General features: G+C 54.7%; 103 protein-coding genes and 1 tRNA gene (2 of these 104 cut by a window edge). 27 read left to right on the forward strand and 77 right to left on the reverse strand.

Annotation, left to right across the window (positions count from 1 at the left end; genetic code table 11):
- Together FQ179_RS07245 and FQ179_RS07250 are read left to right on the forward strand one after the other, a co-directional pair.
- A protein-coding gene (locus FQ179_RS07245) for an aspartate aminotransferase family protein (protein WP_149396530.1) crosses the window boundary here: on the forward strand, positions 1-401 show its final stretch. Its footprint begins 778 nt before the window's first position; only the last 401 of its 1,179 coding nucleotides appear in the window; the start codon falls outside the window, past its left edge; the stop codon is at positions 399-401.
- Between the two features lie 265 nt (positions 402-666).
- Complete coding sequence (locus FQ179_RS07250; RefSeq protein ID WP_255474870.1) at positions 667-4,338, forward strand: hydantoinase B/oxoprolinase family protein; 3,672 nt, start codon at positions 667-669, stop codon at positions 4,336-4,338.
- A gap of 314 nt (positions 4,339-4,652) precedes the next feature.
- Here FQ179_RS07250 and FQ179_RS07255 read toward each other — a convergent pair whose 3' ends face one another.
- Positions 4,653-6,812 (reverse strand): acetate--CoA ligase family protein, encoded by a 2,160-nt coding sequence (locus FQ179_RS07255; protein WP_149396531.1) that lies wholly within the window; start codon positions 6,810-6,812, stop codon positions 4,653-4,655.
- A gap of 225 nt (positions 6,813-7,037) precedes the next feature.
- Between FQ179_RS07255 and FQ179_RS07260 the strand changes: the two genes are divergently transcribed.
- Complete coding sequence (locus FQ179_RS07260; RefSeq protein WP_149396532.1) at positions 7,038-7,589, forward strand: NADPH-dependent FMN reductase; 552 nt, start codon at positions 7,038-7,040, stop codon at positions 7,587-7,589.
- 199 nt (positions 7,590-7,788) lie between these two features.
- Here the strand turns inward: FQ179_RS07260 and FQ179_RS07265 are convergent, their stop codons facing one another.
- From FQ179_RS07265 to FQ179_RS07280, 4 genes are all read right to left on the reverse strand, one after another.
- A complete protein-coding gene (locus tag FQ179_RS07265) occupies positions 7,789-9,054 on the reverse strand; it encodes an acyltransferase (protein WP_149396533.1) in 1,266 nt (421 codons plus the stop codon).
- A 151-nt stretch (positions 9,055-9,205) separates the two neighbouring features.
- Positions 9,206-9,943, reverse strand: coding sequence for a GntR family transcriptional regulator (locus tag FQ179_RS07270; protein ID WP_149396959.1), 738 nt, complete (start codon positions 9,941-9,943; stop codon positions 9,206-9,208).
- A 20-nt stretch (positions 9,944-9,963) separates the two neighbouring features.
- Complete coding sequence (locus tag FQ179_RS07275) at positions 9,964-10,782, reverse strand: amidohydrolase (protein ID WP_149396534.1); 819 nt, start codon at positions 10,780-10,782, stop codon at positions 9,964-9,966.
- Positions 10,779-12,071, reverse strand: coding sequence for an SLC13 family permease (locus FQ179_RS07280; RefSeq protein WP_149396535.1), 1,293 nt, complete (start codon positions 12,069-12,071; stop codon positions 10,779-10,781). Before FQ179_RS07280 ends, FQ179_RS07275 begins: the two co-directional genes overlap by 4 nt.
- Positions 12,072-12,294: 223 nt before the next feature.
- Between FQ179_RS07280 and FQ179_RS07285 the strand changes: the two genes are divergently transcribed.
- The 9 genes from FQ179_RS07285 to FQ179_RS07325 all read left to right on the forward strand — a co-directional run bounded on the left by FQ179_RS07285 (position 12,295) and on the right by FQ179_RS07325 (position 23,491).
- A complete protein-coding gene (locus FQ179_RS07285; RefSeq protein WP_149396536.1) occupies positions 12,295-14,034 on the forward strand; it encodes an IlvD/Edd family dehydratase in 1,740 nt (579 codons plus the stop codon).
- Between the two features lie 30 nt (positions 14,035-14,064).
- Positions 14,065-15,216: a mandelate racemase/muconate lactonizing enzyme family protein gene (locus FQ179_RS07290; RefSeq protein WP_149396537.1), complete on the forward strand. Its 1,152-nt coding sequence runs from the start codon at positions 14,065-14,067 to the stop codon at positions 15,214-15,216.
- Positions 15,217-15,271: 55 nt separating this feature from the next.
- Positions 15,272-16,189, forward strand: a complete 918-nt coding sequence (locus FQ179_RS07295; protein ID WP_255474871.1) for a dihydrodipicolinate synthase family protein — start codon at positions 15,272-15,274, stop codon at positions 16,187-16,189.
- Between the two features lie 68 nt (positions 16,190-16,257).
- Entirely contained in the window at positions 16,258-17,244 is a 987-nt protein-coding gene (locus FQ179_RS07300) for a tripartite tricarboxylate transporter substrate binding protein (RefSeq protein ID WP_149396539.1), read from the forward strand.
- Between the two features lie 84 nt (positions 17,245-17,328).
- Positions 17,329-17,784, forward strand: coding sequence for a tripartite tricarboxylate transporter TctB family protein (locus FQ179_RS07305; RefSeq protein ID WP_188074524.1), 456 nt, complete (start codon positions 17,329-17,331; stop codon positions 17,782-17,784).
- Between the two features lie 19 nt (positions 17,785-17,803).
- Positions 17,804-19,303 (forward strand): tripartite tricarboxylate transporter permease, encoded by a 1,500-nt coding sequence (locus FQ179_RS07310; protein WP_149396541.1) that lies wholly within the window; start codon positions 17,804-17,806, stop codon positions 19,301-19,303.
- Between the two features lie 37 nt (positions 19,304-19,340).
- Positions 19,341-20,039, forward strand: a complete 699-nt coding sequence (locus FQ179_RS07315; RefSeq protein WP_149396542.1) for a GntR family transcriptional regulator — start codon at positions 19,341-19,343, stop codon at positions 20,037-20,039.
- 41 nt (positions 20,040-20,080) lie between these two features.
- The gene (locus FQ179_RS07320) at positions 20,081-21,007 is read left to right on the forward strand and encodes a 2-hydroxyacid dehydrogenase (protein ID WP_149396543.1); all 927 of its coding nucleotides are present in this window, start codon (positions 20,081-20,083) and stop codon (positions 21,005-21,007) included.
- A 372-nt stretch (positions 21,008-21,379) separates the two neighbouring features.
- Positions 21,380-23,491, forward strand: coding sequence for a BCCT family transporter (locus FQ179_RS07325; protein ID WP_149396544.1), 2,112 nt, complete (start codon positions 21,380-21,382; stop codon positions 23,489-23,491).
- Between the two features lie 574 nt (positions 23,492-24,065).
- Here the strand turns inward: FQ179_RS07325 and FQ179_RS07330 are convergent.
- On the reverse strand, positions 24,066-24,275 hold the full coding sequence (locus FQ179_RS07330; RefSeq protein ID WP_137237062.1) for a cold-shock protein: 210 nt from the start codon (positions 24,273-24,275) through the stop codon (positions 24,066-24,068).
- A gap of 392 nt (positions 24,276-24,667) precedes the next feature.
- The gene (locus FQ179_RS07335; RefSeq protein WP_149396545.1) at positions 24,668-25,246 is read right to left on the reverse strand and encodes an NADPH-dependent FMN reductase; all 579 of its coding nucleotides are present in this window, start codon (positions 25,244-25,246) and stop codon (positions 24,668-24,670) included.
- Between the two features lie 452 nt (positions 25,247-25,698).
- Here FQ179_RS07335 and FQ179_RS07340 point away from each other — a divergent pair, with 452 nt between their 5' ends.
- Together FQ179_RS07340 and FQ179_RS07350 are read left to right on the forward strand one after the other, a co-directional pair.
- On the forward strand, positions 25,699-27,102 hold the full coding sequence (locus FQ179_RS07340; protein WP_149396546.1) for a NarK family nitrate/nitrite MFS transporter: 1,404 nt from the start codon (positions 25,699-25,701) through the stop codon (positions 27,100-27,102).
- Between the two features lie 522 nt (positions 27,103-27,624).
- Positions 27,625-28,173 (forward strand): sterol desaturase family protein, encoded by a 549-nt coding sequence (locus FQ179_RS07350; RefSeq protein ID WP_149396547.1) that lies wholly within the window; start codon positions 27,625-27,627, stop codon positions 28,171-28,173.
- Positions 28,174-28,514: 341 nt separating this feature from the next.
- Here FQ179_RS07350 and FQ179_RS07355 read toward each other — a convergent pair whose 3' ends face one another.
- The 5 genes from FQ179_RS07355 to FQ179_RS07375 all read right to left on the reverse strand — a co-directional run bounded on the left by FQ179_RS07355 (position 28,515) and on the right by FQ179_RS07375 (position 32,199).
- Positions 28,515-29,501 carry a hypothetical protein gene (locus tag FQ179_RS07355; protein WP_149396548.1) on the reverse strand — a complete coding sequence of 329 codons (987 nt, stop codon included), beginning with the start codon at positions 29,499-29,501 and terminating at the stop codon, positions 28,515-28,517.
- A gap of 64 nt (positions 29,502-29,565) precedes the next feature.
- Positions 29,566-29,961 carry a hypothetical protein gene (locus FQ179_RS07360; RefSeq protein ID WP_149396549.1) on the reverse strand — a complete coding sequence of 132 codons (396 nt, stop codon included), beginning with the start codon at positions 29,959-29,961 and terminating at the stop codon, positions 29,566-29,568.
- A 69-nt stretch (positions 29,962-30,030) separates the two neighbouring features.
- Entirely contained in the window at positions 30,031-30,603 is a 573-nt protein-coding gene (locus FQ179_RS07365; protein WP_149396550.1) for a hypothetical protein, read from the reverse strand.
- 306 nt (positions 30,604-30,909) lie between these two features.
- Positions 30,910-31,227 carry a DUF1153 domain-containing protein gene (locus FQ179_RS07370; protein WP_149396551.1) on the reverse strand — a complete coding sequence of 106 codons (318 nt, stop codon included), beginning with the start codon at positions 31,225-31,227 and terminating at the stop codon, positions 30,910-30,912.
- Between the two features lie 576 nt (positions 31,228-31,803).
- The gene (locus FQ179_RS07375) at positions 31,804-32,199 is read right to left on the reverse strand and encodes a hypothetical protein (protein ID WP_149396552.1); all 396 of its coding nucleotides are present in this window, start codon (positions 32,197-32,199) and stop codon (positions 31,804-31,806) included.
- 531 nt (positions 32,200-32,730) lie between these two features.
- Between FQ179_RS07375 and FQ179_RS07380 the strand changes: the two genes are divergently transcribed.
- Both FQ179_RS07380 and FQ179_RS07385 read left to right on the forward strand, forming a co-directional pair.
- The gene (locus FQ179_RS07380) at positions 32,731-33,594 is read left to right on the forward strand and encodes a helix-turn-helix domain-containing protein (RefSeq protein ID WP_149396553.1); all 864 of its coding nucleotides are present in this window, start codon (positions 32,731-32,733) and stop codon (positions 33,592-33,594) included.
- A gap of 276 nt (positions 33,595-33,870) precedes the next feature.
- Positions 33,871-34,656 (forward strand): response regulator transcription factor, encoded by a 786-nt coding sequence (locus tag FQ179_RS07385; protein WP_149396554.1) that lies wholly within the window; start codon positions 33,871-33,873, stop codon positions 34,654-34,656.
- Between the two features lie 79 nt (positions 34,657-34,735).
- On the opposite strand, the gene FQ179_RS07390 is transcribed toward FQ179_RS07385, so the two are convergent.
- Complete coding sequence (locus FQ179_RS07390; protein ID WP_149396555.1) at positions 34,736-35,551, reverse strand: helix-turn-helix domain-containing protein; 816 nt, start codon at positions 35,549-35,551, stop codon at positions 34,736-34,738.
- A 121-nt stretch (positions 35,552-35,672) separates the two neighbouring features.
- Here FQ179_RS07390 and FQ179_RS07395 point away from each other — a divergent pair, with 121 nt between their 5' ends.
- Positions 35,673-36,683, forward strand: a complete 1,011-nt coding sequence (locus FQ179_RS07395) for a bile acid:sodium symporter family protein (protein WP_149396556.1) — start codon at positions 35,673-35,675, stop codon at positions 36,681-36,683.
- A 21-nt stretch (positions 36,684-36,704) separates the two neighbouring features.
- On the opposite strand, the gene sufT is transcribed toward FQ179_RS07395, so the two are convergent.
- From sufT to FQ179_RS07445, 10 genes are all read right to left on the reverse strand, one after another.
- Positions 36,705-37,259, reverse strand: coding sequence for a putative Fe-S cluster assembly protein SufT (sufT, locus tag FQ179_RS07400; RefSeq protein ID WP_149396557.1), 555 nt, complete (start codon positions 37,257-37,259; stop codon positions 36,705-36,707).
- Positions 37,260-37,269: 10 nt separating this feature from the next.
- Entirely contained in the window at positions 37,270-37,725 is a 456-nt protein-coding gene (gene sufU / locus FQ179_RS07405) for a Fe-S cluster assembly sulfur transfer protein SufU (RefSeq protein WP_149396558.1), read from the reverse strand.
- On the reverse strand, positions 37,722-38,978 hold the full coding sequence (locus FQ179_RS07410) for a cysteine desulfurase (protein ID WP_149396559.1): 1,257 nt from the start codon (positions 38,976-38,978) through the stop codon (positions 37,722-37,724). The genes sufU and FQ179_RS07410 overlap by 4 nt, the downstream gene beginning before the upstream one ends.
- The gene (gene sufD, locus FQ179_RS07415) at positions 38,975-40,282 is read right to left on the reverse strand and encodes a Fe-S cluster assembly protein SufD (RefSeq protein WP_149396560.1); all 1,308 of its coding nucleotides are present in this window, start codon (positions 40,280-40,282) and stop codon (positions 38,975-38,977) included. Before sufD ends, FQ179_RS07410 begins: the two co-directional genes overlap by 4 nt.
- Positions 40,279-41,067 (reverse strand): Fe-S cluster assembly ATPase SufC, encoded by a 789-nt coding sequence (gene sufC, locus FQ179_RS07420; protein ID WP_149396561.1) that lies wholly within the window; start codon positions 41,065-41,067, stop codon positions 40,279-40,281. Before sufC ends, sufD begins: the two co-directional genes overlap by 4 nt.
- A gap of 10 nt (positions 41,068-41,077) precedes the next feature.
- On the reverse strand, positions 41,078-42,550 hold the full coding sequence (gene sufB / locus FQ179_RS07425) for a Fe-S cluster assembly protein SufB (protein ID WP_149396562.1): 1,473 nt from the start codon (positions 42,548-42,550) through the stop codon (positions 41,078-41,080).
- Positions 42,547-43,083, reverse strand: a complete 537-nt coding sequence (locus FQ179_RS07430; RefSeq protein WP_255474872.1) for an SUF system Fe-S cluster assembly regulator — start codon at positions 43,081-43,083, stop codon at positions 42,547-42,549. The genes sufB and FQ179_RS07430 overlap by 4 nt, the downstream gene beginning before the upstream one ends.
- Before the next feature lie 258 nt (positions 43,084-43,341).
- Positions 43,342-44,652, reverse strand: a complete 1,311-nt coding sequence (locus tag FQ179_RS07435) for an MFS transporter (RefSeq protein WP_149396563.1) — start codon at positions 44,650-44,652, stop codon at positions 43,342-43,344.
- 183 nt (positions 44,653-44,835) lie between these two features.
- Positions 44,836-46,368 (reverse strand): AMP-binding protein, encoded by a 1,533-nt coding sequence (locus FQ179_RS07440; RefSeq protein WP_255474873.1) that lies wholly within the window; start codon positions 46,366-46,368, stop codon positions 44,836-44,838.
- Positions 46,369-46,376: 8 nt separating this feature from the next.
- A complete protein-coding gene (locus FQ179_RS07445) occupies positions 46,377-47,816 on the reverse strand; it encodes an aldehyde dehydrogenase family protein (RefSeq protein ID WP_149396961.1) in 1,440 nt (479 codons plus the stop codon).
- Between the two features lie 207 nt (positions 47,817-48,023).
- Here FQ179_RS07445 and FQ179_RS07450 point away from each other — a divergent pair, with 207 nt between their 5' ends.
- Positions 48,024-48,800 (forward strand): IclR family transcriptional regulator, encoded by a 777-nt coding sequence (locus FQ179_RS07450; protein ID WP_149396565.1) that lies wholly within the window; start codon positions 48,024-48,026, stop codon positions 48,798-48,800.
- 73 nt (positions 48,801-48,873) lie between these two features.
- On the opposite strand, the gene FQ179_RS07455 is transcribed toward FQ179_RS07450, so the two are convergent.
- Complete coding sequence (locus tag FQ179_RS07455; RefSeq protein ID WP_149396566.1) at positions 48,874-50,664, reverse strand: ABC transporter ATP-binding protein/permease; 1,791 nt, start codon at positions 50,662-50,664, stop codon at positions 48,874-48,876.
- Between the two features lie 185 nt (positions 50,665-50,849).
- On the opposite strand from FQ179_RS07455, the gene FQ179_RS07460 reads away from it, so the two are divergent.
- Together FQ179_RS07460 and FQ179_RS07465 are read left to right on the forward strand one after the other, a co-directional pair.
- A complete protein-coding gene (locus tag FQ179_RS07460) occupies positions 50,850-51,380 on the forward strand; it encodes a sigma-70 family RNA polymerase sigma factor (RefSeq protein WP_188074525.1) in 531 nt (176 codons plus the stop codon).
- Positions 51,377-52,870: an anti-sigma factor domain-containing protein gene (locus tag FQ179_RS07465; protein WP_149396568.1), complete on the forward strand. Its 1,494-nt coding sequence runs from the start codon at positions 51,377-51,379 to the stop codon at positions 52,868-52,870. The genes FQ179_RS07460 and FQ179_RS07465 overlap by 4 nt, the downstream gene beginning before the upstream one ends.
- 183 nt (positions 52,871-53,053) lie before the next feature.
- On the opposite strand, the gene FQ179_RS07470 is transcribed toward FQ179_RS07465, so the two are convergent.
- From FQ179_RS07470 to FQ179_RS07520, 11 genes are all read right to left on the reverse strand, one after another.
- Complete coding sequence (locus FQ179_RS07470) at positions 53,054-53,848, reverse strand: ferritin-like domain-containing protein (protein WP_149396569.1); 795 nt, start codon at positions 53,846-53,848, stop codon at positions 53,054-53,056.
- Positions 53,849-53,951: 103 nt separating this feature from the next.
- Positions 53,952-54,362 (reverse strand): MerR family transcriptional regulator, encoded by a 411-nt coding sequence (locus tag FQ179_RS07475; RefSeq protein ID WP_149396570.1) that lies wholly within the window; start codon positions 54,360-54,362, stop codon positions 53,952-53,954.
- Positions 54,363-54,533: 171 nt separating this feature from the next.
- A complete protein-coding gene (locus tag FQ179_RS07480) occupies positions 54,534-54,854 on the reverse strand; it encodes an integration host factor subunit alpha (RefSeq protein ID WP_149396571.1) in 321 nt (106 codons plus the stop codon).
- 16 nt (positions 54,855-54,870) lie between these two features.
- Complete coding sequence (gene pheT, locus FQ179_RS07485) at positions 54,871-57,279, reverse strand: phenylalanine--tRNA ligase subunit beta (protein WP_149396572.1); 2,409 nt, start codon at positions 57,277-57,279, stop codon at positions 54,871-54,873.
- A gap of 33 nt (positions 57,280-57,312) precedes the next feature.
- Positions 57,313-58,335 carry a phenylalanine--tRNA ligase subunit alpha gene (gene pheS, locus FQ179_RS07490; protein ID WP_149396573.1) on the reverse strand — a complete coding sequence of 341 codons (1,023 nt, stop codon included), beginning with the start codon at positions 58,333-58,335 and terminating at the stop codon, positions 57,313-57,315.
- A gap of 73 nt (positions 58,336-58,408) precedes the next feature.
- On the reverse strand, positions 58,409-58,768 hold the full coding sequence (gene rplT, locus FQ179_RS07495) for a 50S ribosomal protein L20 (protein WP_149396574.1): 360 nt from the start codon (positions 58,766-58,768) through the stop codon (positions 58,409-58,411).
- Between the two features lie 20 nt (positions 58,769-58,788).
- Positions 58,789-58,986 carry a 50S ribosomal protein L35 gene (gene rpmI, locus FQ179_RS07500; RefSeq protein WP_149396575.1) on the reverse strand — a complete coding sequence of 66 codons (198 nt, stop codon included), beginning with the start codon at positions 58,984-58,986 and terminating at the stop codon, positions 58,789-58,791.
- Between the two features lie 183 nt (positions 58,987-59,169).
- The gene (locus tag FQ179_RS07505; RefSeq protein ID WP_149396576.1) at positions 59,170-60,723 is read right to left on the reverse strand and encodes a YifB family Mg chelatase-like AAA ATPase; all 1,554 of its coding nucleotides are present in this window, start codon (positions 60,721-60,723) and stop codon (positions 59,170-59,172) included.
- Positions 60,724-61,095: 372 nt separating this feature from the next.
- Positions 61,096-61,365, reverse strand: coding sequence for an accessory factor UbiK family protein (locus FQ179_RS07510; protein ID WP_149396577.1), 270 nt, complete (start codon positions 61,363-61,365; stop codon positions 61,096-61,098).
- A 223-nt stretch (positions 61,366-61,588) separates the two neighbouring features.
- Positions 61,589-62,041: a hypothetical protein gene (locus FQ179_RS22255; RefSeq protein WP_188074526.1), complete on the reverse strand. Its 453-nt coding sequence runs from the start codon at positions 62,039-62,041 to the stop codon at positions 61,589-61,591.
- A gap of 118 nt (positions 62,042-62,159) precedes the next feature.
- Positions 62,160-62,348 (reverse strand): hypothetical protein, encoded by a 189-nt coding sequence (locus FQ179_RS07520; protein ID WP_149396578.1) that lies wholly within the window; start codon positions 62,346-62,348, stop codon positions 62,160-62,162.
- An 882-nt stretch (positions 62,349-63,230) separates the two neighbouring features.
- Between FQ179_RS07520 and glnK the strand changes: the two genes are divergently transcribed.
- Positions 63,231-63,569: a P-II family nitrogen regulator gene (glnK, locus tag FQ179_RS07525; protein WP_149396579.1), complete on the forward strand. Its 339-nt coding sequence runs from the start codon at positions 63,231-63,233 to the stop codon at positions 63,567-63,569.
- Positions 63,570-63,616: 47 nt separating this feature from the next.
- Entirely contained in the window at positions 63,617-64,846 is a 1,230-nt protein-coding gene (amt, locus tag FQ179_RS07530) for an ammonium transporter (RefSeq protein WP_149396580.1), read from the forward strand.
- Here amt and ptsP read toward each other — a convergent pair.
- From ptsP to FQ179_RS07665, 26 genes are all read right to left on the reverse strand, one after another.
- On the reverse strand, positions 64,843-66,558 hold the full coding sequence (gene ptsP, locus FQ179_RS07535; RefSeq protein WP_149396962.1) for a phosphoenolpyruvate--protein phosphotransferase: 1,716 nt from the start codon (positions 66,556-66,558) through the stop codon (positions 64,843-64,845). The genes amt and ptsP overlap by 4 nt on opposite strands.
- Positions 66,559-66,657: 99 nt before the next feature.
- A complete protein-coding gene (locus tag FQ179_RS07540; protein ID WP_149396581.1) occupies positions 66,658-66,927 on the reverse strand; it encodes an HPr family phosphocarrier protein in 270 nt (89 codons plus the stop codon).
- Between the two features lie 38 nt (positions 66,928-66,965).
- The gene (locus tag FQ179_RS07545) at positions 66,966-67,394 is read right to left on the reverse strand and encodes a PTS sugar transporter subunit IIA (protein WP_149396582.1); all 429 of its coding nucleotides are present in this window, start codon (positions 67,392-67,394) and stop codon (positions 66,966-66,968) included.
- The gene (gshB, locus tag FQ179_RS07550; protein ID WP_149396583.1) at positions 67,395-68,354 is read right to left on the reverse strand and encodes a glutathione synthase; all 960 of its coding nucleotides are present in this window, start codon (positions 68,352-68,354) and stop codon (positions 67,395-67,397) included. It abuts the gene before it with no gap.
- Positions 68,355-68,418: 64 nt separating this feature from the next.
- Positions 68,419-69,006, reverse strand: a complete 588-nt coding sequence (gene infC / locus FQ179_RS07555) for a translation initiation factor IF-3 (protein ID WP_255474916.1) — start codon at positions 69,004-69,006, stop codon at positions 68,419-68,421.
- Positions 69,003-70,946, reverse strand: coding sequence for a threonine--tRNA ligase (thrS, locus tag FQ179_RS07560; protein ID WP_149396585.1), 1,944 nt, complete (start codon positions 70,944-70,946; stop codon positions 69,003-69,005). The genes infC and thrS overlap by 4 nt, the downstream gene beginning before the upstream one ends.
- Positions 70,947-71,410: 464 nt before the next feature.
- A tRNA-Val gene (locus FQ179_RS07565) sits at positions 71,411-71,487 on the reverse strand.
- A 152-nt stretch (positions 71,488-71,639) separates the two neighbouring features.
- Positions 71,640-72,944 (reverse strand): kynureninase, encoded by a 1,305-nt coding sequence (kynU, locus tag FQ179_RS07570; protein WP_149396586.1) that lies wholly within the window; start codon positions 72,942-72,944, stop codon positions 71,640-71,642.
- A 39-nt stretch (positions 72,945-72,983) separates the two neighbouring features.
- The gene (locus FQ179_RS07575; protein ID WP_149396587.1) at positions 72,984-73,649 is read right to left on the reverse strand and encodes a phosphoribosylanthranilate isomerase; all 666 of its coding nucleotides are present in this window, start codon (positions 73,647-73,649) and stop codon (positions 72,984-72,986) included.
- A 9-nt stretch (positions 73,650-73,658) separates the two neighbouring features.
- Entirely contained in the window at positions 73,659-75,341 is a 1,683-nt protein-coding gene (locus FQ179_RS07580) for a TRAP transporter large permease subunit (RefSeq protein WP_149396588.1), read from the reverse strand.
- A 2-nt stretch (positions 75,342-75,343) separates the two neighbouring features.
- Entirely contained in the window at positions 75,344-75,988 is a 645-nt protein-coding gene (locus FQ179_RS07585) for a TRAP transporter small permease subunit (RefSeq protein ID WP_149396589.1), read from the reverse strand.
- A 317-nt stretch (positions 75,989-76,305) separates the two neighbouring features.
- Positions 76,306-77,115, reverse strand: a complete 810-nt coding sequence (gene truA, locus FQ179_RS07590) for a tRNA pseudouridine(38-40) synthase TruA (protein WP_149396590.1) — start codon at positions 77,113-77,115, stop codon at positions 76,306-76,308.
- Between the two features lie 5 nt (positions 77,116-77,120).
- Complete coding sequence (locus FQ179_RS07595; RefSeq protein WP_149396591.1) at positions 77,121-79,604, reverse strand: FimV family protein; 2,484 nt, start codon at positions 79,602-79,604, stop codon at positions 77,121-77,123.
- A 9-nt stretch (positions 79,605-79,613) separates the two neighbouring features.
- A complete protein-coding gene (asd, locus tag FQ179_RS07600) occupies positions 79,614-80,744 on the reverse strand; it encodes an aspartate-semialdehyde dehydrogenase (protein WP_149396592.1) in 1,131 nt (376 codons plus the stop codon).
- Positions 80,745-80,781: 37 nt separating this feature from the next.
- Positions 80,782-81,858: a 3-isopropylmalate dehydrogenase gene (leuB, locus tag FQ179_RS07605; protein ID WP_149396593.1), complete on the reverse strand. Its 1,077-nt coding sequence runs from the start codon at positions 81,856-81,858 to the stop codon at positions 80,782-80,784.
- A gap of 121 nt (positions 81,859-81,979) precedes the next feature.
- Entirely contained in the window at positions 81,980-82,630 is a 651-nt protein-coding gene (leuD, locus tag FQ179_RS07610; RefSeq protein ID WP_149396594.1) for a 3-isopropylmalate dehydratase small subunit, read from the reverse strand.
- Between the two features lie 8 nt (positions 82,631-82,638).
- On the reverse strand, positions 82,639-84,042 hold the full coding sequence (gene leuC / locus FQ179_RS07615) for a 3-isopropylmalate dehydratase large subunit (RefSeq protein WP_149396595.1): 1,404 nt from the start codon (positions 84,040-84,042) through the stop codon (positions 82,639-82,641).
- Positions 84,043-84,407: 365 nt separating this feature from the next.
- Positions 84,408-85,814, reverse strand: a complete 1,407-nt coding sequence (locus FQ179_RS07620) for an FAD-binding oxidoreductase (protein ID WP_255474874.1) — start codon at positions 85,812-85,814, stop codon at positions 84,408-84,410.
- A 77-nt stretch (positions 85,815-85,891) separates the two neighbouring features.
- Positions 85,892-87,676, reverse strand: coding sequence for an IlvD/Edd family dehydratase (locus FQ179_RS07625; protein WP_149396597.1), 1,785 nt, complete (start codon positions 87,674-87,676; stop codon positions 85,892-85,894).
- Between the two features lie 141 nt (positions 87,677-87,817).
- Positions 87,818-88,858, reverse strand: a complete 1,041-nt coding sequence (locus FQ179_RS07630; protein ID WP_255474875.1) for a TRAP transporter substrate-binding protein — start codon at positions 88,856-88,858, stop codon at positions 87,818-87,820.
- Positions 88,859-88,885: 27 nt separating this feature from the next.
- Positions 88,886-90,166: a TRAP transporter large permease subunit gene (locus FQ179_RS07635; protein WP_137239966.1), complete on the reverse strand. Its 1,281-nt coding sequence runs from the start codon at positions 90,164-90,166 to the stop codon at positions 88,886-88,888.
- Between the two features lie 30 nt (positions 90,167-90,196).
- Positions 90,197-90,754 (reverse strand): TRAP transporter small permease, encoded by a 558-nt coding sequence (locus FQ179_RS07640; RefSeq protein WP_149396598.1) that lies wholly within the window; start codon positions 90,752-90,754, stop codon positions 90,197-90,199.
- A gap of 21 nt (positions 90,755-90,775) precedes the next feature.
- Positions 90,776-91,528 (reverse strand): SDR family NAD(P)-dependent oxidoreductase, encoded by a 753-nt coding sequence (locus FQ179_RS07645; RefSeq protein ID WP_149396599.1) that lies wholly within the window; start codon positions 91,526-91,528, stop codon positions 90,776-90,778.
- 379 nt (positions 91,529-91,907) lie between these two features.
- Positions 91,908-93,416, reverse strand: a complete 1,509-nt coding sequence (locus FQ179_RS07655) for a tripartite tricarboxylate transporter permease (RefSeq protein ID WP_149396600.1) — start codon at positions 93,414-93,416, stop codon at positions 91,908-91,910.
- Between the two features lie 4 nt (positions 93,417-93,420).
- Positions 93,421-93,897 carry a tripartite tricarboxylate transporter TctB family protein gene (locus FQ179_RS07660; RefSeq protein WP_188074527.1) on the reverse strand — a complete coding sequence of 159 codons (477 nt, stop codon included), beginning with the start codon at positions 93,895-93,897 and terminating at the stop codon, positions 93,421-93,423.
- Between the two features lie 76 nt (positions 93,898-93,973).
- A complete protein-coding gene (locus FQ179_RS07665) occupies positions 93,974-94,954 on the reverse strand; it encodes a tripartite tricarboxylate transporter substrate binding protein (protein ID WP_149396602.1) in 981 nt (326 codons plus the stop codon).
- Positions 94,955-95,197: 243 nt separating this feature from the next.
- Between FQ179_RS07665 and FQ179_RS07670 the strand changes: the two genes are divergently transcribed.
- Positions 95,198-96,004 (forward strand): IclR family transcriptional regulator, encoded by an 807-nt coding sequence (locus tag FQ179_RS07670; RefSeq protein ID WP_149396603.1) that lies wholly within the window; start codon positions 95,198-95,200, stop codon positions 96,002-96,004.
- A gap of 41 nt (positions 96,005-96,045) precedes the next feature.
- Here FQ179_RS07670 and FQ179_RS07675 read toward each other — a convergent pair whose 3' ends face one another.
- From FQ179_RS07675 to FQ179_RS07690, 4 genes are read right to left on the reverse strand one after another with little or no spacing between them, the layout of a single operon-like run.
- Positions 96,046-96,861, reverse strand: coding sequence for a M48 family metallopeptidase (locus tag FQ179_RS07675; RefSeq protein ID WP_255474917.1), 816 nt, complete (start codon positions 96,859-96,861; stop codon positions 96,046-96,048).
- Positions 96,862-96,905: 44 nt separating this feature from the next.
- Entirely contained in the window at positions 96,906-97,967 is a 1,062-nt protein-coding gene (gene aroC / locus FQ179_RS07680; protein WP_149396605.1) for a chorismate synthase, read from the reverse strand.
- A 58-nt stretch (positions 97,968-98,025) separates the two neighbouring features.
- Entirely contained in the window at positions 98,026-99,519 is a 1,494-nt protein-coding gene (locus tag FQ179_RS07685) for a YdiU family protein (RefSeq protein ID WP_149396606.1), read from the reverse strand.
- A complete protein-coding gene (locus FQ179_RS07690) occupies positions 99,516-99,893 on the reverse strand; it encodes a DUF2069 domain-containing protein (RefSeq protein WP_149396607.1) in 378 nt (125 codons plus the stop codon). Before FQ179_RS07690 ends, FQ179_RS07685 begins: the two co-directional genes overlap by 4 nt.
- Positions 99,894-99,967: 74 nt before the next feature.
- Here FQ179_RS07690 and FQ179_RS07695 point away from each other — a divergent pair, with 74 nt between their 5' ends.
- A complete protein-coding gene (locus tag FQ179_RS07695; RefSeq protein ID WP_149396608.1) occupies positions 99,968-101,374 on the forward strand; it encodes a YihY family inner membrane protein in 1,407 nt (468 codons plus the stop codon).
- Complete coding sequence (locus FQ179_RS07700) at positions 101,358-101,816, forward strand: CBS domain-containing protein (protein ID WP_149396609.1); 459 nt, start codon at positions 101,358-101,360, stop codon at positions 101,814-101,816. The genes FQ179_RS07695 and FQ179_RS07700 overlap by 17 nt, the downstream gene beginning before the upstream one ends.
- Positions 101,817-101,874: 58 nt before the next feature.
- On the opposite strand, the gene dusA is transcribed toward FQ179_RS07700, so the two are convergent.
- The gene (dusA, locus tag FQ179_RS07705; RefSeq protein WP_255474876.1) at positions 101,875-102,888 is read right to left on the reverse strand and encodes a tRNA dihydrouridine(20/20a) synthase DusA; all 1,014 of its coding nucleotides are present in this window, start codon (positions 102,886-102,888) and stop codon (positions 101,875-101,877) included.
- Positions 102,889-103,185: 297 nt separating this feature from the next.
- Here dusA and FQ179_RS07710 point away from each other — a divergent pair, with 297 nt between their 5' ends.
- Together FQ179_RS07710 and FQ179_RS07715 are read left to right on the forward strand one after the other, a co-directional pair.
- A complete protein-coding gene (locus tag FQ179_RS07710; RefSeq protein WP_149396610.1) occupies positions 103,186-104,151 on the forward strand; it encodes a homoserine kinase in 966 nt (321 codons plus the stop codon).
- Between the two features lie 12 nt (positions 104,152-104,163).
- Entirely contained in the window at positions 104,164-104,937 is a 774-nt protein-coding gene (locus FQ179_RS07715) for a BPSS1780 family membrane protein (protein WP_149396611.1), read from the forward strand.
- Between the two features lie 139 nt (positions 104,938-105,076).
- Here the strand turns inward: FQ179_RS07715 and FQ179_RS07720 are convergent, their stop codons facing one another.
- The 11 genes from FQ179_RS07720 to FQ179_RS07770 form a co-directional block, all read right to left on the reverse strand.
- On the reverse strand, positions 105,077-105,400 hold the full coding sequence (locus FQ179_RS07720) for a DUF192 domain-containing protein (RefSeq protein WP_149396612.1): 324 nt from the start codon (positions 105,398-105,400) through the stop codon (positions 105,077-105,079).
- A 6-nt stretch (positions 105,401-105,406) separates the two neighbouring features.
- Positions 105,407-106,279, reverse strand: coding sequence for a type II secretion system F family protein (locus tag FQ179_RS07725; RefSeq protein WP_149396613.1), 873 nt, complete (start codon positions 106,277-106,279; stop codon positions 105,407-105,409).
- Positions 106,280-106,289: 10 nt separating this feature from the next.
- Positions 106,290-107,135: a type II secretion system F family protein gene (locus tag FQ179_RS07730; RefSeq protein WP_149396614.1), complete on the reverse strand. Its 846-nt coding sequence runs from the start codon at positions 107,133-107,135 to the stop codon at positions 106,290-106,292.
- Between the two features lie 10 nt (positions 107,136-107,145).
- Positions 107,146-108,996 (reverse strand): ATPase, T2SS/T4P/T4SS family, encoded by a 1,851-nt coding sequence (locus FQ179_RS07735; RefSeq protein ID WP_149396615.1) that lies wholly within the window; start codon positions 108,994-108,996, stop codon positions 107,146-107,148.
- Between the two features lie 4 nt (positions 108,997-109,000).
- Complete coding sequence (locus FQ179_RS07740; protein WP_255474877.1) at positions 109,001-110,539, reverse strand: type II and III secretion system protein family protein; 1,539 nt, start codon at positions 110,537-110,539, stop codon at positions 109,001-109,003.
- Between the two features lie 107 nt (positions 110,540-110,646).
- The gene (cpaB, locus tag FQ179_RS07745) at positions 110,647-111,666 is read right to left on the reverse strand and encodes a Flp pilus assembly protein CpaB (RefSeq protein ID WP_149396616.1); all 1,020 of its coding nucleotides are present in this window, start codon (positions 111,664-111,666) and stop codon (positions 110,647-110,649) included.
- 14 nt (positions 111,667-111,680) lie between these two features.
- The gene (locus tag FQ179_RS07750; RefSeq protein WP_149396617.1) at positions 111,681-112,520 is read right to left on the reverse strand and encodes a hypothetical protein; all 840 of its coding nucleotides are present in this window, start codon (positions 112,518-112,520) and stop codon (positions 111,681-111,683) included.
- 14 nt (positions 112,521-112,534) lie between these two features.
- Entirely contained in the window at positions 112,535-113,392 is an 858-nt protein-coding gene (locus FQ179_RS07755; protein WP_149396618.1) for a hypothetical protein, read from the reverse strand.
- Positions 113,385-114,719 (reverse strand): Tad domain-containing protein, encoded by a 1,335-nt coding sequence (locus FQ179_RS07760; protein ID WP_149396619.1) that lies wholly within the window; start codon positions 114,717-114,719, stop codon positions 113,385-113,387. Before FQ179_RS07760 ends, FQ179_RS07755 begins: the two co-directional genes overlap by 8 nt.
- Positions 114,719-115,009, reverse strand: coding sequence for a hypothetical protein (locus FQ179_RS07765; protein WP_149396620.1), 291 nt, complete (start codon positions 115,007-115,009; stop codon positions 114,719-114,721). The genes FQ179_RS07760 and FQ179_RS07765 overlap by 1 nt, the downstream gene beginning before the upstream one ends.
- A gap of 139 nt (positions 115,010-115,148) precedes the next feature.
- Positions 115,149-115,343 carry the end of a fumarylacetoacetate hydrolase family protein gene (locus FQ179_RS07770; protein ID WP_149396621.1) on the reverse strand. The gene runs 510 nt beyond the window's last position, so only the last 195 of its 705 coding nucleotides appear in the window; its start codon lies beyond the right edge, outside the window — the gene reads right to left on this strand; its stop codon occupies positions 115,149-115,151.

The following is a 115,343-nucleotide window of genomic DNA, read 5'->3' on the forward strand; positions in this document are numbered from 1 at the left end:
CGGTGGCCACCGGGTTTATTACCGGTAGCCATGGCACAACGTTTGGCGGCAACCCCATGGCTATGGCCATTGGCAATGCGGTGTTTGATGCACTGACGGCACCCGGGTTTTTAGACGGCGTTGAGGAAACTGCCCGGTATTTTCGTGACGGGCTCGCTGACCTGGCCAGCCGTCACCCCAAGGCCATAGGCAGTGCTTTGCGCGGTACCGGCATGATGATAGGCTTGCCAGCCATTGTGCCCAACACGCAGGTTGTAGAGGCCTTTCGCAACCACGGCCTGCTGGCCCTTACGGCACGTGACAATATGGTGCGTCTGCTGCCGCCGCTGGTTATCAGCAAACAAGAAGTAGATGAGGCCCTCACAGCAATGGAGGCCGCGCTCTCCACGCTGGGCGCATAAGCTAAACCGCGATAAGCCGCACCAAATAGCCGGCGGGGCCTGATCCCGCCTGGCCACGCAGTACGGCTTAATCGTATATGTTTTAATAATTCAAACTCTATCGACCATCCGAGACGGGCCGGTGCGCGTCTCGGATGGTTATTTTATTTTTAAGATGGCAGGCACGGCACTGACCCGGTGTTTGCGTAAAGCGTTATGCAAACGCAGGCGTCTCAGCTGAGTATGGCCATTTATCTCTACACAGATTGACCAAAAGGATTTTTTGATGGTTTCTCAATCGATGCAAGGTAATACGACGCCCGACGCGCGCTGGCAGTTCTGGGTGGATCGTGGCGGCACGTTTACCGACATCGTGGCTCGACGCCCGGACGGCACACTGCTCACGCACAAACTGCTGTCTGACAACCCCTCGCAGTATCCGGACGCTGCACTGGCCGGCATAAGAACGCTGCTTGGCCTGGCACCCGGCGATACCATTCCGGGCGAGCTGATCGAAGCGGTCAAAATGGGCACCACGGTGGCGACCAATGCGTTGCTCGAGCGTAAAGGCGATCCTACCGTGCTGTTCACCACCAAAGGGTTTCGCGATGCGTTGCGTATTGGTTACCAGGAAAGGCCACGGCTATTTGACCGGTGCATTACGCTGGCCGAGCTGCTGTACTCACGCATAGACGAAGTCAACGAGCGCGTTACCGCGCACGGCGAGGTATTACAATCGCTGGACGCCGATCAGATGCGCGCCCAACTGCAGCAGGCATTTGATGAAGGCTTTCGCTCTATTGCCATTGTGCTCATGCACGCCTATCGCTACCCTGAGCACGAAGACATCATAGCCCGGCTGGCCCGCGAAATAGGCTTTACGCAAGTGTCGGTTTCGCATGAGGTTAGCCCCATGATGAAGCTTGTGGGGCGTGGCGATACCACCGTGGTTGACGCCTACCTCTCCCCCATACTAAGGCGCTATGTTGACCGCGTCGCCAGTGAACTGGACGGCGTCAGATTGATGTTTATGCAATCCAATGGCGGGTTGACGGCTGCAGATCAGTTTCAGGGTAAGGACTCTATTTTGTCAGGCCCGGCCGGCGGCATCGTCGGCATGGTGCGCACCGCCGAAATGGCGGGCTGCTCCGCACTGATAGGCTTTGACATGGGTGGCACGTCGACCGACGTATCGCATTACAGTGGTGAATTCGAACGCGCTTTTGAAACTGAAGTAGCAGGCGTGCGCTTACGCGCACCCATGATGAATATTCATACCGTGGCCGCGGGCGGCGGCTCCATCGTGCATTTTGATGGCACGCGCATGCGGGTTGGCCCAGACTCTGCCGGGGCCAACCCGGGCCCAGCCTGCTATCGCAACGGCGGCCCGTTAACGGTTACTGACTGCAATGTCATGCTGGGCAAACTTCAGCCCCAGTTTTTTCCGAAACTATTTGGCCCCCAAGGCAATCAGGCACTCGATTACGACACCGTAAAAGAAAAATTCACAGCATTGGGCGAGCAGATTGCAGCAGCCACAGGGCGGCATTCTTCTCCCGAAGAAGTGGCTGAGGGGTACATCAACATTGCCATCGCCAACATGGCCAATGCCATCAAGAAAATTTCGGTTGAGCGCGGTTATGACATCACCAAGTACACACTTGTGTCATTTGGCGGTGCTGGGGGGCAACACGCCTGCCTGGTTGCCGACGCCTTGGGCGTGCGGCGCGCACTCATCCACCCTTTGGCAGGTGTACTTTCGGCCTATGGCATGGGCCTGGCTGATATTACGGCCATGCGCGAGTCCAGCGTTGAGGTGGTACTCGATCCCGACGCGCTTGATCAATGCGAACGGGTGCTAAACACACTTAGCCAAGCCGCTCAGCAGGAAGTTGTAAGCCAGGGCATACCCGCTGCGCGCATCCAGCTTACCCAGCGTGCGCACTTACGCTACGAAGGTACGGATGCTGCACTGGTGGTGGCGTATGGCACAGTCGATGAGATGCGGCAACGCTTTGAAGCAACCTATCAGCAGCGCTATAGCTTTCTGATGCCCGACAAGCGTCTGGTCATCGAGGCATTGTCCGTCGAAGCTACTGGCCTTAGCGGCGAAACCGCGAGCAAGATCGAAATCGCGCCCACTGCCGAGGATGTGCCTGCCGCACAGGCCACCATGGCGCTGTTCTCAGGCGGGTCTATACATGCGCAGACGCCGGTCTATCAGCGCGATGCGCTTAAACCCGGCATGCGGCTGCAAGGCCCGGCCATGATTTGCGACGCCAACGGAACCACAGTGGTTGAACCTGAATGGGCGCTGGAGATATTGGCGGGCGGCGAGCTATTGCTTACTCGCGCTATTGCCAAAGGAGGCCGTCAGGCCATAGGCACGCAGGTAGACCCTGTCATGCTCGAAATATTCAATAATCTGTTCATGACGATTGCCGAGCAAATGGGGGCCACGCTGGCCAACACGGCATTTTCCGTCAACATCAAAGAGCGTCTGGACTTTTCTTGCGCCCTGTTCGATGCCGATGGCAATCTCATCGCCAATGCGCCCCATATGCCGGTACACCTGGGCTCCATGGGCGAAAGCATCACAACAGTCATACGCCGAAACGCCGGGGTTATGCAGGCAGGCGATGCCTATGTGTTAAACGACCCTTATAACGGCGGCACACACCTTCCTGACATTACTGTCGTAACGCCGGTCTTTGATCTGGCTGGCAAGAAGATTCTGTTTTTCGTGGCCTCACGCGGTCACCACGCCGACATTGGCGGTATCACCCCTGGCTCCATGCCGCCCAACAGCCGCACCATCCAGGAAGAAGGCGTGCTCATCGACAACTTCAAGCTGGTAGAGCACGGCCGCATGCGTGAACAGGAATTGCGCAAACTGTTGATCAGTGGCCAGTACCCTGCCCGCAACCCTGAACAGAACATTGCTGACTTGCGCGCGCAGATTGCTGCCAACGAAAAAGGGGTGCAAGAACTGCGCCGCATGGTCAGTGAATTTGGTCTGGATGTGGTGCACGCCTACATGGATCATGTGCAAGACAATGCCGAAGAAGCTGTACGCCAGGTAATCGGTGTGTTGCACGACGGCAAGTTTGAGTACGAGCTGGATAACGGCGCGGTGATCCGGGTGGCGGTAAGAGTGGATGCTGCAACCCGCAGCGCTGACATTGACTTTACGGGCACCTCGGCGCAGCTACCAGACAATTTCAATGCGCCCTCTGCTGTGTGCATGGCCGCGGTGCTGTATGTGTTCCGTACGCTGGTCGACGACGACATCCCCATGAACGCGGGTTGTCTGAAACCGCTGAACGTGACCATACCTGAGGGCTCTATGCTTAACCCACTGTTTCCTGCGGCGACAGTTGCTGGTAATGTGGAAACCTCACAATGCGTTACTGACGCCTTGTATGGCGCGCTGGGTGTTATGGCAGGCGCCCAAGGCACCATGAACAACTTCACCTTTGGTAATGACCGTTACCAATACTACGAAACCATTTCAGGCGGATCGGGCGCGGGCATACAGCGTGACGCGCAAGGCAACATCAGCTATTTTGATGGCACCGATGTCGTGCAGACGCATATGACCAACTCACGTCTGACTGACCCCGAGATACTGGAGTGGCGGTTCCCCGTACTACTCGAAAGCTATGAGATCCGTGCAGGCAGCGGCGGTAAAGGTTTAGCCCACGGCGGCAATGGCGGCATACGTCGGGTGCGTTTTCTCGAACCCATGACGGCGGCCATTCTGGCCAACAGACGCCGCGTCGCGCCATTTGGCCTTCAAGGCGGTGAACCGGGTGAAGTGGGCAAAACCTATGTGCTGCGCACCGATGGCAGCCGCGTTGAACTGGGCGCAACCGGCTCGGCGCAGATGGAGCCCGGTGATGTGTTCGTTGTTGAGACGCCGGGAGGTGGTGGGTACGGGCAAGCAGTTAAGGGCTGAAGCGAATTTATTGAAGACATGGGCAAACTGCGCGTCTATCGGGAATTTTGTGGATGAGGCATCATGCGAGGTAAACAGCATGGATATGCCAATAAAGAAGCCACGCACAATTGTCAGGCAGGCAGCGGCCAGAAGGCTACTGCCTGCCTGAACGCGCTGATCACATCATCAAGCAAGCAAACTTACTAACGAGTTGCCTGCTTATGTCGCTGTCTGGTGCCCCAGCAATGCGAACCAGGCTACATCTAACAGACAGGCAATTGACGTGAGCAGGTCTGCTATACCGAGGCATCCCTGGGACGCCTCAGCGTTAACTAAGCAGTCACGTCATGCTTAACTACAAGCGCATCAACGGCGATGATACGCTCTGCACTGCAGATGAGGGGGTTGACATCGATTTCAGAGATAAACGCCTTCTGATGATCGATGAGTTCCGACAGCCTGCATATAACGTCAGCCAGCGCGTCCAGATTTACCGGTTCAGAACCACGAAAGCCCGTCAGCATCGCTTTGCCTTGCAGGCGATCAAGCATGGACAGCGCTTCGCCATGGTTGACCGGTGCCAGTTCAAGCACGGTATCTTTTAGCAGCTCAACCATTATGCCCCCCATGCCCACCACAATAAGCGGGCCAAACATAGGGTCGACTTTTGCGCCCACCATAATCTCAACGCCAGTGGGGACCATAGGTTGCACCAGCACACCGTTAATACTTGGGCGTGGCGTTACCTTGTTGGCATTGGCCATGATGGCCTCGAAGGCACTGGCCACCTCAGCCTCTGTTTTAAGGTTTAGCCTAATTACCCCCGCTTCTGTTTTGTGCAAAATATCGGGTGACTCTGCCTTCATGGCCACCGGGTAACCCATATTTTTGGCGACCGCCACTGCATCCTGGGCTGATTGAACAAGCTTGTCTTCAACCACAGCTATGCCGTAAGCATGCAAAACCTGTTTAGCTTCACGCTCGGTAAGTGCAATATTGCGTACAGCATCAAGCAACGATGCCCCATTTTTTACACTTTCTGTCGTCACTCGCCGCGCCAGTGTGCGTGGCTGAGCAGCCAACCATTTTTCCCGCTCATGCCAGCGTGCAAGTGTGGCGAAACACCGGTCCATGGAACGGAACAAAGCGATATGCGAATCTAGCTCAGCCTCGACGGCACCCGGCCCTTCCAGCCATTCAGTGAGCCAAACAGCGCACACGATCTTGCCATGACGGCGCGCTGCTTCGCTGAACACTTTAAGCCGGGCTGCCACAAGCTCATAGGCCAGTATATGAGGCACAACCACGGCCCCGTAGCCATCGTCGCTCATAAGCGCTTCCAGACAATCATGCAGGCTCTGGGGGTCGCCGAGTACCTGTGCGGTAACGTCACACGGGTTGTTGGGCGAACCGAACTCTGGCACCACACGCTCGAGTACGGCACGCGTCTTGGGCTGTGGCGCAGGCAACTGCACATGATGAAGCTCAGCCTTGTCTGCCGACATAATGCATGCGCCGCCTGAGGTAGCAACGACCGCGACACCGGTGGCTTTGGGCTGTGCCACCTTGCCAAAGAACGCTGCAGTTTCAATCAAGGACTCAAGGTCATCAACGACAACCATGCCAGCGCGGCGAAACGCTGCTCTGTACGCTGCATCGGAACCTGCAAGTGATCCGGTATGCGACATGGCGCCGGCGGCACCTTGCTCGCCGGTGGCCATTTTGTAGATAACAATAGGCTTGTTTGCAGCGTGCGCCACATTGGCCGCCTCAATCAGGCGAGCTGGGTTGGCCATGCCTTCAAACAGGCAGGCGATCACTTTGCAACTTGGGTCGTCGGCAAGATAGCTGATCTGGTCTGCGATATCTACATCGCACGCATTTCCGCAGGTAAGCAGATGGCTAAACGAAATGCCATGTTCAGTGGCCTGGGCCAGCGCAAAGCCCAAGGCACCTGACTGGCTTACCAAGCCGATGGCATTGGCGCTGGGGGCCAGCTTACGCGTACTGGATGACCCAAGAAACGTACCCATGAAGCCGCTTTCGAAGTTTATGGCGCCAATACAATTGGGCCCCAGAAGGGGGACGCCAGAGTCGCGGGCAATTTTTGCCAGTTGCTCTTGCTGCTCAAGGCGATCAGGCTTGCCGGTTTCGCCATACCCAGACGAATATAAAATAATGCCACCCACACCACACTCGGCGCATTCGGCCACGATCTGTTCAACGGCCTCGCGTGGCACTGCAATAATCACGCAGTCGGGCACTTCTGGCAACGCCTTAATAGATGGGTAGCACGGGCGCTCGCCCACGCGGTCGTAGCGGGCATTAACCAGGTAGGTTTTGCCATCAAACTCTGCCCCGTCCATAAGCGCCAGCACTTTGGAGCCAAATGCCTTTTCATTGGTCGATGCGCCAACAATCGCAACGCTTTTGGGCGCAAACATGCGAACCATGTCTTTGTGGCGGTAAACTCCTCGAGGTACAACATTCATGTCGTCACACCATCAAAGTTAAAATCGAATACGGGCATACTCATGTTCATTACCTCTCTCCAAATCTTCTGGCGGCCGACCCCGTCTTTATTTATGTAGTCGACCCAGCCTTTGGTGTATAAAAAGCAGTTACCTGCCGACATCTGACCCCGCCCTATTTGCCCGCTAGAATCCACGTTCCACTATACCGTTTCGGAATCAGCCGTAACTTTACAGGAGATCAGCATGACTCAATACAAGATCGCTGTTGTTGTGGGAAGCTTGCGCAAGGAGTCGTTTAACCTCAAGCTCGCTGGCGCCCTTGCAAAACTTGCGCCGCCAGAGTTTACGTTCAAGCAAATTGAAATCGGCGATCTTCCGCTCTACAACCAAGATGATGACAAAGATCAGGCGCCCTCGGTCAAGCGCCTGAAAGCAGAAATCGTAGAGGCCAACGGGGTCGTTTTTGTAACGCCGGAACACAACCGCAGTGTTCCGAGTGCGCTCAAAAACGCCATAGACCATGCTTCAAGGCCTTCAGGAAAAAGCGTCTGGGCTGGCAAGCCAGCCGGCGTGCTGGGTGTATCGCCAGGCGCCACTGGCACCGCGATGGCCCAGCAGCATCTCAGAAACTCACTTGCCTGCCTGGACATGCCCACAATGGGCCAGCCAGAAGCTTTCGTTCAGGCAAAAGAAGGCCTGTTCAACGAAGACGGCAGCATAGGCGAAAAAAGCAAAGCGTTTTTGCAGGGCTGGATGGATCGCTATGTGGCCTGGGTAAAGCAACACAGCAACTGATTTATTGCCGTTACCGCAGTAGCAGGCCGCTAATCACAGGTAAGCATTCCAAAGAAAGTGGTCTCATCGCCTCTGCATCTGCCCGCCCCTTTTCCGGGGCTTAAAGCAGACATTCATCGTCTCGGTATTGACATCGTCGCCCGCCAGAATGGCGACGCTCCCTATGGTGCACTGGCGCAACATCTGCAGAGCATCTCGATCAGGCGGTGCGCTCAGCCATAAACAGCCGCTTGCCAAACTTGTCCGCGATCTTCATCGATGGCCTATCGACATGTTTATAAAAAAAATACGAGAAAAAATAGGTACCGGAGAACACAACCACCAGACAGACCAGCAGCGAATACATGTTCTTGCCCATTTCAAGAAATATATATTTACCCGCAGTGGCCAACATAAATGGATGCAGCAAATAAACGGAAAATGACAGCTTGCCTACCCATGCCAGCAGCTTTGCGCCTGGGCCAGGTTCGGCTAAGCGGGTTCGGCCGGCACCGGCCAGGATAGACACCAGTATGCAGAGCGCCCCCAACGCAGGGTATACGATCGAAGGATCAGCGTGCGGTGCCAAGAACTGATACCCAGCGGTCACGGGCTCGAGCCAGCGATAGGAAGCGCTGGTTGCATAAAAACCGATCAGATAACATCCAGACAAAAGCAGAGGCACTGTCAGCAAGGCCACGCGACGCGCGGGCAGCCTTCTTATCGCCGCAAAATCGACTTGAGCCAGTGCAGCGCCAAAAAAGAACAAACTATAAAGGCTGTATGCCTTGGGCATGAACAACAAAAAACAAGCCAGCACCATGCATAGCCTGATCGATAACATTCTATTTTTGCGCGTTAGGGCAAAGTGCGCAAAAACCAGCAGCGAACCATAAAACTCAATAGAGATGGTCCACAGCACGTAATCAAAATTGCCATCACCCAGCAACATGCTGCCGTACAGTGCAGACTTCAACATCTGAGCAAAGCCCAGTCCCTGATCGGGGAAATCAAGGAAATTATTGATGCCCGCCGGCGCTGAAGGGAATGCATTGAACACGATACCCAGATAGCCAATAAGCACCGCCGCCGCCACCGGCAGGCCAAGGCGCAGATAACGCTTGCTTGCCGCCATCGACACGTAGTTGTCATCCAGCGGCGCCTTCTTGATGCAGGCAGAACATAGTACATAGCCGCTGAGTAAAAAAAACAGCAACACCGCCGCACCACCACGATAAAAGAACGTGACGGGCGAATTAAAAATGCTCAGAGCAAGCGTGGACGGAGCCCCGTCAGCAAGACCATAATGAATCTCGCTGTAATAAAGCAAAAAGACATGGGAAAAAATGACGCTGATGGCGGCGAGCCCGCGCACGCCGTCGAGCGTGATTGAGTGGCTACCCTGCCCGGCGGTCGGCGTTGTTGAATGGCCGCGAGTGCGCTCTTTGGAGTACGAGCTTGGGTGGGTTTTGTTGGCCTTTTGCATCAAGACGATAACGGTATCCTTGGACGGAAATCGATACGTCAATGATAGCAAACAAGCTACGTCAGAAATGCCCAACAGCTAGGCAAACCCTTGCTTCAGACACGACATGACACCATTTTTTACAGCCAGGCACGGCCAAGTTGCAGGCTGTTTATTGAATGCGTATTTCGTAACGGAAATTTTGCGCATGCCCGTAAGACACCCTGTACTCGATGGGCTTGCCTTTGATGTCGTGGGCGGTTCTTTCTATTTTTACCAGCAGGTCGCCCACATGGGTATTTAAGTACGCGTCAACATGGCTGGTAGTAAACGTTAGCGTTTCGGTGGCCGAGAACACAAACTGGTCACACACTTCATCGTAGAAGGGATACAGCAAGTTGCCAAAGTGACCGAGCGGTACATCAACCAGTTTGCCAAACCCGGTCTTAGACAACCAGATGCTTTCGCTTAAAACAATGCGCTCTTCTACCAGCCGCACACGCTCCAGGTGTATGAGCGCCTCGTCAACACCCAGACCCAGGCGCCGGTTAATGTCTGCCTGGGGTTTGACTACTGACAGTTTCTTTACCAGACCCGTAGGCACCACCTGATTACCCGCCGTGTCGCGGTAACGAAAAAAACGTAGCAGCGAATTTTGAAAGTCTGGGCGTTTAATGTATGTGCCCTTGCCCTGTACTTTGACCAGCAGACCATCTTTGACAAGCCGCTCAACGGCCTTGCGGATGGTGCCAACCGATACACCGTATTCTAGCGACAGCGCCTGTTCAGTGGGAATAGGTTCGGAAGAACTCCAGGCACGATGAACCAGCCGTTCTTGAATAGCCAAGCGAACCCGCTCATAGAGAGGTACGGCTACGCCTTCAAACGGCGCGGGAGGTGATGCAGGCATTTGATCAAATGCAGGGGAATTCATGGCGCAAAATTGAATAGGTTTAGCGCGTTCTCGCCCATGATCTGCATACGCGTTGTTGCGTCGGAGACCAGCGAATCAAGAAAGCGAACCGATGCGTCGTAGTTTACCTGATCACCATGTTGGGTATGCGGCCAGTCACTGCCCCACACCAGCCGATGCCCCATCCCTTTTTCGACCAGCCGACGATACGCCTGTTGTGCATGATGGCAACCACGTTCGCCTGCGCCCAGACGGTAGTACCCCGACACCTTGATCCAGTGCATGACCGGATTTAGCAGATCAAGAACCGTCTGATAATCTTCATCGTTTGTACCTTTTTCGGGGTCGGGCCGACCAAAATGGTCAATGACAACTGGCCCTGCATAGTCGTGCAGCGCGGGCAGCAAAACGCGAAGATACGCCGGCGGGCAATGCAGCTCAAGCTGCCAGCCTTGGTCACCCAGAACTGCCAGAAACCGTTGCCATACAGGCAACTTAAAATCAGGCAAAGGTTTGCCAAACAGATTTAAACGTGCACCCACAATACCCTGAGAAGCAAGGGCTACCAGCGTTGATGTGTCTGTGTCCAAAGGGAGAACCGCAATGCCTTTTAGGCGCTTGGGGTGCCGGGCAATGGCCGCAAGCATCTGCTCGTTGTCAAAACCCAGAAAGCTGGGCTGAACCAGTACACCATAATCCATGCCATGCTGATCTAGGTGGGCCAGATAATCGTCGAGCAATGCATCCGCATCTGGACGGTATCGTGCGCCTTCAACCAGTGTTTTCGGCAATGAAAAAACATGCGCGTGTGTATCAACCTTTTTTAGCGTTTTCATGCCATTACCGCCTGAACCACAAGCGTGGCCAACAACGCTGCGCCAAAGCCCAACGGTACGGCGCGAAACAACAGGTCATCAAACAATGCGGTTTTGTCGGCTTGCTGCGGCGCCGAACCCAAAATGAGACTGCCACCCGAAGAAAACGGCGAGATGGCTGACGATTGCGCACCCACCACAATACACACAAACAAAATCAGGGGGCTGTAGCCGGTGGCCGCCGCGATGGCCGGTACGATAGGAAAGAGCGCAGGGGTAACAACACCGAGTGTGCTGGCAAACATAGACATGAAGGCGCCAATAACACACATGGCCAGCGGTATAAGCAGAAACGGAATATTGGCAGACACCCAGTGGGACAGCACATCAATAACCCCTGCATGAATGGCCACCTCGATCAACATGCCCACGCCGCAAATCATGATGAGTGTGTTCCAAGGCACCAGGGCCACGACTTTTCCTTCGTCAGCCAGCCGGAGCAACAGGCTGATAACCGAAAATATAATGGCGACGAAGGCGATATCGAGCTTGGAGTTCAAGAAACTGATAGACCCACTGTGGGGAAACAGAATGTGCAAAACAGGGAACACCAACAGCACGGCCATCAGTGTCAAAATCAACACCAGTGATTGCTTTTGCTTGCGGTCAAAGGGTGCCGGCTTTTCGGCAGCGATCTGAATATTTAATTTGCCGCGAAACATAAGCAGGTACGCGCCAATCACCACGACCGGGATCGCCAGAGTGGCAGCGAAGATGGCCGTTGCGTTAACAAATGCCTGTGGTGCGGTAACCCCTGCCCCTTCCATAAGGCCACGAAAGATCACCCCACTTTGAGAGGTCATGAAATTGGCACCGGCCAAGGCGCCATAATTGACGGCCATCCCTCCTATCACCTTGCTCATGCCTGTTTTCTGACAAAGCAAAAGTGTCATCGGCGCCATAAAGGCCAGCACCGTATAAAACCCGGCCCCCAGTGCAGCAATAATGGTTGCCGACGCGAAAATCGCCAAAGGCAGCAACGCCGGAAAACGCCGGCAGGTGTATAGCAAATGGTTGGCCAGTTTTTCAAGTGCGCCGTTCACCATGGCCACGTTGTAAAACAAGGTTACCGACAAAATAATAAAAAATATCTTGATGGGCCAAAACCCAATCACCTCGGATGAATTCAACCCCAGGCCAAAACACCCGATCAGGTACGCAAAAACGATGGCGAAAAAGCCGATATTAATTTTGGTCTTGTAGCCGACGGCAATGGACAACAAGATCGCAGCAATGATTACGAGCGTCACATTATTTCCTTGAGTAAGGTCGCAATCTTATCATCTAGTCATGTATATGACTAGATGATTTTAACCCAAGAATATGTTACGGAACGCGACGGCGGATCAGGGGTCTGATGCGGAACCTGATAACAAATAGGGGTAAACGCTAGTATCGACACGTGTCCCCAGACGCTTATTATTCACGACAGAATTGTCGACAATATTATTTACAACGCCAACGGAGTCATGAATGGCAGAGCGCACTGGTCTGAAAAAGGGCTTAACCAACTATGGAGATCTGGAATTTTCATTATTTTTGCGCAAGGCATTCATCAAGGGTGCGGGTTATACCGACGAGGCCCTCGACCGCCCTATCGTGGGCATTGCCAACACCGGCAGCGGCTTTAACCCCTGTCACGGCAACATGCCGCAGCTTATAGAGGCGGTTAAGCGCGGCGTCATGCTGGCAGGCGGCATTCCCATTGAATTTCCCACAATTTCTATTCACGAAAGCTTTTCCCATCCCACGAGCATGTTTTTGCGCAACCTAATGTCCATGGACACCGAGGAGCTCATACGTGCACAACCTATGGATTCGGTGGTACTGATCGGAGGCTGCGACAAGACCGTACCCGCCCAGCTCATGGGCGCGGCGTCGGCCGGCATCCCTGCGATTCAATTGGTGACGGGGTCAATGTTGACCGGCTCCCATCGCGGAACTCGAGTGGGTGCCTGTACCGATTGCCGGCGTTACTGGGGCCACTACCGTGCCGACGAAATTGACGCAACCGAGATCGCTGACGTCAACAACCAGCTGGTCGCCAGCGTCGGAACATGTTCTGTTATGGGTACAGCCAGCACCATGGCATGTCTGGGTGAGGCGCTGGGCATTATGTTGCCGGGTGGTGCTTCAGCACCTGCAGTGACCGCCGACCGAACCCGCATCGCCGAGCAAACAGGCACACGGGCGGTAGCCATGATTGCCGCCGGCATGACGCCTGATCGCATTCTTACGGCCCAGGCCTTTGAAAACGCCTTGCGCGTGCTGTTGGCCATAGGCGGCTCCACCAACGGCATCATCCACCTGACAGCGATTGCCGGGCGCATGGGAATACGTATCGATCTGGATCAGGTAGACGCCATGAGTGCGGAGACGCCCGTACTTGTCGACCTCAAGCCATCCGGCGAGCACTATATGGAAGACTTGCACAGGGCGGGAGGCTTGACCACGGTACTGCGCGAGCTCAGGCCGTTGCTACACCTTGAAGCACTGACGATTACCGGCCGCACACTGGGCGAAGAGCTGGACGCTGCCCCGCCCCCCTTCTCGCAAAACGTGGTGCGCTCACTGAGCCAGCCCATTTACCCTCGCGGCGGTATTGCCGTCTTGCGCGGCAATCTTGCACCGTCGGGCGCCATCATCAAACAGTCTGCGGCCGCACCCGAACTAATGGTGCACGAGGGCCGTGCCGTAGTGTTTGAAAACACCCAAGACATGGCCGAGCGCATTGACCTGCCCGACCTGGACGTACACGCCGACGACGTGCTCGTGCTCAAGCAGATCGGCCCCATCGGTGCGCCGGGCATGCCCGAGGCAGGCTACATACCGATTCCAAAAAAACTGGCGCGACAAGGCGTCAAAGACATGGTCCGTATTTCTGACGGTCGCATGAGTGGCACGGCGGCCGGCACCATTGTCGTACACGTGTCGCCTGAGTCTGCGTGCGGTGGCCCCCTGGGGCTGGTTCGCACCGGAGACCGCATCAAGCTGGACGTGCCGGAACGCTGCATCAGCTTGCTGGTTGAACAGGCAGAACTGGAGGCGCGCGCCAGGCAACTGACACCACCCGAACCCGACCCGACGCTGCGCGGCTACCGCAAACTTTATCTTGAATCGGTGTTACAGGCCGACCAGGGCTGCGACTTTGACTTTCTTCTGCCGACCGAATTCACCGACAGCGTGCCGCGGTCCAAGCCATCTTCAACCTAACCATTAACACATGATCAAGAGGACGCACCCATGAAACAAGACGTAGGGGCCAATGTTCACGGCGCGCGCATAGAGTCGGTACAAGCGCGCACCATCAGCATTCCGTTGGACAATGCCACTTCATTTTCTACGCGCAAGGTATTTGCGCGTGACTATACCGTCGTCAAAATCAAGACAGCCGACGGTCACGAGGGCATAGGCTTTTGTTACGGCGGCAGCCGGGGTGGCGTCATGGTCACTCACGCTGTGCGTGAGCTCTTTAAAGAGATGTTGGTCGGTCAAAACGCCTTGCGCGTCGAAGGCCTGTGGGAAGAGATGTACCAGGAAACCCTGCTGCATGGCCGTGCGGGGTCAACCATGCGTGCACTGTCAATTATCGACGTGGCGCTTTGGGATCGCAACGCGCGTGCCGCCGGGCTGCCGCTTAGCCAATACCTGGGCGGCTACGCTAAAGAATCGGTCAAGGCCTATGCCAGCGGTGGCTATTATCTTGACGGCAAAACAAACGAGCAGCTGGGCGAAGAACTGGCCGGCTATGTGGCCAAGGGGTTCAAGGCCGTCAAAATGAAGGTGGGGCGTTTTAGCCCGCAGGAGGAAGAGGCGCGCATCAAAGTGGCTCGTGCTGCCATTGGCGACGACATCTTGCTGATGCTGGACGCCAACAACGCCTGGAAAGACCTGCCCACCGCACTTGAATACATGAAGCGCTATGAGCGCTACAACCCCTATTTTATCGAAGAGCCCTTTAGTCCCGACGACATCAACAACCACGCTGAGTTGGCCAAGCGCACATCGGTGCCTGTGGCGACTGGTGAAATTGAAGCGGGTCGCTGGCGTCATCAGGAACTGCTGGAAAAGCGCGCTGCCATGATCCTGCAAACCGACGCGGCGGTATGTGGCGGCATTAGCGAATGGCGCCGCATTGCTGCCTCGGCGGCAGGGTTTGGCGTCAGCATGTACCCACACTGGTTCCATGACTTGCACATCCACTTGGTGGCAGCCACCCCCAACGCGGAGTATGTCGAATTTTTTGCTGACGACCAGGTACTTAATTTTCGTCGCCTTGTGGATACGCAACTGGAATTTACCAACGGCGAACTGCGCGTTCCAACCGAAGCTGGCCTGGGCTTCCGGTTTGATGATGCAGCGATTGAGCGGTACGCCGTCGATGCCTGGGCTTAGCACCCGATCAGACCTCGTATCCACGCAACGCCACGTCAACATAAAGGAGAGCATCTTGGAAGCAAATCAAGGTTTACGCGGCGTTTACTCGCCCGTTGTTACCCCGTTTAACGAAGCACTTGAGCTCGACGCCAGACGCCTGGTCAAACACTGCCAATGGCTGGTAGATCAGGATGTAGGGCTAGCCGTTTTCGGCACCAACTCCGAAGCCAACTCCATGTCGGTTGCCGAGAAGGCCGGGTTACTGGACGCCTTGCTGGATGCAGGCATACCCGCAGAACGTCTTATGCCAGGAACAGGGTGCTGCGCCCTGACAGATACCGTGGAATTAACTCGCCACGCGGTCAAGCACGGCGCACCCGGTGTACTGATGCTGCCGCCTTTTTATTACAAAGGCGTGTCCGACGATGGGCTGTTTGCCAGCTACTCGGAAGTCATCGAACGCACGGGTGATGACCACTTGCGCATCTATCTTTATCACATCCCCCAGGTATCGCAGGTAGGAATTAGCCTGGCGTTGATCGAACGGCTAATGAAGGCCTACCCGAACACGATTGCAGGTGTGAAGGACAGTTCAGGAGACTGGAACAACACGCAGGCAATGATTACCCAGTTCGGCAAACAGGGATTCAACGTGTTTGCCGGTAGCGAGACATTTTTGCTGGCCACGCTCAGAGCAGGCGGCGTTGGTTGCATCACCGCCACCGGAAACGTAAACCCCACACCCATTGCACAGCTTTACAACAGTTGGCAACAGGAGGACGCCGACGCCCAGCAGGCAGCCTTGGATACATTGCGCGGCACATTCCAGGGCTACACCATGATTCCTGCCATGAAGGCTGCCATAGCGCATTACGGCAACGACGCCCAATGGGCTCAAGTCAGACCGCCGCTGGTGAAACTGACCGACGCGGAACAGAAAACCTTAATAGAGCAACTGGATGCCCAAGGTTTCTCTATGCCCCAACTGTAGGAAGCCGTTTGATCGAGGATGCCATGAACCCATGGCATACCGCCCACAATAAAAGGAGAGAGACAATCATGAAACAAAAACACATTTTGCGCGCGGTGGTACTAGCCGCAGCAGCCACCCTTCCCTTTGGCGCGTTGGCGCAAAGCTATAGCGCAGGTAAAGACATTACCGTATTGCAAGGGTTTAAAGCCGGCGGCGGCAGTGATGCCCTGGCACAACTGGTGCAACCGTATCTGGCCAAAGAACTGGGCGTTAATTTTGTAAACCGCTACCAACCCGGCGCAACCGGTGCCATCGCCTGGACGCAACTGGCCCAGCAAACCAAGCCCGACGGCACAACCGTCAGCATCACCAATACCCCCATGCTGATGACGAACTACTTGATGAACGATTCGATCAAGTATTCGATTGAAGACCTTACGCCGCTGGCCAATGTGGTAACTGACCCCGGCGTGATGGTTGTGGGCAAAGACAGCCCGTACAAGACCATGCAAGAGCTTCTTGACTACGCAAAAGCCAACCCGGACAAATTGACGGTGGGCAACTCGGGGGTGGGCGGCGATGACTTTTTCTCGGTCATCATGATTGAGAAAGCGACGGGCCTGAAGTTTCGCTCAGTGCCGTTCGCCGGTGACGGCCCATCGTGGACAGCGGCCATGGCAGGCAAAATCGACGCCAGCTCCAATAACCTTGGCATTACCTTCCCGCAAATCAAGGCGGGCAACCTACGCGTTTTGGCCCTGTATGCCGATGAGCGCTCACCCGATATCCCTGACGTTCCCACGCTGAAAGAACTGGGCATCAACGTCGTGGCGGGATCATCACGCGGCTACAGCGCACCCAAAGGCATGCCCGAGCAGGCACGCAAAGAGTTTCTGGATGCCATGGACAAAGTCGTGAAAAACCCTGATTTCCAACGCGATGCGGCTGCCCGCGCACTGCCACTGGATTACAAACGCGGTGACGAATATGGCGAATTCCTGAAAAACCAAGAGGTTGAATTTACCGCAATTTGGAATGAGATCAAAGACCAGTACGGCCCCGACAAGAAGTAAGTCAGTTTTGGCCCAGGCTGCCCGTTGCTTTCGAACGGGCAGCCGCGGCTGACAGCAAGACGCCGCTCATCACGAGGAGACCACGTGAACAGTACACATGTTGTAGGAATAGGCGCGCTTATTCTGACGGGTATTTTCTACTTTCAACTTGAGGGCCTGCCTTCCGTGGCACAGAGGCTGCCTGGCTTGCTGATCTGGATTGTTGCCATACTGGCCATATTGATGCTTGTCGAGGAGGCGGTGAAAAAACGTCGCCTGCGCAAGGTGACGCAAACCGTGGAAGACGACGCACCTCTGCCACCCATCAATTGGAAGGTCGCCATTTCATTCTCAGTGGCCCTGGTGGTTTACGTCGCCCTGATTCCGGTAGTGGGCTACATCATCACCACCATTATTTTCATGGCAGGTGTGCTGCTTTTTAGCCAGACCATACGCGCTCGGTCTGCCGTGCTGATCAGCGTGGGCCTTACCGCCTTTGTCTGGGTTGTTTTCATTTGGGCGCTGGGTCTGCCCGTCCCTCTAATACCGTGGCTGAACTAGCCGTCCGCAGGAAACAGGTATGGATACTTCATTTATCGCGGTAGGTCTGCTTAACGCACTGACCCCCTACAACATGTTCTTCATTGTGCTGGGTACGGCAATCGGCATTGTTGTAGGCGCCCTGCCCGGCCTTTCGGCCACCATGGCCCTGGCGCTGCTGCTGCCTATTACATTTGGCCTGCCGCCTGAAACCGGCTTATCCATGTTGGCGGCACTTTATTTATCTGCGATGTATGGCGGCTCTATTGCCGCCATTATTCTTCGCACCCCCGGAACACCCGCCGCTGCGGCTACGGTACTAGACGGGTTTCCGATGGGCGCACGTGGCGAAGCGGGCCGTGCCTTGGGCATTTCGCTGAGCGCCTCGCTGGTAGGCGGGCTTATGAGCGGCGTGGCCCTGCTGACGATTGCACCGTTTCTGGGGAAGCTTGTACTGATGTTTGGCCCTGTCGAGCTGTTCGCAATTGCGGTGCTGGGCATCACAATGATTGGAACGCTCTCCAAAGGCTCGCCGATCAAGGGCTTGTTTTCGGGCGCATTAGGCTTGTTGCTGGCCATGGTGGGCATGGACTCGACCACGGGTTCAGCACGTTTTACCTTCGAAAACATCAACCTGTATTCGGGCATCTCTTATACGGTGGCACTGATAGGCATGTTCTCCTTGCCACAAGCCATTGCCCTGGCTGAGCAGGCGGGCACGGCACCGCCCCCTGCAAATAAACTGGGCGATCGCGTGCTGCCAAGCTTGCGTGAATTTACCAAGCTAATACCCAATATTTTCAGATCAGGCATCATCGGCATTGTGACGGGGATTATTCCGGGTAGCGGTGGCGAAACGGCCAGCTGGTTCGCCTACAACGAAGCCAAACGCTGGGCCAAAGACAAAAGCCAATTTGGCAAAGGTGACCCCGCCGGCATTGCTTCGGCCGAGTCTGCCAACAACGCCGTCGTTGGCGGCGCGCTGGTGCCGACGATTGCATTGGGTATACCGGGCAGTTCAACCACTGCCGTGCTCCTGGGTGGCTTGATGGTGCATGGCATATTGCCTGGCCCGACCCTGCTTACCGAACACGGTGAAATCACCTACACGCTGATCTGGGCGGTTATTTTGGCGAATATCCCGCTGTTCATCATCGGGCTGGGCCTGACACGCGTGTGCATTCTGGTGACACGTATCCCAAAAATTGTGGTTGCTGCTTCCATTGCGGTGCTGGGTATCGTGGGATCGCTGGCCATCAACAACAACATGTTCGACGTGTGGCTAATGCTGGGCTTCGGCTTGCTGGGCTATATATTTGAACGTGCCAGCATACCAACAGCCCCCATGGTTATTGGCCTTGTTCTGGGCATGCTGCTTGACTCCAGTTTGGCGCAGTCGTTGCTCATAGGTTATGACAGCTGGAATGTCTTCTTGACCAGCCCTATTGCCGTCACATTGCTTGCCATCGCTGCGTTTTCTATACTGCAAGCCACCCCGCTTTTCCGCTGGCTGCGCCGCAAGCCTGTCAAAGCGGCGTAGCATAAGTAAAAAGACACGCACAGCTACTGGATTGATGATGAGTATTTCCGCAGAAACAGCACTAAACCCTGGCGTTCTGGCCCACGCCGAACCCTCGACCAGCCAAATTGTAGATGTGCTCGAAGAAGACATCGTATTTGGCTATTTGCACCCACGCGAACGGCTGGTCGAAGACGATATATGTTCCCGCTTCAATGTCACCCGTCACGTAGTGCGACAGGCCTTGAGCGAACTGGACAACATGGGGCTGATCGAACGGCGAAAAAATGTTGGAGCCTTTGTAAAAGCCTATACCGACAAAGAGGTCATAGACTTATACGTCGTGCGCGACATCCTGGAAGGCAACGCGGCGCAACAGATTGCATTCCCCGTTGCACCAGACCGACTGCAGGGCTTGATAGCCGTGCAGTGCCAACATGACGAAGCAGCAGAAACCGGCAATATGCGCGCCGCCTTCCGAGCGAATATAAGCTTTCATCAAACACTATTCGCACTGACCGACAATCCTATTCTTTGCGCAACCATTGACGATTTTGCACGAAGAGCCCATGTGGTGCGGTTTTTGTCGATGGCCGACGCCCGTTTCCTGCAGAAAGCACGTGATGACCACTGGAAGATGATTAACGCCCTCCAAAACCAGGACCGCGATTTTCTCGTATCTACTTGCCGCAGTCACCTGATCCCGTCGCGCGACGCCTATCTCGAACAGTACCGACGGCGCAGCCAGTTCAAATAGCCTGACAGGCACTTACATAAAAAAGGGATAGAGAGAGACCAATGAAAGAACACTTACTACAAATAGGCAGCTTTCCAGACTTCGTGCAAGACAAGATCGACGCCGAGTTTGTACGCCATGACTGGGAATCACTTCAGGCCTCGCCTGCACTTTTGCCCAAAGTGCGCGGCATCATTACCCGCAGTAATTATCTTGTGCCAGCCGATACCATCCACAGCCTAAGCAACCTGGGGGTCATCGCCACGTGTGGTGTGGGCTACGACTTGATCCCACTGCAATTGGCCAAAGAAAAAGGCATTGTGGTCGCAAACACGCCCAATGTGCTCAACAGCGCTGTGGCAGAACTGGCAGTGGGCCTTACGCTGGCCATGCTGCGTCAGTTGCCGCAGGCACACAATTTTGCAAAAACGTCGCAGTGGCCGCAGTCCAACTTTTCACTGGGCACCAATCTGTCGGGCAAAACGGTGGGTATTATTGGCCTGGGTCGCATTGGTCGAGAAATTGCACGACGCTTTGAAGCCTTCGACGTTTCGCTTGCCTACTTTGGACGTACCCGGCAAAACGTCGACCTGCGGTTTGAGCCCCAACTTCTCAAACTTGCAGAAACCAGCGATATCCTTATCATTGCAGCGCCGGGTGGGCCAGAGACAGCAAAAATGATTAATGCCGACGTGCTCAATGCGCTTGGCCCCAACGGTTATCTGGTGAATATTGCCCGCGGGTCTTTAGTGGACGAAGACGCACTGGCAGAGGCGCTACGTGAAGGCGTTATTGCCGGGGCGGCGCTGGACGTGTTCAACAATGAACCCCACATTAACCCGCAGTTGTTGAATCTTGACCGGCTTATCCTGGCGCCGCACATTGGCAGCGCCACCCATGAAACCCGTCTTGCGATGGCCGAGTTAACGCTGCAAAACCTCCGGCAGTTTTACCGTGACGGCAGTGTACTAACACCAGTCAGCGTTTGAGTTGGGCATCCCATTAAATCTGCCTCTTTCACTCTCTCTTCTATTACTCACGAAGCGCTGTGCACGGTAGGGCAAAATATAAAAACTGCTCGCTTGCGTCGTGGCGAGTCTGAAAACCTGGCCGCCGAACGTACAGGCGTATCGCGCCATACCTGGCGTCATCTCGAAGAAGGCTCAGTCAAAGTAGCACTTGGCTAGCGGCCTTCAGGCCAAGCAACCCTGTGACACATGACCACGCGTTCAGCGGACTAATTTCTCACTTCTCTAAAATGTGTCACTATTCGGCATCGGACTACGGGTCAATCACGACCGGCTAGCCTCGTCGTGTACTGGTTACCCGTAGCCCCTTTTACATAAAAAGAAGGAGTTGCAATGGCCGCCGTACAACCCAAAGCCAACTGGAAGTCGACAATACTGATGCCGGTATTTATACCGGCCGTCATCCTGATTCTGTTACTGGTGCTAGGCACCGTCGCCAATCCAAAACTCGCGGGCGACGTGTTTACGAACACCCTGGCCTACGTCACCCGCAACTTCGGCTGGTTTTACATGCTGTCGGTGGCCATCTTTCTGGTGTTTATTGTGCTGGTCGCGACCAGCAAATGGGGCAACATCAAACTGGGGCCCGATCACTCAGAACCCCAATACAGCTTTGTGTCCTGGTTCGCCATGCTGTTTTCGGCTGGCTACGGCATTGCGCTGCTGTTTTTTGGTGTGGCCGAACCGGTGCTGCACTATGCCATGCCACCCCAAGGTGCCGGCGAAACGCTTGACGCAGCAAAGCAAGCGATGCAAATTGCGTTTTTCCACTGGGGCTTTCATATCTGGGCAATTTACGGCCTGGTAGGGTTGGTGCTGGCGTATTTTGCGTTTCGCCATGGGCTGCCGCTGTCCATGCGTTCCGCCCTGTATCCGCTGATCGGAAAGCGCATCCACGGGCCCATAGGCCACACCGTAGACATTATCGCCATCCTGGGCACCATGTTTGGCCTGGCCACCTCATTGGGCCTGTCGGTCATGCAGATCAATACAGGGCTTAACTACCTGTGGCCGTCGATTCCCATCAACAACACTGTTCAGGTTATCGCGATTGCTGCGATCACAGGCCTGGCGCTGTTTTCGGTAGTGGCGGGTCTGGACAAAGGTGTAAAAAACCTGTCTATCCTCAATATGGTGCTGGCGACCGCGTTAATGCTGTTTGTTTTTGCGGTGGGGCCAACTCTTTTCATTCTTGAAACGTTTTTGCAGAACACCGGCGCGTATCTAAATAACATTATTGAACGCACCTTCAATCTGCAGGCATATACGCGCAGCGACTGGATAGGCAACTGGACACTATTTATTTTTGGATGGACGATCGCTTGGTCGCCCTTCGTGGGGCTGTTTATTGCAAAGATCAGCCGTGGCCGCACCATCCGCCAGTTTGTGTTTGGTGTCATGCTGGTTCCGACGATTTTCACCTTCTTCTGGTTCTCGGTATTCGGCGAAACAGCACTCTACGCCATTATGAACCAGGGCTACACCTCTCTGATTGCCGAGGTTCAGAACAACAACGCCATTGCACTGTTCAAATTGCTTGAGCATCTGCCGTTTACATCGATTGTCTCCTTCCTCACGGTTATATTGATCATCACGTTTTTTGTCACCTCGTCTGACTCAGCATCCCTGGTCATCGACTCATTGGCAGCAGGTGGCATTGCAAATACTCCGGCAACCCAACGCGCCTTTTGGGCCATTCTCGAAGGTGTCGTAGCTGCCGTTCTATTACTGGCCGGAGGCCTTCATGCACTGCAAAGCATGACTATCATCAGTGCGCTACCTTTCTCAATCATTCTGCTTATTTCTGCGGTCGGGATGTGGCGCGCACTGGCGATCGAAACGCACCGAGACAAAAGCCTGGAACAGCAAAAGCAGCATCGTCAGACTGGCGGTGCATCCAGTACCTGGAAGAAACGTCTGGCCGGAATTGTGGACTACCCCGACCTTGACCACGTAAAAACCTATATAACGGACGACGTGATGGGCACCATGAAACGCCTTGCACAGGGCCTGGACGAACAGGGCTGGCCGGCCAAGGTCATGCTGGAAAGCGACCCGTGCCGTGCTTACCTCGAAATCGAAGTGCATAAGCCAGACCAACTCGACTTTTTATACGAAGTGCGTCTGCGCGACTACGAAATGCCCGCCTTCGCTTCGCCCAGTACCGCAATCATGCATACCGCAGACAATTCCGAGAATGCAGATGCCACTACCCAAGCATCAACTGCACGCTACTACCGTGCAGAAGTGTTCTTGCAGCGTGGTGGGTTGGATTATGACGTCTATGGGTATACACAGCAGGAGCTGATCAGCGATATTCTTGATCACTTCGAAAGATATCTGAGCTTTCTGCAGATATCACCCGATGTGTTGCCATGGAATATGGCGGAGCATGATGAAATGCTGCAAGAAAAGCCTGATGACCAAATCGCTGTACAAACCTAAGCTTCAGCGCAAGCATTACCTCACCGACCTTGTTTTTGCCACTTAATACGGCAAGAGCAAGGTTCATAGGCTGCTGTGGGGCATTTTATTTTGCTGGCAATAAACACATACTGCCGCACTGTAGCTCACTAGTGCGGCTCCCGAACACTTGCTGCGGCGCTGTGGTCGGATAAGTTCGGCTGCAGAACGCCTGCTCTACAGCAATTTAATTGCATTAGTGCGGCTCAAGAACACCCGCTGGAGCCACTGTAGTCGCATTGGTGCGACGCCAGAACACCTGCTCTGCAGTACTGTACTCGGATTAGTGGAGCCCGAAAGCGCAGCCAACGCGTGGTGTCCAGGACTAAGCAATCGGCGAACTGGCCGGGCCTAACCTGACACGACAGGGTGCTTTAGCTGAAGACGCTATGCGTAGCGAGCCAGCAGTGGTTGGCAACACAAGCCTTACGCTTACCAAACGAAAACTGCCAGACCCAGCTATAGCTTACTACCGTAGTAGTCGCTGTAACCTGATCTGGCAGTTACCCCATTTAACCGAGACGTAACCGTCAGGTTAAATCGAAATTACGTAGGCTTATTGGCCTTGAACGCTCTTAGCTTGTGGGCCTTTTGGGCCCTGAGCTGTTTCGAACGAAACACGTTGGTTTTCTTCAAGCGATTTGTAACCGTCGCCGACGATATCGGTGTGGTGTACGAACAGATCCTTGCCACCACCGTCAGGAGTGATAAAACCAAAGCCTTTTTCGTTGTTGAACCATTTAACGATACCAGTTTCTGTACTCATTTTCCGCGATTTCCTAAAATTGTGAGCGATATGCCCGATAAAAGTCCGTCAAGATATGCATATTAAGCAAAGCCACAATTTTGAAGCCGCTGTCCAACATACTTGCTAACTAACTTACTGTAATTCATGCAGTGGGCGAAGTCTACTATATTAATGACACATTAACCATAACGTTGTCATGAGGCCGCATAATTTTGATATTTCATACGTTACAGGCTCACATTTCGGCCTAGAGCGCCTTCAAGCTGAGAGATTCCGCACAGTGAGCAGCCGCGAGATACTGTTTCTGGCAGCCCAGTCGGCACACATTCGACGGGCCAAGAAGTGGTCGTCAGGACGATGCATCCAAAAACTTGAAGCACTTGCCCGTATCAAACGATTGGCAGGCCTGATCAGTGCGCTTTCTTTTCGCGCATGGCCTTAAGGCCGTCAGCCCAGAAACGCAGTTCTTCAAGCAGCGTTACGGCAGACTTATCGATCAATTCATTGGATTGAAACTGCCCCTCGCTGTTGATCATGCTTGCGGCCATCGGCACCATAACGCCTTCCATCATTGGCATCATCTTCAGGGTGGTGATCTGCATTTTGACGGCCTGCACTGAGCGCAACCCACCAGACACACCACCATAACTTACGAAACCACAAGGCTTGTAGTTCCACTCTCGATACACAAAATCCAGGGCATTGACCAGCGATGGCGGCGGGCTGTAGTTATATTCGGGCGTGACGAAAATGTAGGCATCTGCGGCGGCCACACTCGCCGACCACTTCTTGGTATGTTCGTGTTTGTAGTCTTGTGCAGCCGGATGAATAGGCTCGTCGTAGATCGGCAACTTGAAATCAGCCAAATCAATCAACTCAATATCAAAATTGCCATGTTGCTTGGCAAACTCGTGAAACCATCGTGCTATTGGAAGCCCAATACGTCCGGGCCGAGTGGAGCAGATAATAACGTGTAACTTGGGTAGCATCAGCTTTCTCACTTTGAATTATGTTGCCTGGAAAAGATCTGGAACACGTTCTTGGTTTTTGCCTTAGTAGTAGGCCGAACACGCCTGTAGCATTACCACATGCGCTCACTCAACCATCTCAATGAATACAAGCCGGGCTTCCGAATATTTAACACGTAGCGATAGTAGGAGCGGTTGAATGCTTACAAGCGTGTTCTTGTCAGGTTAACACCATGTTCGACTGCTCATTAACAGCGCGTGCAACGCGCCAGTTAAAAGGTCGTACGTAAGAACCCTAGCTTACAGAGCTGGGCCTCTCGGTTAGTGTGATTTGGGCGCCGCCTGATATGAATCAAGCACCAGTTTGACAGTTCGTCATTACACTGACTACAGCATTTCGCTACCGTGTTATCAACACGCAGGCAGTTCTCTGTGGGGGCAGTATGGCTCAACGACCACTGAAGGATAAGAGCATGGCACCGCGCACCGGTCGTACTCTTGAAGTCTGGACACCCGAAGACAAGGCTTTCTGGACCAGTCAAGGTCAAGCCATTGCCAACATTAACCTGTGGCTTTCCATACCTGCACTCTTTCTTGCATTCGCCGTATGGCAAATGTGGAGCGTGGTTGCGGTAAACCTTCCAAACCTTGGGTTCAATTACACAGAAAACCAACTTTTCTGGCTGGCGGCGCTTCCGGCGTTATCAGGGGCAACGCTACGCATATTTTATTCATTCATGGTACCCATCGTCGGTGGCCGGCGCTGGACCGCGTTAACCACCGCCAGCCTGCTACTGCCCACGATAGGTATCGGCATTGCCATACAAAACCCCCTTACACCCTATTGGGTAATGTTGATGCTGGCATTATTGTGCGGGTTTGGAGGCGGCAACTTTTCGTCTTCTATGGCCAATATCAGCTTCTTCTTTCCAAAAGAGCGCAAAGGTTCAGCACTGGGTCTAAACGCCGGCCTGGGTAACCTGGGCGTATCGTCCGTTCAGTTTCTGGCACCTTTGGTGATTACCATTGGAATGTTCGGCCCCTTGGGAGGCGACCCACAGATTGCTCAACTTTCAGGCACTACAGGTGGGCCAACCCAAGTCTGGGCGCAGAACGCTGCGTTCATCTGGGTGCCTTTTATTCTGGTCGCCGCCCTGCTGTCCTGGTTTGCCATGCATGACATCGCTGATGCTAAAGCCTCGTTCAAAGATCAGGCGGTTATCTTCAAGCGCAAACAGAACTGGGTCATGTGTTTCCTGTATCTGGGCACCTTTGGCTCGTTCATAGGCTTTGCGGCAGGCTTCCCATTACTGATCAAATACCTGTATCCGGCTGTGCGCCCACTGCAGTATGCGTGGCTGGGCCCACTGGTTGGTGCGCTCGCCCGCCCCTTTGGCGGTTGGCTGTCCGACAAAATAGGCGGCGCAAAAGTTACTTTTTACACGTTCATCTTTATGGTTCTTGCCGTCATTGGGGTCATGTTTTCTATACCGCATGACGGGCTTCCGGGTAGCTTTGCAGGGTTCTTGATCTCTTTTCTTGTACTGTTTTTGCTGACTGGCATTGGCAATGGCTCAACTTTTTCAATGATCCCCATTATTTTTCTCACAAAAAGCATGCGTCGCGCCAACCTAAGCGACCCTGAGTCGGTACGCAACGCTGAAATGGAAGGAACAAAAGAAGCCGCTGCAGTGTTGGGCTTCACAGGGGCGATCGGTGCCTACGGTGGTTTCTTCATACCCAAGAGTTTTGGAACATCAATTTCTGTTACGGGCACACCCCACGCTGCCTTGCTGTTCTTTATTGTGTTCTATCTGGTGGCAATCGCTACAACGTGGTGGTTTTATTCGCGCAAAAATGCCGAATACCCCTGCTAGGCCGGCACCTGCTACGCCAGGAAAGGCCTCACATCCAGAAACGCTACTGGAAGGGTGTGCTAATAGTCGCCGCCCGACTTCGCCTCAAGCTGCGCAGTTGCTGCCATTGCTATCGTGCGCCAGTACATCAAATAGCAGCAGACGCCGCACTAAAACCCAAGCACGGCTACGCCGTCCGCGCTATCCTTCCCCACCCTGAACGGCGGGGCTTGCCGCGCACCGGGTCAAGCACCCGATGCAACCTGGCGTTAACCAAGTTGGCACTTCGTCGCGCAAAGGAAGAATCCTTCTTCTGGCAACCGCGAGCCATGCCAGAAACGACGCCGGTCTCCTCTGTAAGTAGCTTGCACCGATATGCTGCCGACTTCTGTTGAACTGTCTATACTGATCAGGTACGCAGCAACTCCCAATCGGCGGTTTCGGCTACTGCGGCGGCGTCTGACCAACGGTATCACTCTGACGCTGCGATGAAATCAGAGATGGTCTGAAACTGCCCCTTGATAGTCGATTTTGGGTTGTGTCATGACGCCATTCAAGCTTGAGCAACATCCGGTCGCATATTTTGCAGACTTCGTGTTATACCCGGTGGCCCTGGTAGCCGGATCGAGCCTCCTGTGGCTAAAGGCAGACGACCCCATCTGGATGCTGCTGGGGTCTGCCATCATCGGGTTTCTGACTTGGAGCCTTGTCGAATATTTGCTGCATCGCTTCGTGTTGCATGGTGTACAGCCATTCCAGCATTGGCACGAAGAGCACCACAGACGTCCCTTTGCCCTCATTGGCTCTTCGACTCTGGTTAGCATGGCACTATTTGTCGTGCTGGTATTTTTGCCATTATTTCTGATAACGGGGCCATGGATTGCGTTGGCGGCCACGTTGGGAACAACCTTCGGGTACCTGCTTTATGTGTTCGTGCATCACGGCACCCATCACTGGAAAGCGCGCCCGGGGTCATGGATGCAGGCTCGAAAGCGCGACCACGCCCGTCATCATTTGCCAGGCGCACATGGCTGGTACGGCGTCACCACCTCGTTCTGGGATCATGTATTCCGCACGGACGACAGACGTTGACGCGGTTCAATGTCATATCGGGCACGACGTTTCGTGTCCGACCAACTATTAACCGCTTCCGCTAGGTACATTTCAACCCTATCGTAATGCTGTTGGGCTGGGTTCAGGGGGGGGCATTTGCGTGCAAGGTATGCAACAACTGCGTTAAGTCGGCGGCTCTTACCCTTACCACCAAAATTGCCGGCATACAAAATTGCCTCGTAGTAAACACAAAATCGTTAAAACCAGCGCTGTTAATTAACAGCGCGGGTTTTTATCACCTGCTCAACGTAAGGCACGCAGGCGGCACCTGCTCAGCCCGGTAGGTCTCTGCCTACCTGCCGTGTGCTTGTCTCACACGACTATTTGCCTGCATCGACATTAACTGCAAGGAGAAGATTGGTGTCTACACTGGCCAACGCCACAATCTGCGTAGGATCAATGCTGCTGACAGCATGCAACGGGTCAGTGACGTCGACGGTCATAACGGGGCTGTCTTCGCTATTATCTGTAGCTGCCACAAGGGCCGGCACAGTGGTTTCAGTAACGCTCAGGCTACCAACCGGGGCCTGATCTGCAACCTCAGATTTGCCTTTTTTGGCCTTGGACGTGGCTGGCTTACTCTCAGCATTAGCCACTGTTTTCGGAGCGGCCTCTGGTGTCTTAACACGGTTGCCATAAACATCGCGGTTCATGTCAACAAAACCCGCTACCACAATGGCCGCCACGTCAACACTGCGCACCGGTTCGGCGCGACTTGTGTCTCTACCAGCCGGAGACTCGGTGGCTTCAGGAACGCGTGGCTCTTGAACCGGCACAGTTTCTGCGCCATTACCTACGGCGGGGCTTGTGCGACCGGCAAGCAGGCTAACGTCAGGGCAGGTTCGCCCGGAAGCTTCATACGCCAACTTATTTGCCTCTTCGCCGAAGCAGAAGAAGCGCACAACTGCCACCTCTTGATAGCCAAGCCGGTAGGCGGTAGCGGTATCTTCGCGCGCGTTACACGCCACGCTCTCTGAGGCCATAGAACCACCTATACCAAACCCCGTCACCCCCACACTCATCGTATTACTCTTGCCGCAGTTATTTGAGCCTCCAAATACGCTGGGTGCAGTATAGATAGTGGGTGTGGTGTGTATGCGTTGGTTATCGGGCACCTGTGAATCACCGAACGTAACGTTACCCATATGCATCTGAGTTGCCTGCCCCATCTGGTTATTCATTACGCCAGATTGCGAGTTGGCATTTGCACCACTCGTTGCGTCAGCCGCAGAGTTAGATGTGGTCGTGGTTTGCCCGAGAGCCGCCGTACTGCACAAGGCCAGGGCTAAAAGTTTCAAGCGTTTCATCGATCTTCTCCTCGGAGGCTTACACCTCTCGGTTCCTGCCTAAATAGAATTAATCTGCTGTTGATTACCAACCGCCGAATCCACCAAAACCTATTGCTCCTGATCCCGAGCCCCCGCCATCTGAAGAATCAGCAAGGCCGTAATGCTCTCCCATTGAGCTCGCAGTCATACTGCCGGAGCCAGCTCCCGTCGTCTCCACAGAAGTATCAGAGACACTAGTTGTCCTGGAAATAGCGTATGTCTCTATACCCGTCATTGATGCCGAGACACCCGAACTGACTGTGGTCGATGCAGAGGCTGCGGGCCCACTCGAAACCGTATTGGCACGGGCGGTTCCTCCAATGGTCGTACTCCACTGCGTACTGGTATACGAAATATTGCCGCCCGGTATGACGGTTCCCGCTGCACTGGCCGAGCCTGACAACGTCAGCGCCATTACCGCAAATAAAATCTTGTCCATGATGAATGCCTCCTTCGGCTTCCAAGCAACGAGGCTACAGTTCGTGCAGCCATCCGCAGCGCATGGTTATTAAGGCGTAATGAATTCTTGCCGTGACGCTCTGATACTGCTGGGTGATTTATCATCGACGCGCTGTGCCACGGAAGCAATCGGCGGTGCTGTTGGCGGGCATTTATGGCCCATGGTCGCCCAGGCCAAGCGATTTTCATCTTCGCCAAAGCAAAAGAACCGTATAACGGCTACGTCTCCATAACCCAGTCGAAAAGCTGTCGCCGTATCTTCGCGCGCGTTACATGCATCACTCTCGCTCGCGATTGAGCCACCAACACCCCACCCAGTCGCCCCAGCGCCCAGTGTGTTGCTCTGACCACAACTATTGGAACCGCCAAACATACTGGGCGCGGTATACACGCTAGGCGTAGTGTCTATAGTTTGAGTTTTCGGATACGTTGTGCTGCCAAAGGTAATGTTGCCCATGGTCATATCCGCCTGCTGGCCCATTTGTGATGCCATGTTTCCAGACTGTGATGTCGCGTTAGCGGTGCTGGATACATTGGCGGCAGCATCGGCAGTGGTAGTGACTTGAGCCATAGCTACATTACTGCCACACAAGATAAGCGATATCAATAAAAGCCGTTTCATTTGTCTTCTCCTGTGGGGAACACCCCCGGTGGCATAGCTTTATCTGCAAGTTTTGCCGTAATCTTTGTTAAGCACAATTAAAATAGATACCTAGAGACGCATGTCACACGTTTCTTTACAAAAATGTTTCTTTTATTTACCTATGGCCTTATTCTATGTTTGTAATTCGGTGTCACTTTATACATATTGTGATTTAAATCACATATATTTAAGCGAAAAATCTAATTCAATAACGATTTTCGCAAAAAAATAACTATCCGCCAATGTAACAATTTTGAAAAAAATAAAAATCAAACTGCGTTTGATTTATCGGGCTTCTTCGTCGGGTGCCGAAACTTGCTGCTTTTTTTTTCCACGCAGCTCAAGCATGGCTTCGCCATAGGCCTGCTGCAATTCTTTAATCTGACGTTCATATTGCTCCTTGACATCCAAGGGGTTAACACGCAACGCGTTTTCCAGCCCTCGCTTGCCCTCTGCTACCCAGTGTTCAATTTCTGACGCGGGCAGATCAAAAGCTTGACTGGCCTCTCTGATGGTCGTTTTTCCCTGGATTATATCCATCACCAGCACGCTTTTACGACGCACCGTCCAACGCTTGATTTCTTCATCCAGCTTGCCGCTCATCGCCAAACCTTCTTTCCCACTCATCTCGCATCCTCCCCTTAAACGCTTGCTCGTCGGCGTGGCGTCTGCGCGTGCTGGGCGTGTGTGCCATCGTGCATTGTTCTGCGTTTTACCGGCGCCGCCCATAAAAATAAACGGACGGGCTGTTGGAGTTCAGGTAACTGGGTAGTAATCGCATTGCCTCAAAATCCGCTACACCGGAAGCTTGCGATACCATCCCCTTTTCCTGCTCATTACAGGCAAATGCACCCGTTACACCAGACTGCCAACTGTCACGGCTATCTGGTGGAAACGACCCATCAGTTCCATATCCCGAAATGGCAGAAAACCCAGTCGGTTTCAGGGGGCTGAATGACTGAGCGGGCTGACAAGACGTATTTGAAGACTGTGTCTGCCGCCCACCCGTCGTTACATCGGCAGCCGCTTTGGCCGAACTGTGCTTAGTGCTCGGCTCAGCCATTACGGAAGACGCGCAAAGCATGCAAAGTAACAACATCAACGGTTTCATGACGCGCTCCAAAATGTGTGGGGAGCAATCTCCCCACACATGTGAACCTCACATCGAAGCGTAAAGACTTACCAGCCCCATGCTCCGAAACCGATCGCACCGGCTGAGCCCCATGCTCCAGCGTTGTGGGATCCGCCAGCGCTGGCGTTAGTACCGCCCATGGCAAACCCGCCCGTTGTACCGCCGCCGTTCGAGTAGGTTTCAGTCACGCCACCCGAAGTGGTGCCCGCGCCTTGGGCATTGAACCCAACTGAAGAATTGGCGCCCGATGTGGATCCCGACAGGCTTCCTTGGGAAGCAGCTCCATTAAACATTGAAGCGCTGCCACTCGATGAGCTTGCACCGCCGTTTACAGTGGAGTTTGCGCCACCAGAGCCACCAAACATGCCCACACCAAAACCAGCGGCGCTAGCTACACCAATGGAACCCACTGCAAGCACGACAGCCAAAAGTACTTTTTTCATGATGAAGTCTCCAATTTAATCGAGAAACCGTCTCGAAACGGTGCTGCTCTTGGTCGGGGCGTCGATAGACCGTTCTGGCCCTCATTAACACCCTTCTCAACTTCTGTTGCAGAACAAGTGCTACTGCACATGTCCAACTAATCACAATGCAAACTCAGGCCGTGTTCGCTGACAAAACTTTCTCAGCGCTCAGTACCCAATGCAGAAATTCTTTACGCACTACCCTCCCGTTAAATCGAACGGGGCCTTTTTCCCTAAAGCATCTAGCCTATTTAGCTTCGCAAGGTGCTGTTACATACTTATATCTAAACGTACCAATAACAACCGCTACCGATACATATACGTTTAAGTTTGTTCTGAGTAACTCTAGTTATTTAATAAGAACAATCGAAACTCAGAACTGTTAATCAATGTGATCATTCTAGATATGCTTTTATTAATATCATTTACATTTTGTGATTTAGAAAAATAAATTTGTAAATAATGTATCTTAAATGATCAACAATATTTGGCTGTAAACAGGAAAAGACTATGGACCCTCGCATTCAATACTGTGTGACACAGATCGAACACAAGATTCTTCATGACGCTTCTGAGTTCAACGCGCACGATGCGCTAATCCAGGATCTGGCAAAGCACATTAATTTGACACGGTTTCACCTGTCCCGTTTATTTCTTAAAGATTTCAAATACTCGCCGCGTGAGTATATTCAGCACAACCTCATGGGCCGATGTGCATTGATGATCGCGCATACAGCACAATCCATGTTTTCTATTGCCATCGACATGGGTTTTTCAAGTCAGCAAGCGTTCACTCGGGCCTTTACCAAATACTGGGGCCTTTCTCCGCAGCACTTTCGTCAGGCCCACGCTTACTACATCGCCAAACGTGACAAATTAGCAGGCCCGCCTATTCCAGGCTTGGAAAACCTTGAGGTTAAGGTCCAGGCCATGCCTGAGATGCATTTTTGGGCAGCACGCTATGAGGGCCTGTCCAAACAAAAACATGCGTGCTGGAATGATTTCAGGCATCTGTTTACGCAACATGCCCCAGAAGGATGGGAGGGCTCTTTCTTTGGTCTAACCTACGATACGCCTATGTTCACCCCGCAACCTTTCATGCGGTATTACTGCGGTGTGCTGGCAGGGCCAGACCCCAGTAAAAAGCCTAAAGAGGCATTTGAAATATGCCTTCCCGCTGGCCGAGTGGCCACCGTCGAGGCACAATGCATGGCGCACGACCTGCCCCATTTATACGATTATCTGCTGGATCATTGGTTGCCTCGGTCGGGCTACAGCTTGCGTGCATCGTGTTTTGCAGAAAACTTTGGCGAAATCCCGGTGAATTGGGATGAGCAGCCAGTGCCTGTCAAACTTGCATGCTGGATTCACTAACATAGGGATATCTCTAGTAAATACTATGAACATTCCCTTGCATATACCGGCCTTAACTCCTATCATTTTTATAGACTTGGGTACTGCGACCATTATTGAAACCAGTTTCATAAAGAAACCCGTCTTTCTCAGAAGAAGCCGTATCGCAGCAACTGGGCAGCCTCCGCTTAACCGTGAGCAAATAAAGACTCAAAGCCGCTGTGTCCCCAGGTGTACTCCGGCCCCGCCAGTTGCGACCCGGCTTCAGAAGACGAACAAACACTGGGAAGTAGCGATATGTCGGCAATTATAGTAATTGAACCGCATCCATTGCTGCGCCTGGGAATTCTGCAATTAATGTCAGAATTATCTGCGCAGCCGAATGTAGACGGCGCGGACTACCCTCTTGACGGGCACACCTCGTCTGCCTCACGCGAGTACGACCTCGCCATGTTGTCTATTTCTAGCCACGATGATATGCCGAGGCTTATCGCCTTGGTAATGCAACACTATTCACCTAAGGCCATTCTGCTACTCTCCGAGCATGATGACGATATAGCAACGATAGATACCAGCCTGTACCCGCTGGTAGCGGGGCATGTCACCAAACATGTCCCCTCAGAGGTGTTGAAGGCATCCGTTAAGCTGGTACTTGCAGGGGGTACCTGTTTCCCCAGCAGGGCGGCAAAGGTTCGGGAACCAGTCCGGCCAGGCCAGGCTGCTACGCGAGCTCCTCTCTTACCTAAAAGTATGCGAGCCGAGATCCAGATACCCAAAAAACACGATGAGGGTAACGAAAGCAACATTCAACCTGAGTGCAAAATGCTCGGTTTGACACCCAGGCAATATGAAGTGCTGGTGCTGTTGGCCCGCGGGTATCCCATGAAACTGGTGGGTCGAAGCCTGAATATTTCACTTGCCACGGCAAAGGCACACACCGAAGCGCTATACCAACGACTCAATGTACACAACCGTAATGCCGCCGTCTATGCAGCCGTATCTCGCGGCGCTACTCTGGGCTGGCCAAACATCGCCACGGCAGCAGATCAGGCACAAGCTCTGCTTGCAGAACAAAACGCCTAAACGCTATATAAATTTGCACAGACTACCAATCTGATATGCGTAAACCAGGCTTCGGGTCAAGCAGAACACGTAAACGTTCTTACGTGGTCGCTGCTTGATCGTCTATGACGTCTGCAAAAAACTCTCCCGGAGTTGCTCCAAACTGCTGACGAAATGCAGCAATAAATGCAGACAGGCTGTCGTAACCACAAGCCAGCGCCACATCTGTAACACGATCACCTCGCTCAAGTAGAGGCAAGGCGCTCAGAAGCCTAAGCCGCTGTCGCCAAAGCCGAAAACTCAACCCAGTTTGCTGTACAAAAAGCCGACTGAGGGTTTTTTCGGAAACCGACAGACGACTGCTCCATTGGCGAAGGGCAATGCGGGAACACGGATCTTCTTGTAAATGGCTGCATATTTTCTTGAGCCGCGCATCTTGCGGAAACGGCAGCATAAGATCAGCCTCAGGCGCGGACTCTAGCTGATCCAGTAGCACACCGGCCAGTCGCCCCTCAGAACTGGCCTCATCATAAAAAACCGGAAGCTGACTGAAACGGCGAATAAGCTCGCGCAGCAGCGTATCGACCACCAGCACCCTGCAATGGGCTGCCCCCCAGGGCACCACAGCAGGGTCAACATAAAGGCTGCGAACGCGCGTATCGGCCGTGCATCGCACCTTATGCTCAATATGCGCCGGTACCCATATCGCTCGCTGCGGAGGTGCAATAAACCGGCCCCTGTCTGTCTCCACTTCTACTACACCATGCAAGGCATAAGACAGTTGCACCCACGGGTGACTGTGGCGGTAGGCAATGACCTGATTAGGCAGCGATCGAGCACGGCCATAGAGAGGACGAGGAAGCGCCTGTTGCCCACTCAGCAGGCCTTGAAGTGTCACATTCTGCGTAGCATCCATAAAAATTCTTTATAAATGGAAAAATGTCTGTTTACCGACAATCATGACCAATCTGGCGTTAGTCGGCGCATCGTGGATACGTTAACTTCTATCCAGCTTACAAACAACGTATTTGGATCCCATGAACCGCCTTCGTCTCATTTTCGATAATTTCACGCTCATCTTGATCGCGGTGGTAGCGGCCGCCACGTTTATTCCGGCGCACGGTACAGGCGCCGTCATATTTGAATGGGTTACCCGAGCGGCAATTGCCCTCCTCTTCTTCATGCATGGCGCAAAACTGTCACGTGAAGCCATCGTGGCCGGGGCCAGGCACTGGCGGCTGCACCTGCTGGTGTTCGGCTGCACGTTTATCATGTTCCCCTTATTGGGCTGGGCATCAAGGCCACTCATCGAACCCTGGTTGGGTGCACCACTGTTTCTGGGTGTTTTGTATCTCTGCGCCCTGCCAGGTACGGTGCAATCTGCCATCGCCTTCACGTCCATTGCACGCGGCAACGTTCCCGCTGCCGTTTGCAGTGCATCGGCGTCCAGCCTTATCGGCATCGTCATCACACCGCTACTGATCAAGCTGCTTACTGACATTGACGCCAGCGGCGCTCACTCAACGCTCGATGCCATTGTCGATATCAGCGCGCAATTGCTGCTGCCGTTTGTTGTAGGCCATCTGATGCGCCCTTTAATCGGTGCCTGGATGGATCGCAACAAAAAATGGCTGAAAAACGTAGATCAGAGCTCTATTCTTCTGGTCGTATACACGGCATTTAGCGCCTCAGTTATTGACGGCTTGTGGCAGCAGGTACAAGGCTCTGAGTTGTTGGCGCTGTTAATCGTCTCATGTGTGTTTTTGGCTATCGCCTTAGCGTTCACCACTTGGGCAGCCCGCACAGCCGGCTTGAACAAGGCGGACGAAATCACTGTTGTATTTTGCGGCTCTAAGAAAAGCCTCGCTACCGGTGTGCCCATGGCGCAGGTATTGTTTTCAGGTGCTGCCGTGGGGCCGGCTCTTTTGCCGCTCATGGTGTTTCATCAGATACAACTTATGGTTTGCGCCGTGATGGCCCAGCATTATGCCCGGCGTGACGATCCTCTAGTCGGCCAGCGCGTCGTCACAGACACGCCGTCCTCCTGAGGCTGCAGGTGGGCGTATTGCCTACATAAGCCCCAACTGCAGGCGCGCCGGCTCACTGATCATTTCGCGGCTCCACGGGGGATCCCACACCAGATCAACCTTGGCTTCATCTACACCGTGTATGGACAGGATTTTGTCACGCGCCTCATCGGCAATCATGGTACCCATACCGCAGCCAGGCGCGGTAAGCGTCATGTTGACATCGACACGATAACGTTCGTGATCCAGTTCGGTAACCTTGCAGCTATACACTAAGCCCAGATTGACGATGTCCACAGGAATTTCAGGGTCAAAACATGTTGCCAGCATACTCCAGGCGGCATCTTCTACAGCCTGAGACGTAACTGGCCCATCATGCATATGCTTGACGGCCTCAGTAGGTTCAAAACCGAACGCATCGCCGTCGACGCCTTCCACCCGGTAAAGGTTGCCCTGCACCATAACGGTATATGTGCCACCTAGCTGCTGCGTAATGGTTGCCTCGCAGCCTTTTTCAATGGTGACTGCAGAGCCGTAAGGCACGGTAACTGCCGGGCAATCCCGGCTGACGATAACATCTTGTCGTGTGTAGCTCATTGTTGCCTCTCTACTCGGTACGAGCCGTGTCCCTGGCCTGGGTAATTGCATTGTGCAGGGTATGCCAAGCCAACGTGGCACACTTGACCCGCGCCGGAAATTCTTGCACTCCCGATAAAACCTCTAGCTTGCCAAAGTCACGGGCTTCAGGCTGCGCTTCGGTGAGCATGGCATGCATGTCGTTGAACAAGGCTTCAACTTCTTGAACCGTTTTGCCTTTTACGGCCTCTGTCATCAGCGACGCGGACGCCGTTGAAATGGCGCACCCATGACCAATAAAGCTAATTTTTTCGACCACACCGTCTTTAAGCTGAGCATAAATGGTTAGCTGGTCACCGCATAGCGGGTTATGCCCTTGTGCCATATGGGTGGCATCGGGCATTTCTTTAAAATTGCGTGGGCTTCTATTGTGATCGAAGATGACTTCTTGATAAAGTTCGCGCAGATCGCCATTTTCGAGACTCATGCCTGGCCCGTCCCAAAAAGCTTCTGTGCCTTGCGCAATGCAGCGATCAGGGCATCAATGTCTTGCCGGGTGTTGTACAGCGCCAGCGAGGCGCGTGCCGTACCAGGAATGCCAAAACGCGTCATTAGTGGCATTGCGCAGTGATGCCCGGCACGTATGGCGACCCCTTCGGTGTCAAGTATGGTGCCAAGATCGTGGGGGTGGATACCTTCGACCACAAAAGACAGAATGCCCGCCTTATGATCAGACGTACCGATAAGGCGTACGCCGGGCAAAGACTGCAATTGCTCAGTGCCGTAAACCAGAACGTCATGCTCATGGGCTGCAATAGCGTCAAGCCCCACTTCTTGTACATAGGCAATAGCCGCATCCAGGCCGATTACACCGGCAATGTCGGGCGTGCCAGCTTCGAAACGCTGAGGTACATCGGCGTAGGTGCTCCGCTCAAAACTAACGGTGTAAATCATGTCGCCGCCGCCCTGCCATGGCGACATGTTTTTCAGAATATCGTAACGGGCATACAGTGCACCGATGCCAGTAGGGCCATAAATTTTATGACCCGAAAATGCATAAAAATCACAGCCTATGGCCTGCACATCAACGCGCGCATGGGCAACAGCCTGAGCACCATCAACAAGAACCAGCGCGCCTGCCTCATGGGCTAGCCTTGTCATTTCGGCGACAGGGTTAATGGTACCCAGCGCGTTCGATACGTGCACAATACCGACCAGCTTGGTACGCGGCCCAAGCAAAGCGCGATAGGCATCGAGGTCAACTTCACCGCAGTCGGTAACAGGTGCCACCTTGATGTGTGCACCAACCTGCTCGCACAGCATTTGCCACGGAACAATATTGGAGTGATGCTCAAGCCCGGTAAGCACAACCTCATCACCTGCTTTCAGGTTGGCCCGGCCCCAGCTATTTGCGACCAGGTTGATGGCTTCTGTAGTACCCCGTGTAAACACGATTTCTTCAGGACGCGCCGCATTCAGTAACGAGCGCACCCGTTCACGGCCTTGCTCGTACAGATCAGTCGAATGCTGCGAGAGCCAATGCACACCACGGTGAATGTTGGCATTAGACTGCTCGTAGTAATCAAGAATGGCGCGGATGACGACGTTGGGCTTTTGTGTCGTGGCGCCATTATCCAGGTAAACCAGTTGCTTGCCTTTGATCGGGCGGGCCAAAATCGGAAAATCAGCCCGTCGATCAAGTACCAGAGGGGTGACTTCAGCAAGTGTAGATACGTTCATGCAAAGTCTCCCAACGCGGCATTTTCAGGCGCAAGCGCCTGAATGGCACCGATAACCCTTTGGCGCAGCAGATCAGACTCAATACGCGCAATGGCTTCGGCGGCAAATGCATACGTTAAGACATGGCGTGCAAGTTGCTCGTCAAGGCCTCGTGAGCGCAGATAAAACAGGCTGTCAGCGTCTAGTTGACCGACCGTGGCGCCGTGCGCACACTTGACGTCGTCAGCGTAAATTTCGAGTTCGGGCCGCGCATCAGCCTTGGCCAAACGTGACAACAGCAAACTGTCTGAGCGTTGCACAGCATCGGTTTTGTCGGCACCGGGCGCAACAAAAATACGCCCGCGAAACACACCACGTGCCGTATCGCCAAGTACGCCGCGATAGTATTCGTGGCTGGTGCCGAAAGGCTTGTCGTGGCTTATGAGCGTGTGATGATCGACATGGCGTTTACCATCAACATAGTACAAACCATTTAAAAGCGTCTGACAATGTTCGCCCGTAAAAGCAGTGGCGATATCGTGACGCGCCAGACGGGCTCCAAACGACATCGAATGCGAATTAAAGACTGACGACTTGCCCTGCTGCACATCAATAACACCCAAGTGAAACGCTTCGGCGTCTTCACGCTGCAGCTTCAGATGTGTGACATGCGCATCGGCGTCAAGATTTAGGCGCGTTACGGTGTTGGTAAAGCTTGTGCCAGCGCCGTGCCCCAAATAATGCTCCATAACCGTGGCCTGGGCGCCAGCACCGGCCTGCACAAGGTTACGCGTAAAACTGGCCGAGCCCTTGCTGGCCGTCACGAACACAAGGTGAATAGGTTGCTCGACAACCGTACCGCGCGACAAATTCAAAAACGCGCCATCTGACGCCAGGGCCAGGTTGAGCGCTGACGTGCTCGCGCCGTCAGTATCGCTACCGTAAAGCGCTTCAAGCGACTCGGGTGTATCAGTAAACGCCTGAGACAACGGCCCCAGCGTCACGCCTGCTGGCAAATCGCCAACACGCGAAAGACCTGGCGTGTATTTGCCATCGACAAACACCATCCAGTGGTCTTTGTCGTCATCATTGTAGGGGCGCTGTACGCTCGCCGTGGCAGCATCATTAGCGTCAAGAAACGATTGCTGTGCAAGCGTCGCCAATGAAGTGTGGCGCCACTCATCACTTTTGCTGGTGGGCCAGCCCTCAGCGGCGAAACGTTCAATCGCCTGTTTGCGCCGCGCCGCCAGCCAGGGCAACTGTGCGCCAGGCAGGTTTGCGCCGCGCGTAGCGAACGTTTGGGCCCAGGTTTCTACAGAACTCATGCCGTAGCTCCTTTACCACCCTTTACGGCCTGCTCCGTTTTGCCGGGTTCGGTAACCCACCCGTAGCCCTGCTCTTCGAGCTCGAGCGCCAGCTCGCGACCACCAGACTTAACAATGCGACCGTTGGACAGCACGTGCACAAAATCAGGCACGATGTAGTCAAGCAGGCGCTGATAGTGGGTGATGACAATCATTGCACGATCAGGTGAACGCATGCGGTTGACACCGTCTGCCACAACGCGCAGCGCATCAATGTCGAGGCCAGAGTCAGTTTCATCAAGGATGGCAAGCTTGGGCTCCAGCATGATCATCTGCAGTATTTCATTGCGCTTTTTCTCGCCGCCCGAAAACCCTTCGTTCACGCCGCGATACAGAAACTCGTCACGCATGCCGACTTCTTTCATTTCTTGTTTGACACGCTTGATGAAGTCCATGGCGTCGAGCTCAGGCAAGCCCTGGTGACGCCGCGCTGCATTGACCGATGCCCTGAGAAAATACGCATTAGATACGCCCGGAATTTCGATGGGGTACTGGAAAGCCAGAAACAGCCCGGCGCGCGCACGCTCTTCAATGGGCATTTCGAGCAGGTCCTGGCCCAGCCAGGTTACCGAGCCGCTTTTAACCGTGTAATCTTCGCGACCTGCCAATACTTGTGACAGTGTGCTTTTACCAGACCCATTGGGGCCCATGATGGCGTGCACCTCACCCGCGTTCACGTCAAGGTTAAGGCCATTAAGAATCGACTTGTTTTCGATCGACGCGTGCAAATCTTTGATACTCAGCATTTATTTCTCCTTAACCTACGCTGCCTTCGAGACTTACACCGAGCAGGGCCTGCGCTTCGACTGCAAATTCCATGGGCAATTCCTTGAAAACTTCTTTACAAAAGCCGTTGACGATCATAGACACCGCATCTTCGGCGGACAGGCCGCGCTGCATGGCGTAAAACAACTGATCTTCGCCTATGCGTGACGTGGTGGCCTCGTGCTCGACACTGGCCGTGGGGTTCTGTACTTCCATCGTGGGGAAGGTATGCGCGGCACAGGTGCTGCCTATAAGTAGCGAGTCACACTGCGTATAGTTGCGCGCGTTCTCTGCCTTGGGCGTAATGCGCACCAGCCCACGATAGGCATTGCTGCCGTGGCCGGCCGAAATACCTTTTGAGATAATGGTGCTGCGTGTATTGCGCCCGATATGAATCATTTTGGTACCGGTGTCGGCCTGTTGACGATGATTGCTGACAGCCACCGAATAAAACTCGCCAACAGAGTCGTCGCCACGCAATATGACACTGGGGTACTTCCAGGTAATGGCCGAGCCAGTTTCAACCTGGGTCCAGGAAATGCGTGAGCGCGGACCGCGGCAGTCACCCCGCTTGGTGACGAAGTTATAAATGCCGCCTACCCCGTCTTTATCGCCGGGATACCAGTTTTGCACGGTGGAGTATTTGATTTTGGCGTCGTCCAGCGCTACCAATTCAACCACTGCGGCGTGGAGCTGATTTTCGTCGCGCATGGGCGCAGTACAGCCCTCTAGATAACTGACCGACGCGCCCTCTTCGGCAATGATGAGCGTACGCTCAAATTGGCCGGTATCTTGCGCGTTAATGCGGAAATACGTGGACAGTTCCATGGGGCATCGCACCCCTTTGGGTATGAACACAAACGAGCCATCAGAGAACACGGCCGAGTTAAGCGCCGCGTAAAAGTTGTCTCCAGGCGGAACCACGGTGCCCAGATATTTTTTGACGATTTCAGGGTACTCTTTAACCGCCTCGGAAAACGAACAAAATATAACGCCTACTTCGGCCAATTGTTTGCGAAACGTTGTGGCCACCGACACCGAGTCAAACACGGCGTCAACGGCTACGCCTGCCAGGCGCGCACGCTCGTGCAGCGGCACCCCCAGTTTTTCATAGGTTCGCAAGAGCTCTGGGTCAACCTCGTCGAGGCTTTTGGGGCCGTCTTCTTTGCTTTTTGGTGCCGAGTAGTAGCGGATGTCCTGGAAATCAATAGGCGGAAACTGCACCTGTGCCCACTCGGGCGTTTCCATGGTCAACCAGTGACGATAGGCGGCAAGGCGCCATTCGAGCATAAACTCGGGCTCCTCTTTTTTGGCGGAAAGCCACCGGATGGTGTCTTCGTTAAGCCCCTTGTCTATGGTCACAGACTCAATGTCAGTGACAAACCCCGCCGAGTACTCGCGATCGAGAAACGACTCTATTGGATCAGCGGCAGAAACAACTGCGGGTTCGATTGATGGATTCATTCAGAGAGACTCCATATTGTGGTACGTGCCACTGTAGGCTTGATGGCCGGCTTGGCGGCCGGCAGATTTTTAAGAGGAAATTCGGCAGGCATAGGGTGAATCATGTCGGCCACGGTAACGTCTTCGAGCGTACGCCGTACGATGGCGTTAATACGCTGCCAGTTGGTACGTATATGACAGCCCGCCTCGACACTACAGGCGCCCGGCAATGCCGTGCACTCAGTGAGGCCAAAAGGCTGGTCATCAAGCGCGTCTATAATTTGGGCGATATTGATTTGCTCGGCTGGCCGACCTAACAGGTAACCACCTCGCGCGCCGCGCTGGCTGCGTACTAGCTCGTGCTGGCCTAACTGCTTGAGGATTTTGCTGACGGTAGGCTGGCCCAGCCCCAGCGTGGAGGCGAGATCAGCAGCACTGTATACCTGCTCTGGCGAGCCTGCCATATAGGTAAGTAATAATGTGCCGTAATCGATAAGTTTGCTGATGCGCAACACCGACCGCCCCCGAGTGATAAAGTGATCATATAGTACCATTTCGGTACTATATGGGTCAAGTTACCCACACCATTAACAGGTGTACTTATAACTCTGTTCAAAACGCATAATTGCGTTCAAAGTCGGGGATGAAGAAACGGCCCGAAAAACAGGCATAAAATCTAAACGTTACGGCCGAGGGCTGGCTAAATAATGCAACGTAAAGCCGCCAAAGGGCATTATTGTAACGGAAAACGCAGGTAAAAAATGGAGCCCAGGCGCGACGCGAAAATAGTCAGTCCTGAGCCCATTATTGCCTCAACCTGGGTTAACGCGCATCTCGTCAAGCCGTATGTGCTCAGCGTCGACGGGGGCCTCTCGTCGAACTGTTTTGTTAGGGTTAATGAATAAGGCCATTACCGCACCTATGCCCAGCAACCCTGCCGAAATCATAAAGGGTAAGTAATAACTTCCGGTAGACTGGATCAAAAACCCAAACACCACCGGCGAGATCATGCCGGCAACACCAAACCCCGTGTTCATCATGCCAGAAGCCGTACCCGCGTAGTCTCCGGCGATATCGATCGGTAAGCTCCAGAGCACCGCGTTAGTGAGTTCCAGAAAGAAGAAGGACAACGACAAAAGAAGTACGGCGGTCATTGGATCTTTGACCATAATCATGGGCACCATGAAAATCAGAGAGCCGACCATGCCGACCACTAGCACCGACACTCTGGCAAAGCGAAGGTTTCCGGTTATTTTCAGCAGTTTGTCCGAAACCAAGCCGCCAAGCGTGTCTCCGATAACACCCGCAAACAATGGCAAGGCCGTGAACAACGCCATTTGCTTAAGGTCAAACCCGCGTGCATCCTTCAGATACGAAGGCAGCCATGTCAAATAGACCCATAATGACCACCCGTAGCAAAAATCTACAAAAGTCACCTTCCACATCCCTTTGATCAGCCCCTTCCATGGTGTCGGCCCGCCTGGTTTTCCCAACGTTATCTTCTTGCCCTCGTTGATTTCAGCAAGCTCCTCCGGCGAAATACGCGGATGTTCTTCCGGTGTATCGGTAAATATAAAAAAGTACAGAACCGTCCAGGCCAGACTAAGCGACCCCAGAAGAATGAATGACTCGCGCCAACCCGCATAGGCGATAATCATTACGACCAGAGGTGGGGTAACCGCCCCTCCCAGCCGCGAGAACGAATGGGTAATGCCCTGCGCAAAACCGCGTTGCGTCGTCGGCATCCATGACGTGAAAGCACGCGTAGCGGTCGGGAAAGCACCGCCCTCACCCAGACCAAGTGCAAAGCGCATGACCAAAAGCGCGGCCACACTTCCCACGAAACCGGTCATCAGCGTTGCCGCTCCCCATATAAGCGAAAGCACAAGGAGCACCTTGCGTGGGCCAAACTTATCGGCCAGCCATCCACCCAAAATTTGCATGACCGCATACGGATAGGCAAATGCAGAAAAAATCAACCCAAGCTCAAGGTTGCTTAACCCCATCTCATCTCTTATCACTGGCCCCGCTACCGACATATTTACTCTGTCGATATAGGCAATGAAATACATCAGGCACATCACCATTAAAATAAGATGGTGTGTTTTCACGCGACGTCGCATAGTTGTCTCCTCCGGCAATCCCGGGAGGCACAAGGCCATCTCCGGTTTGCTCATTAATATAGTTAGGCGAATACAGACTTCGGTGCTGCTTGGTTTCGTTCTATAGCTATGCTGGGTAAAGGGTTGCGTTTCGCTCCAGTGCAGGTCTCGAATGGCGGCGCATACCGTCAGGCTTTAGTGTTTTTATGCAAGGCCCGGAAGGTCCAACAACTTCAGGCGCTGAACCTTTCCTGACGGGCCTCGTGGCAGCTCGTCGACCACAACATAACGGCTGGGTGACTTGTACTTGCCCAGCTCGGCCAGGCAATGCCTTTGCATTTCGCTCACATCAAACTCAGCGTGTTCGCGCAGCACCAGATAAACGGCGATATCCTGTCCATACTCGGGATGCGGCACCCCAACTGCGGCTGCGTCCAAGATACTCGGGTGTTTAATGACGGCCTCATCGATTTCTCGTGGTGCAATGTTTTCGCCGCCCTTGATAATCAGCTCCTTTGCCCGGCCGGTGATGTAAAAATACCCCTGCTCGTCCTGATAGCCCACATCACCCGTCCGCAGCCATCCCTCGTCGGTAAACGACTCTTGCGTTTTGACCGCGTCCTTGTAATAGCCCAGCATCACATTTTTTCCAGTGAGCACAATCTCGCCCAGCTCACCATGTGGCACTTGCTGATCGTTGGTCCCGATAATCTTCGCCTGCGTCCCGGAAGGCTTTCCTATACTGCCTACCCGGCGATCGGCATGATCATATGGATTGCTGAAGGACGGCGCGGCAGTCTCTGTCAAACCCATGGTTTCAATAATGTCCAGGCCAAACCGTTTTTCAAACGCCCTATGGTGCTCGGGCGCCAACGCTGAGGATGCAGAGCGGCAGAACCGAAGCCGTGTCAGATCCAGTTCTGCGCAAGGCGTTTCATCATTGAGCAGATAGGCAATAATTGTTGGCACCACATTGACCCACGTGCACTCATAGCGACATGCGTCAGCCCAAAAAGTGGCGGCCGAAAAACGAGGCGTCATTACGACAGTGCCCTGATGAACCAGTGGCGTGACCAGCGTAAGTACCAGCCCATTAATGTGATACAGCGGAAGCGATCCCAGTACGCGGTCCTGCGCGGTCAGTCTGTGCTCGACGCTGACGTTGCGCGCATTGAAAATAAGGTTCTCATGGCTTAACAACACCCCTTTTGGCAGCCCGGTCGTGCCCGATGTGTACATGATCAGCGCCTCATCCGATGGCTCAAGTCTGGGCAGACCGGCAGGCGACGAGCCCTCCTGCGTAGATACGGTCACGACCTGTGCGGGCAGGCCATGTGCGGCCGGGTCACACATGACCAGCGGAATTTCACGGCCCGTATCACGTAAAGCCGATTCCAGCGCAACAGCGAGTTCCGGCGTGGTGAAAATAAGGCGTGTATCCGAATGAAGAAGAATGTGCCTAAGCTGCGATTCCTGGCACATTAAATTGACGGGGTTGGCCACCAGACCGTTAGCCATAATCCCCAAAAGCAACACGGCTGTCTGCTCGCCATTGGGAAGATAAACAGACACCTTGTCGCCCTGCGTCAGGCCTTGTCTGGCAAAAAAGCTGCCCAACTCTACGCACTGTGAATGAAGGCGTTTGTAGGTCAATACCCCTGCGTCAGGGCTGGAGATCAAATAAGGCTTGTCGCCCATATCGCTGGCAAGCGATGCGATCAAATCAGAAAATGTCATAGCGTTGCTCATGCCCCATACCTCGCAAAGTAACTGCCCAGCACGTCTTCATTCGAAGGCTTTCTTTCAGCGACACGCGACACCACACGAGTCGTGTTCATGTAATGTCTGTAGCTCATGTTGTCCGAGAAATTATTTCCTCCCCACGTCCCACAACCCATAGAAAGTGAAAATGGCAGACTGTTATCGAAATTGCCGCCTGTTGCAAAGCAATGCGCCTGATTGACGATCACGCGGGATACAGGCAAGGTCTGGCCTAACAGCAATGCCTGATCAGCGTCAGTGGAATGAAGGCTGACCGAGTGCCCGGCTCCCATATACGCATACAAGCGCGACACAATGAGGCTGGCGTCGGCAAAATCCCTTGCGCGATACACAGCAAGAACCGGCGAGAGTTTTTCCCCTGAAAACGGATAATCCTCACCAATCCCCTGCTCTTCGACCAGCAATACAGAGCACGCTTCGGCCGCAATGCGATCCGTCAGATCCATGCCCACCAAACGAGCAATATGGGCTGCGCCCTTGCCTGTAATGGCCGGGTTCAATCGCCCATCCAGCCACATGGCATCGAGCAAATTCTGCCGCTCCTCTGGCGCCAGCAGCACCGCATCGCGAGCACGCAAGGCATCCAGCATGGCGTCATACACACTGTCCAGAATCACCACACTATTCTCCGAAGAGCAGCTGGTAGCATTATCAAAAGTCTTGGACTGAATGATTTTCTCGGCAGCCTCAGCAAGGTTGGCTGAGGTATCGACAATAGATGCCACATTACCCGCCCCGACGCCAAACGCTGGCGTGCCGCAGGTATAGGCCAGACGCACATTCGATTGCGAGCCCGTCGCTACCACCAGATCGGCCTGCCGCATAAGCTCTGTTGTCATGGCTTTGCTAATGGGCGCAGGCAAAACCTGCACAAGATCCTTAGACAAACCGCATTTTTCGAATTCTGCATGAATGAACTGCACCAGTAGCTCGCAGGCACCCAGGCCTTTGGGAGAAGGCGCAATGATGACCGCGTTTCCGCACTTCAGAGCATTGATAATTTTGTTGGCTGGCGTCGCAGCGGGGTTGGTAGAAGGCGTAATCGCGGCCACAACACCGACAGCACGCCCAATCTCAGTAATGCCTGGCGCATCATTTTGAGCAATAACCCCGGTACTGCGCACCCCTTGCAGATCGCGCAACAAACCCAGGGTTTTTCTATAGTTTTTCTTTATCTTGTCTTCTACGTTGCCCAGACCGGTATCGTGAACCGCCATTTCGGCCAATTGCCTGTTGCGCTGCGGCTCCATAATGGCCCAGCCGACGGCGGCAACAGCATCATCAAGCACTTGCTGTCCCTGATCCGCAAAAACTATCTGGGCCGCACGTGCTCTCCTGATCAGCGCGTCCACCTCAAGGCAGCAATCGGTGGGTACATATGGTTTTTTTTCCTGAAGCTCCATCACTTGTCATCTCCTGTTGGCATCGTGGGTCCGACACCTGGTTTTTGTGAATAATTGATCGAAATGTGGCTGTCCGTCCGTATAGAATCTACGCTGTCATGGAAATAAAACGTCCCATTTTTCAAGTATTCGTATACTCACGCTGACGCTGACTGGAAATATTCAATTTTCGGGACTACATTGAACCGAGTTCTCAAGGAGCCCCGCATGTCTTCCACTCAGGCCAACGCAGCGGCGATCCGCGCCTTTCGTATTATTGAAATCATCTCGGCCGCACGCGAACCACTGACTCTTGCGCAAATTTCTGAGCGTATCGAGCTGCCCAAACAGTCCGTGCATCGCCTGCTCAAACAGCTGGAAAGCGCCTGGATCATTTCACGCAATGGGCCCGGAAAACATTACGAATGTTCTTCACGCGTACGGAAAATGGCCGTCAACATGCTGATGGTCGACGGTCCTGCCGCAGCGCGGCGTGCCATATTGCAAGAACTGGTGGATACCGTGGATGAGACCTGTAATCTGGCCATGTCCACCGGGGATGGCATTGTTTATCTGGACAGGGTCGAAGCCAACTGGCCTCTATCTACGATATTGAGTGCGGGTTCACGTGTGCCGCTGCACTGCACAGCCAGCGGCAAGCTCATGATGAGCTTTCTGCCCAGGCAGCAGCGAGAGCGGCTCTTGAACAAGCTTCCATTGCGCGGCAGCACCAGCCAGACGATTACTGACCGTGACGTGCTATGGCAGGAGCTGATTTCCATTCGAAAAAATCGCCTGAGCGTCAATAACCAGGAATACATGCCAGGCATTGTGGCGATTGCTGTTCCGGTCATGCAGGGGCGCTCGCGAGCCTGTGCGGCGGTGGCGATTCAATCATCGGCGGATCGCGCTTCGACTGAGAGTCTCAAGCACTTTCTGCCCGCATTACGAGAGGCGGCCGAGCATATCGCGGATACGTTTAACGAAAACATGGCCATGCTGTAAGTTGCCTCGTTAACACCCCTGCCCACCTGCACAGCAGAGTTCCGCTTACCCCTGATCAGCCCGTTTTTAAACGCTACACGTCCAAAGACGCTTCGTCGCCCGCCTGCTGCATCGCCCACATCTGGGCGTAACGGCCTTGCAGTCGCAAGAGTTGTGCATGTGTACCGCGCTCCAGCACACTGCCATGCTCCAGCACAATGATTTCATCGGCGTTGACAATTGTCGACAAACGATGGGCAATCATCAATGTGCTGCGATCACGAGCCACTTGTTCCAGCTCTTGCTGAATGGCACGCTCGGTACGTGTGTCGAGGGCACTGGTCGCCTCATCAAATACCAGTATAGGTGGGTCTTTCAAAATGGTGCGGGCAATGGCCACCCGCTGCTTTTCGCCGCCAGAAAGCTTCAGGCCACGTTCGCCAACGAGCGTCTCATAGCCCTTGGGCAGGCTGAGAACGAAATCATGGATTCGTGCGGCCTGTGCGGCGCGAATGATTTCATCCTGGCTTGCGAGCGGGTTGCCATAAGCAATGTTGTACAAAATAGTGTCGTTAAAGAGCACGGTATCTTGTGGCACGATGCCAATATGCTGGCGCAAGCTTGCCTGAGTAAGCTCGCGAATATCCTGGCCATTTATGCGTATGGCTCCGCCATTAACATCGTAAAAGCGAAACAGCAACTTGGAGAGCGTCGACTTGCCCGCGCCCGACGACCCTACAACTGCTACCGTCTTGCCCGCCGGAATCGAAAAACTCACGTTACGCAATATGGGGCGATCGTCTTCGTAGTTAAAGTCCACGCCCTCGAAAACAATTTCTGCCTGGCGCGATTTCAGCTTGTGCGCATCGGGGTGGTCGGCAACCTCCTGACCCTGCGCAAGCAAGCCAAACATGCGATCCATGTCGGCCAGTGAATGCTTGATTTCACGATATACAAAGCCCAGAAAGTTAAGCGGTGCATAAAGCTGCGTCAGGTATGCGGAAACCAGCACGACATCACCAACTGTCATAGTCTTACTGACCACACCCGAAGCCGACAACCACAACAGCAGGGTTACACCCACCGTAATGATTACCCCTTGGCCAATGTTAAGCAGGTTCAGGGATATCTGGTTTTTGACTGCCGAATCGGCCCATTCACCCAAATTGCGGTCATAACGGCTTACTTCGTACGTTTCATTACCAAAGTATTTGACGGTCTCGTAATTGAGCAAGGCATCGATCGCCTTGCTGTTGGCCTTGCTGTCCAGGCTATTCATGGTTCGACGATAAACCATGCGCTTTTCAGTGACTAATAGTGTGAAAATAATGTAAGCACCAATAGTGCCGAGCGTGACGGCGGCAAAGCGGATGTCATACCGCCACATCAAAATGCCCGTGACCATGCTCAACTCAAGCAGTGTGGGCAAAATATTGAACACCGTAAAGTTGAGCAGAAACCCGATACCTTTAGTTCCCCGCTCAATGTCACGACTTAAACCGCCAGTTTGACGGTCCATGTGAAAACGCAGCGACAGCGAAAAAAGATGCGAAAACAACTGTGTGGCAATACGACGCACAGAGCCCTGGGTTACGCGTGCAAACAAGGCATCGCGCAGCTCACCAAAAACACTGCTCGCCAACCGCGCAAAACCATAGCCCAGCAAGGCCGCAACGGGCAAGGCCATCAAGGTGGCCGGCACACTGAGCTGGTCGACAATGTCTTTAAGAAAAATAGGCAGAATGACGCTGGCCACTTTCGCGGCCACCAGACAGGCCAATGCCGCAATGACACGGTATTTAAATTGCCACACATAAGGCAGCAACGATTTCAGAACCGAAAGATCGTTCCGTTTACTTGAAGAGGGGGCCGGAGAGGCAGACATGCAAGAAACACTTAGTGAAAGTTAGCGCGTCTGACATTGTACGCACTGGCGTCGTTGCACTCATGAGTAGCATGCACGGCATTGAAATACTCTGACACGTCTATTGGCACCAGAAAAAGGCCATGCTGCTACTACAATACCGGCATTGTGCACGCGGAGACCTCCGCGTCTCTGCCGGAGACTGTATGACTGTTTCACCCTTCGATTACGAAGCCACCCTTCTTGCTTGCGCAAGGGGCGACCAAAAAGCGTTTCAACGTCTTTACGAACACGAGGCTCCCCGCATGCTAGCGCTGGGCATGTCTATGCTCGGCCAACGGGCCGCAGCAGAAGAACTGGTCTGCGATACCTTTGTGCTGGTCTGGAAAAACGCAGAAAGCTTTGATGCAAGCTCCGGCAAAGGCCGGGCGTGGCTGTACAGCATATTAAGATACCGGGCCTTGAAACGCCTTCGTCAGTCTTCATCTTACACATTGAAAGGCGCGACCTCATCCGAATCGTTGCCTGTGCTAACACCCGAACCTGGTCAATCGGCAACTAGTCTGCTCAATGCCCTGACCCGGCTTGATGAAAGCCAGCGTCACCCTATATTGATGGCCTTTTACAAAGGCTATTCGTATGAGCAGATCGCCACGAGGCTGAAGATATCGCCGATACAGGCACGCATGCGTGCTCAAGTAGGCCTTAGCCACTTGCGGGAGCTGCGCCAAGCATGAGCAGCACCGACATTTCAAAACACAATGTGCTCATTGCAGAGTACACGCTGGGCTTATTAAGCTCGCACGACACCGCCCGCGCGCACAGCCTGCTAAGCGAAAGCGACGAAGCCATCGCCCTAGCGCTAGACTGGGAAGACAGTCTGCTTGATCTTAGCGACGTATTGCCTCCAATGGACCCGTCGCCACTGCTGTTGCAGCGCATTCAGACCACACTCGGTCACGACACGACGCCAGCGCCATCAAGCCTGTATCGAAAGCCTGCCGCTGCCGTAAATGGCGCTGCGCATGAGCCCGACGTGGCAACAATCGCAGCAGATTCACAAACACCTCTGCAGCCGCCTCTGTCGGAGCAGTCCGAAAACACGGAAAAAGCTGGCATACCGACGTCGCAGCCTACAGTCTCCCGCGCTACGAATCATGCGGCAACACCGCCACCCGACACCACCAGTACAGGCAAGGCGGAGCACACAACAACCTCTTGGCTAAGAAGCCGCAGCACGCCGCAAACCCCAGCGGCGCCACGGCTCGAACCCTCGTTTGGGCACAGTGCTGAGAAAAAAGACAGCATCACGCCGCCGCCAGATACCAAAACCGCCTATGCCCCCCCCAACCGTAGCATTGCTGCAGAACAAACCGGGGTTAGCCCTGCAGATCGGTCACGTACTTCTGATCACTTAAGCAATGGCGCTGCTGCGACCACAACGCACACCACACCCGCGCCTGCGCGCACAGATGCATCCACACATACACCAGCACCCACACCTGCACGTACAGCTGCACATGCTCCAGCACCAGCACCAACACCTGCACGTTCAACTGCACCTGCTCCAGCGCACGCACCTACACCTACTCGAACAGCAGCACCAGCTCCAGCTCCCGCATCTGCAACCATGAGCGCGGCAAAAGCAACACACGAAAAGGCGGACCACCCTGGCGCCCGCCAGCCAAAGGCATCGCACCAAACCGTCGCCGGCAATATCTGGGTTTGGCGCGCTGCTACAGCTATTTTTGCCGGTATTGCCTTGGTACTCGCAGTCATACCCTCTCAGCCTGCGCAGCCACCCATCAATATTGTGACCGTCGCACCAACCCAGGCTGCCATCCTGCAGGCACCGGGGCAAACATCCACGCCAGGGTGGGTTGTCACGTTCGATCCAGAAGGCAATGTATTGATGAAGCCACAGGTGCGCAGCGACATACCTGCCGACACATCCGTACAGCTATGGACCCGAAGTGCCTCCATGCCGCAGGCTCGTTCGCTGGGCCTCATAGACCCCAACCTCCCGGTAACGGTTCCGGCAACACTCATGGGCACATTGGGTGAAGATCAGCTGTTCGAAATGACACTCGAACCACAAGGCGGCTCGCCAAATGCGAGCCCAAGTGGCCCCGTATTGTTCATCGGCCAAGTCATCACGTTTGGCGCGCAGGAGCCTGCGCCAACCAATCCAACCACAAACGTTGCACCTAAAGGCTCAATACAGTAGCGAGGGCGGCAGCGGCAAATATAGCTGAGGCCGCCTCGACAGCAAACGCCGTGGCGATAAATGCCGTAGCTGGAACATCCCTAGCGGCAAATGCCACAGCAGCAAATGTTGTAGCAAAAAAATGTCGTAGCGGCAGATGCGCTTGCGCCCTGATGATATCGACTAAGCTTGCGTTAGCTAAGGCTATCGTGCGTTCTGTTGCAGAACGTCTAGCTCTTCATCGGTAAACCCGGCCTCGCGGCGGGCAGACAAATTGAACGGCCCACGCAGACGAGGGGCGCGGTATGTTGTTGCCAGCTCGGCAAATTGCGCAACGGGGTCAGCCCCCTGACGCTCGCATTCATAGCGGTACCAGTGATTGCCCACCGCAACATGACCGATTTCATCGCGCAAAATAATATCAATAATGGCCGCTCCGGCGGCGTCACCCGCACCGGCCAATTTGTCGCGTACAACAGGCGAAGCGTCAAGACCTCGTGCCTCCAGCGTTCGGGGCACCAGAGCCAGACGAGCCAGCAAATTATCCTGTGTGCGCTCTGCCATTTCCCAAAGGCCGTCGTGGGCAGGCATATCGCCATACTGATAACCCATGGCCTGCAAATGCCCTTTCAGCAGGCCAAAATGATAAGCCTCTTCGCGTGCGACCCGAGCCCAGTCACGATAAAAAGCGTCAGGCATGCCAGCAAAGCGCCAGAGTATGTCCAGCGCTAGATTTATAGCGTTAAATTCAATATGAGCCAGCGAATGAATGAGTGCCGCCCGCCCCTCGGGCGAGCCCATTGAGCGTGACTTTACCTGTTGTGGTGGCACCAATAGAGGCTGGAGTGGACGCCCAGGAATGCCATGGGGTGCTGTAATCTCGGCATAGCTATCGACGACAAGCAGGTCGGACAATTGACCTGCAGCCGTCATTTTCTGTGTCGGATCCGAAATCAGCAACGCTGAAAGTGCTTTATTGCGCAGCGCATCAGCTGACATGAAAACCTCTTGGCGCTCAGCGCTGGGGTTGCGATTAAAACAATACACTTCGCTCACACGTGAACGGCATGCTAGGCAAACCGATCAGGCATGCAACGGCGTATTAAAGCAATTGTGGATCTGCTGCCTCGTTATCGCCGAGGGCGGCACCCAACATGTCTTTGATGTTATTGAGGTCTTTGCGCAGTGCCTGCAACTCCGCACCCGAAAGCCGGACTGCAGCATCCTGATCATGCGGTACATCGTGCAGATCACCCAGCCTATTACGCGCCCCGCTGATGGTAAACCCCTCTTCATAGAGTAGGTGGCGAATACGCCTGATCAGCAGCACTTCGTGGTGCTGGTAGTAACGACGGTTGCCCCGGCGCTTTACCGGCTTAAGCTGCGTGAACTCTTGCTCCCAATAACGCAACACGTGGGGCTTGACGCAACATAGATCGCTGACCTCACCAATCGTAAAGTAACGCTTGGCAGGTATGGGCGGCAAAATGACTGTTTTTTCGCTTGTGCTCATGTGCGGATTGTATGCCGATTAAGAATGAAGCGCATCGCCGCTGACGACGATGCCTGAATGCCGCCGGACAACCGACGATAAACGTGGCCGCCCCGTATGCAATCGGCCCAGCCTCAAGGGCAAAGCCTGCATGCAACTGCGGCGGCAACACCAGTAGCCCACCCTAGCAACCTATTTGGGCGATGTTGCAGGTTTGCCAGCCAGCTCGACCACACTTTTGAGCTTCTGGCTTGCATGAAACGTAACCACCCGGCGCGCTGCAATAGGGATGACCTCGCCGGTCTTGGGATTACGCCCGGGACGCGGCGGCTTGTCACGAACCTGGAAGTTTCCGAAACCTGACAGTTTGACCTCTACGCCATGCGCCAGGGATTCGCGGATTTCTTCGAAAAACGTGTCGACGATATCTTTGGCTTCACGTTTATTCAGGCCCACGCGTTCGAATAATAACTCGGCAAGTTCTGCCTTGGTGAGAGTGCGATCGGATTTCATTGTAATGATTTGCTCCTTAAGCACGCGGACGTACGCCAGACATATTGACCAACGCTTCAAGCAGGCCGGCCAGACAACGCTCTACGGTAGCTTCATCAAGCGTGGTGTCACGCCCTTGCAGCCAGAAACGAAATGCCATGCTTTTTTCAGTATTTTGCGCCGACTTGTCGCGCCAGACATCGAAAAGTTTAATGTCCTTTACGATACTGAGCGTAGCATCAGACTGAATTTTACTATTGAGTGTATCAAGCAATTGACCGTAAGTAATTGATACATCAACCCACACAGCCAAATCACGAATGACCACAGGCTGTCGTGACAGCTCCCGCGGTTGAAACAAGCCAACCTCAGACAGGGCTTCGGCATCTACTTCAAACACGACCGGCGCGTGGACGAGATCATACTGCTGCGCCCAGCGCGGGTGCAGCTCACCCAGCCATCCTATACACTTGCCGTCGAGCTCAAGACGTGCTGAACGCCCTGGGTGCAATGCGGGATGCGCATCAGCGATGCACACAAGCTTGGAGGCCTGGTGACCAAGCACACTTTCAAGGTCATTTTTTACATCATAGAAGTCTACCTGGCGCGTTGGCACACCCCATTGCTCTTCGTCAGCAGGGCCCCACGCCGCGCCCGCCAAACGCACGGGCTGATTAACCCCTGCGACCGTCAGATCGCCATCAGGCACTGACGCGTCACGCATAAACACGCGGCCCAGCTCAAAAACCCTTACACGACTTTGCTTGCGGTTGGCGTTATGCACGATATTGGCGACCAGGCCACCAATAAGACTGGAGCGCATGACAGCGAGCTGGCTTGCAATAGGGTTAAGCAGTTTGATGGGGTTGGCATTGCCAACCAGATCATGCTCCCAAACCTCTTCAACAAATGCAAAGTTGACGACCTCTTGGTAATCAAGCGAGGCCATGGCGGCGCGCAGCATGTGCGGGCCGCGCAATGTTTCGACCTCAGTGCGCATCTTGGCTTGCGCAACAGGCGGCACATCAGGGATACGCTCGAACCCATAAATACGCGCCACCTCTTCGATGAGATCTTCTTCAATGCATAGATCAAACCGGTACGATGGTGGCGTCACCGAGAACACATCATCGGCAATGACATGTTGCAGCCCCAAGCTGGTAAAAATGCGAGCAACCTCTTCACGCGTTAGCGGAATGCCAAGAATACGCTGACAGCGTTGCAGACGCATCTGCACAGGGTTGCGCTCTGGCAGGTTAATGACCTGATCGTCTACGGGGCCTGCCTGACCACCGCAGATATCCATGATCAAGCGAGTCATGAATTGAAGATGCTCGGGGATGGACGCAAAATCGACACCCCGTTCGAAGCGATGGCTGGCTTCTGAACTAAATTTGTAGCGGCGGGCACGACCCATAATGGCCTCGGGCCACCAGAAAGCCGCTTCTACATAAATATTTGTCGTGTCGAGCGTGACGGCGGAGGTTTCGCCCCCCATGATGCCCGCAAGGCTTTCAAGCTGGTCACCACCGGCAATAACACCGACATCGGTCTCGAGTTTTACCGTTTGCCCGTTAAGCAGCTCGATCTGCTCGCCTGGCTTGGCCCAACGTACGGTAAGACCACCCTGCACACGATCAAGATCAAACACATGGGTAGGCCGGCCAAGTTCGAGCATGACATAGTTGGAAATATCAACCAGCGCTGAAATTGGGCGTTGCCCTGCACGCTCAAGACGCGCTTTCATCCACGATGGCGTCTGTGCCCTGGCGTTGACACCCCGAATAATACGACCGGCAAAGCGGCCGCACAGGTCTGGTGCCTGTACCTGCACAGGCAAGCGATCTTGCAATGTGGCGACAACAGGCTCAACAGACGGTAATTGAAGTGGCTGGCCCGTAAGCGCCGCCACCTCTCGCGCTACCCCAAGTATAGAGAGGCAGTCTGCCCTGTTAGGGGTTAGCTTGAGGGTGAACAGCATATCGTCGAGATCAAGCGCGTCGCGCAGCGACTGACCAACCGTGGCTGCCTGATCAAGTTCGAGCAAACCGGCGTGGTCCTGGGACAAGCCCAGCTCACGGGCGGAACACAGCATGCCGGCTGATTCCACGCCACGCATTTTGACCGGACCGATTTTCATGCCGCCCGGCAGCTCGGCACCCACGCGCGCAAGCGGCACCTTAATGCCTGCTGTGGCGTTAGGCGCACCGCAGACGATTTGCAGCAAGGCACCAGAGCCGTCATCGACCTGACATACACGCAGCTTGTCTGCATCGGGGTGCGCAGCGACGTCAACGATGTGTGCGACAACAATGCCACTGAATGGCGGTGCAACAGGGTTCGTCTCTTCAACTTCGAGGCCGGCCATGGTAAGCCGGTGCGACAGTTCTTCTGTGCTGATGTCTGGGTTGACGAAAGCGCGTAGCCAGGACTCGGGGAATTGCATGTTCTGCTCTCAAGAAGCGGGTGTTTCGGACGTTTAGCGATTGAACTGGCGCAAAAAGCGCAGATCGCCCTCGAAAAACTGGCGCAAATCGTTGACGCCATAACGCAGCATGGTCAGGCGTTCTATACCCGAACCAAAGGCAAAGCCGATATAGCGTTCGGGGTCTAGCCCGTAATTGCGCACCACTTCGGGGTGTACCTGGCCCGACCCCGAGATTTCAAGCCAGCGCCCCTGGTTGGGGCCTGACGTAAACATCATGTCAATTTCGGCGGAGGGCTCAGTGAACGGGAAAAAAGACGGGCGGAATCGCACTGACAGATCATCAGTTTCAAAAAAGGCGCGCAGGAAGTCGGTATATACCCCCTTAAGGTCGGCGAAAGATATGTCTTCGGCGATCCACAGGCCTTCAACCTGATGAAACATGGGCGAATGCGTGGCGTCACTGTCTACACGGTAAGTGCGCCCAGGAGCAATGACTTTAATGGGGGGCTTGTGCATGCGTGCATAGCGCACTTGCATGGGACTGGTGTGCGTGCGCAATAACAGCGGCAAGCCTTGCGCATCGTTCATGTCGACATAAAACGTGTCTTGCATGGAGCGTGCGGGATGGTTTTCGGGGTTATTGAGGGCCGTGAAGTTGGTCCAGTCATTTTCAATTTCGGGACCGTCTGCCACGTCAAAACCTATGGACCTGAAAATGGCTTCTATGCGCTGCCAGGTATGAATAACCGGGTGGATACCCCCGAACTTGCGGCCACGACCTGGCAAGCTGACATCAATGGTTTCTGAAGCCAGGCGTTTGTCGAGATCGGCTTGGGCCAGGCCAGCACGCCGCTCATTGAGCAAAGCTTCGATCTGCTGCTTCAGTTGATTGATGCGCGCGCCTTCGGCTTTTTTCTGCTCGGGATCGAGCTTGCCCAAGCCTTTGAGCAATAGCGTCAATGCGCCCTGCTTGCCAAGAAACCTGGCTTTGGCGTTTTCGAGTGCCGCAGCGTCAGCAGCTTGCGCAAAGAGTTCTTTGGCCTGCAAGACCAGATCGTCAGCCATAGATGTCATGATGTGGGGTTTCCAAATGCAAACGGAGCCCAAAAGAGCCCCGTTTGCAACAATACAACAGAATCGCAGCCGATCAGGAAGCCAGCGCGGATTTAGCCTGGGCTACCACGGCAGCAAAGCCAGCCTTGTCGTGAACAGCCATATCGGCAAGCACTTTGCGGTCGAGTTCAATCGACGCTTTTTTGGTGCCAGCAATGAATACGCTGTACGACATACCCAGTTCGCGGCAGGCCGCGTTAATACGGGTGATCCAGAGAGCACGGAAAGTGCGCTTTTTGTTGCGACGGTCACGGTAGGCATATTGCCCAGCCTTCATGACTGCCTGTTTGGCGATTCTGAATACATTACCTCGGCGACCGCGATAACCTTTGGCAGCTTTAATAACTTTTTTGTGACGAGCTCGGGCGGTAACGCCGCGTTTTACGCGTGGCATAGTAGTGGTTCTCCGTTATATCAAGCGAAAGGCAACATGGCCTTGACCGCTGCGACGTCTGAGGCGTGCACTGCGGCAGAACCGCGCAACTGGCGCTTGTTCTTGGTGGTTTTCTTGGTGAGGATGTGGCGCTTAAACGCCTGGCCCCGCTTGATAGACCCGCTACCGCGAACCTTAAAGCGCTTTGACGCGCCTTTTTTGGTCTTCATCTTAGGCATGTGTAACTCGGAAATTTGTGGATGCAGGTGGCCCCAAAACAATCTGGCGACACTTGCTTGACCTGGCGACCCACTTATTGGCTTCCTCCAGGCGATGACAAGCCCGGAAAAGCCCTTGATTATATGATGAATTCTGCCCGCGTGTCCAACCGTTTTCAGGCCTGATTAACAATCAGGCCTGACTCATGGCCAAGGCTGCCTGAAATGGATGGCCTCAGCGATGTGTATCTCGGCTATTTCATCAGCACCCGCCAGATCAGCCACAGTGCGCGCCACACGCAAAACACGGCTGGCTGTGCGTGCCGACCAATGCCAGCGCACAAGCGCCTGCTTCATCAAGGCGGCCGTTACTGGTGACAGCTTGCAATAAGCTTTTATACCTGCCTCGTTCAGAGCGGCATTATGACAGTTCTGCCGGCGCTGCTGTCGGGCACGGCAAGCCTGTACTCGCTGACGCACGCTGGCCGATGCTTCGCCTGGCGGCATATCGAGCCAATGCCCCTCTGTCGCCGGCAGAGAAATCTGGATATCAATGCGGTCAAGCAAAGGCCCTGAGATGCGCTGACGATATTTGGCGATGCTGTCAGGCGTGCAGGCACAAGGCCTGACGGGGTGCCCAAGCCAACCACAAGGGCATGGGTTCATGGCTGCCACCAGTTGAAAAGCGGCTGGAAACGTGAGTGTGCGCGCCGCACGAGCAATAGAAATATGGCCGGTTTCCAGCGGTTCGCGCAAGCACTCGAGCACATGCCGCTGAAACTCGGGCAACTCATCCAGAAACAAGACGCCACGATGGGCTCTGCTGATTTCACCTGGACGTGGTACCGCCCCCCCACCCACCAATGCAGCGGCCGAGGCAGAATGATGAGGCGCACGAAATGGCGGTTGCACCTGGCATGGCAAATCTATGCCCTCTAAGCCCGCCAAAGCGCAAACTTCCAGTGCCTGTTCGGTATCCAGCTGTGGCAGCAAACCTGGCAAACGTTGTGCCAGCATGCTCTTTCCGGTACCTGGAGGGCCGGACATAAGCAGACTGTGGCCCCCGGCCGCAGCAACCTCAAGCGCACGCCTGGCCTGCGGTTGCCCCCGCACATCAGAAAGACAGCGGACTGCCGCCTGGCATAGGTCAGGCACGTTGAGCTTCTCGTTTGGGGGTGTAGCGACAGGCAAGGACGAGATACCCGAAAAATGTGCAGCTACGTCTGCCAGTGTGCGTGCAGCCAGCACATGAATACCGGGTACCCGAGCGGCAGATGCCGCATTGGCCTCTGGCAAAACCAATACTGCACCCGCATGCTGCCGCGCCACAGCCAACGCAATGGCCAGCGGAGCGTTGACCGCCATAATGGCACCTGTTAACGACAGCTCACCCGCCAGCACATAACGAGACACATCGGGCTGCACACAACGACCCTGCTTAGACGTTGCCTCTTTGGAACCAGGAGCATTTAACTGCGCCGAAGCCAGCAAAATACCCAGTGCAATGGGAAGATCAAAACGGCCTGAATCTTTCGGCAAATCGGCCGGTGCAAGATTGACCGTGACGCGCCCTGCCGGAAACTCGTAGCCGCTGCTGACAATGGCGGCTCGCACGCGCTCACGGCTTTCGCGTACGCCTGCGCCTGGCAAGCCGACCACATTGAATGACGGAAGCCCGGCTCCTACATATACCTCGACCCTGACCGCGCAACCCTCAAGCCCGTAGAGTGCGCGACTGGCCACCACTGCCAATGACATATAACACCTCGCCAAACGGCAGACAGGACCAAAACCGTACCTGATGAATGCCGTGCGGCGAGTATGGCGTGATAGCAAGCCCAGCAAGAGGGGCCGAGTGGCAAATTATCCACCGGGAAAACTACCAACAAACGCCATATGCTTCCCGAAAGCGCGCCGTTTCGCAACGAAGACCACATCGCTGCAGCGAACGTTGCTCTTGCGCTGTGTGCCTCCTCGCTAGGTGCCCTCGCACCAAGTCGCGCCTCCGCTGGGGGGGTCTTCGCTAGTTGCCTCTTCGCTAGTTGCCTCTTGCGCGGTGAGCCTGTTGCGCTAGCGCATCTCTTGCGCTAGGCACCCCTTGCAGCAATTGGCGCCTCCGCTGGGCGGGCGTCACACGTGCGAAGTGCCCTGCTGCAGTGGCGTGTCTGGCCGACCCTCAAGAGCCTGCACCCTGGATTCGAGCGCGGTTATGCGCGAAAGCGCACGCTCAAGCAACTGGGCCTGCACATCAAATTCTTCTCGCGTGACCAGGTCCATACGTGAAAACGTCTGTGCCATCATCGCCTTGACGTTACGTTCGATGTCTGCCGCCGGGCTTTTGGCAATAAGGTCAGACATGTTTTTTTGAAACTCTTCGATCCAATCGCTGCGGCCTATCATGGCTATCTCCATTGACTTAATGGTCTAGTGTACAAAAAACGGACTTGGAAAAGTCCGTTTTGGTGCAACTGGCTTGAACGTTGCCTTGAGCGCAAATGCCGGGCATGGTGCAAGCATACCCGGCGTGTCGCAGCAGGCCTTCGGCTAATGGTGCACTTTAAAAAACCCTAGCGAGTTGTCACAGCTTGGTAGCACCGGCACGGTGACATCCGCAGCATGGCGATTACTTTTGGTTGGCCGGTGGTGGCGCAGCGGTGCTGGGGCTGCCATCGCCAAGTTTATCTTGAATGGCCTTGTCTGCCTTGTCAGCACCAGAACGAATGGCTGCACCCGCCTCATCTGCCTTTTCGGCGGTGGCGTCTTTGAGCTCTTTCGCCTTATCAGCCACCGCGTCGCCAGCTTCCGTGGCATCTTGCTTGAGCTTTTCAGTTTCGGAAGGCTCTGCAGGTGTCATGGTGCTGCTAGTAGCGGGCGCTGGCTCAGCTGCTGGCGCAACCTGAGGCTCAGGGGTAGGTGCTGGCGTAGGTGCTGGAGCAGGCGCCGTCTCAGGCACTACAACGGGGGCTGCAACGCCTGAATCAACGGCATTTTTGTCCTCTTCCTTGGAGCAAGCGGCAAGCAGGCTCATGGAAGCGATGATTCCAATAATGGCTATGTGTGTGCGGGTTTTGTTCATGATGATTCCTCACTTTTTAAAACGATGTCGCAAGATGTCTTTGTTGTTGGATTGCAGCGCGACAAATAACCCAACAACGAACTGATGATCTGGCCTGTTGGCGAAATGTCTTTCGAGATTACTGCGTCGAGGTGCCAGGAGCAGGGCTCGACTCAAGAGCCGTACCCTGTGCAGGTGCTGCGTCAGGCGCAGCGGTCATGCCGGAATCAGCCGGGGGAGGCGTATCGTCACCCTTTGAACACGCGGCAAGCAGGCTTAGGGAAGCAGCCATGGAAATTAAATCCAAATGTGCACGTGATTTGTTCATGATGTTCCTCTCTCGTCCAACGTCGCGCTATATACCTTGCCGATCCGGCGCGACTGACGCATCGGCCGCCAGCTTGTGCTTGTTACAACTGGCTTGGTAACAATTCTAGCGACAGATCAAGGCCCCACCATGAACCTAGTGTAATTCCTGATTTCATTTGCTTAGATTTTTTGCTTGGCATTTTGGCGAAAGCCGCATAAGCCTTGGCCCGTGGCGCGTTTGCCCGAAAACACGCTTCTACAGACAGATACAAACCCCCTCTGAGACAAGGGTTTTGTTACATTTTTGTGCGTTTTTGGAACGCTTGAAACCGGTTCATTCATAAGCCATTGTGCTGTTTGCACGAAATTGCGGAGAACGATTATGGCATTTAGTTGCAGTTTGGGTTGCCCGCCGGGTAGCTTAAGAGGGCTTTTATTGATGGCAGCATTACGCCAAATGAGCCAAGAGTTGTAGAAATGAAGTTTGTGCATCGCTCAATCATATTCTTGGCCTTTAAGGTTTGAGAATGACATTTGACAAGCACCGCTAGCGCTTGCCCATAACCTTTTCGGGCCTTATCAAGTCTGTGGTGCTGTGCATAAACCGCCCTATTTTGGTGCGCGCTCCCTGTTATGGTGCGTGGCCCTCGCTATTTTCCACTTCTCTTTGTCTGCTGCCTGCCAAAAACGGTATTAACGGATTCGGCATGATCCACGCTGGTGGCCCTTCGCATTCTGCAAACAACTGGCTCCTGTTCCCCTCCACAATCATCGAGCAATCCGCTCCTGCCTCCCCTTCGCATTCTGCAAACAACTCGCTCCTGCCCCTCATGTTCTTTCAATTTGAAAAATTGGCACGTTCATTGCGTAAGTGATCTTGCCCCCTAACAGAGGAATTGCTATGAAACTTATCACCGCCATTATCAAGCCCTTCAAGCTGGATGAAGTGAGGGAAGCTCTGTCCGACATTGGCATACAAGGCATGACTGTCACCGAGGTAAAGGGTTTCGGCCGGCAGAAAGGTCACACCGAGTTGTACCGTGGCGCGGAGTACACCGTAGATTTTCTGCCCAAATTACGTCTGGAGCTGGCTGTGACCGACGAGCAACTCGAGCTGGCTTTAGAAACGCTTTGCTCAGCTGCCCACACCGGAAAGATTGGAGACGGAAAGATATTCATTACGTCCCTAGAGCAAGTGGTACGCATACGCACAGGAGAACAAGGCGAAGCCGCCCTTTGACATGAGCACTGCAACATTAGCCGTTTTACTCTTTAGGAGAACCACTCATGGATAAAGTCGATTTCGTGTGGGTCAGCATTTCAACTCTGCTGGTGTTATTAATGGTCATGCCAGGGCTGGCGCTTTTTTATGGGGGGCTGGTTCGAAGCAAAAATGTACTCTCCATATTGATCCAGGTGGTGTCGGTGTTCGCACTGGCCTTAATTCTCTGGTTTGCATTTGGCTATTCGATGGCCTTCACAGAAGGCAATGCATTTTTGGGTGGGTTTTCTCGCCTCTTTTTCAGCGGGATGCAAAATGTGGCGACAGGTTCATACAAGATCAGCGGCACCATTCCCGAACTGACTTTCGCCGCGTTTCAGGCCACGTTCGCCGGCATTACCTGCGCCCTGATTGTGGGTGGGTTTGCGGAACGCGTCCGCTTTTCAGCCGTGCTGGCATTCACTGCAATCTGGATGACGCTAGCCTACCTTCCCATCGCCCATATGGTGTGGGGGCCTGGCGGATGGTTGCTGGCGCGAGGTGCTCTGGACTTCGCGGGGGGCACGGTCGTACACATCAACGCCGGGGTCGCTGCGCTGGTCGCCGCCTATGTCGTCGGCAATCGATTGGGGTATGGACGTGAGCCCATGCAGCCTCACAACCTGCCCATGGTCATGATTGGGGCAGCCTTGCTCTGGGTGGGATGGTTCGGCTTTAACGCGGGGTCAGCATTGGCAGCCAACGAGACGGCCGCACTGGCTTTTTTCAACACCATGATCGCTACGGCTGGCGCAATCTTCAGCTGGACGTTCATAGAGTGGAAATACAAAGGCAAACCGTCCCTGCTGGGCGCTATCTCCGGCGCCATCGCCGGCCTGGTGGGTGTGACCCCTGCCGCAGGTCTCGTAGGCCCGGTAGGCGCCTTCATTACCGGCCTTATCACAGGCGCCATCTGTCTGTGGGGCGTAAACGGGCTCAAACACTGGTTGAGGGTGGATGACAGCCTGGATGTGTTCGGCATACACGCCGTAGGCGGGATAGCCGGCGCACTGTTGACGGGCGTCTTCAATGCCAAGCCTCTGGGCGGCCCCGGCCTGGAACATCTTGGTGACATTCCATTCCAGGTTTGGCTGCAACTGGAGGCTGTGCTTATTACGGTAGTCTGGTCAGCACTCGCCGCCTATATCGCCTGCGTTATCGCCGGCAAGCTCTGCGGTGGCATGCGGGTCAATGTGGAACAGGAGCGTGAAGGGCTAAACGTTACCAGCCACGGTGAAAGCGCTTACCAGCTTTAATTTATGAGGGAGGCCAGGTCAATGCGCTCAGCGCGGTTAAGGGCCATGGCCACCTTGGTTCTCAGTGCATTGGAATGGGCCTGGCGAATTTCTTTTTTGACATCAAGCATTTGCTGAGGATGCATAGAAAACTGAGTCAGGCCCAACCCCAGCAGCATCCGCGTAACGCGGGCATCACCCGCCATCTCACCGCATACGGCAACAGGCTTGCCCGCCCTTTCGCCGGCATTAATCGTATGCGCAATGAGGCGCAGCACGGCAGGATGCATAGGGTCATACAGATCAGCCACATCGCTGTCGCCGCGGTCTATGGCTAGCGTGTACTGAATAAGATCATTGGTACCGATAGAAAGAAAATCGAGCGTATCAACAAAAGGCTCGATGGCTATAGCCATGGCCGGTATTTCTACCATTGCCCCAAGCGAATAATTGCACGCATAAGGCGTACCGCGCTCGTCGAGCTCGCGACAGGCCGACTCGATGGCCGCTCGCGTGGCACGCACTTCGTGCATTTGCGAAATCATCGGGATAAGTATTCGAACATGCCCAAAAATGGAAGCGCGCAATAAGGCCCGCAATTGCGTGGCAAAAATCTCGGGGTTAGCAAGACAATAGCGTATTGCTCTAAGCCCAAGCGCAGGATTGGTTGCCACCGTGGTATCGCCATCGAGGCTTTTATCGGCGCCAATGTCGAGCGTGCGTATGGTGACAGGCCGCCCCTGCATGGCTTTGACCACAGAAGCGTAGGCTTCGTATTGTTCTTCTTCTGAGGGCAAGTCAGGCCGCCCCATAAACAAGAACTCGCTGCGAAACAAACCTATGCCATCGGCGCCCGCCTGAACGGCCGCTTCAGCCTCTTCAGGCAGCTCGATATTGGCCTCTAGCCTGATGGTAATGCCATCGAGCGTCATGGCAGGTGCGTCACGCAATCTGGCAAGCTCAAGACGCTCGCGCGCGTAATCAGCCTGCCGCTGTCGGTATTCGTTCAGGATCTGAGCTGATGGGTTAACCAGCACAGCGCCAGTAAAACCATCGGCGATCAGTACGTCTCCGTCGCGTACCAGACTGCGAAAATGACCCAACCCGACTACAGCAGGTACATTCATGCTGCGGGCCACAATAGCCGTGTGCGAGGTGGGCCCGCCCAGATCTGTCAGAAATGCTGCAAACCTTCCACCACGCAAACGCAGCATATCTGCAGGTGAAATGTCTCGCGCCACCACAATCAGCGGATCATCGGTCTCGGCCGAGTCAAAGGCCGGCAGCAGTGGCGGCGAGCCCGCCATAACGCGCAACACGCGCTCAATAACCTGGCGTATGTCGCCACCACGCTCGCGCAGGTACTCATCTTCCATGAGGGCAAACTGTTCGGTCAAAAACTGACCCTGGCTGGTCAGTGCCCACTCGGCGTTATAGTGCCGCCCGACAATGAGTTCACATGTTTGCTGCAACAGCATGGGATCACCCAGCAACATGCTGTGTACCGTAAGCAAAGGAGCTAGCTCGCGTGGCGCATCATCGGGCAGTGTGACAGCAATGGCGTCGAGCTCGTTACGCGCAGTTTGCAGTGCCTCTTTGAGGCGATCACATTCGGCTTGCGCGTCTTCAGGCGAGATTCGGTAGTGAGCCACTTCAAGCGCTGCTGCACCCATAACCGCTGCACGACCAATTGCATACCCTTTTACAACGGCCTGGCCCTGGGCGCACACCATGGCATGGTCGCCACAGGGGGGCGATGACATGGACGATGTCGCATGTGCCGGGCTGTTGGGCGTCATAAGTACAGGGGCTCCAAAAACTGGCAAGCAGGTTTATTCGTGTTCGCCGAACTTGCCGTCAAACAAGGCCTTGATGTCTCGCAGAGCCTGTTCAGCATCTTCGCCGGTTGCATCAACTTTGACGGTGACACCCATGCCAGCTGCAAGCATCATGACACCCATGATGCTTTTTGCATTGACCCGCTGCGCTCCCCGAGCAATAAACACTTCACTGGAAAATTTGCTGGCAAGCTGAGTAAGTTTGGCTGCTGCCCGGGCATGCAGACCCAGCTTATTGCTGATTACGATATCGATGGTAGGCATAAAAACTTATTATGTTTAATTAGCAGAACCTGCAAGCGTTAACTGTCGCACCCAGTGCCGAAGTGGGAGATCTCCATGCACTCTGCATCGACAATACCCCGGAGCGCACCTTGGCGCACACTTTCGCTTAGTTTATCTGGTTTTTCTTGCTGTTCGGTCAATGCTTTGAGAACCATGCACAAATTGCTGCCGGTAATTAGATGCGCGACCATGCCATCGCCAGCAACGAGGCGGATGGCCCGTTTGGCAATATTAAACGGCGTCGCACCATAAATATCGCAAAGCAGCAGCATGGGTTCGTTTTCTTGGCGTAGCAGGCGCGCGAGCCGAGTTACCTCTGCTTCGGGGTCGGCATCAGGCGCTACGTCAAACACATCAAGGCTGGCCTTGTGGCCCAGCACATGCTCGGCACATGAGGCGAACGCAGAGCCCAACGGCTCATGCATGACAAGAACTATACGAGCCATTCAAATACCCACAGCCTTTTCGAGTGCCGTGACAAAACAGCCTGCCACATCAAAGCCGGTTTGCTCGGTAATCTCGACAAAACATGTTGGGCTCGTGACATTGATTTCGGTAATGTAGTCACCGATGACATCAAGCCCAACCAGAATCAGACCACGCTCGGCGAGCGTGGGTCCAATGGCATGTGCAATTTCAAGGTCGCGCGCTGTCAGTGGCTGAGCCACGCCGCGCCCGCCTGCTGCAAGGTTGCCGCGGGTTTCACCCGCCAGCGGAATACGCGCCAGCGAATACGGCACAGGTTCGCCGCCAATAATCAGAATACGCTTGTCGCCGTTAGCGATTTCAGGAATATAACGCTGGGCCATGATGGTCCGGCTGCCATCAACCGTAAGCGTTTCGAGTATTGCACCAAGATTGGGTTCGATATGCTGCAGCCTGAAAATACCCGTGCCACCCATGCCGTCAAGCGGCTTTACGATGACATCGCGATGACTGTCATGGAATGCGCGCAGCCGCTTCATGTTGCGCGTTACGAGCGTAGGCGTTGTAAATTGGGCAAACTCGGTAATAGCGAGTTTTTCAGGATGGTTGCGTATACTCGCCCCTGAGTTGAACACCCGGGCGCCCTGTGCCTCTGCATACTCGAGCATATGCGTTGTATACACATACTCCATATCAAAGGGAGGATCTTTGCGCATGATGATCGCATCAAACTCAGCAAGCGCCACGTCATCGGCCGCTGCAACGTCGCGCCACCAGGCGTGAGCATGCAGGTCGGCGCCGTCGACAAGCTCAATACGTGTCGCCACGCATTTGACAGTGCCCTGGTCTATGAAAAGGTCGTCTTGCAACGTTACGCTTAGCGAGTGACCCCGCGCAACGAGCGCATGCATCATCGCTACTGACGAGTCTTTATACGCTTTCAGACCTGGCAATGGATCAATAACAAAAAGTACGTGCATACGCCACCTGCGTGCGCTGCGGGCCCCCGGTAAACCGGGCGCCCCAGTCATAATGTGCTGAAACTCAGGAGGCTGAATCGCCCGATTTACCGGCTACCGCTTTCTTGCGCGGAGCTAGCACCATCACCATTTGACGGCCTTCCAGCTTGGGCATTGCCTCAACCTGGCAGAGTTCTTCGAGGTCGTCACGAATGCGCTCAAGAACGCGCATGCCAAGCTCTTGGTGCGCCATTTCGCGACCGCGGAAACGCAAGGTAACTTTGGCCTTGTCGCCCTCTTCGATGAAGCGGCGCAGGTTGCGAAGCTTAACCTGATAATCGCCTTCATCGGTACCGGGACGAAACTTGACTTCTTTGACCTGGATGACCTTCTGCTTTGATCGCGCTTCCTGTTTACGCTTTTGTTCCTGATATTTGAACTTGCCGTAGTCCATCAGGCGGCATACAGGGGGCGAAGCTGTTGGTGCAATTTCGACCAGATCGACTTCGTGTTCTTCTGAAAGACGCAGAGCGTCGGGCGTGTTGTACACACCCAGCTGTTCGCCATCTACGCCAATAAGACGCACCTCGGGGACACGGATTTCACCATTGATGCGATGAGGTTTTTCGGTTGCGATGTCTAAGACTCCTAGGGTTGTTAAAAAATGGTTCAGGCGACGGTCTGGGCGCTGTCTTGCCTGGTATTTATTTCGTGCTTCAGGCGGTCGGCGAAACCCGCCAATGGCATGACACCAAGGTCAAGACCACCGCGTCCGCGGACGGCAACTGTGCCTGCCTCGCGCTCTTTTTCGCCTACTACCAGAATGTACGGTACTTTTTGCATGCTGTGTTCACGGATTTTACGGGTGATTTTTTCACCGCGCAAATCGGATTCAGCTCTAAACCCTTGTTTTTTCAGGCTTAGCGTAATTTCGGCCGCATAACTGGCGGACGATTCAGAAATACAACACACTACGGCATGCACCGGAGCAAGCCATGCCGGCATAGCGCCGGCATGGTTTTCAATGAGCATGCCAATGAAACGCTCAAAAGAACCTAGTATGGCACGGTGCAGCATAACCGGCGTCTGGCGCTGGTCTGACGCGTCTACGTATTCTGCGCCAAGCCGCTTTGGCATGGAAAAATCAACCTGTATGGTTCCGCACTGCCAGTGACGGCCAATAGCATCTTTTAGGGTGTACTCGATCTTGGGCCCGTAGAAAGCGCCCTCGCCCGCCGTGACTTCGTAGTCGCAGCCAGTACGGTCAAGACTTTCCATGAGGGCTTTTTCAGCTTTGTCCCAGACTTCATCAGCGCCGATACGTTTTTCGGGACGGGTTGCCACTTTATACAAAATTTTGCTGAAACCAAAGTCAGCATACACCTTCTGCAGCAGCGATGTAAACGCAGCACACTCGTCCTGCAACTGGTCTTCGGTACAGAAAATATGGCCATCATCTTGGGTAAAACCGCGCACACGCATCATGCCATGCAGCGAACCCGAGGGCTCATTGCGATGACACTGACCAAACTCGCCATAACGCACGGGTAACTCGCGATATGAATGCAGGTTGGCATTGAAAATTTGCACATGGCCCGGGCAGTTCATGGGCTTGAGGCCGTAACTGCGGTTTTCAGACTCTGTGGTGAAAATATTTTCGGCGTAGTTGTCCCAGTGGCCGGTTTTTTTCCATAGCGACAGATCAAGAATTTGCGGAGCCTTGACTTCTTCGTAGCCGTTTTCCTGGTATACGCGACGCATATACTGCTCAACCTGCTGCCAAAGCGTCCAGCCCTTGGGATGCCAGAAGATCAGGCCTGGCGCCTCTTCTTGCATGTGAAACAGATCAAGCTCTCGGCCAAGCTTGCGATGATCGCGCTTTTCGGCCTCTTCAAGCATATGCAGATAGGCCGCCTGTTCGTCTTTAGTAGCCCAAGCCGTGCCATAAATACGCTGCAACATCTCGTTTTTGCTGTCACCGCGCCAATAGGCTCCCGCCACCTTCATCAATTTAAATACTTTGAGCTTGCCGGTTGAGGGCACGTGGGGGCCCCGGCACAGGTCAATGAAATCGCCTTCACGGTACAAGCTGATATTCTCATTTGACGGAATCGAGGCGATGATCTCAGCCTTGTAGTGCTCACCTATGCCTTTAAAGTAAGCCACAGCATCGTCGCGCTTCCATTCTTCGCGCGTAACCACTTCGTCTTTTTTGGCGAGCTCGGCCATTTTCTTTTCAATGGCTTCCAGATCGTCAGGCGTAAATGGCCGTTTATACGAAAAATCGTAGTAAAAGCCATTATCGATAACGGGGCCTATGGTGACCTGTGCTTCCGGAAATAACGACTTGACCGCATAGGCCAGCAAATGAGCCGTAGAGTGGCGGATGAGATCAAGACCATCTGCATCTTTGGCAGTGATGATGGCAAGCTGTGCATCACGCTCAATTACGTGGCTGGTATCGACCAGCCGCGACTCGCCTTCATCTATGGTCACCCGCCCTGCCAGCGCCGCACGCCCCAGCCCTGTGCCTATGGAATAAGCAACATCATTGACTGAAACGGGGCCTGCATACTCGCGCTGCGAGCCGTCGGGCAAGGTAATCTGAACCATAAAGCGTCCTGAAAAATACAAAAAAACGCGGCACTAGCCGCGTTCTGGTGAGTTTGGTTTTGCTAGTAAGCTGACAAAACAATACGCGGCGACCGTCAGGGGTGCCGTGTTGTAGTTCGAATGATGTTTGTGAGCCAAGACATAGCATGTATATATAACATATCGTCTCATCAGTGTAACACCTGCTTGCGGCAACGCAATAAACGAAGAGACTAAATTAATGTACTTGACGTAAATGAGGGGTAAGTATGTTGCAAAAAGCCCGACTACCTGGCACCTGGCCCAGGAAAGCCCTTTATCGATATGCATGGGCGGACCATACAACACACGATGTGGCAACGCGCTTTTGACTTGGGGGTTTTTGAAACTACCGGATGAGGGGCTTTGCCCTGCGCGGTTGAACCGATGCAACTAACCGGGTTTTGCGTGTACTCGCCCCAAAAAATGGAGAAGAGTAGAAATTTTGGTAGGCAGTACTGGATTCGAACCAGCGACCTCTACGATGTCAACGTAGCGCTCTAACCAACTGAGCTAACCGCCTAAAGAGACGAGATTCTAACCCACATGTTTTAAGTGTGTCAAACAGGCTGTGTTGCGGCGCGTCACACGTTCTGTGGGCTGTGTTTTTAGCCATCAAGTCATCGACTAAAATCTCAGGCAGCGCCTAATACCTAAAAACCAAAAACCCACTACTCAAGTCACTCCGCCTGGTGTCAGGCTTTCGTCGTATGTGTGTTGATCGAGTATACGCGCCATGACATCGACGGCATCCCAAACGTCGACATAGCGCAAATACAGAGGCGTAAAGCCAAAGCGCATGACATTGGGCTCGCGATAATCGCCAATAACGCCCTGCTCAATCAAGGCTTGCACGACGGCGTAAGCATGTGCAAAAGCAACGCTCACCTGACTTCCACGCTGAGCATGCTCACGGGGCGTAACCAGCTTGAGCGAATGGGCACCGCAGCGCGCCTCAAGGAGGCCAATAAACAGGTCGGTCAGCGCCAGTGATTTTTCCCGCACGGCACTCATAGTGGTACGTTCAAATGTCTCCAGGCCACATTCGACCATTGCAAGCGAAACAATGGGCTGAGTACCGCACAACGCACTTCGTATTGTGGCGTGCGGCCTGAAACCCGGCTCCATACTGAACGGCGACGCATGGCCCCACCAGCCAGACAACGGGTGACTGAAGCTTTGCATGTGACGGGGAGCGACCCAGATGAAGGCTGGCGAACCGGGGCCGCCATTCAGGTACTTGTAGGTGCAGCCCACGGCAAAGTCGGCGCCAGACCCTGCCAGATCCACGGGTATCGCGCCGGCGGAATGGGCAAGATCCCACACGGTCAATGCACCACACGCATGTGCATGTGCCGTGACGGCAGCCATGTCCAACAGGCGACCAGTACGATAGTTAACATGGGTAAGCATCACCACGGCAACCTCTTGATCAATTGCCGTGAGCAGGGCCTCTGGGCTGTCGACCAGACGCAGCGTGTAGCCTTGATCAAGCCATCGCGTCAGCCCTTCTGCAATATAGAGATCAGTAGGAAAATTATCACGTTCGCTCACAATGACATGGCGACGTAAAGTGCTCTGGGACGACGCGGCCAGCGTGGTTTCATCAACATGAGGGGCATCACTGCAGGCCCGTGAGGGGGCTTGGATGTGCAATGCCGCAGCCAGCGCCTTAAAGAGATTGACCGATGTAGTGTCGGTCACGACCACTTCGCCAGGCCCCGCGCCCAGCAATGGTGCCAGCCGGTCTCCGAGAGAAAGTGGAAGATCAAACCAACCTGCTGTATTCCAACTGCGGATCAGGCCGGTTCCCCACTCTTGCTCGATAACCTCTTGAGCGCGTACTAGTGCACTGACAGGCCTTGCACCCAGCGAATTGCCATCCAGGTAAATAACCCCTTCAGGCAGATCAAAGTCGCAACGCAACGGGGCGAGTGGGTCTTTTCGATCAAGAGAAAGGCAATCTTCGCGACTGAGCATACAGCACCTCCGGCAAGAAAAACGGGGCAACCGCCCACCTCAGGGCTTGCTGTCGTGCACCGCACGGATAAAGACTGCTATTTTTTCTGCAGACTTGATGCCTGCGGCGCTTTCCACACCACTACTTACGTCAACCGCATAGGGCCTTACTACACGGATGGACTGCGCCACGGTGTCAGCTCTAAGCCCGCCGGCCAACACCACCGGGCGGCCGTCCTCAGCCTGGAGTACGTCAGCGAGTAAGGTTGGCTCCAACGCGAGGCCGCTGCCACCAAACCCTGCGCTATGGCTGTCAAACAGCCACGCGCTTGCCGACATGTACTGGCGGCAAACAGCAAGCACCTGTGCGGCGTTTTCCATACCAGGCCCACCCACTCTGAAGGCCCTGATATAACGATGGCCGAAAGACTCACAGTATTGCGCAGACTCATCACCGTGAAACTGCAGAAGATCAGGCTGCACTTGTTCGATCACCTCACGGACTTCGGCCTCGGACGCGTTAACGAACAACGCCACAACACTGACAAAAGCGGGTACCAAGGTGCGCAGAGCAACGGCCTGCTCTATGCTGACGGCACGGCGACTGGCCGGGTAGAACACCAGGCCTATGGCATCGGATCCGCCCTGCACGGCCGCCTGTACGTCTTGTGGGCGTGTCAGGCCGCATACTTTGACGCGTACGCGCCCAGAAAGATTCTGTGTCATTACCAGCCCCTATTGAAACGCGGCGCCGGCATCACCCGAACCTGCGTCACCGGCACCATAAACGCCTGAGCCGTAGTCGTTGCCACTGCCAAAGTTGATTGTCGCCGGATCAATCTGGACTTCATCGTGTTTGTAATGCGTGACCAAGCCCGGAAACAGCAGAACCAACGCAACCATGGTTACCTGAATGAAAATGAAAGGCACAGAACCCCAGTAGATATCGCCGGTTGTAACCTTGCGGATCATTTTGCCGGTAACACGGTCGCGGTAGTCTTCTTTGGGTGCAACCGAACGCAAGTAAAACAGCGCAAAACCAAAAGGCGGATGCACAAACGACGTTTGCATATTAACGGCCAGTAGTACACCGAACCAGATCAGGTCTATGCCCATTTTGTCGGCCACCGGCCCGAGCAACGGCACGATAATAAAGGCAAGTTCAAAGAAATCGAGGAAAAACGCCAGAAAGAAAGTAAGCAGGCTGACGACAATCAGAAACCCCCACTCACCACCTGGCAGCCCCATGAGCAGTTGCTCGATCCAGATATCGCCATTGATGCCGCGAAAGCTCAGACTAAATACGGTGGAACCAACAAGAATAAAGATCACGAAACATGACAGCTTGGTGGTGGTCTCCATGGCTTGCTTGAGCAAAGAAAACGAAAACCGCCCTCTTCCCACTGCCATGGCCAATGCCCCGACCGCACCCATGGCGCCGCCCTCAGTAGGTGTGGCCATACCAATAAAAATGGTACCCAGCACCAGAAAGATAAGAAACAACGGCGGAATCATGACGAACACGACTCTTTCGGCGATTTCAGACAGCCACCCGAGCCGCAGCAACCTGTTCCCCATGGCTATGACGAATGCCACAATACCCCAGGCAACCAGGCTGACCACAACACGCTCGTCGACTGGCACCTGTGTGTGCTCGTGAAAATAATGCTGGGTCGTAAAGTACGAAACAACCGTGGCAATGAGCGTAAGTACCAGCAACGAACGCAAGCCGCGGCTACCATCTGGCTTGACATAGACACGCGCCTCTTTGGGCAGCGCTGGTGCCGCGCTTGGTTTTACAAACGCGACAACGATTACATAAAGTATGTATAGACCCGCAAGCATCATGCCAGGCACCATGGCGCCACGATACATATCGCCAATGGAGCGGCCAAGCTGATCAGCCAGGATGATCAGCACAAGTGATGGGGGAATAATTTGCGACAGCGTGCCCGACGCCGCGATCACGCCGGTGGCCAGTCGCCTGTCATAACCATAGCGCAGCATGATGGGCAAAGAGATAAGCCCCATCGATATTACAGACGCCGACACCACCCCAGTGGTAGCAGCCAGCATGGCGCCAACCAGCACAACGGCAATCGCCAGGCCACCCCGAATCGGGCCAAATAGCTGCCCTACGGTTTCAAGCAGGTCTTCAGCCATGCCAGACCGCTCGAGAATAAGCCCCATGAGCGTAAAGAATGGAACAGCCAGAAGCGTATCGTTGGAGACAATGCCAAAGACGCGTTGCGGCAACGCCTGAAAAAGCGCCGGTTGCATCAGGTCAAACTCAATGGCAACCAGCCCGTACAGAATACCGTTTGCCGCCAGCGAAAAAGCGACCGGAAAGCCCAGCAACAAAAAAACGATCAGGTTAATAAACATGATCGGGGCCAGATTATCGATAAAAAACTCCATGATTAACGGCCCTTATCCTGTGTGACGGATGAATGATGTTCAGTGCTGTCACTGAGGACGTCACCTGCGCTGCTTTGCTTGATAATTTCGTCAGCCAGCTCTTCTTCGGCGGTCTTTCCCTCTTTGCGCGCCAGTGGATCAGGGCACTGCCCAAGCAGGTACCCGACGCATTTGATCAGTTGCGACAAGCCCGCCAAAATAAGCAGAAAAAAGCCTGCTGGTATCAACAGCTTGACTGGCCAGCGTATTAGCCCGCCTGTGTTGGAGGACTGCTCGTGTAGAACGAGCGACTGATAGAAAAATGGCAAAGAAAGCCAGAATATGAGGACACAAAAAGGGAATAAAAAGAAAATAATGCCAAAGATTTCTATTTTGATCTGGGTGCGCCGCGAGAGCTTTTGTGAAAGTACGTCAACACGTACATGCTCGTTGACGAGGTAGGTATACCCGGCTGCCAGCAAAAAAATGGCACCAAACAAATACCATTGCAGCTCAAGCCACGCGTTGGAGCTTTCGCTAAATACTTTGCGAATAACCGCATTGGTGGCGCTTACCAGCACCACTAAAAGCGTCAACCAGATTACGCTTTTGCCAACCAACGTATTAAGACGGTCGATAAGCCTGGAAATCGATAATAAGAATTTCATGGTTCACACTTCAAGGAGATGCCTGCACGGGTAAAGTGCGCGGGCCGATCCCGCCTGCAACGTTGTTTTCTGATAGAAGTTCATGCTGTCAGCCGGGCCGCGTAAATTCTATACGATTACATTATGTCGCGCTGTTGGTATCAGCCCCTATATATAGGAAGCAAGAACACGGCATCCAGTACGCATTTTCTAATAATATATGCCTGAAATCAGCGTGGCCAACCTTAATGGCAAATAACAAGTGGCCCACACTTTATAAATTAAGCGTAGCCCAGAACGCAGTCAGCATGGCTTTTGGCCGACACTTCACCCGACGCTCATGCGCGCAGCTCAAACCCCGTATGCGTCGCCAGGGCCTCACCTGCACTAAGATCAGGCAAACCAAAAGCCAAAGGGTACTCTACCGCAGCAAGATACAAACCGTGCGGGGCGAACGTGGGCGCTGCAAGACGCCGGTCCCGCGCGGCAAGCAGCTCGTCCATCCAGCCTGGCTCCTTCTTGGCTTGCCCAACGTGCAACAGGGCCCCCATCAGATTACGCACCATATGATGCAAAAATGCGTTAGCCCGAAATGTGAACAACAGGTAGTCACCACGCCGCAAGATATCAAGCGCATGCATGGTACGAATCGGGCTGGCGGCCTGGCACTCTGCCGAACGAAAGCTTGTGAAATCATGTTTGCCCAGCAACCGCCTGGCGGCATCAAGCATACGATCGTCATCAAGTGGATGATAAATCCAGCCAACGCGCTTGTGCATCAAAGGCGTGCGCACACGAGTATTGCGCACGATATATACATAAGTGCGGGACAAGGCAGAAAACCGCGCATGAAAGCTTTCAGAGACGGGTTGCGCCCATTGCACCGCAATGCCTTTGGGAAGCAGGGTGTTCAGCCCCCTCACCCAGGATTCTTCACGACGTACGGCAGTCGTATCCAGGTGAACGATCTGGGACAGTGCATGGACGCCCGCATCGGTGCGCCCTGCACATATTGTGGTAACAGGCTGGTCAAGAAATCGCGACAAACATGCTTCAAAGGCATCTTGCACCGTACGCGCGTCCGGCTGTTTTTGCCAGCCACGCCACGCTGACCCGTCATAGGTCAGGCTTAACGCCATACGAGGCATGGCGATCAGCGTTTAGGGGGGCGTGCCCCCCCTGCGGGTGGTTCTGTGAAATCAAAGTCAATCTGGTTGAGCTTTTCCTGGACCATGGCTTCGGTGATAACCCCATCTGTGCCATCATTACGTACGGTGTTCGCACGACGAAGCAACCACGCAATAATCAGTACGATTAACGCCAGGACGCCGGTAATTACACCCAGCGTATGCTCTTGCAACCATGACACAGTTTTATCTGCCTTTGAAGAAATTGAGTTGGTGGCGCCTTTTGCAGCACCAGCACCGGCGACAGCCGATGCGCTATCAGTACCCGCCGAACCGTCTGCGGTGCCAGTTGCGGCGGAACCCGAGCCGCTGCCATTGACTCCGGCACTCTCGGTACTCGGTGCATGGCCAGGCGCTGTGCCGGTTTCAGACGCGTGTTGCGCTTGACTGCCCGCCACCGCCGAAGAGGTGCTTCCAGTACCGTTGGAGCCCACGATGCCCGATGCGCTCTGCCCTGGGCCTGCCGCACCTGAGCCCGTTGCACCTGAGCCCGTTGCACCTGAGCCCGTTGCACCTGAGCCTGCTGAGCCCGAGCCTGCTGCGCCCGAGCCTGCTGCGCCCGAGCCTGCTGCGCCCGAGCCCGCTGCGCCTGAGCCCGCTGCGCCTGAGCCCGCTGCGCCTGAGCCCGCTGCGCCTGAGCCCGCTGCGCCTGAGCCCGCTGCGCCTGAGCCCGCTGCGCCTGAGCCCGCTGCGCCTGAGCCCGCTGCGCCTGAGCCTGCTGCGCCTGAGCCTGCTGCGCCTGAGCCCGCTGCGCCTGAGCCCGCTGCGCCTGAGCCTGCTGCGCCTGAGCCTGCTGCGCCTGAGCCTGCTGCGCCTGAGCCCGCTGCGCCTGAGCCCGCTGCGCCTGAGCCCGCTGCGCCTGAGCCTGCTGAGCCCGAGCCTGCTGCCGCTGAGCCTGAACCTGCTGAACCTGAGCCCGCTGCCGCTGAGCCTGAACCTGCTGAACCTGAGCCCGCTGCACTCGAGCCTGCCGCACCTGAGCCCGCTGAGCCTGAACCTGCTGAACCTGTCGCATCAGCGGCAGGCGTAGCGGCACCAGACACGCCCGTTCCCGTGTTATTGCCAGCGCCGACATTGCCTGGTACAGCACTACCTGCGCTTGTATTACCTGTTCCGGTGGCGTCGGCCGCGCCCTTGCCACCCGCACCGGCAACCCCGGCGCCCGTGGCGGCGTTGACCTGCCCTGATGCAAGGCCATTTTGACCAGCGCCGTCCTTACCAGCCTGTGTACCTGCCGAAGAGCCTGCGGATTGAGTTTGCTGTTCGGAAGCTCGAGCTGCACCTTGCGATGCGTTCGCTACATCCTGACCAGCCCCTGCGGAGCCTTGCCCAGCTGGTTGGGCCGACAGTGTGCTGCCAAGACTATGCGCGCCTTCGAGCACTAAATTGCCTGCAGCATCACCCTGGGCCTGAAGCGCTTTATTAAGATCACGTACATTGGCCTCGAGTTGTGAGAGGCGTGTACTTGATTCTTCGATACCTTTGCGTGCGGAAACAGCGTCGTCTGCGCGATCAGCTGCGGAGTCGGCACCACTGCCGTTGGCTCCGCCTGAAAGCCGCAACTGGTCGCGCGGCGCTTCGCCAACTACCTTCGGCACGACGGCACCGTCGGCACCCGTAGTTACCGCACCCGACGCAGCTGATGCCCCACCGGCGGCTGTAGCACTCGCAGCCGTACGCTGACTGTATAAGGCAAAGGCCTGTGCCTGCTCAACAAACAGGCGCCGGGCCTCACGGTCAGAGATGGCGGTAAGGGCTGCCATACTTGGCACTTTCAGTATGGCACCGGATTTGACCAGATTGAGATTGCCGTCGATATACGCCTTGGGATTGGCCCGCTGCAAGGCAATCATCATTTGGTAGACAGTGACACCAGGCACGGCATGACGCTGTGCAATGCTGAACATGGTGTCGCCCCACTTGACCCTTATTGATTTACCGATTTCAGCAGATTTGCCAGATCGGGAAACCCGAGCGCCCTGCCCAGCCTGGGCGGACCCGCCGTGCCCCACAGCCCCAGCCTGAGACCCTTGCGTCAGCATGCTGACCTGGAAACGCTGGCGCCCCGTAGCAGTAGTGACGTCGATCAACAGATCGGCGACCGGCTGATCGAATGCCTGTGCGGAGCGTATCTGGATGACTTTAGTGCCCGGCGCATAGCCGTCGACGATATGAAAACGCAAGCTGGAGGGATCAACTGGTGGCGTTAGCCCCGACTGAGCCCAGGCCTGCGCAGATGCGGACTGAACCGCCAGCGATCGTTGATCGTCGGCGGTAAGCTCACGTAACTGCACATCGATTTGAAGGGGCTGACCCAACACCGATACAAGGTGTGAATGCCCCAAACTAGCAGCATGTGTCACGGGAAAAGCCAGAGCCAGCACCAAAGCGCCGGCCAGAGGCCTGAATTTTAATACTGATGCTACAGGCGACGACGCAAAACGGTGCATAGGCTTGTCTTAGAGTTGACCCAGAGAAATGCGCAACATGCGGCGCAATGGTTCGGCAGCGCCCCAAAGCAGCTGGTCGCCGACGGTAAAGGCGCTGAGATACTCAGGGCCCATGGACATTTTACGTAGACGCCCCACCGGAATATCAAGCGTACCCGTAACCGCCACGGGAGTCAGCTGCTGCATGGATACCTCGCGCTCATTGGGTAACACCTTAGCCCACTTGGAGCCTTCGCGCAGAATGTCGGCCACCTCGTCGATGGGCACATCACGCTTGAGCTTGATGGTAAGTGCCTGACTATGGCTGCGCATGGCACCTATACGCACGCACAAACCATCAATAGGCGTAGCTGGCGTGCCAAAGGCCTCGCCTCTGCCCAGAATTTTATTGGTCTCGGCGCCGCCCTTCCATTCTTCGCGAGATACGCCGTCTCCCATGTCTTTGTCAATCCAGGGAATAAGACTGCCGGCCAGCGGCACACCGAAGTTCTCGGTGGGCAAACCTGACCCTTGTTGTGCCTTAAGCACGCCGCGATCGATTTCAAGAATGGCCGAAGCGGGGTCGTCGAGCAACGGCCTTACCGCTTCGTTAATAAGCCCAAACTGAGTGAGCAGTTCGCGCATATGACGCGCACCACCACCCGACGCAGCCTGATAGGTCATGCTGGTCATCCATTCAATCAAGTCTTGGTTGAACAGGCCTGCCAGCCCCATGAGCATGCAGCTTACCGTGCAGTTGCCGCCTACGAAGTTTTTGATACCGCGCGAGAGGGCGGCGTCAATAACCGGACGATTGACGGGATCAAGCACAATAATGGCATCATCGGCCATACGTAATGTGCTGGCCGCGTCGATCCAGATGCCATCCCAGCCAGCATTACGCAGCTTACCGTAAACGGCGCTGGTGTAATCGCCGCCTTGGGCGGTAAGAATAATGGGCAGCTTTTTGAGCGCGTCGATATCGTAGGCGTCTTGCAGCTTGCCTGCACCATCAGCCCACTCGGGCGCGTCGCCACCTGCATTGCTGGTGGAAAAAAACACCGGTTCAAATAGCGAAAAATCATTTTCGTCGCGCATGCGCTGCATGAGGACTGAGCCCACCATGCCACGCCACCCGACCAAACCTACAGCTTGAGTCATGAGAGTTACTCTGGTAATTGAAATCAGATCTGAAACATTATTCTAATGCCTTAAGCACTGCATCGCCCATTTCAGAGGTAGAAACTTTGGTTGAGCCCTCTTCAAAGATGTCCGCCGTGCGCAGACCTTTCTCCAGAACAGCCTGTACAGCTGCTTCTACACGGCATGCCTGTGCTTCTTCATTGAGCGAATAACGCAGCAACATGGCGGCCGATAAAATCGTTGCCAGCGGGTTGGCCATGTTTTTTCCAGCTATATCAGGCGCAGAACCATGGCTGGGCTCGTAAAGGCCCTGATTGGAAGCATTGAGCGATGCGGAAGGCAGCATTCCTATGGAACCAGTGAGCATGGCCGCTTCATCAGACAATATATCGCCAAACAAATTACCGGTAACAATAACGTCAAACTCTTTGGGTGCGCGCACCAACTGCATGGCCGCATTATCGACATACATATGTGAAAGCTCGACATCAGGGTACTCGGCAGCCACGCTAATGACGATGTCACGCCAGAACTGCGACGTTTCCAACACATTGGCCTTATCGACACTACACAGGCGCTTCTGACGCTTTTGTGCGGCCTGGAAGGCAACACGGGCAATTCGGCGCACTTCGGTTTCGGCATAATGCATGGTGTCAAAACCCTGGCGTTCGCCTTTGAAAGGCCCGTCTTCAGCAATTCGGCTGCCACGGGGCTGGCCAAAATAGATATCGCCAGTAAGTTCGCGCACAATCAAAATATCTAACCCAGACACAATCTCTGGCTTGAGCGACGAGGCATTGGCAAGCTGGGGGTACAAAATAGCCGGTCTGAAATTGGCGAACAGGCCCAAGGCTTTACGCAGACCCAAAATTGCCTGTTCAGGCCGTAACTCTCGGGCCAGGCTGTCGTATTTCCAGTCACCTACCGCGCCAAAAAGAATGGCGTTCGACGACTGAGCCAGCTCCAGCGTCGACGGTGGCAACGGGTGCCCGTGCAAGTCATAGGCAGTGCCACCCACAGGGGCCGTGGTCATCTCCAGATCAAGCCCCAGGGCTCCCAGCACTCGCTGGGCTTGTTCTGTAATTTCGGAGCCAATGCCGTCGCCCGGCAGTACTGCAATTTTGTATGTCATTGTATTTCCTAAGTATAAAAACTTATCTCGCAACGACCACGCCCCAGCATCACAATGCCGGTGCCCCGCTCGCGAGACACCGGCATAGGTACCGCAACACCGCCGTTAAGCGACATTAAAACTAAAGGGCGGGGCCGCCTGCAATCCATGGGTGACGAGCCAGCCGCTCTGCTTCGAAAGCACGGATCTTATCGGCTTTTTGCAATGTCAGCCCAATTTCATCAAGACCATTGAGCAGGCAATGTTTACGAAACGGCTCGACGTCAAAGGCCAGTTCGCTCCCGTCTTCTTTGACCACAACCTGGCGTTCAAGATCAATGAGCAACTGATAACCGACAAACGCTTTAGCTTCGTCGAAAAGACGAGCCACCTGAAGCTCAGGCAACACGATAGGAAGCAGCCCATTTTTGAAGCTGTTGTTAAAGAAAATATCTGCGTAGGAAGGCGCAATAATGGCACGAAAACCAAATTGCACCAGAGCCCATGGCGCATGCTCGCGGCTGGAGCCACAGCCAAAATTCTTGCGCGCCAACAATACTGAAGCGCCCTTGTAACGCGGCTGGTTCAGCACAAAGTCGGGGTTGACCGGACGCTTGCTGTTGTCCATGCCCGGCTCGCCGTGATCAAGATAACGCAGCTCATCAAACAGGTTTGGCCCAAAGCCAGTACGCTGAATAGATTTCAGAAACTGCTTGGGAATGATCAAGTCAGTGTCGACGTTTTCGCGGTCAAGCGGGGCGACCAGCCCTTTATGGGTAGTAAATGCTTGCATGACGGATCCTATGACAAATTGCGAACGTCGACAAAATGGCCAGCTATGGCGGCAGCGGCAGCCATAGCCGGGCTCACCAGATGCGTACGCCCACCTTGCCCTTGACGCCCTTCAAAGTTGCGGTTGGACGTTGACGCACAACGTTCGCCCGGCTCAAGCCGGTCTGCGTTCATGGCCAGACACATAGAGCACCCTGGCTCGCGCCACTCAAAACCTGCAGCAATAAAGATTTTATCCAGCCCTTCCTGCTCAGCCTGGGCCTTGACCAGCCCCGAGCCTGGCACCACCATGGCCAGCTTGACAGACGAAGCTACCCGACGACCACGGGCGACCGTGGCCGCCGCGCGCAAGTCTTCGATACGGGCATTGGTACAGGACCCGATAAACACTTTGTCAATCTTGATATCTGTAATGGGCATATTGGGTTTCAAGCCCATGTACTGCAGTGCACGCTCCATACCGTTGCGGCGAACATCATCTTTTTCCCGATCGGGATCAGGAACGCGGGCGTCAACCGGCAATACCATTTCAGGTGATGTGCCCCACGATACTTGTGGCACGATTTCACGCGCATCGATTTCAACCACGCGGTCAAACTTTGCACCCTCATCAGTATGCAGCGTGCGCCAGTACGCAACAGCCTGGTCCCACAATGCGCCAATCGGTGCATACGGGCGGCCTCGGAAATAATCAATGGTTTTCTGATCGACCGCGACCATCCCCGAGCGCGCACCCGCCTCAATGGCCATATTGCACACGGTCATGCGCCCTTCGACCGACAGCGCACGTATGGTGCTGCCCGCGAATTCGATGGCATGGCCGTTGCCTCCTGCCGTACCGATCTTGCCAATGACATAAAGCACCAGATCTTTGGCTGTACAGCCTATGGGCAATGCACCTTCGACCCGCACAAGCATGTTCTTGTTCTTTTTCATCAGCAAGGTCTGCGTGGCCAGCACATGCTCTACCTCAGACGTGCCAATGCCAAACGCCAGCGCGCCAAACGCGCCATGCGTGCTGGTATGTGAGTCTCCACAGACAACCGTCATACCGGGCAGCGTTGCGCCCTGCTCTGGCCCGATAATGTGAACAATGCCCTGGCGTCGGTCATTCATGCGATATTGGGTAATACCGTAATTTTCGCAGTTTTTGTCGAGCGTTTCGACCTGCAGACGCGACACTGGGTCAGTAATGCCTTCGTTGCGTGCCGTGGTGGGCACGTTGTGATCAGAAACCGCCAGGTTTGCGCTAATGCGCCAGGGCTTGCGGTCAGCCAGTTTCAGGCCTTCGAAAGCCTGGGGGCTGGTTACTTCGTGCAGCAGGTGCCGGTCTATATACAGCAGACAAGTTCCGTCTGACTCTTGATGCACGACGTGCGCGCTCCAGAGTTTGTCATATAAGGTTTGAGACATGATAGGTTCCCGAAAAACCAAAGGCAGGTTGAAAGACAAACGGGGACACCCCCCTTATTTGCCAAGCATGCGAACTATTATGCCAGTATCATTTCGCTGTACAAGACGAGCATTTATACTGGTATAAAAAGTAACAGCAACGCCGGCGTATCGTCGTTTCACCCTCCATAACGATGCGCGTCCAAAAATGGCCGCGACTGCGCGGATATTCGAGGCCCTGGTCCTGAAACCTGAAACCTGAAACCTGAAACCTGAAACCTGAAACCTGAAACCTGAACCTGAACCTGAACCTGAACCTGAACCTGAAACCTGAACCTGGAGCCTAGAACTGAATGCCTGGTTAAACAATCTGACAGCGGCTAAGCCTACCAAGACACCAGCTTGCCGGGATTGAAAATATTATTCGGGTCATAGGCATGCTTGATAAGCCGCATGAGGTTCAATCCCGCCTCACCATGCTCTTCTTTCAGAAATTCCATTTTATGTACGCCCACGCCATGCTCGCCTGAACACGTGCCATCCATCTGGATCGCACGGGTGACCAGACGCCGGTTTATATGCTCGGACTTTTGCCATTCATCTTCGCTATCCGGATCAATAAGCATTTGCACATGAAAATTACCGTCGCCCACGTGCCCGACTATCGTGTATGGAAAAGGCATTCCTTCAAGGTCTTCCGCAGTTTGCGTGACACATTCTGCAAGCCGCGAGATCGGCACGCACACGTCAGTGGCCACACTGCGTGAACCCGGACGTAACTGCAAGCCTGAATAATGCGAGTTATGGCGTGCGGTCCACAAGCGCGTGCGGTCTTCCGGGCGATCTGCCCACTCGAAATCCATCCCCCCATTATCCCGGGCGATCTCCTGAACAATTTCCGCCTGCTCCCGCACGCCCGTCTGACTGCCATGAAACTCAAACAGCAGCAACGGCGTTTCTTTCAGACCCAGCTTGCTGTAGCGATTGACGGCAGCTACCGCGCGCTCATCCATGAACTCAACCCGCGCAATCGCCACGCCGCTTTGCATGATTTCGATGACAGACTGCACAGCGGCGGTCAGTGAAGGAAAGTTGCAGATGGCTGCTGTGACCGCCTCAGGCTGGGGGTAGACGCGCACCGTGACTTCAACAATGATGCCCAACGTGCCCTCGCTGCCCACGAACAAGCGTGTTAGATCGTAGCCAGCTGAAGACTTCCGTGCCCGACTGCTTGTGCGTATTACATCACCCTCGGCCGTAACGACCTTTAGTGACACCACGTTCTCTCGCATGGTGCCATAACGCACTGCATTAGTACCCGAGGCGCGGGTGGCGGCCATGCCGCCTATGCTGGCATACGCCCCAGGGTCTATGGGAAAGAACAAACCAGTATGGCGAATTTCGTCATTTAACTGCGTGCGTATGACACCCGGCTCAACAGTAACGGTAAAGTCTTCGGCATTAATGGCCAGAACCTTGTTCATTTCTGAAAAATCCAGCGTAACCCCTCCTTCTATCGCCAAGATGTGGCCCTCAAGTGAAGAGCCAATACCAAACGGAATGATGGGCACCTTGTACTTATTACAAAGCCTGACGGCGGCAACCACGTCGTCGATATTGCGGGGAAAAATCACAGCGTCCGGCGGACAAACCGGATATGGCGACTCATCGGTGCCGTGGTGTTGTCGCACTGCATCCGAGGTGATGAATCGTTCACCAAATTGCGCCTGGAATGAAGTCAGACCTTCTTGCGACAAAGTTCGCCGGACAGATTGATTGATGAAAGAAACCATATGCATCCAATGCTTAAACTGATAAGAACCAGGGCGCACCGGCAGGCCGCCGTGTGCACGCCCTCGGTTGCCGCAACTTAGTGATTGTTGCGCGATTCACCGCGCTCCTCAATGATCCGGATATACCTGGTGGCTGCCTCCAGGCACCCCCCTGTTCCATGCTGGCCTACCATTGCGCGATAGATTTCTTCCCAGGGCGTCTGGTTTTTCAGCACTGGAGGAACCCAGGCGGCACGCCGTTGCGCCAGCTCTTCATCGGAAATTAATACGTCGACACGTCTGGTATTCAGGTCAATACGTATTTTGTCCCCCGTTTTGAGCAAGGCCAACCCACCCCCGACCGCAGCCTCCGGAGATACGTTCAGAATAGATGGGCTTGCCGATGTGCCACTCTGACGTCCGTCTCCCATGGTGGGCAGCGTATCTATACCGCGCGCCATTAATGCGGCTGGTGGCTGCATATTGACCACCTCCGCACCACCGGGGTAGCCAATAGGACCGGCATTTCGTATCACCAGAATGCTGTGTTCGTCTACGCCAAGATCTGGCTGCTCAATGCGCTCGTGATAGTCTTCGGGGCCTTCGAACACGATGGCTTTCAGATCCGCGACGTTGGGCCGGTCAGGCTCCGAAAGAAAGCGCTTGCGGAAGGCGTCGTCTATTACGCTGGTCTTGATCACCGCATTATCGAACATATTGCCGCTCAAGACGATATATCCCGCGTCGGCCTTGAGCGGATCCGCCCAGGCGCGGATGACTTCCCGATCAGGCGAAGGTACCGCCTGCAGGTTTTCCTTAATCGTCTTGCCGGTCACCGTCATGGCATCGCCATTCAACCTTCCAGCTTGCAAAAGCTCATTCATGACCGCGGGCACGCCACCCGCACGATGAAATGCCTCACCAAGAAATCGGCCGGCTGGCTGACAGTCGACCAGCAAAGGCACTGACGGGCCAAGCCGCTGCCAATCGTCGAGCGTGTGATCCACACCCATATGGCGCGCAATCGCGATCATGTGAATGGGGCAATTAGAGGAGCCACCCAAGGCTGCTGCCGCGACGACGGCGTTCTCGAAAGCTGCCTTGGTCATGATGTCAGACGGGCAAAGATTCTCGTGCACCATGTCGACAATACGACGACCTGTTTCATAGGCCATCCAGCCTCGTTCGCGATGCGGCGCCGGAATCGCGGCGCAGCCAGGCAACGACATGCCCAGTGCTTCGGCAAGCGAATTCATGGACAAGGCAGTGCCCATGGTGTTGCAATGCCCGATGGATGGCGCCGACGAGGCCACATTATTCATGAACTCTTCATAATCGATCTCTCCGGAAGCCAAGCGCTTGCGGGCGTCCCAAATCACCGTACCCGAGCCAGCCAGCTTTCCACGCCACCAGCCGTCAAGCATAGGCCCGCCAGACAGAACGATTGCAGGAATATTAACCGTTGCGGCTGCCATTAAACAGGCAGGTGTGGTCTTATCGCAGCCCGTGGTCAGCACGACGCCGTCCAGGGGGTAACCATGCAAGATTTCGACCAGCCCAAGGTAGGCCAGGTTGCGATCCAGCGCCGCGGTAGGACGTTTGCCGGTTTCTTGTATGGGATGTACCGGAAACTCAAGGGGAATCCCTCCCATATCGCGTATGCCGTCGCGCACGCGGGTTGCGAGTTCTATATGGTGTCGATTGCATGGAGATAGGTCGGAGCCGGTCTGTGCAATGCCAATAATGGGTTTCCCAGACTGCAGCTCTTCACGTGTAATTCCATAATTCATGTAGCGCTCGATATACAGCGCCGTCATCCCCGGATCGGCGGGGTTATCAAACCATCTGCGACTGCGCAGCATGGGTTTTTCTGACTCGGACATGGCTTGCCACCCTTTTTAAACCATAAGCAAAGTGCAACGACCGTATACGGCGGTCGCTCAAACTGAAGAAGCGCCGACTTGGTCAAAAGCCGGCACGCAAGGCGGGCCTAGGGCACTATTGCCCCCAAGGCCGCAAAAGAATCAGGAATCGCTGGCCTTCTTGGCTGCTGCAAGAATCGCTTCAACCGTCTCAGGCCCAATATCCTTTTTCAGACCAGAAACAATAGGCTCGAGTTTTTCGCGGATAACTTCCTTTTGTGCGGTCGAAAATGTCGAAACCTTCACGCCGTGCTCCTTAAGAAAAGCCAGGGCGGCGACATTGCCTTCGCGGCTTTCCTTGCGCTGAAAAACCTGAGCGCTCTTGGCCGCTTCGTCGATCACCTGTTTCTCGTCAGCTGACAACCCGTCCCACCACTGTTTGGACGCCAGCAGTACAAAAGGCGTGTACACGTGATTGGAAATTGTCAGATAGGGCTGCACTTCGTAAAACTTGCTTGTCTGTATGGTGCTCAGCGGATTCTCCTGACCATCGACCGTCTTGGTTTCCAAGGCAGTAAAGAGCTCGGTAAACGGCATAGGAATAGCGTTAGCACCCAATCCGTTGAATACGCTCAAGGCAACCTGATTCTGCATCACACGCAGCTTGATACCGTCCAGATCGCTGGCCTTGCTGATCTCGTGCCGTGAGTTGGTGATGTTACGAAAGCCGTTTTCCCAGTACAACAGGCCGATCAGCCCTTTGGGGGGCAGCATGTCGAGCAATTTGCGGCCTTCGGGGCCATCAAGTACCGCATCGGCAACTTTCTCGTTGTCGAACAGAAAGGGCAGATCAAATACACCAAATTGCTTGACCAGACCAGCCAATGGAGCAGTCGATACAAACGTCATTTCCTGTGACCCGCCAATCAATGCGTTCTGCATCTGCTCGTCCGAACCAAGCGAGCCGTTGCCGTAGGTTTTTACTTTCATTTTGCCGTCACTGAGACGGCCAACTTCATCGGCAAAAAAACGCGTCGCCTTGCCCGTCGGACTTGTGTCAGCCAAACCATAGCCAAAACGTACAATGCGTGTCTTGATATCCTTGGCTACCGCATCATGGGCTACTAAGCCCATCGCCGCCACGGCTACCAGACCAAGCATCATGCCTTTCAGAGAAAAGGCCTTGTTTGTCATTCCTATCATGTCAGTCCATCCTTCAAGATTGCTACATTAGTAAAACCAGCGCAAAGGCGCCATGATGATTTCCGGAAAGATCACCATGAGCGAAATCAGCGCCGTGTACGCCAGTACATACGGCCATACGCCCTTAATGATGTCCTCCATCCGGACCCGAGCCACACTACAAACCACATTCAGTACTGTTCCCACCGGTGGCGTCAACAAGCCGGCGCAACCAACCATAATGAAAATTACGCCGAAATATGTCGGATCTATACCCGCCTTGGTAATCACTGGCATCAGCACCGGCGCCAGAATCAGGATCGTCGGGGTCAGATCCATGGCGGTACCAATCAAAGTAAGAAGGATGACTAGGCTGAACATCAGTAAAGTCGGCGAATCGATCAGTGGGCCAAGCATTTCAATGAGGGCTTCAGGCAGATCAGCTAGCGTAATCATGTAAGACGTCACCAGTGCAGCGGCCACCAGAAACATCACCACACTGGTCGTCATGGCCGCATTCACCAACAATGGAAACAGGCTCTTGATGCTGATTTCGCGATAAATCACCATACTGACAAACAAGGCATACACCGCTGCGACTGCCGCCGCTTCGGTAGGGGTGAATATCCCGCCACGCAGTCCGCCTATGATGATGACGGGTAAAAAAAGCGCCCAGACGGAGTCTCTGAATGCCTTGCTGCGCACTGACCACGGCTCTTTGGGTGAGGACTGCATGGTTTTGGAGCGTGAAGAGACCATGGCCCACACCCCTACCAGCGTCATACCCATTAACAATCCGGGAACTATGCCTGCCATAAACAGTTTGGTAACTGAGATATTGGCGGCAACACCGAAGATAATAAAGGAGATGGACGGCGGAATAATGGGAGCAATAATGCCGCCCGCGGCAATCAGGCCAGTTGCCTGATTCATATCATAGCCACGGCTGCGAAGCATAGGAACCAACATCGCGGCGAGCGCTGCGGCATCGGCAACCGCCGACCCCGACAGCGCGGCCAGCAGAACACTGGCCATGATGGCCACATAGCCCAAGCCGCCTCGGATATGCCCAACAAAAGAACTGGCCAAATGCACCATGCGCCGCGACATGCCACCTGCATTCATGATCTCGCCGGCCAGCATAAATAGCGGCACAGCCATCAGCGCGAAGTTGTCCGCGCCTGTCAGCAGATTCTGGGCGATGATCTGTGTATCGAAAAAATCAAGGTAGAACATTAGCCCAATCGCGCTGAGCAACAGCGAAAAAGCGATGGGCACACCGAACACCATGAATCCCAGAAGCGTACCTACAAAAATCAATACCGTCATGAACAAACGCCTGTTATTGGTTGGATCTAATCACTCGACTTCGTCGATACTGTCAACAGAGGTGCGGAATACCCTCACGTTTCCAGGCGAAGCTGGCGTGCGCACGGCAACATACAGATCAAGAATCGTCATCAACGCCATGGCCACCGCCGAAAAGAGCACGGCACCGCTGAATATCGCAATGGGAATACCTGCAACCGGTGTAATGGTGCTGAACCCAATGACCGTCTGCTTCGATCCACCATCGATAATCAACCACAACACCCAGAGAATCACCAATTGGCGAAGAATATGCACGACCTTCTGCATACCAGGAGACATGCGGCTTATCACCATGTTGATGGCCAAATGTTGTCGGGCACGAAATGCGAGGACAGCGCCCGAAAACGTCAGCCAGACAAAGCATATGCGCGCGACCTCTTCCGAAATATTGATGCCTGAATTGAACAGATAGCGCAAGACCACATTTCCGAAGACCAGCACCAGCATCAGTAAGAGGCTCAGCGCAATCACTATCGTCAGCACGGCGAAAAGATGATCCGCCAGTCTGGCAGCCAGTCTTTTGGAGTGCTTAGCAGATTCGTTCATATCTCATCCTGTTTGCGTATATCAATAGGTGGCCCGTCCGCCCGAAATATCGAAAACAGATCCCGTGCTGAACGAGCACTCTTCAGAAGCCAGCCAACAAACAAGCGCTGCAATCTCGTCAACGCGAACAAACCGGGCAAGCGGAATCTTTGAAAGCATGTAGTCGATATGTTGTTGCGTCATCGAGTCAAAGAGGTCTGTTTTTGCCACGGCGGGCGTCACGGCGTTGACGATCACCCCCTTGCCAGCGAGCTCTTTGCCCAGCGACTTGGTCAGGCCGATCAAGCCCGCCTTGGACGCACTGTAGTGCGACGCATTGGGGTTGCCCTCTTTGCCGGCCACCGATGCGATATTGACGATACGGCCATAGCCCTGCTCCAGCATGGGCGGGATGACGCTCCTGCACGTGTAATACGGTGCAATCAAGTTGACATCAATCACTTCTTTCCATGCGGTTGCATCAAGCTCCCAAGTGGGAGCATTACCGCCAGTAATGCCAGCGTTATTAACAAGAATGTCGATCTTTCGGTGATGCGCCAGCGTTTCACGAGCAGCCGCTTCTACAGCGGTCAGATCTGTCAAGTCAACCACATGCGCACTGACTGAGCCAGCGGCGCTAAGCTCGTGCTTGGCCTGCTGCATGCGGACTTCATCTCTGTCCCAAATTGCCACCGCACCGCCAGAGACCAGTATGCGTTGAGCGATGGCGTAGCCTATCCCTCGCGCGCCACCGGTGATCACAGCCACGCGGCCGTTCAAGTCAAGTTGGTTCATTTCATTTTCTCCCTGTTAACGGAAAATCCAAATCATATTTGCTGGCAAGCTCCCGCAATGCGGGCTGAAAAAACAGTGGTGCCCCAGCCCTCGGCTCCGCCAGCATGGCCATACTCGGTCAAGCCCACCAGTCAGCGCCTCGACAAGCAGTGCCAGTCCATATACTTTGCGACCGGTTGATAACCCTCCTCCCGGGAAAACGGTGCCACCAGGCGTATCAAGCAATACCCTAGGTTGCGTGGTCGAACTGCCCTGAGCGTCGATCAGCCATTCCTCATCGAATTGCTCGCCTTACTTTGCCATGCGATTACACCTGCCATTGGTCGTGACAGAGGTGAAATCTCGATGAGTGCCTGCAGCGTGTAAGGATGCGGCACCTTCAAGGCTGAATCTCCTGCTTCTGTGTTGTCATTCTGTATGCGCCCCGGCAAAGCGGAAAAATCCAGATTAAAAGGGCAAAAATCCCCAGCGTGCAGGCAATGGGTCGACTGAAGAACATAAGCAGATTCCCGTCGGCCTTGATCATCGAGAAAACAAAGTGTTCCTCAAGCATCCCTCCCAGCACAACACCGAGCACAGCCGGCGCAATCGGAAAACTGTTTTCTTCCATCAGATAAGCCAAGATGCCGACAGCCAGCATGACGATGACATCAAACACACTGTTATTGATCGCAAACGTACCGACGATGCAAAACAGAAGTATGAGTGGCATCAATATATTGCGCGGCACGTTCAACACCCTCCTGGCCAACTTCACTGCAAGGTAACCCAGAGGCAACATGATGATATTTGCCAGAATAAAAACCAGAAACACGGAATAAATTTCCACCGGGCTGTTCGTGAAAATCAGTGGGCCAGGTGCGAGATTCTTCATATAGAGCACACCTATCACTATGGCCGTGATGGAGTCTCCAGGAATCCCAAACACAAGCGCCGGTATCCAGGCTCCAGCCAGCGCAGAGTTGTTCGCCGCGCCAGCCTCAACGATGCCCTCGACATGACCGGTACCGAACTTTTCCGGTTCGCGCGAAAATCGCTTGCTCACGCCATAAGACATCCAGGCGGCTATATCGGCACCTGCTCCAGGCAATGCCCCGACAATGGTGCCCAGCACACTGCCTCGAACCACACTCTTGGGATACTTGCGCATCAGGCCCCACATGCCGGTAAACAAATTACCCACCTGCGTGGTGATCACCAGCTTTTTCTGCTCGGCGTCAGTGGCATAGCGCAACACCTCGGAGACCGCAAACATGCCGACCATCATAGGCAGTAGGGTCACGCCATTGAGCAAATCATCATTACCAAACGTAAATCGCGGAAAAGCAGCGGGGTTGTTCATGCCAACGCAGGCCAGAAAAAGCCCGATCAGCAGAGAAACAAATCCTCGCAGCGTACTCGCAGGCGAAATAAAAATTGCGCAGGACAGACCAAGTACCACCAGCCAAAAAAACTCGTACGATGAAAAATTGAGTGCCAGATCTGCCAGCATGGGCGCACAGGTAATCAGCACCAGTGTTCCAAACAAGCCACCTATGCATGAAAAAACGACACTAGCGCCAAGCGCCTGATTGGCCAGGCCCTTCTTGGTCATCGCATAGGCTTCGTCGGTGTATGCGGCTGATGAGGGCGTGCCGGGAATTCGCAACAGGCACCCCGGGATGTCACCCGAGGTAATGGCCATCGCCGTGGCGGTTACCATCATTGCCACGGCCGGGACGGGGTCCATGAAGAAAGTAATGGGTACCAACAGTGCAACGGCCATGGTGGCGCTCAGGCCCGGCACCGCCCCGACAAACAACCCGAAGATTGCCGCTAGCAGCACGACACCCAGAACAAAAGGCTCGGTGATTTGATCAAAGGCGGCAAAGAGATTGGCTAGGTCCATGTGTTTACCAGGCCATGGGTTCTAGCAGGCCCCAAGGCAAAGGCACCTTGAGAACGCTATAGAACATAACGTGAATGACCATGACGCTGACAAACGCCACCACGAATGTGCGCAACCAGGTTACGCCAAACACGCGGAACAGCACACATAGAATTATGAATGCACAAAGCAGAAATCCAAGTGTCGAGCCCAACTCAAAGTAAAACACCAACGATGCGGGTACTAGCAAAAAGCGCAGCACAGCACGCCGGTCCCTGAGCCAGGAAGCACGCACAAGGGAAGCCCGGCTTACGACGCGTTTGCGCATGCCTTGAACGACCAGCATTACAGCGCAGATGAATAAGCCGCTGGAGATCAAAACAGGAAACAGGCTGGCCCCGAAATGCTGACCAGGTATCACAGGAAATGTCAGGGCGACGGCAAATACAATTACAGAAAAAATTCCCAGCACAACCCCGATCAAGGTGTCATCGAATTTCACTGAAGGCTCGCAAAAAGGTATTTCGCGCGCCGGGCCTCAAGCACTGAACCCGCGCACACTTTTTCACAACGGCGACTCAGTTGGGCGCCGGACGTTCCATGCCTATCGCCGTAATAACCTCTCCAAAGTCATCCATGGATTTCTTCATGTAGGCGCCATACTCTGTACCGCTTGCATAGCCAATGCCAAAACCGCGCTTTTGCATGAAATCTTTGAATTCCTGGCTGTGATTTACCTTGTCGAGCGCGGCCTCCATCTTGCTGACTACGTCATCAGGCAAACCTTTGGGGCCGGCAATGCCACGCCAGACGCCAATTCTCCAGTCACTGCCTATGGATTCCTTCAGAGTGGGGACATCGGGATAGAGCGGTTCGCGCTTGTCGGCCATTACGGCCAGGGGCCGCGCCTTGCCGGCGTCTATCATTGACCGGGCCTCGGGTAACGATGTCGGAACAATATCAATGCCACCGGCCGCCAATTCCAGCATCGCCGGCGCTGCGCCGTTTGAAGGTATAAACGGCACACTGGCAGGATCCAGCTTCATGTTTTTCAACAAGCCGGCCAGGGCAATATGCCAGATACCCCCCTGCCCCGTGCCCGAAGCCTTAAGCTTGCCAGGGTTGGCCTTGATGGCATCCATCAGTTCACCCATAGTTTTGTATGGGGAATCAGCACTCACGGAAACGGCTGCTGGATCTACATTCATGAGAGCCAAAGGCGTGTAGTCAGCGGGTGTAAGCTTGGTCAGGCCCTGATGCCGCATCATGGCAATTTCGACGGTGAGCATGCCCAGGGTGTAGCCGTCTGGTTTGGCCTTCGCAATGGCGGCATGCCCCACCACCCCGTTACCTCCTGTGCGGTTTACGACATTGACGGGTTGACCCAACTCCTTTTCAAGCAAGGTGGCGATAATCCGTGCCGTCGCATCCGTTCCCCCGCCTGCACCCCATGCAACAATCATGGTGATGGGCCGTTCCGGCCAAGCTGCGTGAGCGGTGCCGACCACGACACTCGCACATAATGTCAGGCTCAGTGTTATCAATCGCTTTGATTTCATTTGTCTCCGTCCTCTTTCTAGTTATTGGGACATCATCATTGACTTCACTCGGCCTAGTGCATCTACTTGGTGTCGAATATTTTTATGAGTGAAAACAATTTTCTTGTTAATGCTGAATATCGTAAGGCAGTAGCAGAGGCCAATCAATCAAAAATATCGTTTTTTATCTAAGGGATTTCCCTGCACACATCGGTGCAAAAGAAGTGGATAATCCAATTATTAATTTTTATATGTAAAAACAACATGACCTCACCGTCCTCTAATCGCTACAGTGCACCCGCTCTGGAGAAAGGCCTCGATATTTTGGAAGCCCTTGCCCAGAACGAAGACGGCTATACCCTAAATGAATTGAGCAAGACGCTGGGACGAAACGTTAACGAGATTTTCCGCATGGTCGTAACATTGCAGCACCGCGGGTATATCCAACAAGCCGAGCCAGACGACCGCTACTCATTGAGCATGAAACTCTTTCAACTTGCCCACTGCCAGCAGCCGATCAAATCACTCGTGCAAGCCGCTTTGCCACTTTTGAAAGAACTGGCGGAGCGCTCGCGTCAGTCATGTCATCTGTCTCTATTTCGTAGCGGTCGTATGGTCATCGTCGCTCAGGTCGACAGCCCGGAGCGATGGTCCTTTGGCTTGAAAGTGGGTGAGGCCATGGGGCTTACTGACACGTCGTCCGGCCATGTAATACTCGCCTACCAGGACGAGATCGAGCGCACACGCATGCTAAGTAGTCACATTAAGGTCGAAGGCGAACTTCAAATGGACCCAGGTGAGCTTTTTTCAATCTTGAGGGAAGTGCGCAATAACGGCCATGCTTGCATGCCCAGCATACAGATCGGCGGAATCACAAATATCGCCTTCCCTGTTTTCAGCAATGGAGGCCGTGTGGCTGCGGCCATTAACGTGCCGCATATCGCCCGGGTAGACGGCACGCCGCGACCAAATATTGATCAGATCAAGGAGATCATGTCAAATATCTCGCTGCGCCTGTCGATGCGCATCGGATATAACCCCGGCGCAACCGACGACGACACCCAGGCATAGGTGAGATAAACCGGACGCCATCCCGTTTATCTCACCCTAGCTTACTTTTTGTACAAAGGCAGAACCTTGTTTGCCGCCTCTGTCAGGTCGGCGATGCGATTGGCCGCCGATGGATGGGTAGACAAAAACTCGGGCTGCTGACTACCGCCGCCAAGCGCTCCCATCTTCTGCCAGAGCGTGACTGCAGCGCGTGGATCGTACCCCGCTCTGGCCGCAAGCTCGACACCAATACGGTCGGCTTCGGCCTCATGCGTACGGCTGTTGGGCAAGGTGAACATAACTTGCGACAGTGCGCCGCCCAAATCGCCCGTAGCGGTCGATCCGGTTACAGCAGACAACACCGACAAACCCATATTGGTGACCATTTGCTGGGAAACCTGTTCACGAGCATGTTCACGCAGCGCATGTGCCATCTCGTGTCCGATAACCGCAGCCAACTCATCGTCCGTAGGTTTGATCTGATTGATCAGGCCGGTATACACCGCGATTTTGCCGCCGGGCATGCACCACGCGTTTACCTCGTCGGAGTTCAACACATGGACTTGCCAGTCCCAGTTAGCCGCATCAGGGCGAAACACACCGACCTGAGCGATCAACTTGTTTGCTATGGCCTGCACACGCTTGGTCTGCGCAGCATTTACATCAAGCGCCCCCTGCGTCTTGGCCTTGGAAAGCAGGCTGGAATACTGCTGTGCCGCTTCTTGCTGCAAGGCCTGCTCGGACACCAGGCCCGACATATATTGCTTGCGATCTACGCCCACGGCCCCCGAACTCGTTGTATCGACCGCTGCGCAGCCGCCCAGTGCAGTTGCAGCTGACACCAGCCCTACCATAAGCGTACGACGTACCAGTAGCATATTTTTTTGCATAAAACTCTCCTGTTTTTTACAACTCTCTGTACCTAGACGCCACACTGGGCACGGTTACGCAGTGCATGATCAGCCAACACCAGTGCGAGCAGCGCCTCAGCGATAGGCGTGGCCCGAATCCCGACACATGGGTCATGACGCCCCAGGGTTTGAACCTTTACCGACTCGCCCGCACGATTAATAGACTGACGCTCTACACGTATGCTGGAGGTCGGCTTGATGGCGATGGACACCGTAATCGGCTGGCCTGAAGAAATACCACCCAGCACACCACCTGCATGATTTGTAAGAAAGCCGTTGGGGGTGATCTCATCGCCATGCGCAGAACCACGCTGAGTGATGCTATCAAACCCTGCGCCGATGGAAACGCCTTTTACCGCGTTCAGGCCCATCATGGCGTGGGCAATATCAGCATCAAGCCGATCGTAAAGCGGTTCGCCCCACCCTGCAGGCAGATTCTCGGCCACCACCTCAATACGCGCGCCTATCGAATCACCGTCACGCCGAAGCTGGTCCATATAGGCCTCAAGCTCGGGAACAATTTTCTCGTTGGGCGCATAAAACGGGTTATTGGCGACATGATCCCAGGACTGAAAAGGGATGACAACAGGCCCCAACTGGCTCATGTAGCCGCGTATGCGTACGCCATGTGTCTGCAGCAACCATTTTTTGGCGATGGCACCTGCGGCGACGGTGGGCGCCGTAAGCCGTGCCGATGACCGCCCGCCACCACGCGGATCACGCTCTCCATATTTTTGGGTATAGGTAAAGTCAGCGTGGCCAGGCCGAAAGGTATCAACAATATTGCTGTAATCCTTGCTGCGGGCGTCGGTATTGCGTATGAGCAGCCCGATAGGCGTACCCGTGGTCAGCCCCTGGTAAACCCCAGACAGTATCTCGACCTGATCTGGCTCTTGGCGCTGGGTGACGTGGCGCGAGGTACCCGGACGGCGACGGTCGAGCTCGGCCTGGATATCGCTTTCATCCAACGGCAACCCTGGAGGGCAGCCGTCAACAATGGCGCCGATTGCGGGCCCGTGGGACTCGCCGAAATTGGTGACACAAAACAGTTTGCCTAATGTATTGCCGGACATAATTTTCTTCTTCTACCTGATCTAGTGGTACTGATTTTATCTGACACGCAAAACGATGTTATGACGAGCAGCTGACTGCCAATGAGTCTGCCCACTGAGGTGGTTCAGCCGCATAAGCCTCGTAACCGGCGCGTGGGGTATAGGGATCACGCAACAGCATCAGCAGGGTTTCAATTTCACTTGCATCACCTGCTGAGGCAGCGCGAATAGCGCCTTCGGCCAGATGGTTACGCAGTATATAAAGCGGGTTGGCACGGTTCATGCGCTTGATACGGCCAGCCTCATCGCCCTGAGCACCGCCGGCAAGGCGATCGACGCCCAGGCGCTCCAGATACTGGTTTAACCACGCGCGGGCCTCTTCGCCATCGGCAAATCGCTGCACAAAACCCTCGGGATCGGCTGGGGCCTCAGCCAGGGATCTAAAGCTCAGTGTGAAGTCAGCTTTTTGCGTATGCAGCAGTTGCCACCAGTCATCCACCAGCTTGTCGTCGTTATCACGCCAACTGGCCAGACCCAGCTTACGGCACAGATTAGCCCTATAGCGATCCATAAACGCAGACTCATAGTGACGAAGGGCAGTCTTCATAGCCTCTGCATCAACGCCCAGGCTCAGCATTGGGCTGGCCAGGCGGTATAGATTCCAGTGGGCAACCGAAGGCTGGGCATTCCACGCATAACGGCCCTGGGTATCGCTGTGGTTGCACACATGATTAACCTGAAATGCATCCATAAACCCGTACGGGCCGTAATCGATGGTAAGACCCAATATCGACATGTTGTCAGTATTCATTACGCCATGACAAAACCCGACAGTCTGCCAGTCGGCCATCAAGTGGGCGGTGCGCACGGCAACAGCCTGCATGAACCGCAGTATAGTGCCTTCTTCACCGCTGGCCTCGCCCGATGGCGCTTCACGACACTCGGGATAGTGACGATCGACCACATAATTAAGCAGCACACGCAGATTTTCGGGCGAACCGTACCATTGCTCAAATGAGCCAAAACGCACGAAACTGGGCGACACTCGCGCAACGACAGCGGCGGTTTCAACGGTTTCGCGATAAACCGGATCGTCAGCAACAACCAAGGCCAATGCACGTGTTGTCGGAATGCCAAGACCAGCCATGGCTTCGCTGGCCAGGTACTCACGTACAGAAGAACGCAAAACCGCCCTTCCATCGCCCATGCGCGAATAAGGCGTGCGGCCTGACCCTTTAAGCTGCAACTCCCAGTTGCCGGAAGCGCTTACTACTTCACCCAGCAAATGTGCTCGCCCGTCACCCAGTTGGCCCGCCCAGACACCAAACTGATGACCACTGTATACCGCAGCCAGACTTTGCCCACCTGGTAACGGCGTATTGCCAGAAACTACGTCAAGAAATTCGGGTTTGGCCAGAGCCTCTGCGGACAACCCGAGCAAGTGGCCCACCTCGGGGTTGGCGTGCAACAGACGGGGGTTGTTGAGTGGCTGTGGCACCAATCGCGTATAAAAGGAGGACGGCAGATCTGCATACGAATTGACGACTTCAAGCCCAGCAAACGTATCAGTCATGGCGACACCTTACGCGCCCGTGCCGCACGCTTGGCGGGACGCAGATAAAATATGGCACAACAGTAAAACACCAGAGACAATACGACCTCCACGCCGCCCATAGCCGCAGACAAAGGTGATGGATCAGACCACGCCCTAACTACGCCCTCGACGAAATAAAGCAGCACCAGCATGGACGCCCACTGCAAGGTATACAGGTTGCCACGCAGCACGCCGCGCAGAGGCAACAACAAGGGCAACGCCTTAAGCGCGAGCAATGAGCCACCGGGGCGCAGAGGCGCAATGCGCATCTCCCAAAGCAGGCAGAGAACAATGAGCGCAATCAGTGACGCCGAGGCGCCATATCGCAAAACGGGATTCAATTGTGTAGTCATACTGGTATTATCACTCGAAAGCGACACCGCTTGCCCACGATGATGCTTATGGTTATGAAAAGGTTTCAGCTTAGATGACGGCCAATACTACAATCAAGACAGCCAGCAAAACGCCTGACTCACAGACCCCGAACAACCGCCCTTCACCGCAAGAAGTGGCTGCACGGCCCGACCCTGAGGTACCAACCCGATCTCCGCACCGCAACGCAATGAAAATCGTGCGTTTCGTGTTGCAACGCGCTGGCGAAAAACAACTCACACAAGTCGCCTCCAGCCTCACCTTTACGACGGTGCTAAGTCTTGTGCCTCTACTGGCCGTGGTACTGGCGCTGTTCACTGCGTTTCCGTTGTTTGGCGAATTCCGCGCGGCGCTCGAAAGCTTTCTGACGAGCAATCTCATGCCGGCCGCAGTATCCGAAAACGTCATGATGTACCTGAACCAATTTGCCGCCAAAGCTTCGGGGCTCACTGCAGCCGGCAGCTTGTTTCTTATTGTCACGTCTGTTTCACTGATCATGACTGTGGACGAGGCACTCAATAATATCTGGAAGGTCGAGCACCAGCGGCCCATGGGTCAACGTATGCTGGTTTACTGGGCCATTATTTCGCTCGGGCCCATTCTTACCGGCGCCAGCCTCTGGGCCAGCGCCACTGTGGCGCGTGAGTCACTCGGTCACGTCAACGAATTATCAGACGCACTGGGTGTAGTGCTGTCGCTGGTGCCGCTGATCGCTACGGGCCTGGGGTTTACTGTTCTGTTCACCATGGTGCCCAACCGCAAAGTACTGTGGCGTGACGCCTTGATAGGCGGCATCTGTACAGCGCTTGTACTCGAATTGATGCGCATGGGGTTTGCCTTTTATTTAGCGCGTTTCCCTTCGTATACCGTGATCTATGGCGCGTTCGCCACCCTGCCTATTTTCCTGCTCTGGATCTACCTGTCATGGCTGGTGATTTTGCTGGGCGCAACCCTGGCCGCCATTTTGCCGTCTTTGCGGCAGCGACGTTGGGCATTGCAACACTTCCCAGGCGATAAATTTATAGATGCTCTGCACGTACTGCATGCACTCTGGAAGGCCCAACGAACAGCGACACCCGGGCGCAGTACGTCATTTCTACGTGAGCACCTGCATCTGCATGACGACGAACTCAGTCTTGTATTGAAAGAGTTGAAAGAGCTTGGTTACGTGGTTGACACCGAAAATGACGCAGGCGTGTTATGGGTACTGTCATGTGACCAGCGCGAAACCGACATCGGCCGCTTGCTCGACGCCATGGTCATTGATCGCAGCCAGCCTGGCCTTTATCAAAACCCGGCGTTGCTCGAAGCCATATCCACGTCAGTTGCAGGTGAAGCCGTACGGCTGGAAACCCTTTTCGAGACGGGCACGGCACTATCAGAAAACCCCGTATTGGTGCACAATACAAAAATAAAGCTGCAGAATCACAGCGAGGAGGGAAATCATGCTGAGAGTCAGTGAAATTTTACGCGTGAAAGGCAACACGCTGTACACCGCCACGCCTGACACGTCCATCCTTCAGGCGCTGCAAACCATGAGTGAGCAAGATATCGGTTCGCTGGTCATTATGGAACACGGCCAGCTTGCTGGCATGCTTACCTTTCGCGAACTTATCCGCCATTTGCATGCCAACGACGGCAATACAGGCTCGCATAGCGTTCGCAGCATTATGGATGACGCACCGGTCAGTGTTTCGCCTAATACAGGCTTTGAAGAGGTGCAGCGGCTTATGCTCGACAAGCATGCCCGCTATATGCCAGTTATGGATGGCCCTACGCTTATGGGCGTCGTGTCATTTTATGACATGGCACAGGCCATCGTATCCGCCCAGCAGTTTGAAAACAACATGCTCAAGGCGTATATTCGCGACTGGCCATCAGACAGCGAATCCGCTCAAGGCTGACAACGATCGCGCCCTGCAGCTCATGCCAGGGGCGCATAAACCAGCCCAGCCTACCCATTTACGCTGGCGGGGCTACACGTTGTTGCAAATCTTCCCATGCCCGCCCTATCAGGCGGGCATCGTTTTTATTCAGCAACGACTGATCCGAGAGGGTGCGTCGCCACTGGCGCGCTCCCGCCCTGCCCGTCATCCAGCCCAGCATGGCCCGCGTTATCATTCGCAGCGGCACGCCCTGCCCGTGCTGGCTCTCGGCGTAGGCCATCATCGCCTCCACCACCTCGTCCGGCGTCAAACTCGAAGGTTCACCGACAAGCTGCGAAATCTCGGACAAAACGCCAGGCTGATGCCAGGCAGCACGACCCAACATAACGCCATCAAACTCGCTCAGAAGCATCTTCGATTGCTCGGCTTCAGTTATGCCCCCGTTTAGCACAAAAACACTGTCAGGAAAGTCGGCCTTGAGTTGGCGGGCTGCATCGTAGCGCAAAGGAGGGATCTGCCGGTTGTCTTTGGGCGATAGCCCCTTGAGCACCGCATTACGCGCATGCACGACAAATACACGACAGCCTGCATGATGAAGCGTTCCGACAAAATCGCGCACAAAACCGTATGAATCATCGTAGTCCAGCCCAAGCCTGTGCTTTACCGTTACCGGAACCGACACAGCATCTTGCATGGCTTTTACGCAATCAGCCACCAGACCGGGCTCTGCCATGAGGCATGCACCAAACGCGCCGCGCTGCACCCGTTCTGATGGACAGCCACAATTAAGATTTATCTCGTCATAGCCCCACTGCTGGCCCAGACGCGCCGAACGCGCCAGCGCGTCAGGCTCACTACCGCCCAACTGCAGAGCCACCGGGTGCTCGGCCACGTCAAAATCCAGATGGCGCGACACATCCCCGTGCATCAACGCACCTGTGGTGATCATTTCAGTATAGAGGCGCGCACTCGGCGCTAACAGGCGATGGAAGAAACGGCAATGCCGGTCAGTTACGTCTATCATGGGCGCGACGCACAGGCGCCAGCCAGAGAGGCTGGGGGAAACTACAGGCGATAAAGAATCAGTCACGTGAAGAAACACTAATCAGAAGCAGACACTATTGTCGGGCATTTTAAGATTTGCCGTTGTATAACGCGGACACCGGGGCTGTGGCATTAGGTGCCGCGACGAGAATTGAGCTGCCATATTGTGAGTCACGAAGACGCGATACGGCAGTGTTTGTTGCCTGTCGCAGCCTTGCGCCTGGCAGCACACCTTCATAGAACCGTGGCACGCCAAGCAGGGACGGCCTTGATCGACTAAAATCAAGTGCCCGTACTAGCGGGCCTTTTTTTAGCCCTGTTTTTTTCCAGAGTTTACCGCCCCATGGCCGTTTTCACCCCCGTCAGCGACAGCGACGCGCGCGAGCTTCTAACCCGCTACACTCTTGGCGACCTTGTTTCTTTACGAGGTATAACCGCCGGGATAGAAAACACCAATTATTTTCTTAACACCACCACGGGCGAATATGTGCTGACCGTGTTTGAGGTGTTAACGTTCGAACAGCTGCCATTTTATATCGAACTCATGCACCATCTGGCGACAGGCGGCGTACCTGTGCCCCACCCTCAGGCATTGCGCGATGGCAGTCTGCTAACCAGACTGCACGGCAAACCCTGCGCCATCGTGTCAAAACTGTCTGGTGGGTACGAGGCATCACCCAGTGCAGCACACTGCGCGCTTGCAGGTGCCACCCTGGCCCAGGCTCACCTCATGGGGCGCAATTTTAAGCTTGAACAACCCAATCTGCGTGGTTTGTCATGGTGGCAGGAAACCATACCAAAGGTATTGCCGTTTCTAAGCAAACACCAGGCCGAGATGATCCTGCAGACGCTTGATGAACAGACTCGGTTCGCCGCAACGCCTCTGTATCAAGCCCTGCCACGCGGCCCCGCTCACTGTGACCTGTTCCGCGATAACGTACTGTTTGACGGTACGTTCGACATGCCACGTATGGGCGGCATCATTGATTTTTATTTTGCAGGTTGCGACGCCTGGCTGTTCGACGTGGCAGTTAGCGTCAATGATTGGTGTATAGATCGTGCCACCGGTGTTTTTGACACCGAGCGTCTAAGTGCCTGGCTCACTGCCTACGCGGGCATACGCCCCTTTACCGACGAAGAAAAACTCGCATGGCCCTCGCTTTTGCAAGCCGCCGCATTACGATTCTGGGTATCCCGCCTGTACGATTACTATCTGCCTCGTCCGGCGCAAACTCTCAAACCCCACGACCCGCGACATTTCGAACGCATTCTCCAGGAGCGGCGCTCGACGCCTGCTCCTGCACTTTAGATTAGGCTCATCATGCAAGCTGCAACCTTGCCTCTTTCTGCAGGCTGGCGCTGGATACTAGACGGTTTCACTATTTTCAGAAGCCAGCCCATGGCCATGTTTTTCTGGAGCCTGGTCACGGGCTTTCTGATCACGGTCAGCTACCTCATCCCGATTATCGGCCAGATGGCGCTGATTGCCATTACGCCCATGCTCACATTTATTACGCTTTGTGCCTGCCGTACCATTGTCGCAGGCAAGCCCATGCAGCTACCCATGTGGCTTGCGCCACTACGCGCCATGGACACCCGCAAGGCTTTACTTGGCTTGGGCCTGGCCTATCTCGCATTTTGTATCGCGGCCGGTTTTCTAGCCACACTGCCATTCATGGACACACTTTCAAGCGCCATTAACAGCGAAGGGGTTATCAACGAACACGCATTATTTCAGGCCATGCGCGGGCCCTTTATTGCCTTTGGCCTGCTGTATGTCGTTATTTCAGCGCTGTTCTGGCACGCACCCGCGCTAATCGGCTGGCACGGCATAAAAATGTCGCAGGCCCTGTTCTATTCGATGGTGGCATGCTGGCGCAATAAATGGCCTTTTCTGGCGTACGGTACGGCCTGGGCCGCCATTTTCTTTGCCATCCAGATGGCAGGCACCCTGATTAGTGGCATGGGGCTCTCACCGGGCGCTGTACAAATAATGCTGACGCCGGTCAACATCATTGTGGCAGCAGTCTTATATTGCAGTTTTTACCCTGCTTACATTAGCGTGTTCGGCGCCAATTACCCTGCTGATCGCTAGTTTTGGGTCTGTGCAGGCGTCACCGCGCGAGGCTGATGGCGTTGGTGTTCAACGTTTGATGCTTGATGCCCGGTGATCGATGTTTGAGATTCCGTATTGGGTATTGGATATTCGGTGTTCGGTGTTCGGTGTTCGGTGTTCAAGATATGGTAGATGTTGCCTCACGCACAGCATGGGCAACGTCGATTGCATAATCAGCATTGGTTGCGCAATAACCCGCTGGCAGTTCAACCACTCCGTTCGCCCGCACGCAGATGGCAACCCGCCAAGGCGGTAACGCATCAATGCGCCTTAACACATGGCCGTATCGGTCAACAAACAACACATCAATTGTATAAGCCATGCCAAACGTGTGGATGCTGCGACAACCTGGCAGATAAAGCCCGGTATGTGCATCAAGGCGTGGACGGCCAAGCAAACCGAACAAGCGTGTAAAAAATGAACGAGCAGACAGCAGTTTCATGAGCGACTAGAACCCCGCATCCAGAAGCCTGGAAACCACCGGAAACGCAATAATGATGAATGTGCCCGGAAACACACAAAACACCAGCGGGAAAAGCAGCTTTACCGGTGCCTCCATGGCTTTCTTCTCTGCACGCAAAAAGCGTTCAGCGCGTTGCTGATCTGCCTGAGCTCGCAAAAGCGGCGCCAGGTTCATGCCCATGCGCCCCGCCTGCTCGACAACAGTCACAAAAGCACGCACAGGTGCCAGATCTGTACGTATTGCCATCTGCGCCAAGGCGTGCTCCCGCGTCACACCGGCACGAACGTCGGCCAGTACATGTCGCAACTCGGCACGCAGTGGCCCATCGGGCCCGTGGAGTGCCGCCTGTTGCAAGGCACCTTGAAGATTTAACCCTGCCTCGACACACAAAACGGTCATATCGAGCATAAAAGGAAACTCTCGTAAAATATGCGCCTGACGCTGCCGCCCGCGCTCACGCACGCGCTGTAACGGAAGCCATGCGCACGGTATTGCCATCGCCATACTAAACCCGAGCGCATGGCCCGTTGGCACCTGCACAAAACCATAAAGCACCGTGGCACACATGGCCCAAGCAAGCCCCGCAGACACGCATTGCAGCGCAACGATATGCCGACACTTCCAGATCGGATCAAGGCCGGCCAACTCAATCTGTTTGCTCAGATACTGGCGCATGGCAGCAGGAATGAATGGATCACACGCCCGCCCCAGCACCTGTAGCCACGGCCACGCCATGGCCAACACGCGTCGTTGAGGCGTCGGGCCTGCCACAGTTTGCAGCGCCCATGGTCTTGCCACAAACCATACAGCCAGAAACAGCGACAGGCCGGCCATGATCCAACTGATAGCAAATAACATAATGGACACTTTATATCTGGATAGTGACAATACGACGCACAAGCAATATGCCCACTGTTTCAAGCACCACAATGACGGCCAGTGCTGCCCAACCGATGGGGGTGGCCCATAGCCGCTGCATGGCGTCGGGATCGAGATAATGCAAAACCATGGCCAAAACAGGTGGCATGGCGGCCATGAGCCATGCCTGCAGACGCCCTTGGGAAGTCAATGCCTGGACTCGTGCCTGCATATGCAAGCGCGCTCTAAGCGTAGCCGCCATACCATCCAGTGTGGCAGCAAGGCTGCCACCACTTCGCGTAGCAATCTTGAGCGCCGACACTACAAGGCGTGCCCCTTCAACAGGCATACGCAACAACAGACTGTCGAGGCCTTGGTCCAGCGGTACACCGAGCCGTTGTTGTCGCAAAAGCAAACCAAATTCTTGCCTAAGTGGCTGCGGTGACTGCGGCACCAGCGAACTCAACGCTGCCTGTAAGCCGGCACCCGCCCTGAGCGCCGCCGCCAGTGCCATGAGTAGATCAGGTAGCTGCATTTCAAAACGCGACCATCGCCGCCGACGTGCAGATCGCAAGCCGTAGCGCGGCACTGCCAGCATCACTAGCGCCATCGCTGCGGCGATCCATATGGCGCCCGTCAGCATGTACGCCACCAATCCTGCCGCCGTACAAAGTACAAGATTGGCTATCCAAAGCCTACCCGGATCAGGGAAGAGAAAAAGATCTTCCATGCCACCTGCGATATAAGTGTCAAAACGCTGACGGTATCGGAGGTAGGCCCGGGCCAAACAATGCAGCAACAGCCAGCCACTGGCGGCGACTGCGATTGCACTAGCCAGAACAAACAGCACGATCATATAAACCTCTTCAAGAAGGGCTGTCCGTCCAGGCAGGCATAAAACGGCTTTCAAACATAGATACAGATAAAGAAGCGTGACCGTCGCTGCTTCGAAAGCATTCGGGCACTACCCCGCAGCCTTCAAAACCAGGAGGCGGGCCCGGCCTGAAACGGAATACTTCCTGGGTCTGGATTCGTCCGCTCTCCATGCCAGTAACTTCAACAATAGAGGTGACCAGACGCCGGCCTTCACCCAGTCGGGACTGCTGCACAATAAAATCGATACTGGCCGAGATGTGCTCACGAACCGCAGACAACGGCAAACTCATACCCGCCATCAAGACCATGGTTTCCAGCCTCGCCAACGCATCACGTGGGCTATTGGCATGCAGCGTGGTTAGTGAGCCCTCATGCCCGGTGTTCATCGCAGCAAGCATGTCAAACGCTTCTTCACCACGACACTCTCCGATTACGATACGGTCAGGGCGCATGCGCAATGCGTTACGAACCAGATCACGGATCTTCACCTGCCCACGCCCTTCGGTGTTGGCAGGCCTGGCCTCGAGGGCCACCAGATGCGGATGTTCCAGACGCAACTCGGCTGCGTCCTCAATGGTAATAACACGTTCGCCATCGGCAATGCAGTTGGATAAAATATTGAGTAATGTAGTCTTGCCAGAGCCCGTGCCACCGGACACAACGATATTTTTGCGTGCACGAACGCAGGCAGCAAGAAACATGCTCATGTCAGCACTGAGCGAGCCCGCGCTGACCAGATCTTGCATGCTCAACCGTCGATCGGGAAACTTTCTTATCGTGAGGCTGTTACCGCGCAAGGCAATCGGCGCGATGACTGCATTGACGCGCGAACCATCGGGCAAGCGTGCGTCAACCATGGGCGAGCTCTCGTCAATGCGTCTGCCCAAGGGTGCCACAATACGCTCCATTACTTCACGCACGGCCTGCTCACTACTGAAACACGCTGGATGACGGCGCAACCGCCCCTCCACTTCGATAAACAGCTCATCATGGCGCTTCACCATAATCTCACTGACACGGTGATCGGCAAGCAAGGCCTCGAGGGGCCCCAGGCCAACGGCTTCGTTGACAACTTCGTCCAGCAGCCGGGCTCGATCTGCCCAGATTGGCAGCAACGTATCGCCCTCGATAATCTGATGCAAGACAGTGCTCGCCTCAGCGCGCAAAGCGGCATCACTAAGGCTGGACACATCGCGACGACGCAGGTCAAGCGCCTCAAGCAGCTGCCCATGCAGGCGCCGCCGGTGCAGCGCCATGGCTGCAGCCATGGCCTCGCGTTCAGGCGAGACCTGATGCCCATCGCTCGACGTCATGCACATACGTTGCGTGATCAGATGGCTTTCATTCGCGGCACCATTAATGCTTTGATGCGTGCCACCCTCTGCGCCCGAAATTGGCTTCTGCGTATGCACACACAGTTCCGCCAAATCTGGTAAAGCAGAAGGAGCATGACCAGACATCGTTAATTGCTGGCTATTACCGACAAGCGTATCTGCAGCAAGCTCTGCCGACATGGTGCAGGCCTGCTGACCCCATGAGGGCGAGACCTGTTCTTCGACAGCATGAATCCGCAGCAAGTAGGGACCAATCATAATTTCGTCGCCAGGCTGCAGCGGCCCATAATCTGCTACATGCTGGTCATTAACAAACGTACCGATCAACGTACCGGTGTCGACAATAAACATACCGGCAGCCCTAAGCTCAATACGTGCATGCCGTCGCGCGACTCTCCAGGATTTCAATGTAAGCCCACACTCAGGAGCTCGGCCAATATCCAGGGGGAGTGACAGGGCAACACGACGAATTGTGCCGTTCTGCAGGCGAACATCTAACTCGAGCATAGGGTTAGTCCTTGAAGTCGTAACGGTTTTTCCCCGCGTGTGTCCACGACGGCACACCGTGTGAAAAGTGCAGCGCGCCGGAGGTAAGCATCAGCGCTTCGTCTTTGGCTGTATGAGCGGTGTTTCCCGCAGCGACAGGTGACATGTCGACAACGGCAATCTGCGCTTTGTCGGGCTGGTCTTGCCATTGAGACCCCTGCCCTGTCCAAGGATTCCACGCTGTACTATCAGACATCGCAGACTCAGGAAGGTCGGCAGACACGGGCGAAAAGGTGTTAAGCAGTGGAGGGGCCGGGAACGTTGCGTTAAGAATGTGGCGGCTGCGCTCTATGCGATCTGTAAAGCCTGGATGCTCCGCTGACACCAACAGCGGGGTAACAAAAACAGCCAGTTCGGTTTCCACCCGCTGATGTCGGTTTGCACGAAACAGCCCACCCATAAGCGGCAAACGCGCCAGACCGGGAATCCCGTCGTTTTGAGCGGCCGACTCGCGCGACAAGAATCCGGCAAGTACCAACGTCTGCCCCGAGCGTACATTGAACTCGGTGACAGCACGGCGTGTTTTAAGCGACGGACCATTGATGGCCGGCATGCCATTGTCAACGGCACTGACTTCAACCTCAATACGAGAGCGCACCACACCACCACGTTCAAGCTGCGGCGTAATACGCAACGAGACCCCATAAGGCTTAAATACGGTGCGGCTGTTTCCATCTGCGTCAACCGTGGAATAGGGCACCTCGCCACCCGCGAGAAACTCTGCCGTAGCACCACTGCGCGCCAGAAGCTGAGGCTGCGCCAGCACCACTGCCTCACCAGATTGCGCCAAAGCCTGTATGCGTGCCGACAGCAAAGCATTTAACCCAAAATAGCCCGCAACAGTATTGTTTGAATAGGGGCCAGGAAAAACAGACTCACCCGGCCGCGCCTGAAGGTTGCGGGTTCCGGTATCCCACAGCACGCCCGTTGTTACGCCACCTGACCATGTTCCAGGCCATCGCAATCCGAACTCACGCATGCGTGAACGCGGCACTTCAACAACCTGCACATCAAGAAGCACCATGCTATCCCAGCCTACCTGACCAGTTAGATCAACGAGTTGCGGATAACGCTGAGCCAGCACGGCAACACGCGCCCGGTCTTCATCAGACAAGAGATCACCCTCGACGAGGAGTTTGTCACCCATAAGGCTTGTGCGTGCGCCGGGTATGCGAGAAAGCAGCGTCTGCAACTCATTCTGCGCCTGCCTTGCACCCTCAGGTGCTATCTCGACCCGATACTCACGTCGTCTGCCGTCCCCAGACCATATCTGCACAACACTAGAACCTTCGTTACGAGCAAAAATAATGACTTCTTTGTCATCGGTGGCGACCGCATGAACAACATGGCCATCGCCCACAGCAACACGCGCTGCATCTGGAAGCGCCAGCACTTTTACCTCGCCCACCTGTAGTTTGAGCAGGGTCTGTTGTACTGCTTGAACGGGCGCAGCAATTGCCAGCGACCAACCCAGCATCAACAGGCGTGCCCATCGGGCCATCATGTTTGTTAAAGACCTACAAAGCTGCCTAAAAAAACTGTTTTGAAGAGAGCCATAGCCACTCATCGAAAGAACGAGGGAAACACTGCGCAGAAACATGATTTGATCCTTTATTCAACATCTGCCAGATGGCCGGAATCATCAACCCATGCCTCGTGTTGATTGCCGTCTTGAAGGGCAAGCTTATGCAAAGCTGCTGCCCCGTCTTGTATAGATGAGGGGGCAGCACCCGTCGGAGCGTGCATCCATGCGCTTGCCAGTGGAGGAACATGGGGTAGTTGGAAAAGACCAGCCGCTTGTTGCGCACCTACGGGGGTTGGAACCAGCGCCGGCACATTACGCACGGCTGTATTTCCATAAATGACCCGGACTTTGGTCGATGCCGATGACGCTGGCCTGTTTACGCCCAGCAAACCAGCGAGATCGCCACGAGCCGCAACCGTTGTTGCCGCGTCGTCAGACGGCGAGCGCAGCACCGCGGTAAGCGTACCGCCCTGCCTTGCTGCAACAAGTTTTACGGCATCTTCAGGTGCGGTATCAAGCGTAATGGTGCTATACCCCTCTGCATGGTGGGCGGTTGCGGGGGCTTGCGTGGTACTGGTCCCAGTTGCCAGCACCAGTACACCCTGCAGCAGCGGCGCGGTAATGCGACGCCGTTGATGGTCAAAAGATACGTACAGATCAATCAGATCACCAGGCTTAAGTAGCCCCGAGACTGAGTTGATGGCGTCAACAGGCATGGTGACTGCCCGACGCCCAGCAGAAAGTACACGAGAAAATGCTGTATCGTGGGTCGCATCAGCGTGAACGGGGAGCAGCAGATCTCCAGCCAGCAGTGGCGTCTTTAACACAGCCCCCAAGAGTTCTTTGTGGCGCTCTGGCGGCAAGCTATCGCTGGGAGCAAGCTCTTCCGGATAAGGCCTTACTGCAAAATGGTCCAGCTCAAGTACCGTACCGGCCTCCAGATCAATAGCCGCCACCAGCCTGTCAATGGTGGCAACCCTGCTGATCGCCTCAAGCTGCAACTGACGGCCATGCAAGTATTGACGTGCCGCCCAGGCTGCACACAGGCCAGCGGCTATGGCAAGCGTCAACGCCAGCAAGGAAGGGTTTATACGCGAAAACCGCATAGGAGACCTCCTGATTATCGGGTATGGTGAACATAGAGAAAGAAGCCCTGCGCCGTATCCAGAAAGAACAGAAACAGCTCCTCGCCGTGTTGCTGCCATAGTTGCCAAGACGGGACGCTCAACTCCGAAGACATAGGAAGCAATGCTGACCAGCCTTGGCTACGCAAGCGTGAAGCAAGCTGATGACGCAAAATGGCTGCCGACGCAGGCATGCGATAAAGGGTTTGTATTACGCCTCGCGCAGGCTCTGCAGCCTGTGTGGGTGGCCCTACAGTGTCATCGCCCCATTGCGCAAGCTTGGTGGCGTGCGTTGGTAGCCATGCGTATGCGTGGTGGTCTGCCACTGGCAAGTTTGGCAAGCCCGCAAAAGACAGTACAGAAACCCGGCCGGCACTGCTTTCTGGGTGCTCGCTTACGCGCCATATCTCGGCCAACCAGTGGGCTTCTTCGCTTACCCCAGAAAGTATCGCCAGCCCAGGCGATACCAGTATGCGTTGGAACACGTCTTGATGATCTGCCAGCGCTTCGGCCACCCGGGCCACCGACTGCGTTGCGGTAAACGGCTTTATATGCAAAGGAATGGCCGCCACATCAATAGGCTGAACAGGCTGCCAAACAAGGCCTGGCACCTGCATGTTATTAAGACGTGACGCCACGTCGGCGTGGGCCGAACCGAATGGCAGTAGCGCATAGCCGGATGTCAGGCAAATAACCCTGAGCGGAGATACTAGCCGTAGCAACACGCATGAAGCTGGATAACGAAAGGCATATGCGCAGAACAACCATGCCGCCTGCAGCCGTCTAAGAACCAGCACAACCTTTATCTCTGCCAGTATGAGTAAAAATCGACACATATCAGCACGCATGCTCAGTGTGCTGAGGCGCTTGACGCAGTGGACGTCAAATGTGATCGAGGAACCCTACCCTCCCACCGAGCGATCCAGTCTGTGGTGACAGACGGGCGATGCCAGGCTGCGTCGACGGGTTCCATCACCCGACTCACTCTTTCAGCCAAGCGTAACGAAGCCTGAGCACTGCGCCGCCAGGCGAACCAAGAGTGGCCTGTGCGCGCAGCCACACCACCGTCATGACTCGCATGACCGGCCCCCGCCAGCAGAACAGTGTGGCGGTGCAAAAATTTATTACTGGCCAAAGGTAAACCAGCAGTAGAACCATCAGGGATGCTTGTGGTGACCTCTTGAATGCTTGAACCTGAACCCACGGGGGTTATGACACCACCGGGCCCGCGCCAGGGCATGCGCACAGTTGCCGTCACGACAGGGTGATTACCCATGCCCCAGTCATGCCTCAACCCCCTGGCGTAGGTACCCGTACCCCCTGGCTGAGCATGGGCCGGTAACTGGCCATATCGTGCAGGCAATACCTGTGGCACATGTGCACCATGCACCAGAGAAAGGCCTTGCAGATCAAGCCAACGCTGAGCATCTTGACCAAGGAAAAACCTGTCTGCTCGGGCGATAGAGCGATGTTGTTGAGGCGTGTGGTCGCTACGTGCAACCATAAACGCAGCAACGCTGCTGGCATGCTGGGCCGTCATGCCTATGTCTTGGAGCCTGCCCAACCAGCCTGTGGCCACAAAGAAGGCAAGGAGCAAGCCAAACACCACCACGCCTTCTGCCATGGCCTGCCCGGCCTGACGATGAAAAACGCCCGTTTGGCCACCGGAGTGCCACTGCCCGCCGAACAGTGTGCTGCCGTTACTCATGTACCCCTCCAAACCTGGTATTGCCCGGCGCGTCAGGATGCGCCGCCAACCGGGCCTGCCAATAAGGATGAAACAGATTGGGGCGCTCGTGCGCACCATCTGTGCGCCTATGAGGTCTTGCAAAAAAGCTCTGGCCAGCCGCCTGCGTGGTGATTAAGAGCCCCTCTGGCCCTAGATGCCTTAGTGTTAGCGCAAAAAATAAAGGTCGACGTACCGCCGTAGGCGACGTATCAAAGTGCGCTGGTAAGCCTCCACCCTGCCAGCGTTGTCTGGCAGATGCCGCACGCGAGGTAGCCAAAGGGTTACCCGTGCCCGTAATAATGTCCCAGTTGGTCGCCTCACTAACCCAGCGCCAAAAGTCACGGTCAGAGAAATTTTCTGGCGCATTGGTGACATGTGGTTGGGACAACGGTATGGAAGATCTGGCTGGAATCCACCCCCAGCCCATCGGATACTCGCGGTAATAGCACCCTACCCAACGGTTGAACCGCAGGGCATGAAATGACTGAGTGTCTACGGACTGCCAGATACCTTGTCGATCAAGATAGGTTGAGCCACGACGTCGAAGCTGATGGCGCAATACCGCGCAAACCGGATGCACGGACCAGGTATTAAAGCCGGTTTGGTGACGCCGACCAAGAAAGCCATACAAGCCGGCGGCCTGCCGAACCAGTTGCCGCAATGCACCTTGCCCTGACTGCAATTGGACATAACCGGGCCAGGCATCGGCATCTATACTTAAGTTAAACCTGAAGTCATCAGGCAGTTCGGGATAATTGCGCGCAAGTATGTGGCGTATGGCATGATCGCGTACAGCGGGCAACCCACGCACAATCTCGTGCTGCACTGCCACCAGCACCTCACGGACGGTTTTGTCATGTGACGCATAGGCAGCAGCCAGTTCACCCTGAGTTACTGCAAGGCGCTTAAACCCCGCTGCACGGCGTGCGGCAGCATAAGCGGCCCCATGTAAAGGGCCAAACAGCATGCCAAGCAAATAGTGGGGGGGGTTGCCTACGGCCACCTGCCGGGCCTGCGCATCACCCAGCAACGACCAGGAGCCCAGGGTAACCAGATGCGCCATGGCAACCTGGTGACCCGTATGCGCCCGGTTAATATACGCAAGCATGTTAAGCGCGCGCGCCTGCACTTGTGCGCCGCTGTATGCTGCGGCGTCAAGTGCATGGAACTGACGAGATTTGGCGGCGGCAACCTGGCCCACCATGAAATACCGCAACATGGCCGCCGCAAGCAGGCCGACCATAATCATGCCAAGCACCAGCGCCTGCCCTGCTTGCGAGCCAGGTAACACACTGGCTCGCCCCATTATTTGCCGCCCTTGGCGTTACCCGTGAACGACTGGAGTGTTTTTGAATTTGTTTGCTTGACGGCAGACTGGGCTGCTGCCCGCGCCTGACGAGACTGCCTGGAACCATCTTCACCCGCGAGTTCACGGGCCATGGCTGCAGTTTGCGAACGCAAAACCTGGCCAAAAGACTGGTAGACCGCGATGGCTGCGACGGCCACGAGTGCGACCACGATTAAATACTCGGACATGGCCTGCCCGCGTTGGCCGTGCCTGCGACGCTGTGCGTAATTACGATGACGAAAATGCATGATGCTCTCCTGTCTGACGATCAGGAGAGCATCATGCACGGTACGACGTGCCCCGCCAATTCGGAGATGCCGACATGGGCGAAACCGTCAGCAGCCCGACAAAGTTACCTTGTCATCGGCCTGCGGTACAGTAAATTGCCTAGGCTGGGGCGCCTACTTTAACGCGCAACTCGCCCAAACCATCAATGGCGGCTGTCATTACATCACCTTCAACAACTGCAGCTACGCCTTCGGGCGTACCCGTAAAGAGAAGATCGCCCGCTTTTAGTTCGAACAGATTGGAGAGGTAGGCGAGTGACTCGGCAACACTCCATATCAAATCTGACAGATTACC

Origin of the sequence: Pusillimonas sp. ANT_WB101 (assembly GCF_008369125.1) — a bacterium.
GTDB lineage: Bacteria > Pseudomonadota > Gammaproteobacteria > Burkholderiales > Burkholderiaceae_B > Allopusillimonas.

Coding starts and splice junctions, on each gene's coding strand:
- FQ179_RS07545 (WP_149396582.1), bottom strand. CDS start 67,394: ATGGCTCGTATAGTTCTTGTCATGCATGAGCCGTTGGGCTCTGCGTTC.
- FQ179_RS07375 (WP_149396552.1), bottom strand. CDS start 32,199: ATGAAAAAAGTACTTTTGGCTGTCGTGCTTGCAGTGGGTTCCATTGGT.
- FQ179_RS07630 (WP_255474875.1), bottom strand. CDS start 88,858: ATGATAGGAATGACAAACAAGGCCTTTTCTCTGAAAGGCATGATGCTT.
- aroC (WP_149396605.1), bottom strand. CDS start 97,967: ATGTCCGGCAATACATTAGGCAAACTGTTTTGTGTCACCAATTTCGGC.
- FQ179_RS07585 (WP_149396589.1), bottom strand. CDS start 75,988: ATGAAATTCTTATTATCGATTTCCAGGCTTATCGACCGTCTTAATACG.
- FQ179_RS07755 (WP_149396618.1), bottom strand. CDS start 113,392: ATGAGTAACGGCAGCACACTGTTCGGCGGGCAGTGGCACTCCGGTGGC.
- FQ179_RS07740 (WP_255474877.1), bottom strand. CDS start 110,539: ATGATGGCCCGATGGGCACGCCTGTTGATGCTGGGTTGGTCGCTGGCA.
- FQ179_RS07540 (WP_149396581.1), bottom strand. CDS start 66,927: ATGCCTACCATCGATATCGTAATCAGCAATAAGCTGGGTCTGCATGCC.
- FQ179_RS07675 (WP_255474917.1), bottom strand. CDS start 96,861: ATGCTACTGGTACGTCGTACGCTTATGGTAGGGCTGGTGTCAGCTGCA.
- glnK (WP_149396579.1), top strand. CDS start 63,231: ATGAAACTTATCACCGCCATTATCAAGCCCTTCAAGCTGGATGAAGTG.
- rpmI (WP_149396575.1), bottom strand. CDS start 58,986: ATGCCTAAGATGAAGACCAAAAAAGGCGCGTCAAAGCGCTTTAAGGTT.
- FQ179_RS07690 (WP_149396607.1), bottom strand. CDS start 99,893: ATGACTACACAATTGAATCCCGTTTTGCGATATGGCGCCTCGGCGTCA.
- leuB (WP_149396593.1), bottom strand. CDS start 81,858: ATGACATACAAAATTGCAGTACTGCCGGGCGACGGCATTGGCTCCGAA.
- FQ179_RS07735 (WP_149396615.1), bottom strand. CDS start 108,996: ATGCTCGAGTTAGATGTTCGCCTGCAGAACGGCACAATTCGTCGTGTT.
- FQ179_RS07430 (WP_255474872.1), bottom strand. CDS start 43,083: ATGGTACTATATGATCACTTTATCACTCGGGGGCGGTCGGTGTTGCGC.
- FQ179_RS07330 (WP_137237062.1), bottom strand. CDS start 24,275: ATGAGTACAGAAACTGGTATCGTTAAATGGTTCAACAACGAAAAAGGC.
- rplT (WP_149396574.1), bottom strand. CDS start 58,768: ATGCCACGCGTAAAACGCGGCGTTACCGCCCGAGCTCGTCACAAAAAA.
- FQ179_RS07315 (WP_149396542.1), top strand. CDS start 19,341: ATGAGTATTTCCGCAGAAACAGCACTAAACCCTGGCGTTCTGGCCCAC.
- FQ179_RS07635 (WP_137239966.1), bottom strand. CDS start 90,166: ATGACGGTATTGATTTTTGTAGGTACGCTTCTGGGATTCATGGTGTTC.
- FQ179_RS07435 (WP_149396563.1), bottom strand. CDS start 44,652: ATGCGACGTCGCGTGAAAACACACCATCTTATTTTAATGGTGATGTGC.
- sufT (WP_149396557.1), bottom strand. CDS start 37,259: ATGAGCTACACACGACAAGATGTTATCGTCAGCCGGGATTGCCCGGCA.
- FQ179_RS07260 (WP_149396532.1), top strand. CDS start 7,038: ATGACTCAATACAAGATCGCTGTTGTTGTGGGAAGCTTGCGCAAGGAG.
- leuD (WP_149396594.1), bottom strand. CDS start 82,630: ATGCAAGCATTTACTACCCATAAAGGGCTGGTCGCCCCGCTTGACCGC.
- FQ179_RS07290 (WP_149396537.1), top strand. CDS start 14,065: ATGAAACAAGACGTAGGGGCCAATGTTCACGGCGCGCGCATAGAGTCG.
- FQ179_RS07395 (WP_149396556.1), top strand. CDS start 35,673: ATGAACCGCCTTCGTCTCATTTTCGATAATTTCACGCTCATCTTGATC.
- FQ179_RS07360 (WP_149396549.1), bottom strand. CDS start 29,961: ATGGACAAGATTTTATTTGCGGTAATGGCGCTGACGTTGTCAGGCTCG.
- amt (WP_149396580.1), top strand. CDS start 63,617: ATGGATAAAGTCGATTTCGTGTGGGTCAGCATTTCAACTCTGCTGGTG.
- FQ179_RS07390 (WP_149396555.1), bottom strand. CDS start 35,551: ATGGATGCTACGCAGAATGTGACACTTCAAGGCCTGCTGAGTGGGCAA.
- sufC (WP_149396561.1), bottom strand. CDS start 41,067: ATGCTGAGTATCAAAGATTTGCACGCGTCGATCGAAAACAAGTCGATT.
- FQ179_RS07665 (WP_149396602.1), bottom strand. CDS start 94,954: ATGAAATCAAAGCGATTGATAACACTGAGCCTGACATTATGTGCGAGT.
- FQ179_RS07580 (WP_149396588.1), bottom strand. CDS start 75,341: ATGGAGTTTTTTATCGATAATCTGGCCCCGATCATGTTTATTAACCTG.
- FQ179_RS07450 (WP_149396565.1), top strand. CDS start 48,024: ATGTCTTCCACTCAGGCCAACGCAGCGGCGATCCGCGCCTTTCGTATT.
- FQ179_RS07300 (WP_149396539.1), top strand. CDS start 16,258: ATGAAACAAAAACACATTTTGCGCGCGGTGGTACTAGCCGCAGCAGCC.
- FQ179_RS07340 (WP_149396546.1), top strand. CDS start 25,699: ATGGCACCGCGCACCGGTCGTACTCTTGAAGTCTGGACACCCGAAGAC.
- FQ179_RS07355 (WP_149396548.1), bottom strand. CDS start 29,501: ATGAAACGCTTGAAACTTTTAGCCCTGGCCTTGTGCAGTACGGCGGCT.
- FQ179_RS07520 (WP_149396578.1), bottom strand. CDS start 62,348: ATGAACAAATCACGTGCACATTTGGATTTAATTTCCATGGCTGCTTCC.
- sufU (WP_149396558.1), bottom strand. CDS start 37,725: ATGAGTCTCGAAAATGGCGATCTGCGCGAACTTTATCAAGAAGTCATC.
- FQ179_RS07715 (WP_149396611.1), top strand. CDS start 104,164: ATGCAAGCTGCAACCTTGCCTCTTTCTGCAGGCTGGCGCTGGATACTA.
- FQ179_RS07370 (WP_149396551.1), bottom strand. CDS start 31,227: ATGAGCGGCAAGCTGGATGAAGAAATCAAGCGTTGGACGGTGCGTCGT.
- kynU (WP_149396586.1), bottom strand. CDS start 72,944: ATGCTCAGTCGCGAAGATTGCCTTTCTCTTGATCGAAAAGACCCACTC.
- sufB (WP_149396562.1), bottom strand. CDS start 42,550: ATGAATCCATCAATCGAACCCGCAGTTGTTTCTGCCGCTGATCCAATA.
- FQ179_RS07720 (WP_149396612.1), bottom strand. CDS start 105,400: ATGAAACTGCTGTCTGCTCGTTCATTTTTTACACGCTTGTTCGGTTTG.
- FQ179_RS07710 (WP_149396610.1), top strand. CDS start 103,186: ATGGCCGTTTTCACCCCCGTCAGCGACAGCGACGCGCGCGAGCTTCTA.
- FQ179_RS07325 (WP_149396544.1), top strand. CDS start 21,380: ATGGCCGCCGTACAACCCAAAGCCAACTGGAAGTCGACAATACTGATG.
- FQ179_RS07385 (WP_149396554.1), top strand. CDS start 33,871: ATGTCGGCAATTATAGTAATTGAACCGCATCCATTGCTGCGCCTGGGA.
- FQ179_RS07365 (WP_149396550.1), bottom strand. CDS start 30,603: ATGAAACGGCTTTTATTGATATCGCTTATCTTGTGTGGCAGTAATGTA.
- FQ179_RS07475 (WP_149396570.1), bottom strand. CDS start 54,362: ATGAGCACAAGCGAAAAAACAGTCATTTTGCCGCCCATACCTGCCAAG.
- FQ179_RS07655 (WP_149396600.1), bottom strand. CDS start 93,416: ATGGACCTAGCCAATCTCTTTGCCGCCTTTGATCAAATCACCGAGCCT.
- FQ179_RS07470 (WP_149396569.1), bottom strand. CDS start 53,848: ATGTCAGCTGATGCGCTGCGCAATAAAGCACTTTCAGCGTTGCTGATT.
- FQ179_RS07265 (WP_149396533.1), bottom strand. CDS start 9,054: ATGCAAAAGGCCAACAAAACCCACCCAAGCTCGTACTCCAAAGAGCGC.
- FQ179_RS07455 (WP_149396566.1), bottom strand. CDS start 50,664: ATGTCTGCCTCTCCGGCCCCCTCTTCAAGTAAACGGAACGATCTTTCG.
- pheS (WP_149396573.1), bottom strand. CDS start 58,335: ATGACATCTATGGCTGACGATCTGGTCTTGCAGGCCAAAGAACTCTTT.
- ptsP (WP_149396962.1), bottom strand. CDS start 66,558: ATGGTGTGCGCCCAGGGCCAGGCCGTTGTAAAAGGGTATGCAATTGGT.
- FQ179_RS07760 (WP_149396619.1), bottom strand. CDS start 114,719: ATGGGGCGAGCCAGTGTGTTACCTGGCTCGCAAGCAGGGCAGGCGCTG.
- FQ179_RS07350 (WP_149396547.1), top strand. CDS start 27,625: ATGACGCCATTCAAGCTTGAGCAACATCCGGTCGCATATTTTGCAGAC.
- FQ179_RS07270 (WP_149396959.1), bottom strand. CDS start 9,943: ATGCCTGCATCACCTCCCGCGCCGTTTGAAGGCGTAGCCGTACCTCTC.
- FQ179_RS07750 (WP_149396617.1), bottom strand. CDS start 112,520: ATGTGTCGATTTTTACTCATACTGGCAGAGATAAAGGTTGTGCTGGTT.
- thrS (WP_149396585.1), bottom strand. CDS start 70,946: ATGGTTCAGATTACCTTGCCCGACGGCTCGCAGCGCGAGTATGCAGGC.
- FQ179_RS07670 (WP_149396603.1), top strand. CDS start 95,198: ATGACCTCACCGTCCTCTAATCGCTACAGTGCACCCGCTCTGGAGAAA.
- cpaB (WP_149396616.1), bottom strand. CDS start 111,666: ATGCGGTTTTCGCGTATAAACCCTTCCTTGCTGGCGTTGACGCTTGCC.
- gshB (WP_149396583.1), bottom strand. CDS start 68,354: ATGCACGTACTTTTTGTTATTGATCCATTGCCAGGTCTGAAAGCGTAT.
- FQ179_RS07640 (WP_149396598.1), bottom strand. CDS start 90,754: ATGAACGAATCTGCTAAGCACTCCAAAAGACTGGCTGCCAGACTGGCG.
- FQ179_RS07275 (WP_149396534.1), bottom strand. CDS start 10,782: ATGAAAACGCTAAAAAAGGTTGATACACACGCGCATGTTTTTTCATTG.
- pheT (WP_149396572.1), bottom strand. CDS start 57,279: ATGCAATTCCCCGAGTCCTGGCTACGCGCTTTCGTCAACCCAGACATC.
- FQ179_RS07310 (WP_149396541.1), top strand. CDS start 17,804: ATGGATACTTCATTTATCGCGGTAGGTCTGCTTAACGCACTGACCCCC.
- FQ179_RS07575 (WP_149396587.1), bottom strand. CDS start 73,649: ATGACACAGAATCTTTCTGGGCGCGTACGCGTCAAAGTATGCGGCCTG.
- FQ179_RS07445 (WP_149396961.1), bottom strand. CDS start 47,816: ATGGAGCTTCAGGAAAAAAAACCATATGTACCCACCGATTGCTGCCTT.
- FQ179_RS07285 (WP_149396536.1), top strand. CDS start 12,295: ATGGCAGAGCGCACTGGTCTGAAAAAGGGCTTAACCAACTATGGAGAT.
- FQ179_RS07460 (WP_188074525.1), top strand. CDS start 50,850: ATGACTGTTTCACCCTTCGATTACGAAGCCACCCTTCTTGCTTGCGCA.
- asd (WP_149396592.1), bottom strand. CDS start 80,744: ATGACTCAAGCTGTAGGTTTGGTCGGGTGGCGTGGCATGGTGGGCTCA.
- FQ179_RS07620 (WP_255474874.1), bottom strand. CDS start 85,814: ATGGTTTCTTTCATCAATCAATCTGTCCGGCGAACTTTGTCGCAAGAA.
- FQ179_RS07440 (WP_255474873.1), bottom strand. CDS start 46,368: ATGACATTTTCTGATTTGATCGCATCGCTTGCCAGCGATATGGGCGAC.
- FQ179_RS07465 (WP_149396568.1), top strand. CDS start 51,377: ATGAGCAGCACCGACATTTCAAAACACAATGTGCTCATTGCAGAGTAC.
- FQ179_RS07320 (WP_149396543.1), top strand. CDS start 20,081: ATGAAAGAACACTTACTACAAATAGGCAGCTTTCCAGACTTCGTGCAA.
- truA (WP_149396590.1), bottom strand. CDS start 77,115: ATGCCTCGTATGGCGTTAAGCCTGACCTATGACGGGTCAGCGTGGCGT.
- FQ179_RS07695 (WP_149396608.1), top strand. CDS start 99,968: ATGACGGCCAATACTACAATCAAGACAGCCAGCAAAACGCCTGACTCA.
- FQ179_RS07250 (WP_255474870.1), top strand. CDS start 667: ATGGTTTCTCAATCGATGCAAGGTAATACGACGCCCGACGCGCGCTGG.
- FQ179_RS07725 (WP_149396613.1), bottom strand. CDS start 106,279: ATGTTATTTGCTATCAGTTGGATCATGGCCGGCCTGTCGCTGTTTCTG.
- FQ179_RS07625 (WP_149396597.1), bottom strand. CDS start 87,676: ATGTCCGAGTCAGAAAAACCCATGCTGCGCAGTCGCAGATGGTTTGAT.
- FQ179_RS07510 (WP_149396577.1), bottom strand. CDS start 61,365: ATGATAGGCCGCAGCGATTGGATCGAAGAGTTTCAAAAAAACATGTCT.
- leuC (WP_149396595.1), bottom strand. CDS start 84,042: ATGTCTCAAACCTTATATGACAAACTCTGGAGCGCGCACGTCGTGCAT.
- FQ179_RS07335 (WP_149396545.1), bottom strand. CDS start 25,246: ATGCTACCCAAGTTACACGTTATTATCTGCTCCACTCGGCCCGGACGT.
- FQ179_RS07505 (WP_149396576.1), bottom strand. CDS start 60,723: ATGTCATTGGCAGTGGTGGCCAGTCGCGCACTCTACGGGCTTGAGGGT.
- sufD (WP_149396560.1), bottom strand. CDS start 40,282: ATGAGTTCTGTAGAAACCTGGGCCCAAACGTTCGCTACGCGCGGCGCA.
- FQ179_RS07380 (WP_149396553.1), top strand. CDS start 32,731: ATGGACCCTCGCATTCAATACTGTGTGACACAGATCGAACACAAGATT.
- FQ179_RS07480 (WP_149396571.1), bottom strand. CDS start 54,854: ATGAAATCCGATCGCACTCTCACCAAGGCAGAACTTGCCGAGTTATTA.
- FQ179_RS07730 (WP_149396614.1), bottom strand. CDS start 107,135: ATGATCGTGCTGTTTGTTCTGGCTAGTGCAATCGCAGTCGCCGCCAGT.
- FQ179_RS07645 (WP_149396599.1), bottom strand. CDS start 91,528: ATGAACCAACTTGACTTGAACGGCCGCGTGGCTGTGATCACCGGTGGC.
- FQ179_RS07685 (WP_149396606.1), bottom strand. CDS start 99,519: ATGACTGATACGTTTGCTGGGCTTGAAGTCGTCAATTCGTATGCAGAT.
- FQ179_RS07700 (WP_149396609.1), top strand. CDS start 101,358: ATGCTGAGAGTCAGTGAAATTTTACGCGTGAAAGGCAACACGCTGTAC.
- FQ179_RS07410 (WP_149396559.1), bottom strand. CDS start 38,978: ATGAACGTATCTACACTTGCTGAAGTCACCCCTCTGGTACTTGATCGA.
- FQ179_RS07595 (WP_149396591.1), bottom strand. CDS start 79,604: ATGCACCGTTTTGCGTCGTCGCCTGTAGCATCAGTATTAAAATTCAGG.
- FQ179_RS07255 (WP_149396531.1), bottom strand. CDS start 6,812: ATGAATGTTGTACCTCGAGGAGTTTACCGCCACAAAGACATGGTTCGC.
- FQ179_RS07765 (WP_149396620.1), bottom strand. CDS start 115,009: ATGCATTTTCGTCATCGTAATTACGCACAGCGTCGCAGGCACGGCCAA.
- FQ179_RS22255 (WP_188074526.1), bottom strand. CDS start 62,041: ATGAACAAAACCCGCACACACATAGCCATTATTGGAATCATCGCTTCC.